Annotated in this window: 94 protein-coding genes and 4 tRNA genes (1 of these 98 running past the window's edge); 37 read left to right on the top strand and 61 right to left on the bottom strand. The window is 62.7% G+C overall.

The annotated features are described in order from the left end of the window. The 3 genes from F0P96_RS13995 to F0P96_RS13985 form a co-directional block, all read right to left on the bottom strand. A protein-coding gene (locus F0P96_RS13995) for a hypothetical protein (protein ID WP_151079532.1) crosses the window boundary here: on the bottom strand, window positions 1–81 show its 5' end (the start). The gene continues 1,290 nt to the left of window position 1, outside the view; only the first 81 of its 1,371 coding nucleotides appear in the window; its start codon is at window positions 79–81; the stop codon falls past the left edge of the window. Window positions 82–153: 72 nt separating this feature from the next. Continuing rightward, window positions 154–1,500 (bottom strand): hypothetical protein, encoded by a 1,347-nt coding sequence (locus tag F0P96_RS13990; RefSeq protein ID WP_151079531.1) that lies wholly within the window; start codon window positions 1,498–1,500, stop codon window positions 154–156. A gap of 9 nt (window positions 1,501–1,509) precedes the next feature. Then, window positions 1,510–2,043, bottom strand: coding sequence for a 3-hydroxyanthranilate 3,4-dioxygenase (locus tag F0P96_RS13985; RefSeq protein ID WP_151079530.1), 534 nt, complete (start codon window positions 2,041–2,043; stop codon window positions 1,510–1,512). A 201-nt stretch (window positions 2,044–2,244) separates the two neighbouring features. Here F0P96_RS13985 and F0P96_RS13980 point away from each other — a divergent pair, with 201 nt between their 5' ends. Next, entirely contained in the window at window positions 2,245–3,036 is a 792-nt protein-coding gene (locus F0P96_RS13980; RefSeq protein WP_151079529.1) for an SDR family oxidoreductase, read from the top strand. Between the two features lie 20 nt (window positions 3,037–3,056). Here F0P96_RS13980 and F0P96_RS13975 read toward each other — a convergent pair whose 3' ends face one another. The 6 genes from F0P96_RS13975 to F0P96_RS21320 form a co-directional block, all read right to left on the bottom strand. After that, window positions 3,057–4,919 carry a hypothetical protein gene (locus tag F0P96_RS13975; protein WP_151079528.1) on the bottom strand — a complete coding sequence of 621 codons (1,863 nt, stop codon included), beginning with the start codon at window positions 4,917–4,919 and terminating at the stop codon, window positions 3,057–3,059. A 51-nt stretch (window positions 4,920–4,970) separates the two neighbouring features. Further along, a complete protein-coding gene (locus tag F0P96_RS13970; protein ID WP_151079527.1) occupies window positions 4,971–6,302 on the bottom strand; it encodes a hypothetical protein in 1,332 nt (443 codons plus the stop codon). Window positions 6,303–6,344: 42 nt separating this feature from the next. After that, on the bottom strand, window positions 6,345–6,875 hold the full coding sequence (locus F0P96_RS13965; RefSeq protein WP_151079526.1) for a carbohydrate binding domain-containing protein: 531 nt from the start codon (window positions 6,873–6,875) through the stop codon (window positions 6,345–6,347). Window positions 6,876–7,018: 143 nt separating this feature from the next. Continuing rightward, window positions 7,019–7,549 (bottom strand): carbohydrate binding domain-containing protein, encoded by a 531-nt coding sequence (locus F0P96_RS13960; protein WP_151079525.1) that lies wholly within the window; start codon window positions 7,547–7,549, stop codon window positions 7,019–7,021. Window positions 7,550–7,572: 23 nt separating this feature from the next. Next, window positions 7,573–8,979 carry a hypothetical protein gene (locus F0P96_RS13955; RefSeq protein WP_151079524.1) on the bottom strand — a complete coding sequence of 469 codons (1,407 nt, stop codon included), beginning with the start codon at window positions 8,977–8,979 and terminating at the stop codon, window positions 7,573–7,575. Window positions 8,980–8,994: 15 nt separating this feature from the next. Beyond that, window positions 8,995–9,123, bottom strand: coding sequence for a hypothetical protein (locus F0P96_RS21320; protein WP_262714370.1), 129 nt, complete (start codon window positions 9,121–9,123; stop codon window positions 8,995–8,997). 116 nt (window positions 9,124–9,239) lie between these two features. On the opposite strand from F0P96_RS21320, the gene F0P96_RS13950 reads away from it, so the two are divergent. The 3 genes from F0P96_RS13950 to F0P96_RS13940 all read left to right on the top strand — a co-directional run bounded on the left by F0P96_RS13950 (window position 9,240) and on the right by F0P96_RS13940 (window position 12,591). Further along, window positions 9,240–9,986, top strand: a complete 747-nt coding sequence (locus tag F0P96_RS13950; protein ID WP_151079523.1) for a class I SAM-dependent methyltransferase — start codon at window positions 9,240–9,242, stop codon at window positions 9,984–9,986. A gap of 76 nt (window positions 9,987–10,062) precedes the next feature. Beyond that, window positions 10,063–11,031, top strand: a complete 969-nt coding sequence (locus F0P96_RS13945) for a glycosyltransferase family 2 protein (RefSeq protein ID WP_151079522.1) — start codon at window positions 10,063–10,065, stop codon at window positions 11,029–11,031. Window positions 11,032–11,061: 30 nt separating this feature from the next. Next, complete coding sequence (locus F0P96_RS13940; RefSeq protein ID WP_151079521.1) at window positions 11,062–12,591, top strand: DUF2079 domain-containing protein; 1,530 nt, start codon at window positions 11,062–11,064, stop codon at window positions 12,589–12,591. Between the two features lie 25 nt (window positions 12,592–12,616). Here F0P96_RS13940 and F0P96_RS13935 read toward each other — a convergent pair whose 3' ends face one another. Then, the gene (locus F0P96_RS13935) at window positions 12,617–14,368 is read right to left on the bottom strand and encodes a DUF6311 domain-containing protein (protein ID WP_151079520.1); all 1,752 of its coding nucleotides are present in this window, start codon (window positions 14,366–14,368) and stop codon (window positions 12,617–12,619) included. A 177-nt stretch (window positions 14,369–14,545) separates the two neighbouring features. Between F0P96_RS13935 and F0P96_RS13930 the strand changes: the two genes are divergently transcribed. Further along, window positions 14,546–15,988, top strand: a complete 1,443-nt coding sequence (locus tag F0P96_RS13930) for an aldehyde dehydrogenase (RefSeq protein WP_151079519.1) — start codon at window positions 14,546–14,548, stop codon at window positions 15,986–15,988. On the opposite strand, the gene F0P96_RS13925 is transcribed toward F0P96_RS13930, so the two are convergent. The 3 genes from F0P96_RS13925 to F0P96_RS13915 all read right to left on the bottom strand — a co-directional run bounded on the left by F0P96_RS13925 (window position 15,978) and on the right by F0P96_RS13915 (window position 21,370). Then, window positions 15,978–17,333, bottom strand: a complete 1,356-nt coding sequence (locus F0P96_RS13925; RefSeq protein ID WP_151079518.1) for a hypothetical protein — start codon at window positions 17,331–17,333, stop codon at window positions 15,978–15,980. The two genes, F0P96_RS13930 and F0P96_RS13925, sit on opposite strands and share 11 nt — an antisense overlap. A 62-nt stretch (window positions 17,334–17,395) precedes the next feature. Beyond that, on the bottom strand, window positions 17,396–18,859 hold the full coding sequence (locus tag F0P96_RS13920; RefSeq protein ID WP_151079517.1) for an energy transducer TonB: 1,464 nt from the start codon (window positions 18,857–18,859) through the stop codon (window positions 17,396–17,398). A gap of 258 nt (window positions 18,860–19,117) precedes the next feature. Then, on the bottom strand, window positions 19,118–21,370 hold the full coding sequence (locus F0P96_RS13915; RefSeq protein ID WP_235917474.1) for a S9 family peptidase: 2,253 nt from the start codon (window positions 21,368–21,370) through the stop codon (window positions 19,118–19,120). 202 nt (window positions 21,371–21,572) lie between these two features. Here F0P96_RS13915 and F0P96_RS13910 point away from each other — a divergent pair, with 202 nt between their 5' ends. Then, window positions 21,573–22,463 (top strand): hypothetical protein, encoded by an 891-nt coding sequence (locus tag F0P96_RS13910; RefSeq protein ID WP_151079516.1) that lies wholly within the window; start codon window positions 21,573–21,575, stop codon window positions 22,461–22,463. A 73-nt stretch (window positions 22,464–22,536) separates the two neighbouring features. On the opposite strand, the gene F0P96_RS13905 is transcribed toward F0P96_RS13910, so the two are convergent. After that, complete coding sequence (locus F0P96_RS13905) at window positions 22,537–24,060, bottom strand: hypothetical protein (protein WP_151079515.1); 1,524 nt, start codon at window positions 24,058–24,060, stop codon at window positions 22,537–22,539. A gap of 78 nt (window positions 24,061–24,138) precedes the next feature. Then, window positions 24,139–25,500, bottom strand: a complete 1,362-nt coding sequence (locus F0P96_RS21030) for a hypothetical protein (RefSeq protein ID WP_160620308.1) — start codon at window positions 25,498–25,500, stop codon at window positions 24,139–24,141. Window positions 25,501–25,693: 193 nt separating this feature from the next. On the opposite strand from F0P96_RS21030, the gene proS reads away from it, so the two are divergent. Continuing rightward, on the top strand, window positions 25,694–27,169 hold the full coding sequence (gene proS, locus F0P96_RS13895) for a proline--tRNA ligase (RefSeq protein WP_151079514.1): 1,476 nt from the start codon (window positions 25,694–25,696) through the stop codon (window positions 27,167–27,169). Window positions 27,170–27,286: 117 nt separating this feature from the next. Here proS and F0P96_RS13890 read toward each other — a convergent pair whose 3' ends face one another. The 3 genes from F0P96_RS13890 to F0P96_RS13880 all read right to left on the bottom strand — a co-directional run bounded on the left by F0P96_RS13890 (window position 27,287) and on the right by F0P96_RS13880 (window position 28,826). Continuing rightward, on the bottom strand, window positions 27,287–27,529 hold the full coding sequence (locus F0P96_RS13890; RefSeq protein WP_235917473.1) for a hypothetical protein: 243 nt from the start codon (window positions 27,527–27,529) through the stop codon (window positions 27,287–27,289). A gap of 55 nt (window positions 27,530–27,584) precedes the next feature. Beyond that, on the bottom strand, window positions 27,585–28,157 hold the full coding sequence (locus F0P96_RS13885; protein ID WP_151079513.1) for a DinB family protein: 573 nt from the start codon (window positions 28,155–28,157) through the stop codon (window positions 27,585–27,587). A gap of 63 nt (window positions 28,158–28,220) precedes the next feature. Further along, the gene (locus F0P96_RS13880; RefSeq protein WP_151079512.1) at window positions 28,221–28,826 is read right to left on the bottom strand and encodes a Crp/Fnr family transcriptional regulator; all 606 of its coding nucleotides are present in this window, start codon (window positions 28,824–28,826) and stop codon (window positions 28,221–28,223) included. 169 nt (window positions 28,827–28,995) lie between these two features. On the opposite strand from F0P96_RS13880, the gene F0P96_RS13875 reads away from it, so the two are divergent. Continuing rightward, window positions 28,996–29,460 carry an NfeD family protein gene (locus tag F0P96_RS13875; protein WP_151079511.1) on the top strand — a complete coding sequence of 155 codons (465 nt, stop codon included), beginning with the start codon at window positions 28,996–28,998 and terminating at the stop codon, window positions 29,458–29,460. Between the two features lie 87 nt (window positions 29,461–29,547). Then, window positions 29,548–30,549: a flotillin-like protein FloA gene (gene floA / locus F0P96_RS13870; RefSeq protein WP_151079510.1), complete on the top strand. Its 1,002-nt coding sequence runs from the start codon at window positions 29,548–29,550 to the stop codon at window positions 30,547–30,549. Window positions 30,550–30,694: 145 nt separating this feature from the next. Here floA and F0P96_RS13865 read toward each other — a convergent pair whose 3' ends face one another. After that, on the bottom strand, window positions 30,695–32,758 hold the full coding sequence (locus F0P96_RS13865) for an OmpA family protein (RefSeq protein WP_151079509.1): 2,064 nt from the start codon (window positions 32,756–32,758) through the stop codon (window positions 30,695–30,697). Between the two features lie 235 nt (window positions 32,759–32,993). Between F0P96_RS13865 and F0P96_RS13860 the strand changes: the two genes are divergently transcribed. The 4 genes from F0P96_RS13860 (at window position 32,994) to F0P96_RS13845 (ending at window position 39,100) form a co-directional block, all read left to right on the top strand. Next, window positions 32,994–35,027: a hypothetical protein gene (locus tag F0P96_RS13860; protein WP_151079508.1), complete on the top strand. Its 2,034-nt coding sequence runs from the start codon at window positions 32,994–32,996 to the stop codon at window positions 35,025–35,027. An 809-nt stretch (window positions 35,028–35,836) separates the two neighbouring features. Further along, window positions 35,837–36,670, top strand: coding sequence for a T9SS type A sorting domain-containing protein (locus F0P96_RS21025; RefSeq protein WP_160620306.1), 834 nt, complete (start codon window positions 35,837–35,839; stop codon window positions 36,668–36,670). A 683-nt stretch (window positions 36,671–37,353) separates the two neighbouring features. Beyond that, complete coding sequence (locus F0P96_RS21020; RefSeq protein WP_160620303.1) at window positions 37,354–38,247, top strand: T9SS type A sorting domain-containing protein; 894 nt, start codon at window positions 37,354–37,356, stop codon at window positions 38,245–38,247. Window positions 38,248–38,395: 148 nt separating this feature from the next. Beyond that, on the top strand, window positions 38,396–39,100 hold the full coding sequence (locus F0P96_RS13845) for a hypothetical protein (RefSeq protein WP_151079506.1): 705 nt from the start codon (window positions 38,396–38,398) through the stop codon (window positions 39,098–39,100). 364 nt (window positions 39,101–39,464) lie between these two features. Here F0P96_RS13845 and F0P96_RS13840 read toward each other — a convergent pair whose 3' ends face one another. Next, the gene (locus tag F0P96_RS13840; protein ID WP_151079505.1) at window positions 39,465–40,286 is read right to left on the bottom strand and encodes a hypothetical protein; all 822 of its coding nucleotides are present in this window, start codon (window positions 40,284–40,286) and stop codon (window positions 39,465–39,467) included. Between the two features lie 122 nt (window positions 40,287–40,408). Between F0P96_RS13840 and F0P96_RS13835 the strand changes: the two genes are divergently transcribed. Beyond that, a complete protein-coding gene (locus tag F0P96_RS13835) occupies window positions 40,409–41,395 on the top strand; it encodes an isopenicillin N synthase family dioxygenase (RefSeq protein ID WP_151079504.1) in 987 nt (328 codons plus the stop codon). A 492-nt stretch (window positions 41,396–41,887) separates the two neighbouring features. Next, the gene (gene chrA, locus F0P96_RS13830; RefSeq protein WP_235917494.1) at window positions 41,888–43,129 is read left to right on the top strand and encodes a chromate efflux transporter; all 1,242 of its coding nucleotides are present in this window, start codon (window positions 41,888–41,890) and stop codon (window positions 43,127–43,129) included. Between the two features lie 73 nt (window positions 43,130–43,202). Here the strand turns inward: chrA and rfbA are convergent, their stop codons facing one another. The 7 genes from rfbA to prmC form a co-directional block, all read right to left on the bottom strand. Further along, window positions 43,203–44,081, bottom strand: a complete 879-nt coding sequence (gene rfbA / locus F0P96_RS13825) for a glucose-1-phosphate thymidylyltransferase RfbA (RefSeq protein ID WP_151079503.1) — start codon at window positions 44,079–44,081, stop codon at window positions 43,203–43,205. A gap of 84 nt (window positions 44,082–44,165) precedes the next feature. Beyond that, complete coding sequence (locus tag F0P96_RS13820) at window positions 44,166–45,173, bottom strand: SDR family oxidoreductase (protein WP_151079502.1); 1,008 nt, start codon at window positions 45,171–45,173, stop codon at window positions 44,166–44,168. 110 nt (window positions 45,174–45,283) lie between these two features. Beyond that, window positions 45,284–46,339, bottom strand: a complete 1,056-nt coding sequence (gene rfbB, locus F0P96_RS13815) for a dTDP-glucose 4,6-dehydratase (RefSeq protein WP_151079501.1) — start codon at window positions 46,337–46,339, stop codon at window positions 45,284–45,286. An 85-nt stretch (window positions 46,340–46,424) separates the two neighbouring features. Further along, window positions 46,425–47,456: a UDP-glucose 4-epimerase GalE gene (gene galE, locus F0P96_RS13810; protein WP_151079500.1), complete on the bottom strand. Its 1,032-nt coding sequence runs from the start codon at window positions 47,454–47,456 to the stop codon at window positions 46,425–46,427. Between the two features lie 98 nt (window positions 47,457–47,554). After that, on the bottom strand, window positions 47,555–48,850 hold the full coding sequence (locus tag F0P96_RS13805) for a nucleotide sugar dehydrogenase (protein ID WP_151079499.1): 1,296 nt from the start codon (window positions 48,848–48,850) through the stop codon (window positions 47,555–47,557). Window positions 48,851–48,860: 10 nt separating this feature from the next. Next, complete coding sequence (locus tag F0P96_RS13800; protein WP_151079498.1) at window positions 48,861–49,463, bottom strand: acyltransferase; 603 nt, start codon at window positions 49,461–49,463, stop codon at window positions 48,861–48,863. A gap of 80 nt (window positions 49,464–49,543) precedes the next feature. After that, window positions 49,544–50,404, bottom strand: a complete 861-nt coding sequence (prmC, locus tag F0P96_RS13795; RefSeq protein WP_151079497.1) for a peptide chain release factor N(5)-glutamine methyltransferase — start codon at window positions 50,402–50,404, stop codon at window positions 49,544–49,546. Window positions 50,405–50,471: 67 nt separating this feature from the next. On the opposite strand from prmC, the gene ribD reads away from it, so the two are divergent. The 4 genes from ribD to F0P96_RS13775 all read left to right on the top strand — a co-directional run bounded on the left by ribD (window position 50,472) and on the right by F0P96_RS13775 (window position 54,083). Beyond that, window positions 50,472–51,530 carry a bifunctional diaminohydroxyphosphoribosylaminopyrimidine deaminase/5-amino-6-(5-phosphoribosylamino)uracil reductase RibD gene (ribD, locus tag F0P96_RS13790; protein WP_151079496.1) on the top strand — a complete coding sequence of 353 codons (1,059 nt, stop codon included), beginning with the start codon at window positions 50,472–50,474 and terminating at the stop codon, window positions 51,528–51,530. 139 nt (window positions 51,531–51,669) lie between these two features. Next, on the top strand, window positions 51,670–52,152 hold the full coding sequence (locus F0P96_RS13785) for a GAF domain-containing protein (protein ID WP_151079495.1): 483 nt from the start codon (window positions 51,670–51,672) through the stop codon (window positions 52,150–52,152). A gap of 67 nt (window positions 52,153–52,219) precedes the next feature. Further along, entirely contained in the window at window positions 52,220–52,894 is a 675-nt protein-coding gene (locus tag F0P96_RS13780) for a Cj0371 family chemotaxis-regulating polar lipoprotein (RefSeq protein ID WP_151079494.1), read from the top strand. 4 nt (window positions 52,895–52,898) lie between these two features. Next, window positions 52,899–54,083, top strand: coding sequence for a glutathionylspermidine synthase family protein (locus F0P96_RS13775; RefSeq protein WP_151079493.1), 1,185 nt, complete (start codon window positions 52,899–52,901; stop codon window positions 54,081–54,083). 221 nt (window positions 54,084–54,304) lie between these two features. On the opposite strand, the gene F0P96_RS13770 is transcribed toward F0P96_RS13775, so the two are convergent. The 4 genes from F0P96_RS13770 to F0P96_RS13755 all read right to left on the bottom strand — a co-directional run bounded on the left by F0P96_RS13770 (window position 54,305) and on the right by F0P96_RS13755 (window position 58,768). Next, window positions 54,305–54,991 carry a phosphatidylserine decarboxylase family protein gene (locus F0P96_RS13770; protein WP_151079492.1) on the bottom strand — a complete coding sequence of 229 codons (687 nt, stop codon included), beginning with the start codon at window positions 54,989–54,991 and terminating at the stop codon, window positions 54,305–54,307. Between the two features lie 180 nt (window positions 54,992–55,171). Then, window positions 55,172–56,461 (bottom strand): Glu/Leu/Phe/Val family dehydrogenase, encoded by a 1,290-nt coding sequence (locus F0P96_RS13765; protein ID WP_151079491.1) that lies wholly within the window; start codon window positions 56,459–56,461, stop codon window positions 55,172–55,174. A 259-nt stretch (window positions 56,462–56,720) separates the two neighbouring features. Further along, window positions 56,721–57,668, bottom strand: a complete 948-nt coding sequence (locus F0P96_RS13760) for a phosphatidate cytidylyltransferase (RefSeq protein ID WP_151079490.1) — start codon at window positions 57,666–57,668, stop codon at window positions 56,721–56,723. A 44-nt stretch (window positions 57,669–57,712) separates the two neighbouring features. Further along, complete coding sequence (locus F0P96_RS13755) at window positions 57,713–58,768, bottom strand: CPBP family intramembrane glutamic endopeptidase (RefSeq protein WP_151079489.1); 1,056 nt, start codon at window positions 58,766–58,768, stop codon at window positions 57,713–57,715. A 60-nt stretch (window positions 58,769–58,828) separates the two neighbouring features. Here F0P96_RS13755 and dusB point away from each other — a divergent pair, with 60 nt between their 5' ends. Both dusB and F0P96_RS13745 read left to right on the top strand, forming a co-directional pair. Further along, window positions 58,829–59,815, top strand: a complete 987-nt coding sequence (dusB, locus tag F0P96_RS13750; RefSeq protein ID WP_151079488.1) for a tRNA dihydrouridine synthase DusB — start codon at window positions 58,829–58,831, stop codon at window positions 59,813–59,815. A 191-nt stretch (window positions 59,816–60,006) separates the two neighbouring features. Then, the gene (locus F0P96_RS13745; RefSeq protein ID WP_151079487.1) at window positions 60,007–60,972 is read left to right on the top strand and encodes a DMT family transporter; all 966 of its coding nucleotides are present in this window, start codon (window positions 60,007–60,009) and stop codon (window positions 60,970–60,972) included. 40 nt (window positions 60,973–61,012) lie between these two features. Here F0P96_RS13745 and F0P96_RS13740 read toward each other — a convergent pair whose 3' ends face one another. The 4 genes from F0P96_RS13740 to F0P96_RS13725 form a co-directional block, all read right to left on the bottom strand. Further along, the gene (locus F0P96_RS13740) at window positions 61,013–61,990 is read right to left on the bottom strand and encodes a lipid A deacylase LpxR family protein (protein ID WP_338074397.1); all 978 of its coding nucleotides are present in this window, start codon (window positions 61,988–61,990) and stop codon (window positions 61,013–61,015) included. 114 nt (window positions 61,991–62,104) lie between these two features. Beyond that, a complete protein-coding gene (locus F0P96_RS13735; protein WP_151079485.1) occupies window positions 62,105–62,416 on the bottom strand; it encodes a hypothetical protein in 312 nt (103 codons plus the stop codon). Between the two features lie 6 nt (window positions 62,417–62,422). Then, complete coding sequence (locus F0P96_RS13730) at window positions 62,423–67,417, bottom strand: DUF3320 domain-containing protein (RefSeq protein ID WP_151079484.1); 4,995 nt, start codon at window positions 67,415–67,417, stop codon at window positions 62,423–62,425. Between the two features lie 126 nt (window positions 67,418–67,543). Further along, a complete protein-coding gene (locus tag F0P96_RS13725) occupies window positions 67,544–69,337 on the bottom strand; it encodes an amino acid permease (protein WP_151079483.1) in 1,794 nt (597 codons plus the stop codon). A gap of 205 nt (window positions 69,338–69,542) precedes the next feature. On the opposite strand from F0P96_RS13725, the gene F0P96_RS13720 reads away from it, so the two are divergent. From F0P96_RS13720 to F0P96_RS13710, 3 genes are read left to right on the top strand one after another with little or no spacing between them, the layout of a single operon-like run. Further along, window positions 69,543–70,247 carry a carboxypeptidase-like regulatory domain-containing protein gene (locus tag F0P96_RS13720; protein ID WP_160620300.1) on the top strand — a complete coding sequence of 235 codons (705 nt, stop codon included), beginning with the start codon at window positions 69,543–69,545 and terminating at the stop codon, window positions 70,245–70,247. A 20-nt stretch (window positions 70,248–70,267) separates the two neighbouring features. Further along, window positions 70,268–71,008, top strand: a complete 741-nt coding sequence (locus F0P96_RS13715) for a carboxypeptidase-like regulatory domain-containing protein (protein ID WP_160620298.1) — start codon at window positions 70,268–70,270, stop codon at window positions 71,006–71,008. Window positions 71,009–71,050: 42 nt separating this feature from the next. Then, window positions 71,051–72,169, top strand: a complete 1,119-nt coding sequence (locus F0P96_RS13710) for a lipocalin family protein (RefSeq protein ID WP_151079480.1) — start codon at window positions 71,051–71,053, stop codon at window positions 72,167–72,169. 4 nt (window positions 72,170–72,173) lie between these two features. Here F0P96_RS13710 and F0P96_RS13705 read toward each other — a convergent pair whose 3' ends face one another. Further along, the gene (locus F0P96_RS13705; protein ID WP_151079479.1) at window positions 72,174–73,355 is read right to left on the bottom strand and encodes an ATP-binding protein; all 1,182 of its coding nucleotides are present in this window, start codon (window positions 73,353–73,355) and stop codon (window positions 72,174–72,176) included. A 369-nt stretch (window positions 73,356–73,724) separates the two neighbouring features. On the opposite strand from F0P96_RS13705, the gene hemA reads away from it, so the two are divergent. Continuing rightward, the gene (hemA, locus tag F0P96_RS13700) at window positions 73,725–74,999 is read left to right on the top strand and encodes a glutamyl-tRNA reductase (protein WP_151079478.1); all 1,275 of its coding nucleotides are present in this window, start codon (window positions 73,725–73,727) and stop codon (window positions 74,997–74,999) included. Between the two features lie 206 nt (window positions 75,000–75,205). Here hemA and F0P96_RS13695 read toward each other — a convergent pair whose 3' ends face one another. Then, complete coding sequence (locus tag F0P96_RS13695) at window positions 75,206–75,514, bottom strand: ArsR/SmtB family transcription factor (protein ID WP_151079477.1); 309 nt, start codon at window positions 75,512–75,514, stop codon at window positions 75,206–75,208. Window positions 75,515–75,774: 260 nt separating this feature from the next. Between F0P96_RS13695 and F0P96_RS13690 the strand changes: the two genes are divergently transcribed. Next, a complete protein-coding gene (locus F0P96_RS13690) occupies window positions 75,775–77,001 on the top strand; it encodes a Glu/Leu/Phe/Val dehydrogenase dimerization domain-containing protein (protein WP_151079476.1) in 1,227 nt (408 codons plus the stop codon). A gap of 91 nt (window positions 77,002–77,092) precedes the next feature. Further along, complete coding sequence (locus F0P96_RS13685) at window positions 77,093–78,247, top strand: mechanosensitive ion channel family protein (protein WP_151079475.1); 1,155 nt, start codon at window positions 77,093–77,095, stop codon at window positions 78,245–78,247. Window positions 78,248–78,252: 5 nt separating this feature from the next. On the opposite strand, the gene F0P96_RS13680 is transcribed toward F0P96_RS13685, so the two are convergent. From F0P96_RS13680 to F0P96_RS13670, 3 genes are all read right to left on the bottom strand, one after another. Beyond that, entirely contained in the window at window positions 78,253–79,797 is a 1,545-nt protein-coding gene (locus F0P96_RS13680; protein WP_160620296.1) for a DUF4139 domain-containing protein, read from the bottom strand. A 141-nt stretch (window positions 79,798–79,938) separates the two neighbouring features. Beyond that, complete coding sequence (locus F0P96_RS21315; protein WP_151079473.1) at window positions 79,939–80,790, bottom strand: TerB family tellurite resistance protein; 852 nt, start codon at window positions 80,788–80,790, stop codon at window positions 79,939–79,941. A gap of 88 nt (window positions 80,791–80,878) precedes the next feature. After that, entirely contained in the window at window positions 80,879–83,431 is a 2,553-nt protein-coding gene (locus tag F0P96_RS13670) for an AsmA-like C-terminal region-containing protein (protein WP_160620294.1), read from the bottom strand. Window positions 83,432–83,582: 151 nt separating this feature from the next. Between F0P96_RS13670 and F0P96_RS13665 the strand changes: the two genes are divergently transcribed. Beyond that, window positions 83,583–83,660 (top strand) — tRNA-Val (locus F0P96_RS13665). A 762-nt stretch (window positions 83,661–84,422) separates the two neighbouring features. Then, window positions 84,423–86,060 (top strand): ArnT family glycosyltransferase, encoded by a 1,638-nt coding sequence (locus tag F0P96_RS13660; RefSeq protein WP_160620291.1) that lies wholly within the window; start codon window positions 84,423–84,425, stop codon window positions 86,058–86,060. Here the strand turns inward: F0P96_RS13660 and coaE are convergent. The 8 genes from coaE to F0P96_RS13620 form a co-directional block, all read right to left on the bottom strand. Further along, window positions 86,050–86,664 carry a dephospho-CoA kinase gene (gene coaE / locus F0P96_RS13655; protein ID WP_151079470.1) on the bottom strand — a complete coding sequence of 205 codons (615 nt, stop codon included), beginning with the start codon at window positions 86,662–86,664 and terminating at the stop codon, window positions 86,050–86,052. The genes F0P96_RS13660 and coaE overlap by 11 nt on opposite strands. Window positions 86,665–86,666: 2 nt before the next feature. Further along, entirely contained in the window at window positions 86,667–87,647 is a 981-nt protein-coding gene (locus F0P96_RS13650; protein ID WP_151079469.1) for a YbbR-like domain-containing protein, read from the bottom strand. 87 nt (window positions 87,648–87,734) lie between these two features. Continuing rightward, window positions 87,735–88,055 (bottom strand): preprotein translocase subunit YajC, encoded by a 321-nt coding sequence (gene yajC / locus F0P96_RS13645; RefSeq protein ID WP_151079468.1) that lies wholly within the window; start codon window positions 88,053–88,055, stop codon window positions 87,735–87,737. Window positions 88,056–88,164: 109 nt separating this feature from the next. After that, complete coding sequence (locus tag F0P96_RS13640) at window positions 88,165–88,686, bottom strand: DUF1573 domain-containing protein (RefSeq protein WP_151079467.1); 522 nt, start codon at window positions 88,684–88,686, stop codon at window positions 88,165–88,167. A gap of 91 nt (window positions 88,687–88,777) precedes the next feature. After that, the gene (locus tag F0P96_RS13635) at window positions 88,778–89,779 is read right to left on the bottom strand and encodes an isocitrate/isopropylmalate dehydrogenase family protein (RefSeq protein ID WP_151079466.1); all 1,002 of its coding nucleotides are present in this window, start codon (window positions 89,777–89,779) and stop codon (window positions 88,778–88,780) included. A 113-nt stretch (window positions 89,780–89,892) separates the two neighbouring features. Continuing rightward, the gene (locus F0P96_RS13630; RefSeq protein WP_151079465.1) at window positions 89,893–90,207 is read right to left on the bottom strand and encodes a YtxH domain-containing protein; all 315 of its coding nucleotides are present in this window, start codon (window positions 90,205–90,207) and stop codon (window positions 89,893–89,895) included. A gap of 108 nt (window positions 90,208–90,315) precedes the next feature. Next, entirely contained in the window at window positions 90,316–91,530 is a 1,215-nt protein-coding gene (nusB, locus tag F0P96_RS13625; RefSeq protein ID WP_151079464.1) for a transcription antitermination factor NusB, read from the bottom strand. 107 nt (window positions 91,531–91,637) lie between these two features. Further along, entirely contained in the window at window positions 91,638–92,729 is a 1,092-nt protein-coding gene (locus F0P96_RS13620) for a Glu/Leu/Phe/Val dehydrogenase dimerization domain-containing protein (protein WP_151079463.1), read from the bottom strand. Window positions 92,730–92,974: 245 nt separating this feature from the next. Here F0P96_RS13620 and F0P96_RS13615 point away from each other — a divergent pair, with 245 nt between their 5' ends. After that, window positions 92,975–94,762: an ABC transporter ATP-binding protein gene (locus F0P96_RS13615; RefSeq protein WP_151079462.1), complete on the top strand. Its 1,788-nt coding sequence runs from the start codon at window positions 92,975–92,977 to the stop codon at window positions 94,760–94,762. Between the two features lie 19 nt (window positions 94,763–94,781). Here the strand turns inward: F0P96_RS13615 and F0P96_RS13610 are convergent, their stop codons facing one another. Beyond that, on the bottom strand, window positions 94,782–95,918 hold the full coding sequence (locus tag F0P96_RS13610) for an NAD(P)/FAD-dependent oxidoreductase (protein ID WP_151079461.1): 1,137 nt from the start codon (window positions 95,916–95,918) through the stop codon (window positions 94,782–94,784). A gap of 79 nt (window positions 95,919–95,997) precedes the next feature. Next, window positions 95,998–96,369, bottom strand: coding sequence for a T9SS type A sorting domain-containing protein (locus F0P96_RS13605; RefSeq protein WP_151079460.1), 372 nt, complete (start codon window positions 96,367–96,369; stop codon window positions 95,998–96,000). Between the two features lie 213 nt (window positions 96,370–96,582). Here F0P96_RS13605 and F0P96_RS13600 point away from each other — a divergent pair. The 4 genes from F0P96_RS13600 to F0P96_RS13585 all read left to right on the top strand — a co-directional run bounded on the left by F0P96_RS13600 (window position 96,583) and on the right by F0P96_RS13585 (window position 98,567). Further along, a tRNA-Pro gene (locus F0P96_RS13600) sits at window positions 96,583–96,656 on the top strand. An 80-nt stretch (window positions 96,657–96,736) separates the two neighbouring features. Beyond that, window positions 96,737–96,810: transfer RNA gene (locus F0P96_RS13595), tRNA-Pro, on the top strand. 154 nt (window positions 96,811–96,964) lie between these two features. Then, a complete protein-coding gene (locus F0P96_RS13590; RefSeq protein WP_151079459.1) occupies window positions 96,965–97,675 on the top strand; it encodes an outer membrane beta-barrel protein in 711 nt (236 codons plus the stop codon). Between the two features lie 100 nt (window positions 97,676–97,775). Next, the gene (locus F0P96_RS13585) at window positions 97,776–98,567 is read left to right on the top strand and encodes an outer membrane beta-barrel protein (RefSeq protein WP_151079458.1); all 792 of its coding nucleotides are present in this window, start codon (window positions 97,776–97,778) and stop codon (window positions 98,565–98,567) included. Between the two features lie 75 nt (window positions 98,568–98,642). On the opposite strand, the gene F0P96_RS13580 is transcribed toward F0P96_RS13585, so the two are convergent. Together F0P96_RS13580 and F0P96_RS13575 are read right to left on the bottom strand one after the other, a co-directional pair. Next, entirely contained in the window at window positions 98,643–99,161 is a 519-nt protein-coding gene (locus F0P96_RS13580; protein WP_151079457.1) for a hypothetical protein, read from the bottom strand. A gap of 104 nt (window positions 99,162–99,265) precedes the next feature. After that, window positions 99,266–100,972: an ABC transporter ATP-binding protein gene (locus tag F0P96_RS13575; RefSeq protein WP_151079865.1), complete on the bottom strand. Its 1,707-nt coding sequence runs from the start codon at window positions 100,970–100,972 to the stop codon at window positions 99,266–99,268. 375 nt (window positions 100,973–101,347) lie between these two features. Here F0P96_RS13575 and F0P96_RS13570 point away from each other — a divergent pair, with 375 nt between their 5' ends. Continuing rightward, on the top strand, window positions 101,348–103,780 hold the full coding sequence (locus F0P96_RS13570; RefSeq protein ID WP_151079456.1) for an outer membrane beta-barrel family protein: 2,433 nt from the start codon (window positions 101,348–101,350) through the stop codon (window positions 103,778–103,780). A gap of 123 nt (window positions 103,781–103,903) precedes the next feature. Here the strand turns inward: F0P96_RS13570 and truA are convergent, their stop codons facing one another. From truA to F0P96_RS13555, 3 genes are all read right to left on the bottom strand, one after another. Next, window positions 103,904–104,767: a tRNA pseudouridine(38-40) synthase TruA gene (truA, locus tag F0P96_RS13565; RefSeq protein WP_151079455.1), complete on the bottom strand. Its 864-nt coding sequence runs from the start codon at window positions 104,765–104,767 to the stop codon at window positions 103,904–103,906. Between the two features lie 127 nt (window positions 104,768–104,894). Further along, complete coding sequence (locus tag F0P96_RS13560; RefSeq protein ID WP_151079454.1) at window positions 104,895–105,452, bottom strand: GNAT family N-acetyltransferase; 558 nt, start codon at window positions 105,450–105,452, stop codon at window positions 104,895–104,897. Beyond that, window positions 105,452–106,651 (bottom strand): thiolase family protein, encoded by a 1,200-nt coding sequence (locus F0P96_RS13555; RefSeq protein ID WP_151079453.1) that lies wholly within the window; start codon window positions 106,649–106,651, stop codon window positions 105,452–105,454. Before F0P96_RS13555 ends, F0P96_RS13560 begins: the two co-directional genes overlap by 1 nt. Window positions 106,652–106,729: 78 nt before the next feature. Between F0P96_RS13555 and F0P96_RS13550 the strand changes: the two genes are divergently transcribed. Then, a complete protein-coding gene (locus tag F0P96_RS13550) occupies window positions 106,730–107,197 on the top strand; it encodes a DUF4293 domain-containing protein (protein WP_151079452.1) in 468 nt (155 codons plus the stop codon). Between the two features lie 75 nt (window positions 107,198–107,272). Here the strand turns inward: F0P96_RS13550 and F0P96_RS13545 are convergent, their stop codons facing one another. The 5 genes from F0P96_RS13545 to F0P96_RS13525 all read right to left on the bottom strand — a co-directional run bounded on the left by F0P96_RS13545 (window position 107,273) and on the right by F0P96_RS13525 (window position 113,612). After that, window positions 107,273–108,193 carry a proline and serine-rich protein 1 family protein gene (locus tag F0P96_RS13545; RefSeq protein ID WP_151079451.1) on the bottom strand — a complete coding sequence of 307 codons (921 nt, stop codon included), beginning with the start codon at window positions 108,191–108,193 and terminating at the stop codon, window positions 107,273–107,275. Between the two features lie 261 nt (window positions 108,194–108,454). After that, complete coding sequence (locus F0P96_RS13540; RefSeq protein WP_151079450.1) at window positions 108,455–110,467, bottom strand: OmpA family protein; 2,013 nt, start codon at window positions 110,465–110,467, stop codon at window positions 108,455–108,457. A gap of 120 nt (window positions 110,468–110,587) precedes the next feature. Beyond that, window positions 110,588–111,082, bottom strand: coding sequence for a hypothetical protein (locus F0P96_RS13535; RefSeq protein WP_151079449.1), 495 nt, complete (start codon window positions 111,080–111,082; stop codon window positions 110,588–110,590). A gap of 148 nt (window positions 111,083–111,230) precedes the next feature. Next, window positions 111,231–112,091, bottom strand: coding sequence for a (Fe-S)-binding protein (locus F0P96_RS13530; protein ID WP_151079864.1), 861 nt, complete (start codon window positions 112,089–112,091; stop codon window positions 111,231–111,233). Window positions 112,092–112,250: 159 nt separating this feature from the next. Then, entirely contained in the window at window positions 112,251–113,612 is a 1,362-nt protein-coding gene (locus F0P96_RS13525) for a 4Fe-4S dicluster domain-containing protein (protein WP_151079448.1), read from the bottom strand. A gap of 163 nt (window positions 113,613–113,775) precedes the next feature. On the opposite strand from F0P96_RS13525, the gene F0P96_RS13520 reads away from it, so the two are divergent. Next, window positions 113,776–113,848, top strand: a tRNA-Phe gene (locus tag F0P96_RS13520). Between the two features lie 325 nt (window positions 113,849–114,173). On the opposite strand, the gene F0P96_RS21310 is transcribed toward F0P96_RS13520, so the two are convergent. Continuing rightward, window positions 114,174–114,299: a hypothetical protein gene (locus F0P96_RS21310; protein ID WP_262714369.1), complete on the bottom strand. Its 126-nt coding sequence runs from the start codon at window positions 114,297–114,299 to the stop codon at window positions 114,174–114,176. Between the last annotated feature and the right edge of the window lie 1,044 nt (window positions 114,300–115,343).

The following is a 115,343-nucleotide window of genomic DNA, read 5'->3' as shown; positions in this document are numbered from 1 at the left end:
GGTGTGCGACCAGGTTCGGAACCAAGCCACCACGCCGGAGGAGCGAGTAGCGGGCGGTGAAATAGTAGAAGTGTGCTGCATAAGTCACAAAGAAACAATCCCGGCCCGCAACATACCAGCGCAAGTCCGGCAGCTCGGCGGCGGTGGCGGCCGCTAGTCGCGGGGCGCGGCGCTGGGGTTTGGCTGCCCCGGCGGCAGCCACATTTGGTCGCGGCGCACGGCAAAGAAATTGCGCATGTACAGCTCGCGGGTGTTGCTGTCCCAGTGCAGGATGCCGTGGCGGTACTGCCAGGTTTGCAGAAAGTTAAGGAGAATGAACACCACCATCAGCCCGCGCAAAACCGGGCGCCACGGTCGGTAGTGGGCGCCCACGTAGGCCACCAAGCTAGCCAGCGACAATGCCAGCAGCGGGTAGAGGCTGATGAGCGGCCGAGCACTGAAGCCGCCGCCGTACCACCATTGCCCCCAGCTGAACGTGATGTACCACGCCACCGGCAGCACCGCCAGCGTGGGCAGCCAGGCAGCGGGCACATAGCGGCGTAGCACCAGCCAGCCCAGCAGCGCCAGCGCCATCATGGGCGTGTAGAGCAGCCAGCCCTTGCGGAAGCTGAAGAGTCCGTCAAGTATATGCGGGTGCGCAAAGTCGAACCGCTCGCCTACGTAGGTGTCGAGCAGCCAGTGGCCGCTGGTAGCGCGCCAGAACACCAGCTGCAGGCTGAGCACGGCCGCCGCCAGCACCACGGCCACCAGCACCTGGCTGCGGTGCTGCCACCAGGCATGCAGGCGTAGCGGCACATCGGCTGCGCGCTGTATGCCCCACAGCAACGGAATGAGTGCGTACAGGGCTTCCGAGAAACGCGTCAGGCAAATCAGGCCCATAAACAAGCCCAGGCCCACGGCGTAGCGCCACCGAAACGTGTGGTACCAGAGCACCGTGCAGTAGAGCAGCGACGCGTGCCACAGAAACAGCGGCGCGTGCGACATATTGGCCTCGTAGGAGGCGTAGCAGAAAAAATTGGTACCGAGGCCCACGCCAGCCAGTGCCCAGGCCGTCACGCCGTCGGAGAAATAGCGCAGCAGCAGCTTGCGCACCACCCAGAGCCCCAGCAGCCCGTAGGCCAGGCCCGCCAGCACCATGGCGCGCTGGTAGGGGCGGGTGAAACCATCGGCAGCAAACCCGGCTACGGGCGCGTACCAGTGGGCTGCCACAAACCACGGCAGCGCGCCCACCGCCACGCCCATGGGGTATTTCGGTACCACGTTGCCATTGGGCAAGGGCGTGATGCCGATGCTGTGGTGGGTGCCGGGCCGGTAGTGCTGCTGCTTGGTTTCGATCCAGTCGGCGCGGCCTAGGTCGTGGTAGATGAAGGCGCTGGGCAGGTAGGCGTAGTAACCGCCGCCGTCGAAATCGAACAAAGCCAGATTGGACCAGCGGCGGGCCTGAAACGTGGCAAATACGAGAAGAAGGGCCGTCAGCCAGAAGACGTAAATCGAACGCATGCCCAAGCTTTACTGGCCGACCACCGGCGCGGGCGGCTGCATCACGGTGCCGCAGCTGGGGCAGGTGCGGCGCTCCTGGTTCTGCCAGAAGTTGCCCATGATGACGGGGAGCTGCTGCACGATGTCGGTGACTTCGGCAAACTCCTCGTGGAGCTTGGTGCCGCAGTTTTCGCAGTACCACTGAAAGCCGTCCAGCTCGCCGGGCTTGCGGTAGCGCTCCACCACCATGCCCACGGTGCCCGCCGGGCGCTGCGGCGAGTGCGGCACGCCGGCCGGCAGCAGGAAAATTTCGCCGGCCCGAATGGGCACGTCCACCGGCTTGCCGTCTTCAATGATTTTCAGCGTCATGTCGCCCTCTATTTGGAAGAAGAACTCCTCGCTGTCGTCCACGTGGTAGTCTTTGCGGGCGTTGGGGCCACCCACCACCATCACAATGAAGTCGTCGTTGCCTTTGAACACCTGCTGGTTGCCGACGGGCGGCTTAAGCAGGTGCCGGTGTTCGTCAATCCACTGCTGGAAATTGAAAGGGCGGGAAACGGGCATGGGTGCGGGTGGAGATTAAGTGAGTAGGGCAATGGTGATTAGACCGGAATACAACTACGCCAAACGCCCACTCAGACTGCCGTTGAAGGGGCTTGAAACCGGTTTGCCTAATCCTTTTTTCTGCGTCGAACTTACGCAAAAGCCTGCATACGGCAGAGAGGCCGCGGCTGGCTGGGTAGCGTTTTTGCGTACTTTCGGGCCATGCTAACCGAGCTTCTTTCCTCCCGCCGCGCCGTGGTGTGCGGCAGCACCCAAGGCATTGGCCGCGCCGTGGCCGAACTCCTCGCCGCCCGCCACGCCACCGTTACCTTGGTGGCCCGCGACGAAGCCAAGCTGCGCGAGGTGCTGGCCGCGCTGCCCACGCCGGCCGGCCAAACCCACGACTTCGTAGTGGCCGATTTCAGCCGTCCCGCCGAAGTAGCGGAGCGCATGGGTGCGTGGGTGCAGCAGCACGGCCCCGCCCATATTCTGGTGAACAACACCGGCGGGCCGGCCGGCGGACCGCTGCTGGCCGCTTCGGTAGATGCGTTGCGGGCAGCTTTCGAGCAGCACGTCATCTGCAACCATCTGCTGGCGCAGGCCCTCGTGCCGGGCATGCAGGCCGCAGGCTACGGGCGCATCATCAACGTCATCAGCACCTCGGTGAAGCAGCCGCTGCCTAATTTGGGCGTGTCGAACACCACGCGCGGGGCAGTGGCCAACTGGGCCAAAACCTTGGCAACGGAACTGGCCCCGCACGGCATTACGGTGAATAACGTGCTGCCGGGCGCCACGCTCACCCAGCGCCACCACAGCCTGCTAGAAGCGCGCAGCGCCAGCACCGGCCAGCCGGTGGAAGCTCTGGAGGAAAATATGCGCCGGATGATTCCGGCCGGACGCTTTGCCGAAGCCGAGGAAGTGGCCGCCGCCGTGGCTTTCCTGGCCTCGCCGATGGCGGGCTACATCAACGGCATCAATGTGCCCGTTGACGGCGGCCGCACCGGGAGCCTGTAGTCTTTTCTGGGGCGGGCCGCCTAGTTTTTGGCCCAGCCCGCTTTGGGCGTTACGGCTTCCAACTGCATGTCGTCGAGGTAGCAGCCGGCGCCGCCTTCGTTGATGGGGTACACCTTGATGATGTCGCCGGGCTGAATGTCGTTGGGCACCGGGAAGTCAAAGTTCAGGTAGTTCCAGCGACGTTCGGTGGTGAGGTTGTTGTGCAGGCGCAAGCCATGCCAGAACAGGTTCTGGCCGTTGCGCTCCACCGACATTACCAGCTTATTGCCCCACGCGCCCCAGTCGGCAAACACCCACACCGAGGCCCGCAGCCACTGGCCAGGCTGCACATTGGCTTGGCTGACGGGCACGGCAATGGTGGGCCCGATGTTCTGCGAGGCATCGATGTAGTATGACTGGCCGCTGTCGTGGCCTCGGCCCCCCTTCACGCCCACTTTTTCTTGGGTAGGCTGGTTTTCAAAGTCCAACCGGGCAATTTGCCGGAAGTCGTATTCTTTATCGGTACCCGGCAGCCGCTTCGGAATGTCAATCAGCGCGAAGTCGCGCTGCTGCGGCATGGTTTTGTCGAAGATGGCCCAGTAATACTGCTTGTTCATCTCCTCCGTCTGAATGATGCCGCGCATGTACTGCCAGTGCTGAAACAGGTTGAAACACACCAGCCATACGAAAGCCGGCCAGGCGAAATACATCCAGGTGCTTTGCCGCTGCGTGAGCCGCAACACCCAGGCCAGCATGGCCGCCAGTGGCAACGCCAGTGCCGCGTACGACTGCACCAAGGCCCGTTGGCCAATGCTGCCGCCGTACCACCAAATGTCCCAGGCCGACACCACCCACAGGTTGAGCAGGAAGTACAGCAGCACCGTAATGGCCACCGCCCGGTTTTGGCGCCAAAGCAGGAAAAAACCGGCCAGGGCACCCGCCATCAGCGGCGTGTACACCAGCCAGCCCTTCTTGTAGCTCAGCAGCACCTGGTAGAGGTGCGGGTGCCCGAAGTTGAATTTCTGGTCGCCGTAGCTGTACACCAGCCAATGGCCGGTAGCCCATTTCCAGTACAGCGGCTGCGGCAAGCCCCCCAAAATGGCAAATACCGCCAGCAGCACCACGTGCGGCCAATGGCGCAGCAGCAACTCCCCTTTCCGGCGCGCCGCCGCTACCGAGTCGATGCCCCAGGCCAGTGGAATAACCACCGCCACGGCTTCGGAAGGCCGGATGAGCACCAGCAGGCCCAGCGTGAGGCCGATGGCCGCCGCCAGCCACTTCTTGGGCGTTTCGTGCCACCGAATGGTGAGCCAGAGCAGAATGGCGTAGAGCGCGAAGAGGTAGTTGTGCGCCATGGCTCCGTCGAACACCACGTACTGGAAATAGTTGGTGCCCAGCACAATGGTTACGAGCGTGAGCGTCGTCACGGCATCGGAGAAGTAGCGCAGCAGCACGCGGCGCAACACCAGCAGCCCCAGCAAGGCGTAGGCCAGGCCGCCAAAGGCAATGGCTATTTGGTAGGGCGCCGAAAAGCCGTCCTGTGGGTAGCCAAATAGCGCCGCGGCCCAATGACCCAGCCAAAAAAACGGAAACTGCAGCACCGCAAGGCCGCAGGTGTATTTCATTACCAAGTCTCCCTCCGGGCCGCCGGGCACCTGATAGGCTTGGTAGAACGAGCCCGTAGGAGCATACTCGCGCATGATGTCGCCGATGAAGGCCATGTGCGAGAGGTCGTGGTAAATGAACTGGGCCGGCAGGTAGAGGTAGTACCCCATGGCGTCCCAGGTCAGAATGGCCTGCACGTTGCGCGTGTCCCAGTACGGCGCCCACAGCCGGGCCTGGATCATGAGCACCATGAGCACCAGCACGGCCAGCAGGGAGTACGGAGAAGCAATGCGACGCATGAGCGAAGAAAATAAACGATGAAAACCGCCGCGTCAGCCGGCGCAGGATGCTTAAACGGGTGCCGCTACCGCCACTGGCCGAACGGCCCGGCGAACAAACGGCAACACCAGCAGCACAAACGGCGACATGAATACTACCAGCGACGTGAGGTAGGTGTAGGGAATCTGCAGGAAAGCGTAGAACACCACCAGATACCACTTGAGCGTGATGAGCGCCAGCACGCGGTGGTCGACGCGGCGGCGCAGGCGCCAGCACAACGCGCCGCACAGCGCCACCACCACGCCCGACAGCCCCAGGTGCACCTTCTGCATCAGGTTGATTTTCTCGAGGATGGTGCCCGACGTGTTTTTCAGGAACCAGCCGGCGAAGCCCACGCCGTTGAACAGGTGGTTTTCGCGCTGCCATTCCCCCACGGTGGCAATCTTGTACTCGCGCAGGGCGTGGCCGAATATCGTCCAGTCTTTCGACAGGAACGGCCACACGTAGATGCCCACAATGCCGACCAACGTCAGCAGGGCCACGGTAACGGCGTGCCGCTTGCCAGCCGCAAACCACAGAATGAGCATGTACAGCGGCACCCACAGCACCACCGAGTAGCGCGAAAGCAGGCAGCACACCAGCGCCACGGCCTGCAGCACCGGCGAACGGCTCAGCACCGCCGCCGCCAGCAGGCAGTAGTAGGCAATGATGGTGGTTTCGATGGTTTCGCCGTAGAGGTGCGGGTCGTGGTCGATAATCCACCAGAACAGAAACGCCGGCAACGCCGCTTTCAGCAGCAGCTCGCCCCAGTTGGCAACCCACCGAATCAGCGTCCACTGATACGCCCCAAAACCCACCACAATCAGCGTCATCAGGCCCCACCAGCGGTAGTCTACGCCTGCTCTGTCGGCCAGCACGTAGGGCAGCCACTGCATGGGCAAGTGATTGGGAAACAGCGGGTAGCTAAAGTAGATGTACTTGTACACCACCTCCCCGGTACGGAAGCGACTGACGTACGTCTGCAGAATAGGAATGACGTCCGACGACTTCAGGTCAATGGCAATGCTGTCGATGATGGGGCCTTGCTTGAGAGCCAACACCACGCCGCCCAGCACCACGGCCAGCAGCAGCACGTCGTAGCGCCGGGCGCTAGGCGTGGTGGGCAATGCGGTGTCGTCTTCGAGCCAGTAGAGCAGCACAAACAGCCCCAGCAAAATGGAAGTCAGGCAGAACACCGCCGGCGAAACCTCCGGGCCGTAGTAGTTGCGCAAGTCGGTAAACAGGCGCACTTCGGCCCAGAACGCTAGGCACGCGCCGGCCTGCCACAGGCGCGGCCGCCACGTGCGCCAAGCCGAGGGCGCCGTGCTCAAATCAGGAGAAGCCGCGAGCGTAGACGAAGACAAGACAGGCCGGGTTAAGTAAAGCGAAAAGAAACGCCGCCGCGCTTATTCGAGCGCCGAAATGCTGATATCGTCCAGGTACACCGCCTCGGTCGCACCGCCGCGCCACAGGAACACCTTGAGCATGTGGGTAGCGTTGACGGTAGCCGGGAAGGCAATGTCCTTCTGAATTTTCACCCACTTCTTGTACTCCTTCACGTCCTGGTTGAGGTCGATGCCGTCGCCCAGAATTTGGGTTTTCTCATCGGGAGTGCTGACTACTACGCCCAGCTTGGCGCCTTGGGGATTGGGCAAATAGACCCAGGCTTCCACGTGCACGCCCTTGAGTTGGTGCACACTGATTTGCCCGATGATGCCTTTATAGGTAGGCCCAAATTCGTGTTGTGGGTCCACTTTCACCGCAAATTGGCCCGAGTGGGCGTGGTCGCGCCCCACATTGCCAGTTTCCGGAAACCAGCCGACGTACGATTCAAAATCGTTGCGTGTGATGACGTCGCCGTCTACAGTTTGTTGGTTTTTGGAACAAGCCGTTGCCAAAACGGCCGTCAGCAGCAAAAGCCCAAATGCCTTAGTCATAGTATGTAAAACTGAGTGTCGGCCGGAGGACCGATCGGGAAAGCCGTGTCTGCTGCACTTGATGCAAGAGAATACCGGCCAAAAATCCGCCTGCTCCAGTTCGAGCAGGCGGCTTGCCTTGATCCATTCCCGGCAGCGGGCCTTTATTCAACAATGGTCAGGCTCAGGTCGTCGATGTACGCCGGTTCGCTGGCCGAATCGCGCCACAAAAACAGCTTCAGCAGCTGCGTGGGAGCAATGTTATCGGGCAGGGTAATGTCTTTCTCCACTTCCACCCACTTGTTGAAGCTGGTCACTTGGTCGGTCAGCTTGATACCGTCGCCGAAAATCTCCTGCCCGGTCGACGGATCCGTAATCTGCATGCCCAGCTTGGCCGCCGCCTTGTTGCTCGGCAAAAAGGCCCAAGCCTTCAAATGCAGCTTACGCATTTTGCGCGGGCTGATTTTGCCCAGCAAGTTGACGTATCCCATGCTGAACTCGGAGTTGCCGTCGACCTTGATGGAAAACTTGCCCGAATGCGCCCGCTCGCGTGTGAGGCTGGCATTTTCCGGCACCCAGCCTTCGTAATCGTCGAAGTTGGTAGCCGTTATGGCGTTGGCGTTGGCACTTTGGTCGTCGGACTTGCTGCAGGACACCAGGGCCACCAGAGCCAGGAGGAGGAAAGCGTTTTTCATGAGAAGAAAGACAGAAAAAGAAATCAGAGTGTTTTTTGAAACAGCTTGAACTTACGCCGCTGCGCGGCCACCAGTGCCGGCGCGTGGCTGGCTACTATCAGCAGCACCGACCACGGCAGCACCCACACCACCCGGGTTTGCAAGCGGCTGAGCACGTTGGCCAGTCCGCCCGTGACGCCGGCGTTGGCCACCACGCCCGTCAGGCAGATGACCAGCCACAGCCGGGCCGTGGGGCTTAGGTGCTGGCGCAGGGGCGTGCCCAGCAGCAGCAGCAAGGCGGCAGTTGTGAGCAGCAGCGTCAGGTTCAGGCGTTCGTTGAGGTCGGTGAAGGTGAGGCGGCTGGTTTGCTGGAGCGACGAGAGGTACTCGCGCAGTTCGTAGTTGAAATACTCCTGCACCTTCCAATAGGGGTTGGAGTTTTCGCGGTAGGCAAAAAGCCCGTCGCCGTGGCTGTTGCTGGCAAGTTGGCGCAGCGTGGCCTGCACGGCCTCGGAGGCCAGGGCGGGATAGTAGCGCGGGTGGGTCAGCACGTTCCGAATGATTTCCTCGTACTCGGCGCGGTTGGCCTCCCAGCCCCCGGTTTGGCCCGGCACGCTGTTGGCATCCCACAAAAAAGTAATAGCGTCGTTGGGCAGCTTGTCGCGAAACTGGCACAGCCGGTACTGGGACTCGGCGGTGCAGTTTTTGGTCAGAAATTTATCGAGCACGCCGCTTTCCAGCAGCCGCCCCATCACAAACATGTACGAGCTGCGCGATACGGCAAAACCACCACCCAGAGCGGCGTGCAAGCTGGGCAGCGCCACCCAGCTGAGCAGCACCATGCTGGTTACCTGCACCAAGGCCGCCTTGCGAATGAGTTGCCGCCGCACCAAGTGCTGGCTAAATACGCACACCAAGAGCACAGCCACCACCAAGGTGTAAATCAGCAGGTTGGAAGAGTGCATCATGGCGCTGGCCAGCAGCAGCAGCAACGCCGCCCCGCGCCAGAAGCCCCGCAGCTCGCCATCGAGCAGAAGCAAAGCCAGCGTGAGCAGGCCGATGGCAGTGAAGATATCGGGCATGAGCTGGCTGCAGAACCAGCCGGCTCCGGTAGCCCACAGGGTCAGCAAAGTGAGCAGGAGCTGCCAGCCCAGGGGCAAGCCGGCCGGCGCCAACAGCCGCAGGCACCGCAGGAGCACCGCGGCCAACACCAACGCTTGCGCCAGTATCACAAACCACAACGAAAACGTGAGGCTGCTGGCCCAAATAAACAGGCCGTAGGTTACGGGCCGGTCGTCGGGGACGTCGGCGTGAAACCCGCTGTTGATGTAGGCCCCCGAATCGGACGTAACCAGGGGGAAGCCGTTGTAGAGAGCCGGGCCGATGAGCACCAGCGCGCAGAGCAGCACAAACACTAAGGTGGAGCTACGCTCGCGTAAAGTCCTATTCACCTCGTCGGTATCGTGTTAGCTATGGCTCAAAAACAGTTCGTTGCTGGCTGTACCCAACGTAAGCGAGGCCAGCACCGGCACGCTGTTTTTGCCTTTTGCGAGAAGGGCATAAAGCGGCGAAACAACCCAAAAAAAGCGCGACATGCCGGAGTAATTTGGCTCAAAAGTAATGATTTCGCGTGGGGTTTTGTGCACTATTTCAGGTTCGCCCGTCACCCGCGCCCACGCATCCGCCGGGCGTCAATTATCTTTGAGGGATTATGGATACCACGTACGAAGCCCATTACCACCAACTGGAAGAAAACCATTGGTGGTTTGCGGCGCGCCGCAATATTGTCTTCAACCTCATCCGGCAGTATGCCCCGTCGCCCGACACGGCTATTCTGGAAATTGGCTGCTCGGGCGGGCCCTTGCTGCTGGACCTGCGCGCCGCCGGCTACTCCAACCTGACGGGTATCGACGTGAGCGAAACCGGCATTGCGCTGGCCCGCCGGCGTGGGCTGGACTCGGTGCAGGTAATGGACGGCGCCAAGCTGGACTTCCCCGATGCGAGCTTCGACTTGCTTATTGCGTCCGACGTGCTGGAGCACATCGAAGACGAGGACCAGGCCGTGCGGGAGTGGCTGCGGGTGTTGCGCCCCGGCGGTCAGCTCATCGTTTTTGTGCCCGCGTTTCAGTTTCTGTGGAGCCAGCACGACGAAGTAAACCACCACTACCGCCGCTACTCGGCCAAGCGCCTGCGGGCCACGCTCGAGCGCGGCCGCTTTGCCATCGAGCGGACGTCGTACTGGAACAGCACCTTGTTTTTGCCGGTAGCCGCCATGCGCCTGCTGCAGTCGGTGCTGCCCAAAAAGAAAGCGGCTCCTTCCGGCGACTTGCAGGTTATTCCGGGCGGGCTCAACAAGGCGTTGCTTACGCTGCTGCGCACCGAAAACCGCATGCTGCGGTTTATGGATTTGCCAGTGGGAGTCAGCACGTTCATTGTAGCCAAGCGCCCCGCGGCGTAGGCTGTTCCTGCATCCGTCGGCAGGTCGGCGGCTGCCCGCTGCGTTTTCTGCCCTATTTGGCCCCCATTCTTCCCGCATGCCCACTCTGGACCTCTCCATCGTCATTCCCATCTACAACGAAGAAGCCAACATTCCCACGCTCTACCAGCGCCTGCGCGGCGTGGTTGAGCCGATGGGCGTGAGCTGCGAGTACATCTTCGTGAACGACGGCTCGCGCGACCGGTCCCTGGCCCTGATTCACGAGCTGGCCGCCCGGCACGCCAACGTGCGCTACATCGACTTCAGCCGCAACTTCGGCCACCAGATTGCCGTGACGGCCGGGCTGGATTTGTCGCAGGGCGCGGCCGTGGTTATCATCGACGCCGACCTGCAGGACCCGCCCGAGCTAATTGTGCCGCTCTACCAGAAGCTGCGCGAGGGCTACGAGGTGGTGTACGCCAAGCGCCGCCGCCGCCAGGGCGAAAGCGCCATGAAGCTGTTCACGGCCAAGCTGTTCTACCGCATTCTGGCGCGCATCACCAGCATTTCCATTCCCGTCGACACCGGCGACTTCCGCATTATTTCGCGCAAGGTGGTGGAAGCCCTCAAGCAGATGCCCGAGCAGAATAAGTTTCTGCGCGGCCAGATTTCGTGGATTGGCTACCGCCAGACCTACGTGGAGTACGACCGCGCCGAGCGGGCCGGCGGCGAAACCGGCTACACCTACCGCAAAATGATGCGCCTGGCCCTCGACGGCATTACGGCCTTCTCCGACGTGCCCTTGAAAGCCGCCACGCTCATGGGCTTTGTGGTGTCGGGCATTGCGTTTCTGGTGCTGCTCTACACGCTCTACGCCCGCTTCATTGCCCACGACTACCAGCCCGGCTGGCCTTCCCTGATGGTGAGCATCCTGTTTCTGGGCGGCGTGCAGCTGATTTCGGTGGGCCTGATTGGCGAGTACATTGCCCGCCTGAGCACCAACGTGCGCCGCCGGCCGCTCTACATCATTTCCGACACCAACATTCCTGTCACGATTTCGCCCGAGGCGCTGACGGCGGGGCATTAATCGTTTCGGGCGGCGCCCACTCCTTCGGCTATGGCCAATTCTTCGGTAGCTTCTTACCGGCGCTGGGCCGCGGCGGTGTTGGGCTTTTTTGCAGTGTGCTACGCGCTGCTCGCCCTCTACAACCACTACGCGTTCCGCACCTACGCCTTCGACCTGGGCATTTTCAACCAGGCGCAGTGGGACTATGCCCACGGCCGGCTGAACGTGAATTCGGTGCTGCGCTACAACAACTTGCTGGGCGACCATTTTATGGTGCTGCAGTTGGCGTGGGCACCGCTGTACCGGCTTTTCGGCTCCTACTCCCTGCTGTTGGTGCAACTAGCGGCCGTGCTGCTGGGCGGCTACGGCGCCTACCGCCTGCATGTGCTGCGCTCGGCGGGCCAGCAACCCGCGGCGGCCGTGGCCCAAATGGCGCAGTTTCTGAGCATTTGGGGCATTTTCTCGGCCCTGGCTTTCGACTTCCACGACAACGTAGTAGCCGCCATGCTGCTGCCCTGGCTGGTCTACTTCTTCGAGCAGGACCGCCGCACTCCTACCCTGCTGGTGTTTGCCGCAATGGTGCTCTGCAAAGAGAACATGGCCTTGTGGCTGGCATTTGTCTGCGCCGGACTAGCGTGGCTGCACTGGCGGGTGCCGCGCCGCCGGTGGCTGGCGCTGGGGCTGGCCGTGGTGGGCGTGCTGTATGCCGCAGTGGTCATCAAGTGGGTCATTCCTGCTTTCAGCGAAGGCCGCCCCTACTACCACCAGCACAGCTACGCCGCGCTGGGTAGTTCGCCAGCCGCCATCATCGGCAACCTCCTGACTCACCCGGCGCAGCTGTTCCAACTGGTGTTTCAAAACACGCTGCCCAACACCCCCGAGGCCGACGGCATCAAGCTGGAACTGTTTCTGATGGTGCTGCTATCGGGCGGGCTAGCGCTGCTGCGGCGTCCGGCGTATTTGCTGATGGTGGCGCCCATTTTTGCCCAGAAACTGCTCTCGTCGCAGTTTGTGCACTGGGGACTCAACTACCAGTACTCCATCGAGTTTGTGCCGGTGCTGAACATGGCGCTGGGCCATTGGCTGCTGCAGGCCCGGCCACGGCGGGCGGGGCAATGGGGTGCGGCCGCCGCGCTGCTCACGCTGGCGGCCACCATCACGTCTTTGGAGGTGCGCGTGTCGAAGTGGCACGACAAAAGCGCCTCGCAGTTCTATCTGCCCCGCCACTACCGCCGGGGCTTCGATGTGGGCACAGTACACCGGGCCCTGCGGCTGATTCCCGACACGGCAGCCGTCACGGCTTCGTCGGCGCTGGTACCGCACCTTACCGCCCGGCCGTACATTTTCTGCTTCCCCGAAGACGTAGCGCGGGCCAACTACGTGGCGCTGCTGCTCAACGACGGCGCCACCCCGCTTTCGGAAGCCGAATACCAGACGCAGATAGCCGCGTTCCGAGCCTCCCCGGAGTGGCGGGTGCGCTTCGACCAGGAAACCCTGCTGATTTTGGAACGGGTACAGCCGCTACCCACTCCGCCGCGCCGCTACTTCGCCCGCCGCATCAACGACCCCGCAACGCCATAATCAACTACACAACCGCCCAAAACCGCTACCGCTGCAGCAGCACGTAGTTGCCGATGGCCGTTTCGCGGTAGCCCAGCGGCAGCATGGTTTGGCGCAAGTACTGGTGCACGGGCGTGTGGCGGAAAGCCGGCGCTACTACGAATGCCGCGGGGTGATAAACGCGCAGAAACGTGGCCACAGCCGCAGCCGAAGGCGCGGCAAGCACTGTATTGGGGTGGTCTTGCAGGGTGAGCAAGTGGTGCATCACCGGGTCGCGGTCGAAGGCATCGAAAGTGCTCTGGGGCAGGCGCGAAATGTAGGCGCCGGGTACTTTCTTGTGGTGGCGGGTTTGGTAAAACAGGTCGCTGGGGTCGGGCTGGCCTTTCTTATGGAAGCCGTCGAGCAGGCCGAAGGGCACAGGAAACAGCACGTCGCCGGGCAGTTGAGCCACTACCTGGTAGACGCGGGGCACGTCGGCTGCGTGGATGAGCGGCGGAGCCTGCGGCTGAAACTCCAGCGCCACCAGTAGCAGCAACCCCAGCGAAGCGGCCGTGCGCGCGGCCGGCTGCAGGCGGGTGCGCAGCCACGGGTCGAGGGCGGCGAAGAGCACAATGGGCAGCAGCAGTGCTACCATCGACACAAAGCGCGTGGGGCAGCGGATGTTGTTGATAAACGGCACGTAGTGCAGCAGCCCGGTGGGCAGGCGCAGCAGGTGCTTCCCAAATACCCGCAGCTCGGGCAGCGTGAGCATCACAAACAGCAGCGTCAGCCACGGCAGGGCGCCGCCGGGTTGGTCGGCGCGCTGGTCGTTGAGGGCGGAGTGGCGGCGCCCGCGCACCAGCCACCACAGCGTGAGGAGCAGCAGGGCGTAGCCCAGAAACATCACGTTTTCGACCGAGCCGGGCGTGTTGAAGACGCGCCCGTTACGGTGCAGGGCCTCGGTGGCGGCGGTGCTGAGCCAACGGCTGTTGAGCGGCGGCAGCAGGTAGCCGGCCACGTCGCCGCCCCACCAAAAACCGTCGTTGTCGAACACCCGGGCCTTGTTCAGCAGGCGCGACGCAACGTGGCTGACGACCAGCACGGCCGCCAGCACCGCCCAGGGCCGCCACTGCCGCCAGTTGACTTGTCCCAGCCGCAGGGCGTAGTAGAGCGCGTAACCAGCGGAAAAATAAATCAGGCCGAAGAGCGTGTAATAGTCGCTGAGCAGGGCCACCAGCCCCAGGCCGACGCACAGCAGCACCTGGCTCCAGCGGCGCACGCGCGGCCACAGGCGGCCGTTTTCGAAGCCGAACGCCTCCAGAAACGCATAGATGTAGAACGGCACCGGCGCGGTGAGCAGCAGGTGGTAGTGCTCGGGCAGATGCGCCAGCTTGTAGGGCGAAAACGCGAATACCAAGCCGGCCAATGCGCACAGCACCGGGTTGGCTACCCAGCGCCGGCACAGACGGTAGGCCCCCACGCCCGACAGCACGAAGCTCAGCAGCAACGCCACGTTTACGGCCAGAATTTCCTGATTGAGCACCACATTCAGCAGGCCAATGACCGGCGTGTAGGTGTGCATCACCAGCGAAGAGCCCTGCGGGTACAGCAGCAGGTCGGTGTGGAAAGGGCTACTGCCTTCGGCCACGGCCCGGTGAAAGTTGTAGGCGTTCCACACGTACTGGTTGGCGTCGTTGCCGGCCACGCCTGCGAAGGCCGTGGTGAACTGCGCTGCCAGGGGCCAGCTGTACCACACAAAGAGGAGCACGAAGAACGCGGCGCTCAACAGCAGCTCCCGCCAGGAAACAGTAAATTTCATAGACAACCAGGATCAGAAGGCAGCACCACTACGCGGGCGCACCACGGCCGGCGGCGCCGTGCAACAGACGGCAACCCGGCTTTGCAGCCAACCAGCGGGCGTGCCCAGCCACGAAAGTAGCTTTTTGCCGCGTTGCCTACCTTTGCCGGCGTCCCCTACTTTCCTCGCCCGCGCCTCATGCTGCACTTGCTCAATTACATCGGCGGCCAGCTGGTGGCTCCCCACGCCGGCCGCTACCTCGACAACCCCGAACCCGCCACCGGGCAAGTGTTCAGCCGCATTCCCGACTCCGATGCCCACGACGTGCAACAGGCCGTGGCCGCTGCCGAGGCGGCCTTACCCGCCTGGCGCCTGCTGCCCGCCGAAGAGCGCGGCCGCCTGCTGGTGCGCATTTCGGAGCTGATTGAGCGCGACCTGGAACGCCTGGCACAGGCCGAAAGCCAAGACAACGGCAAGCCCGTGAGCCTCGCCCGGGCGGTGGACATTCCGCGGGCGGCCAGCAACTTTGCTTTTTTTGGCACTGCGGCGCAGCATTTTGCCTCCGAAACGCACTTTCAGGAAGGCGTGGCGCTGAACTACACCGTGCGCCACCCGCTGGGCGTGGTGGGCTGCATATCGCCCTGGAACCTACCGCTGTACCTCTTTACCTGGAAAATTGCCCCAGCCCTGGCCGCTGGGTGCTGCGTAGTGGCCAAGCCGTCGGAAATAACACCCTACACGGCTTTCCTGCTGAGCGAGTTGTGCATCGAGGCGGGCTTGCCAGCGGGCGTGCTCAACATCGTGCACGGTACCGGGCCGGGCGCGGGCCAGCCCATCATCGAGCACCCGGCTATCAAGGCCATCAGCTTCACGGGCGGCACCAAAACCGGCGAGCATATTGCCCGCACGGCCGCGCCCATGTTCAAGAAACTTTCGCTGGAGCTGGGCGGCAAAAACCCCAACCTCATTTTCGCCGACTGCGACCTGGACGAGGCCGTGCGCACCAGCCTGCGCAGCTCCTTCGCCAATCAGGGCCAAATATGCCTGTGCGGCTCGCGCATTCTGGTTGAGCGCAGCATCTACGAGCCTTTCAAAGAGCGGTTTCTGGCGGGCGTGGCCGGCCTTACCGTCGGCGACCCGCAACGGGCCGAGAGCCGCCAAGGAGCGTTGGTGAGCGAGGCGCACTTGCAGAAAGTAATGAGCTACATTGAGTTGGCCCAACAGGAAGGTGGCCGACTGCTGGCTGGTGGTCAACGGGTGCAGCTGGAGGGCCGCTGCGCCGGCGGCTATTTCCTGCAGCCCACGGTGTTTGAAGGCCTGGCGCCCGACTGCCGCACCAACCGCGAGGAAATCTTCGGGCCCGTGGTTACGCTGGCGCCATTCGACACCGAAGAAGAAGCCCTGACCTGGGCCAACGGCACCGAATACGGCCTGGCCGCCACCATCTGGACGCGCGACCTGAACCGGGCGCACCGCGTGGCCCACGCCCTGCACTCGGGCATCGTCTGGATTAATACCTGGCTGCACCGCGACCTGCGCACGCCTTTTGGAGGCATGAAAAACTCCGGCGTGGGCCGCGAAGGTGGCGTGGAGGCGCTGCGCTTCTTCACCGAACCACAGAGCATTACGGTCAAGCTGTAGGCGTAGCGCTACCGGCGTTGGGCGCAGCGGGTAAGGCTATCGGCTGCAGGAAACGCTGCGGGGAACCGCTGACGACGGCCACCACGAACCACGACCAGACCAAGCTGAGGATAGCCAGGTACACGTAGGGCAGAATCAGAAACGCGTAGAAAACCGCCAGATACGCTTTCAGGCTGAACAGGGCTACCAACCGCACATCGAGACGGTGCCGGCGGGGCCACCACCACAGGCCCCAGAGCAGCGGCACGGCGGCGCACACAGCAAAGTGCACCGTTTGCAGGCTACGGATGCTTTCGGCCGCCGCCGCCGGGCCGTGGTACCACCACGGCGCCAGGCCCGTGCCGGTGAATACGTGCCGCGGCCAGCCGTGCAACGTATCCTCCACGTGATTCTGCCACTCCCCCACCGTCACGTCGAAATTTTCGAGCTGCGCCCGCAGGAAAATGGACGGGTCGTGCCACAGAAACGCCACCAAAATCGCGCCTGTCAGGGCCAGGGCCAAGCCAATTGTGCGCCGGGCTTGCTTCGGGCTTTCGTACCAGAGCAACACGGCATAGAGCGGTAGCCACAGCGCCAAAGAATAGCGCGACAGCACGCAAAAAACCAGGGCAATAGCGCGGGCTGCCGCCGAACGGTGCAAAATGGCCAGCGCCAGCAGCGCGTAGTAGCCAAACGCCAAGCTTTCCACCGTCAGGCCCATGAGGTTGCGCTCGGTGAGGACTACAAAGTGCACCACCAGCACCGGCACCAAGGCTTTCAGCAGCCACTCGCCCCAGGACAAGCCCAGCCGGGCTACCAAGATTTGATAGGCCGCCAGGGCCAGCAGCAATGCCCCGGCCGCCCACCAACGGTAGTCGATGCCAAGTAACTCGGCGGGCACGAAGGGCAGCCACTGCAGCGGCGGGTAATTGGGCAGAAAACTGTAGCCGCCCAGCTCAATACGTTGGTATACCTGCGCGCCACTCAACCACCGCGACACGTAAACCTGCAGCGCGGGCACGATGTCGGAATGCGTCAGCAGCTCGCTCAACGGCTGCCGACCAATCTGTTTGGCCACTACGCCGCCCGTCAGCACGGCGCTCAGCAGCACCGCGCCGCTGCCTACCACCCACCGAACCAGCCGGCTTGGCTGCCCGGCCGGTGCCCACGTCAAGTGGCAGTTGGTGGTATACACGGCCGCGGCTCCGGCCAGAGTCAGCCCGCAGAGCAGCAGCGCCACCGGGCTCCAATACGGGCCAATGACGTTTCGGCCGAAGGTGAACAAGACCACTTCCAGCAGAAAAGCCAGCCAGACGAGCAGTACCAGCCACCGGCGTGCCGGCGGAGCAGGAGGGGAAAGAAGCATAGCGGAACGCAGAAACAGCCGGCAAATTAGCCGTTTGGCTGCGGGCCGCCGCAAGCTGGACTCTACCGCAGGCGGGCCAAAGCGGATTCTAAATCAGCCAGCGTTGTTTCGCGGAACTCCAGTTCCTCGGCCTGACTTTGGCCGGCTACTACTTCACGCAGGGCCAGAAACGGCGTGCCGTTGGTGAAGCGCAGCCCCACCAGCCACGCCCGCTGTCGGGCAGGAGCCTGCAGAAAAACGTACTGACCGTCTTCGGCCTCGGCCTGCAGCACGGCGGGCGCCCCGGGCACCACCAGCCGCATCGAGGTGTGCTCGTCGGGTTCCACGGCCACGGTTAGGGGCGCGTGTTCGGCGGTATGCAAGGGGCGCAGCCACGTCAGCCAGCCGAGTTGGGCACTGGCGTAGCCGCGGGGGCTGGGCACGGGCAATCCGGTGGGCGCATCTTCGGCCTCGGTAAGGCCTGCTTCGTTGGGTAGCACGGCGGTGTCGGTGCTGGCCAGCAGGCCGGCGTCGGGCGCGAAACGGATGGGCAGCGTCATTTTCACTTTCACGGGCTGCCCGTTGCGGCGGCCTGGCACCCAGCGGCCCGAGGTGTAGCGCAGCACCCGCAGCACTTCTTCGTCGCACCCGTCGCCGAGGCCGCGCAGGATGTGCGGGTTGAGCACCTGCCCGTCTTCATCGACAACGAACGAAGCGAAAACCAAGCCCTTGGTGTGTTTCTGGAGCGCGGCGTCGGGGTAGCGCATCAGGGCGTTGAGGTCGGCGGGGCCGCTGCCGAAGGCGGGCATGGTTTCGGCCGTGGTGTACACGCGGTCGGCGGGCAGGGCCACGGGCTGCGCCGCCAGCCAGCGGGTGGTTTGCTGGCGGCGGGCCAGGCCATAGTGGAGCTGCCACGAGGGTTGAAACGGCTTGTCCTCGGGCATTTCTACTTCCAACGCGGTGCCGGCAGCTAGCTGCAAAGCCCGGCCGCCGGGCGCCGTAGCCCGCACCAGCAGCATACCAGCCGTTTGCTGCGGCGTGCCATCGGCCGTGGCACTCACGTGGTTCGACAGCACCAGATCGGCTAGGGAATAGCACTCCTTCAGCTCCACCCACACTTCGCTGGTGGCGGGGCGCTGCCGGGCATCCACCAAGGCACGGGCCGGAATGCGGACGATGGTGCCTTCGCGCCCGCGCACTTCGGCAGCCTGGCGGGGGTCGATGCGGAAAAACTCACTGGCTTTCAGCGTGAGGTCGAAGAGGCGGGCGTCGGCGGGCGGCGCGGCCGTATCGGGTGCGGCGGGGTGCCGCACCGCGTAGTAGCGCACAAGCGGCGCGCTGCGGCGGGTGAGCCGGTGCAAGCGGTGCCAGGTGGTGGCGGGGGCAGGCCGCGTAGGGCTGGCGGCTAGCTCTTCGGAAGCAGCCGGGGCGGCAGCGGCGGGCGCGGGCGGTTCGGTGCGGGCTACGTTTTCGCGGTGGCATCCACTACTCCCCCATCCCAGCAAGCCCCCGGTTACTACGCCCAGCAAGAGTCGACGTGTACGCATGACAAGCCTCTACGTAGAAATTCAGCCAGCCGAACGCCTGCGGTAGTTGTTTTCGCACCCGGCCCGCAATTATGCACTGAATATCAGCATAAAACATTACACCCGGCACCCACGGAGGTTGCACACCTCGGCGAAAAAGGGCGCACAGCGGAGCTTCCGGTGGCTGGCTGAGCTGGCAAAATCCACTCTTGATAACGCGTGAGCCCCGCCGGAAACGGGTTCGGGCGAGGCTCGGTAGCAAATAGCAAAAAGGGCTGCTTATAGGTTCTGCTGAATGAAGTTGGTCATCTGCCGGTAGAGGTGCAGGCGCGTGTTGCCGCCTGAAATGCCGTGGTTGCGGTTGGGGTAGTACAGGGTCTGAAAATCCTTGTTAGCCTTCACCAGCGCATCTACAAAAGCCGTGGAGTTCTGAAAATGCACGTTGTCGTCGCCGGTGCCGTGCACGAGCAGGAACTTGCCCTTGAGCTTGTCGGCGTGCTGCACGGGCGAGTTGTCGTCGTAGCCGGCGGCGTTTTCCTGGGGCGTGCGCAGGTACCGCTCGGTGTACACGGTGTCGTAGTAGCGCCAGTTGGTTACGGGTGCCACCGAAATGCCCATCTTAAACAGGTCGGCTTCCTTGGTCATGCACAGGGCTGTGAGGAAACCGCCGTAGCTCCAGCCCCACATACCAATGCGGCTTTTGTCGACGTAAGGCAGGGTGCCCAGGTACTTGGCGCCTTCGCCCTGGTCGACGGTTTCGAGTTTGCCCAGGTTGGCGTAGGTGGCTTTGCGCCACGCCGCGCCCCGCCCCGACGAGCCCCGGCCTTCCACCGATACCACGATGTAGCCTTTCTGAGCCAGCATCTGGTACCACATGTAGCGGTTGAAATCGACGCCGCCGCCGGCGTTGTCGAGCACGGTTTGGGTGCTGCCGCTGCCGAAGCTGGGGCCGCCGTAGCAGTACATCAGCACCGGATATTTCTTGCTGGCGTCGAAGTTGGAAGGTTTGATCATCCAGGCATTCAGGTCTAGGCCTTCGGAGGTTTTGAAGGTGAAGAACTCGAACTTGCCCAGGTCGTACTGGGTCAGCGTCTGACGCAGCTTGGCGTTGTCTTCCAGCACTTTCACCACCTTGCCCGAGCTGCCTTCGCGCAAGCTCACCACGGCCGGCACGCCCGCCGAGGTGTGGTAGTTCAGGAAATAGCGGCAGTCGGGGCTCATGTTCACCACGTCGGTGCCGTTGCCGGCGTCGCTGATGCGGGCTTTGTTTTTGCCTTTCAGGTCGATGCGGTAGAGGTGGCGCTGCAGGGCCGAGCCTTCGGTGCTGGTAAAGTACACCACGCCGGCTTTGGGGTCGAAGCCGTTGATCTGGCTGATTTCCCACGGGCCTTTCGTCAGTTGGCGTACTTCCTTGCCGTTGATGTCGTGCAGGTAGAGGTGCTGGTAACCGTCTTTCTCGCTCGTGAACAGAAACTGCTTGCCGCCGGCGAGGTAACGCAAATCGTCGTTGATTTCCACGTAAGCCTTGTTGGTGTCGGTCAGCACCACCTTGCTTTTGCCGGTGGCAGCGTCGGCGTGCAGAATCTCCAGCTTGTTTTGCAAGCGGTTCAGGCGCTGAATGCTGAGCAGGTTGGGCGTCTGCGTCCACATCACCCGCGGGATGTACTGGTCGGTTTCGGGGCCCACGTCCATCTTGGTGGCGCGGCCGGCCGCCACGTCGTACACCGACACGCTCACCACCGAGTTTTTCTCGCCCGCTTTGGGGTATTTGAAGCGGTAGTCCTTCGGGTACAGGTCGCCCCAGAGCTGCATGTTGTACTCCGGCACTTGGCTTTCGTCGAAAGTGTAGTAGGCCACCTGGCGCGAGTCGGGCGACCAGAAGAAGCCCTGCGCGAAGCCAAATTCCTCCTCGTACACCCAATCGGTCGAGCCGTTGATGATGCGGTTGAAGGCGCCGTCGCTCGTCACGGCTTTTTCCTGCATCGTACCCAGATCGGTGATGAACAGGTTGTTGTCGCGCACGAAAGCCACGCGCTGCCCGTCGGGCGAGAAGGTGGCGTAGCTCTGCTTGCCGCTCGACAACGGCGTGAGCTTGTGGGTGCCGCGGTCGTACACGAAAAACACGGCCTTCGTGGAGTGGCGGTAAATCGGCTCGGTGTCGGTGGTCAGCAGCAGCTTCTGCTCGTCGGCGTTGAAATCGTAGCCGTCGACGTTGATGGGCTGGCTTTGGCCGGCGGGTTTCAGGTCGGCCAGCGGCACAAGGGTTTGCACGGCGGCGCCGGTCGTCACGTCGTGCTGCACCACTTCGCCTTTATCGAGGGCGGAGTAGTAGCGGCCGTCGTGCATCCAGTTGAAACCGGGCACGCTGCGGGCGGCAAACGTGCCCTTCGACCAGATGTCTTCGAGCGTAATGGCTTGTTTTTGCTGGGCCACCACCGCGGTCGGCATCAGCAGACCGATGGCGGGAAGCGTGGTGCTCAGGAGCGCGGCCGTGGCTACGCGCCGGAATGCAGAAGAAAAAGAAGTGGACAACGATGAAGGGAAAGGGGAAAACATGCAAAAAATTCGGTTGGCGCCGTTAAAGGTAGGCACGGCGGGCGTCAGGTACCGAATGGGGCCCGACGAGGCCGGGCCAGCTTCAGTTAGCCATCCGGCCTTTCAACCCCGGGTTTGGGCTACTAATTCCGCGGACGGAGCGCCGCATTCGGATTTCCGCTCCACCTTTGCCATTGTTATGCGTCACCTGTTTTCGTTCGCACTGTTTGCTACCCTCGCGGCGCTGGCCGGCTGCGGCACCGACCCCGTGCCCTCCCCGCGCCTCGACCTGATTTCCGACGGCAACCTGCAAACCGTCAGCCGCGTGGTGCAGCCCGGCGACACCCTCACCACGCGTGCCTTCGCCGAAACCGCCGCCGACGCGGCCCCGTTGCGCCGCTTCCGCATTACGGTGCAGTACGGCGAAGGCGAAAACATAGTCCCGTTCACGTACCTCGACTCCACCATCAGCGGACAGAGCTTTTTGTGGAACAACCGCTTCGTGGCCAGCACCAATTCCGGCCGGGAAATCTGGCGCTACGAAGCCACCGACGCCGAAGGCCGCACCGCCGCCCGCCAATACCGCCTCATCGTCCGCCAGCCCGACTCGCTCCAGGCCGTGCACAGCTACACCACATTGTTGCAGCCGCCCCGTACCGTTGCCAGCCGGGCGCTGCTCGTTGTAGGTATCGGCACGCCCATTCCGGCCCACGCCGCCGACCAAGCGGGCTTCCAGCAAATCGTGGACTTCTTCTACTTACCCAATGCGGCCGGCAGCCCCACGCTGGCTTCCCCCGTCGATACCGCTGCCCGGCGTAACCGCATACTGCGTGTCGGGCGCTGGGCCACCAAGCGTGCCACTGGTCTGAAGGCCACTAGCCTTAGCCTGAACGACTTCAATAACCTGACTACCGCTGGCGCCATTGAGGCGGCAGTGGCAGCGGCAGGCCCGCTCGACACCCGCACAGCCCCACTGGCCAAAGAGCGGGTAGTTGTGTTTCGCACCGCCGAAGGCCAGCCCGGCGCGCTGTATATCTCGGAGGTAAATGCCCGCACCGAGCTGACGCTCAACGTCAAAGTCGTTCGGTAGGCTGCTACCATAATACAAAAGGCCAGCCCCCATGAAGGAGCCGGCCTTTTGAATTATGCCTCAACAAGCTGATTTAAAACAGCAGCCCCACGGTGAAAGTGGTGGTGAAGCGGCTGCCTTGTGCCTGTACCCGCGGCTGGGAGTCGTTGTTGAGCGTGTAGGGCTGGTAAAAACGGTCGGCCTTGGTGTACACGCCGGCCAGGTCGAAAAACGTGTTTTTCTGCCGCAGCCCCACCCCGCCCGTGTAGAACTGCTGCGTGCGGTCGAAGTCGCTGTTGACGTACGGGTCGCCGTAGCGGGCGTAGCCGGCCCGCACCCGGAAAATATCAAAGCGGCCTTCGGCACCCACGCGCAGGTTCACGCTCGATTGGTACAGGTCGCTCACGCGTTGGTTGGTGCCGCTAAAGTCGGGAGCCACAGCGTCGGCATTGGCGTCTTCGGCAAAGCGGGCTTGCGAGTAGTTCACGTACTCCACGTCGGCTGTTACGAAGGCATACTTACCCAGAATGGTAGCCACGCCGCCGGTAGCGCGCCAGGGCGTGGTCAGGCGGTATTGGTACTCACTGGGCAGGGTTTTGGCCGAGCCGCTGGTAATGGCGCCGCTGTTCAGGCCCGGGTTGTAGTCGGCTTTCAGCGACGAGGAATACTGATCAGTCAGCGAATAGAACGTGGGCGACTGAATCGAGGCACCCACCCGAATCCAATCGGCAGGACGGAAAATGGCCCCTAAGCGCAGGTTCAGGCCGTTGCCCGTGGTTTCCGACTCCTCCCGCAGGGCCAACTTGCTGAAGGCGGTGGTCGGGTCGTTTTCTGCTTCTTGGTAATCCTTTACCTCGCGGTAGCGCAGTCCCACAATGCCTAACCCACCTCCGAGGTACAGTTTGTCGCGGTAGCTGGCGCCGTAGGCAATATCGAACTGCGTTTGGGCGCCGGTGGTCAGCACGGTTTCGTTTTGGTCAATCAGCCCTTTGCGGGTGCGGGTAGTAATATAACCCGCCTGGCCCGGTTGCTTGGTTTCGTCTACATCGGTCAGGTAGGCCGCGTAAGCCAGCCCGTCGAGCGTGCTGATGTTGTCGCCGTTGGTACCGTATTCGTCCTCCAACGCACTTTTCGACGCCGGCGACTCGCGCAGGTACTGGAAAAGGGAGCGGTTGTCGTCGACCTTGTTGGTGTAGTGAAACCGTTGGTTGAAGTCGTTGACGCGCGTCAGACCAATGCCAATCACGCTGCTGCGCCAATCGTCGTTGTCGCTGTCGGGCCGGCGGGTGGTGAAGGCCGCGCCGAAACTGGCCACGTGCAGGCTGTTGCGCGAGTCGGCCAGTTTGGGGCCTTCGCTGCTGGTGTTGGTGTTGTTGGTGCCAAACCCGGGCGAAAACGAAACCTCTGAGCGTTGGAACAGGCCCAGGCCGGCTGGGTTGGCGCTGAGGCTGCCGAGGTCGGCACCCAATGCGGCGTTGGCCCCGCCGATGCCGAGGGTACGGGCCGTGCCGCCGAATTGCAGTTGCGAATAGCGCAGGGCATCGGTGGCGGTTTGGGCAAAGCTGTGGCTAGCGAGGCCCATGAGAGCCAAGCCCAGCCAGAAAGGCGCGTTTTTCATGAAGTTGGGAGGGAAAAAGGCCGCCCCGCCGGAGCGGCCTTTAGATCGATAAAGAAGCTGCTACTCTGGATTGTTCGACTACTCGCGCACCCGGCCCCGACCGCCCGATGAGCTGCCGCCCCCGGAATTGCCACCGCCCGAGTTACCACCACCGTAGTTGGAGCCTCGGCTAGCTGGCGCTTCATACGAACGGCTGGGGGCCGATTCGTACGTCCGCTCGCGGCGAACCGGCCGCTCGTACTGCTGAGCGGGCTGGGCCTGTTGCTGCGGCTGGCCGTATTCGACGGCCCGCTCGCGGCGCTGACGCTGCGGCTGCACTGCACCCGACTCGCCCGCCAGTTCCGGCTGTGCCGTATTCTCGGTCAGGCGCTGGCGGCGCGTGGGCATTTCCAGCGCTTCGCCCCGGTTGTTTTGCGAAGCGCCGGTACGTACACCGCCCGTCTGGTTTTCCGGGGCGGTTTCAGTGTCCACTATGCGGTAGAGCTTGCCGCGGCCCGTCGAGGGCTGCGTTTCCAGGCTCGGCGCATCGTCGGCCCGCGTGATGCGGCCCCAGCCGGTGCCGTTGGTGACGCCACCACCGTTGTTTTCGATGGCCTGCCCTCGGTTCGAGCCGGCTTCTTCTACAATGCGCGGCCGCCGGGTAGTGGTAGCCGGCGAAGCAAGGTTGTCGTTGCCGCCGGAAGCCATTCGGCCGCCCGTATTGTCGATAACCGGACGCCCGCCGTTGGTGCGGCCGCCCGAGGTAACGGCGTCGCTGCTACGGTCGCGACGCGGGCCGTAGTGCACGTTGCGGTTGCCGTTGCGGTAGCCGCCCCAGGCATAGCCCGAGCCGTAGTAACCGCCACCGTAGTAGTTGTCGTAGTACCCGCCGTAACGGCCGCCGTACCGGTAACCGTAGGGGCGGTAGCCCCACGGGCTGCCCCAGCCGTAACCAATGCTGATGCTCACAAACGGTCCACCGTAGCCCCAGTAAGGGCTGTATACCCCGCCGTAGTACGGGGCGTAGGCGTAGCCGCCGTAGTAGGGGTAGCCATACACATCGTAGCCGTAGAACGCCGCGCCGGGGTTGTACCAGTACGGGTCCACGTAAGCCAGGTCGTAGTAGCCCATGCCCAAGCCGCGGTAGTACGGCTGGTGAAAGCGGCGGATCCGGGCCGAGTAGCTGTAATCGTCGTCGTAGTATTCGTCCGACGCATTGCCATTGCCATACTTGCTGTCATCTTGGTACTCAGGGTTGGCTACGCTGCCCTGGTCATCGGCGGCGGCCACGTCAGCGGCCGGGTTCGAGCCGACGGAGGCCGTAACCACCTCAGTCGTTTGATCTTTGGAGGAATAATACACGCCGTCGGGCTCGGTGCTCGTGAGCCCGGAGGTGCCTGCGCAGCCACCCAGCGTGAGCAGGGCCAAGGCGGGCAGAAGGGTGGTTGAAAAGGATTTCATGGCAGGCTGAGGCGGAAAGGTAAGATCGATACGGAGGAGCCGGGTGCTGAACCGGCGGCTGTCCACCCAGCAAGACAAGGGCGGAATGCTCCGGTTTAATAACGTATTTTGGGGCCGAAACGGTGCCCGGTTTTGGTACTCAAATCTTATACCAATTTCAGGAACCTTTTTTCCTTCTCTAAGATACTCCAACATGAGCAAACAGTTGCCCAAGCGCAGCGAGGATTATTCCCTGTGGTACAACGAATTGGTGAAGCGCGCCGGGTTGGCTGAAAACTCCGCCGTGCGGGGTTGCATGGTCATTAAACCCTACGGCTACGCCATTTGGGAAAAGATGCAGCGGACGCTCGACGACATGTTCAAGCGCACCGGCCACCAGAACGCGTACTTCCCGTTGTTTGTGCCCAAAAACCTGTTTGAGGCCGAAGAGCAAAATGCCGAAGGCTTTGCCAAGGAATGCGCTGTCGTCACGCACTACCGCCTCAAGCTCGACCCCGAGCGGCCGGGCAAGCTCATCGTCGACCCCGAGGCCAAGCTGGAAGAAGAGCTGGTGGTGCGCCCCACGTCGGAAGCCATTATCTGGAGTACCTACAAAGGCTGGATTCAAAGCTACCGCGACCTGCCGCTGCTCATCAACCAGTGGGCCAACGTGGTGCGCTGGGAAATGCGCACGCGCCTGTTTTTGCGCACCGCCGAATTCCTGTGGCAGGAAGGCCACACGGCCCACGCCACCGCCCAGGAAGCCGTAGCCGAAACCCGCCAGATGCTGGACGTGTACGCCGAGTTTGCCGAAGAATGGCTGGCCTTGCCGGTGGTGAAAGGCGTGAAAACCGAAAACGAGCGGTTTGCCGGCGCCATCGAAACGTACTGCATCGAAGGCATGATGCAGGACGGCAAGGCCTTACAGGCAGGCACCTCGCATTTCCTCGGCCAAAACTTCGCCAAGGCCTTCGACGTGCTGTTCACCAACAAGGAGGGCCAGCAGGAACACGTATGGGGCACCTCCTGGGGCGTGAGCACGCGCCTCATGGGCGCCCTCGTAATGGCGCACTCCGACGACGAAGGCCTGGTGCTGCCGCCCAAGCTGGCTCCGATTCAGGTAGTTATCGTGCCCATTTATAAAACTGGCCAGCTCGACGAGTTGCTGGAGCGCATCCGGCCTATCCAGATGGGCCTCATCGAGCGCGGCATTTCGGTGAAGATAGACGACCGCGACACCGAGCGGCCGGGCTTCAAGTTTGCCGAGTGGGAGTTGAAGGGCGTGCCCGTGCGCATTGCTGTGGGCGCCCGCGACCTGGACAACGGCACGCTGGAAGTAGCCCGCCGCGACACCAAGGAGAAGATGAACCTGCCGCTGGCCGACATTGTGAACAGCGTGGCCTTGCTGCTCAACGACATCCAGCAGAACATCTACAACCGCGCCCGCAGCTTCCGCGAAGAGCACACGACCCGCGTGGATAGCTACGACGAGTTCAAGCAGGTGCTCAACGACAAGGGCGGCTTTGTGGTGGCCCACTGGGACGGCACTTCCGAAACCGAGAAGCGCATCAAGGAAGAAACCAAGGCCACCATCCGCTGCATCGCGCTCAACGAGCCCGACGAGGACGGCGTGTGCATGGTAACGGGCCGCCCGAGCAAGCGCCGCGTGTACTTCGCGCAGGCGTACTAGACCGCGGATTCCGGCGAATCTTTCGGATTCCCCGAATATTGCCAACGACTGATTTTCAATCAAAAAGCCCCGCTGTGGTACTCACGGCGGGGCTTTTTGTTATGTCATTTGGCTGGGTCAAGCCGCGTCGAGGGCATTTTTCAGCTCGTCGTCGGTGAGGCTGTCGAGCCAGTCGGCGGCCAGGTCGAGGCGCTTGGTTTGGGCGCCGCCGCTGGGTGTGCATACCACGGTTACGCTGCCGTCGGCGGCTTGGGCCAGTTCGGTGGCTTGCTCGGCCGCGGCGCTATCGACGCCGGCGTAGGCTTGCACGCACGTCCAGGTGGTGCCGTGTTGGTCGGTTACTTCGCGTTGTTTCATCATGCCCCACTGATACGCACGCGCAGGGTCTTGGTGAGCGACGAAGCGGCTTTTTGGTTCAGACAACCAGTACCGGGGCGGTGGCCTGGGCCAGCTGCGCGGCGCGCTGGGCCTGCTGCACGTGGCGGGTTTCGTGCAGCACCACAAACTCCAGCGCCTCGCCGAGGCGCAGCTTCAGCAGCCGGAAGAACTCCACGGGCACTACTTTGCGGTTGAGGTCGGTGGCAGCGGCCTGGTCCAGCAGACGCAACAATTCGCGCTGGTTCAGCAGAAACTCATTGAGCACGGTGCGGCCGAGCTGGCTGCCGGCGGGGTTCATGTGCTTCACGGTTTTGCTGGGCTTGCCGTTGCCGGGCCGCACAATGTCGAGCGACTTGCGGCCCAACCAGCTGTAACCGATGTCAGCTACCGAAGCCGGCCGGCCGACCGATTGCAAGGCCTTGGCGAAGGCGGGGTTGTAGTAGCGGCTGTAGCGGTTCAGGTGCTCCAGGCATTCCAGCACGCTCCAGCTGTCGGGGCGGGCTTTGAAGTTCAGCGCTTCGTTGCTGAGCGGCTGCAATTCGGTTTCGACGACGGTTTGCAGGCGACGCACGGCGGCTTGCAGTTGTTGGATAAAGGCGTTGGTAGTCATGGCGTTTCGTTTTGACAAAGGTGGCCACCACGCGCCGCGGTTTCCATTGACTGGAATCAAGATTTAGCGCAGCCGGCTGAGCGTTTCGGGCGTCATGCGCAGGTAGGAGGCAATGTATTTCTTGGGAATGAGCTGAAACAGGCGCGGGCTGCGGTTGCGTACCCGGTCGAGGCGCTGCTGGGGCTCGGGCAACAGCAGGTCGATTTGCCGCTCGATGAGGCCCAGCACCGACCGCTCCATTTCCTTGCGCCAGAAGCGGGCGAAGTTGTCGTTTTGCTCGGTCAGGTTCAGCCAATCGGTGCGCCCAATGGCCAGCAGCTCGCACTGCCGCAGGGCCTGAATGCAGTACTCGGAGGGCTTGTTGCCCAGAAACGAGGGCACCGATGTCACCATCGTGTTGGCGTAGGCAAAGCCCACGCAGATGTCCTCGTCGGGCGTGGGCAGGTAAATGCGCATGGTGCCATCGACCACAAAGTACAGGTGCTGCTCCGTTTGCCCTTCGCCAATGAGAAAGTCGCCGCGCTTCAGGCGCACCTGCCGGTTCCAGAGCGGCATCATCTGCTCGATGTCGGCGGGCGTGAGGCTGGGCACCTGGCTCATCATGGCGGCCAGCATGGTGAGGGCCGGCGAACCGGGCTCGGGCTGGGTGAAGTTGGCGAAATTCAGCATGGGCGAGAATCGGCTGGGCCCAACCGGCCCGGGCTTGCGCCCGGCCGCTTAGCCGGCTTGAATATACCGCCCGAGCGGGCGTCAAACCGGGCCATTGTACCGTATATTTTCGCAATCCGGCGCCCGCTCGGCAGAGCCGCCGGGAAACTTCCCCTTTGCTCTTACCCTCATGGACTGGCTACTGATTGTCGTTTTGCTGCTCTTCGGCGCTTTGTTTGTGGTGGCCGAAGTGCTGCTGATTCCCGGCACTACCATCGTGGGACTGGCCGGTTTCATCATGCTCACCGTGGGCATCTGGCTCAGCTACCGCGACCTGGGCACCTCCGCCGGCCACGTGCTGCTGGGCTCGGCAACGGTGCTGGTGGCGGCCGTCGTCTGGATTGGTCTGCGGCCCCAGTCGGTCAACCGCTTTGCCCTCACCACCAAAAACACCGCCCGCGTCGACGACGTGCGCCGGCCCGATGTGGCCCCCGGCCAATTGGGCCGCACGCTCTCGGCCCTGCGCCCGGCCGGCACGGTGCTCTTCGGCGACGAACGCCGCGAAGCCACCACGCTGGGCGAGTTTGTGGGCGCCGGCGCCACGGTGCAGGTGCTGCGCATCGAGCAGAACCGCATTGTGGTAGCGGCCGCTTAAATGGCTCAATGGCTAAATGGCTGGTTGCTCCGATAGCAGAACAAACAACCATTTAGCCATTCAACCATTTAACCCTTACTTTCAGCCATGAATTTCCCCCTGATACCCGTTGCCCTGGGAGCCGTGCTGCTCCTGGTGTTTCTGTATTTCTTCCCCATCAGCCTCTGGATTACGGCCATCTTCTCGGGGGTGCGCGTGGGGCTGTTTCAGCTGGTGCTGATGCGAGTGCGCAAGGTGCCGCCGTCGCTCATCGTCAACTCGCTCATCACCTCCACCAAGGCGGGCCTGAACCTGACGGCCAACGACTTAGAAACGCACTACCTGGCTGGCGGCAACGTCCCCACCGTCATCAAAGCCCTGATTTCGGCCGACAAAGCCGGTATTCCGCTCTCGTTCAACCAAGCCACGGCTATTGACCTTGCCGGCCGCGACGTGTTCGAGGCCGTTACCACCTCGGTAAACCCCAAGGTGATTAACACGCCCAACGTGGCCGCCGTGGCCCAAGACGGCATTCAGCTCATTGCCAAAGCCCGCGTAACGGTGCGCGCCAACATCTCGCAGCTCGTGGGCGGCGCCGGCGAAGAAACCATTCTGGCCCGTGTGGGCGAAGGCATCGTAACCAGCATCGGCTCGTCGCTTTCGCACAAGGAAGTGCTCGAAAACCCCGACAAGATTTCCAAGCTGGTGCTGCAGAAAGGCCTCGACGCCGGCACAGCCTTCGAAATTCTCTCCATCGACATTGCCGACGTGGACATAGGAGAAAACATCGGGGCCAAGCTGCAGATTGACCAAGCCAACGCCGACCTGAAAGTAGCCGAAGCCAAAGCCGAAGAGCGCCGCGCCATGGCCGTGGCCGTGGAGCAGGAAAACCGCGCCAAAACCCAGGAGGCCAAGGCCCGCGTGGTGGAAGCCGAAGCCGAAATTCCCAAGGCCATTTCCGAAGCCTTCCGCTCCGGCAACCTCGGCATCATGGACTACTACAAAATGCGCAACATCCAGGCCGACACCGACATGCGCGACTCCATTGCCAACCCCGGCGGCCAGAGCAGCAGCACCAAGCCCGGCCGCGACGAAACCCGGCTGACGTGATGTTTAATGTGCTGGTGTGCAGAGTCTGATCCGCTAAGCGCTAATGGCCTCGAGGCGTTCATACCGACTTCAAAAGCAACAGGCCCTTCCGGTTTTCGGAAGGGCCTGTTGCTTTTGGTGAAATGCGCATCAGCACTTCAACACATTACTTCTTGGTAATCACGAATTCCACGCGGCGGTTGAGCTTGCGGGTTTCTTCCTGGTCGTTCGGGGCAATGGGTTTGGTGTCGCCGAAGCCCTCGGTGGTAATGCGGTTGCCGGCCACGCCCTTGCTCACGAGGTACTTCTTCACCTCGTTCACGCGGTCGATGCTCAGCTTCAGGTTCAGGCCCGGGTCGCCCTGGTTGTCGGTGTGGCCTTCGAGCTTGATTTCCACCTGCGGGTAGTTCTTCAGGATGTTCACCAGGCGGCCCAGCTCGGGGTAGGAGCTTTCGCGCAGGTAGTACTTGCTCTGGGTGAAGAAGATATTGTTCAGCTTGATCTTCTGGCCCACCTCAAACGGAATCAGGAACAAGTCCTGGGTTTCCTCGGAGTAGGTGCGGCGGTCGGTGATGTCGAGGTTCTGGTCTTCAGCCAGGTAGCCTTTGGCATCGGCGCGGTAGCCGTAGTGGGCACCGGCGGGCAGCACAATGGTGTAGGAGCCATCGGCGGGGTTGGTTTCGGCCACGCCCACTTCTTCGCCCGTTATCAGGTTTTCGTAGCGCACGGTAGCCGCTACGGGCTTCTTGGTCACGGCGTCGAGCACGCGGCCGCGCACCAGGGCCACTACCTCGGGCTTGTTGCGCGGGGTGAGGGCAATGCGGAAAATGTCACGCGAGCCGTCGGTGCCGTTGCGGTCCGACACGAGGTAGGCGTCGTTGCCGGCGGCCGAGAGGGTGAAGTAGGCGTCATCGGCAGGTGAGTTGATGCTCGGGCCCAGGTTGCGCGGCTTGCTCCAGTTGGTCCAGGTGTCGTCGAGGCGCTTCGAGTAGAAAATGTCGCTCTTGCCGTAGCCCGTGTGGCCGTCGGAGCCGAAGTACAGCGTCTTGCCATCCGACGCCAGGAAGGGCGCAAACTCGGCCTTCTTGGTGTTGATGTTGGCGCCCATGTTCAGCGGGCGGCTCCACGAGCCGTCGGGCTGACGCATGCTCACGTACAGGTCCTGCTGGCCTTTGCTGTCTTTGCGCTCCACGGCCATCAGCAGCTGCTTGCCCGAGGTGGTCAGGAAAAAATCGACGTTTTCGGGGTCATCGTTGTAGAAATCCTGGATGTTCAGGTTTTCGGGCTGGCTCCAGCCCGAAGGCTTGCGGCGCGAAATGCTGGCGCCTTTGGGGTCGAGCGAGCCGTCGGGCATGTAGCGGTTGATGAGCAGCGCCGAAGAGCCGTCGGCCGACACCGAGGCCAGGCCGTTGGGGCCGGGCGAGTTGACCGGGCCGCCCAGGTTTTTGGCGGGGTTCCAGGCCTTGGTTTTGGGGTTGGCCAGCGTCGAGTACCACACGTCCTGCCCGTCTTTGGCGCCGCCCACGTTGCCGGGGGCGTTCTGGCGGGCAAAAAACAGCGTGCGGCCGTCGGGCGAAATAACCGGGCGCACCTCCGTGAACTTGGTATTCACGTTCGGGCCCAGGTTCACCATGGCCGAGTCGAAGGCCACGGCGCCGTCTTCGCTGCCACCGCTGGGGCTGGTGCGGAACTCCTTCTTCACCATCACGTCGGCCACGTCGGCCACGCCGATGGCGTCGATTTGGTTCACGCCGTTCACCTTGGCCGTGTTCATCGTGACGACGACCCCGATGGTGCGGTAGGTGCCGGGGCTGAACGTAACCTGCAGCGTGCGGAAGATGTCGGGAATGGGGCCGGGGTTGTCGTTTTCGTAGACCTGGTGCCGCTCGTTGCGGGTGTCCACCAGCTCGATGCGGATGATGGAGCCGGGGTTGAAGTTTTCGACCACCGTTACCTGCCGGGCCACGACCGACTTGGCAAATTTGACTTCGATGAATTCCTTGGCCCCTTCTTTTTTCGGAATCCAGGCGTCGTTGCTGATCTGACCCAGCGGCAGGGCATTGGGTTCACCGAGGACTTTTTCGGGCGAAAAGGGCTCTTTGCCTTCGGCTTTTTGCGACGACACGGCCACTACTTTGGCGGCCCACACGGCGTGCTGAGCGCGGGCGCTGCTGCAAAATCCCCCCACTAGCCCCACGGTCAGGCCCAACGATAGAAGTAGTTTCTGCATGCTTGTGAACGGTGGTAGAGTGCAAACGAGAAGCTGGCTGGCGTAGACCAAGCTCGACCCCAAGACGTCCTTAAGTAACAGGAAGTTTCGGCAGGAGCCCAAAGGCGGCTCCAAAAGTACAGCCGGTGGCCAGTAAAACCATCACATAAGTATGTTACGGACAGGTATTAGCCTTATTGTCCTGGCCCGGCAAATTGCCTACTTTGGGTAGCTTCGTGCTCACGCTACTTTTCTCATGGGCCCCTTTGCCCGCCTGCTTCTGGTTTGCTTCGTTGGCTGGCTCGCGCTGCGGGCCGGCGCGGCCGTGGCGCAGGATGTACAAGCCGCCCCCGTAGCCGTGGCCCCCCTGGCCGCTGGCCTGCAGCCCGATACGCTGGTGGGCGTGAGCCTGCGGGCCCGGCGCGTGGGCGTGAGCACCTTCGCCCAGCAAAGCGCGGCCTTCGGCCTGCTCAACCTGGGGGCCCGCCAAACCCTGCGCTACCGCCTGTTTTCCGAGTGGGTGTACGACACCCGCGGCGCGCCGCCCTTCGTGCTCGAAAACTACCACGCCGACGTGCTGCACCTCCTGCGCCTGGGCCGCAGCTGGCAGGTGGGCCAGCAGGTGCGCTACGACGAAAGCCGCGCCAACCACATTCGCACCGCCTCCTGGCTGGCTCGTGTGGGCTGGCAGCACCGCCTGCGCCCCACCAACGCCGCCGACACCGTTTCGACCCTCCAGGCCTACCTGCTCGGCGGCCTCACCCACGACCTGCGCAACGGCATCCAGGATGTCGGGCCCACCTACGGCGCGGCCCTCACGGCTATTTTTCGGCCCCTGCCCGGCCTGGCCCAGCCGGTGAGTGTGCGCCTGAGCGGCACCCGCACCCAGCTGGGGCCCCGCACCTGGGAACGGGCCGTGGCCGACAGCTGGTACGAGCACCGCCTCGACGAAAACGCCACCGCCGCCCTGCGCCTGGGCTACCGCCGCAACCGCGCCGAAGACTACCTGGCCAACAACGTGCAGCGCATTCAGAGCGACACGGCCGCCGCGCAGCTCACCTGGGCCTACCAGCTGGGCACCCAGGCCGCGTTTCGTTCCGACAACACCCTGCTCCTGCCCACCCGCTCGTTTCGCTACCGCCGCCTCTCGGCCGCGGCCGACACCCTGCAGAACGTGGGCTACGAGCAGTACGAGGTAGACACCCGCCAGGACCTGACCCTCACCCGCCCCAAGCTGCAGGCCCACGGCGTGTTTGGCTACCACGAGCGCGCCCGTACCTACGCCCTGCGCGACAACAACCGCAACCTCTCCCCCACCCGCCTGCGCACCGCCACCGACCGGGAGCGAATCAAGGACGTGCTGGAGAAAACCACCCTCTGGCAGGGCGAGCTGACGTGGCTGCCCACGCCCAAGCAAGCCCTCAGCATCTCCACCACCGCCCAGCTGCTGCGCGTGAACACCCCCAGCGAAGACAACAACCAGGACCGCGACGAAGCCAGCCACCAGCTGCGCCTCACCCTGGCCTCGCGCTGGCACCCCACCTTCCGCACTTCGCTGGCCCTGTGGGGCGAGTACCGGCAGTTTGTGTTCATCAAGGCCGAGCAGAGCGCCGAAAACTACACCGACCGCTTGCTGCACTGGGAGCCGGGCTTTACCTGGGCGCCCGGCCCCTTTAGCTGGCGCGCCGCCTACCACCTGTGGGTGAGCTACCAGGTGCGCGACCGGCCCACCGAAGCGGCCCGCAACCGCGCCAACCGCGTGCTGGAGCTGGAGCAACACCTGAGCTACCAGCTCACGCCCCGCTGGCTGGCCACCGCCGACTACCAGCGCCGCGAAAACCGCATTGGGCTGCTGCGCTGGCCGCAGTTCACCGAAAGCCCCCTCGACACCACCATCGTGCACGACGTGAGCGTGGGCCTGCGCCGGGGCTGGAGCGGCCTGCGCGGCCAAAGCAGCCTGCGCGCCGGCTACCGCTTCCTGGAGCAGCGCACCCACAACCGCGCCGCCCTCATTCCCGACGAGGCCGGCCCCTCCGCCCTTATCTACCTCCGCACCCTCACCCGCCAGCACGGCCCCGAGCTGGCCTACGAGCGCCGCGCCGGGGCCCTCTCGCTCACCGGCAGCCTCTGGCTGCAAAGCCTGCAAAACCGCTACCGCTACCGCCCCGGCCAGGGCACCTACGCCGGGGCCAGCTACACCGCCGAAGAGCTGCGCCAACGCTCCGACCGCCTGCTGCCCTACTTCGAACTGCTGCTGGAGTGGCAGGTGCGGCGCGGAAAGCGGTTGTGAGGAGCTTTCCTGTATCTTTTCCGCTGCTTTTAGTAATGAACTTCTATTCTTTCTAGCCCTTGATGCGCCTCTTATACCTAACGGCGTTGCTGGTCCTGCTGAGTTCAGGTACAGGCCACGCCCAGCAAATTCTTACTCAGCGAGTCTACGGCGGAGCTACGGGAGTCAACGGCTTTGATTCCCATGTGCTGTTACGCCTCGCGTCCGATTCAATGTTGCTAGTGGGTTCCACCGTCCGTGGGGCGCCCGGCAGCTACACGCGCACTTACTCTATGCCCCGCCTGCGCCCTACCGGTGACACTGCTCAATTCGCTATGCTGAATTCCTCGCCTGTTGCCGGTCTTGGCGACGACCGGTATTATGTTTTTGGATATGCACAAGTTGCGGCCGAACGCGGCGGGATGCTGGTGGCAGCCTCACAGCGCGGCGGGCGCATGGTTGGCACTCCACCCATAGATAGCATCCATGTATTGCTACAACGCTTTTCTGCCCGTGGTATACTTCGCTGGCAGCGGCGCGTGCAGGCTCGTGGCGGAATGGAATTTGCCCAGGTGCTGGCAGCGCCCGGTGGCGGAGCTTACTTACACGGTTCCACGGCCTTTTTTTCAGGCACGACTTATCGTTCCGAATCTTTCTTGGCCCGCTTCGACAGCCTAGGGACCGAGCTGTGGCGCCGCACCTATCCTTTTAGAAACGGGAGTCCCGAATTCGGTACAACATACACAGCGTACGGTACACTGCTGCTTATCAGTGAGGCAAGTCTACCGCCGATAAGTGGAATTCCTGCTTCGCGGCTGCGGCTGCTGGAAGTGAGCCAGCACGGCGACTCACTGCGCCGCGTGCTAGTGCTGGCTCATCCCAACTACCCGCTTATATATCGCGACACTGACAGCGGACCTCATCTGCGGCCGCTGCGCGACGGGGGCTTTGTCTTCACCGGCGTGGCCGACTCGCTCACGCCCGGCGGAGGCAGCACCACGCGCCCCTTCGTGCTGCGCGTGGACCGCGACCTGAACGTGGTCTGGCGCTACGTGCACCGCCCGCTCGCCAACTTCACCCGCTACAGCTTGGGCAGCCCGCTGGAGCTGGCCGACGGCTCGCTGCTGGTGCTGGCCACGCGCGGCAACAACCCCGCCAGTACGTTCTGGCTGTTCCGCTTTTCCCCGGCCGGCGCCCTCACCCACCAGTACGCCTTCACCCCGGCCGGCACGGCGGGCCAACAAGTGACCCAGCCCGTGGGCCTGGCCGGGCTGTCGGATTCGTCCCTGATGGTGGCGCTGAACTCCGGCACCGCCACTTACACGGCGCGGGTGCGCGTGCCGGGCCTGCCGCGCGTGGTGGAGGGGGCCGGCGGCGTGCCCCTGCCCGCCCGCGCTTCGGCCGGGCGGCCGTTGGCTACCCTGGCCCTGTTCCCCAACCCGGCCAGCGCGGCCGTCACCGTTGCGTACAGCTTGCCGGCTGCTACCCGCACGGCCGCGCTGGAGCTACACGACTTAGCCGGGCGCCTCGTGCGCCGTCTGCCGCTGCTCGCCGCCCGCAGCACGGCCGCGCTGGAGGTGCGCGCCCTGCCCCCGGGCCTCTACGTGCTGACTCTGCGCGCGCAGGGCCGCACCCTGACCACCCAGAAACTGGCCGTGCAATAGCCCATTGTCCTGCCATGAAATACTTCTTTCTCTGCGTTTGCTTGCTGCTGGGTGCTCCTACCGCCCACGCCCAGCAGTTGCTCTGCGAGCGGGTTTACGGTTCAGCCAGTCAGCCCCGTGCCTCATATGCCCTGTTACGCACCGGACCCGATTCACTGCTGCTATTGGGCTCCACCCGCCTTAGTGCCCCCCCCGCCCAACGCTATGCTTTTACCATGCCCCGGCTGTTGCTCACCTGCGACACGACTCGTTTCGCCCGCTTGGGTACGGTGGCCGGTGTGGGAGTGAGTGACATTCGTGAAAACGCCCAAACGCTTGCCCTGCGGGGAGGCGGTGTGTTACTAGCGCCAACCGAGTTCGGCGGACGCTGGGCTCCCTCTTTCGACAGCGCCCGAGTACACCTACTGCGCTTCTCGACGCGCGGTGCGCTGCGCTGGCGGCGTGTGCTGCCACCGGAAAGCGGCGCGGAAAGCAGCGCCCAGCTACTTGAAAGCTCCGACGGCGGCACCTATGTGCACGCCGGCATGGTTACTTCCCCGAACCCGTTTGCTCAACAACCCTTCCTAACCCGGCTCGACAGTTTGGGGCGGGTGCTCTGGCGACGCGCATATCCCTATGGACGATTCGCAACTCCTTTTGGTTTAGCGTACACGGTACGCGGTACACTGTTGCTTGCTGACATCGTGACCCAACAAGCAACCCCGGCGGGACCTGGCTTGTCGCGGTTGAAGCTGCTGGAAGTAAGCCAGCAGGGCGACTCGCTACGCGGCGTGCTAGTACCAGCTCACCCCAATTACGCCTTTGTGTCGGCCTACGGTTTTGGTGGGGACCAATTGCTGGCCCTTCGTGATGGAGGATTCATCTTCACCGGCCGAACCGACTCTATTACGCCTACCATGTCCAGCGTCTCGCGTCCCTTCGTGCTGCGCGTGGACGCCAACCTTAACGTGGTCTGGCGTTATGTGCACCGACCCACGGTGCCCAATAGTCCTTTCGGCTTCAGCTGCCCGCGCGAACTGGCCGACGGTTCGCTGCTCGTATTCGTCACCCGCAACTCGCCTGCCAATACGTTCTGGTTATACCGCTTCTCTCCCACCGGTACCTTGCAGCAGCAGTTCGCCTTCACGCCAACTGCCTCTGTATTGGCCGCTCAGCAAATTCCAGTGCCCGTGGGACTAGCGCCGCTCTCTGACTCCACATTGTTGACCGTGCTCCGCGCATCAGAAATTACCTATGTGGCGCGGCTGCGCGTGCCGGGCCTGCCGCGCGTGGTGGAGGGGGCCGGCGGCGTGCCCCTGCCCGCCCGCACCCCGGCCGCCCGCCCGCTGGCCTCGCTCAGGGCCTACCCCAACCCCGCCCGCACGGCCTTCACCGTGCCGCTGGCGCTGCCCGCCGCGGCCCGCACCGCCGCCCTGGAGCTGCGCGAGGCCACCGGCCGGCTGGTGCGGCGCCTGCCCCTGCGCCCCGGCCAGCGCGAGGCCGCCGTGTCCGTGGCCGGGCTGCCGGCCGGCCTCTACCTCTGCCAGCTGCGCGCCGACGACGCCCTGCTCGCCACCGGCAAAGTGGTAGTGGAATAGCGCCGTAACGTGTAGTAGCGTGAGCTTTGGCTACGCCGCCGCTCCCCTTGCACAAACCGCTGCCAGCGCGTAGTTTACCCCCTCGATTACCCCATCCACCCCACCCATCGTTCGTCGTTCCATTGTTCACCTTTCATACCCCTCCACCATGTACGAAGCTGCGTACGAAAACCATTTCCGCAACATCCGCGCGTCGCGGCCCGATTTCCTCGCCTTCGCCCGCTACACCCATACGGCGCTGACGAAAACCGACAACCCCGCCCTCCAGGCCCTGGCCGCCCCGTTTGGGGCGCAGCTGCAGGCCCTCGAAGACTCCGTAACCGACCGCACCGCCCAGGACGGCACCCGCCAGCGCCAGACGCGCACCGCCGCCCAGGTAGCGGCCGCCATCCGCGAGTGGGTGCGCGAGCTGCACGACGTGACCCTGGTGCCCAAGCTGCGCAAGCGCCCCGCCGACTTCAAAGCCCTGCTGCCCCAGGGCCTCTCCGGCCTCACCGAAGCCACCCAGCAGCTGCCCAAGCGCCTCGAAGCCTTCCACAAAACTCTCGGCGAATACACCGCCGACTTCGGCCCCGAGCCCGCCCAGCAGGCCAGCGCCCTGCTCGCCGAGCTGCAGGCCGCCGGCAAGGCCAAAGACACCGCCCAAAAGCAAACCCAGGACACCATCGGCGAGCTGGGCCTTGGCTGGCAGCAGCTCTGCGACGCCCTCTGGCACACCCACTGCGTGGCCCTGGCCCAGTTTCACGCCGCCCCCGAAAAAGCCCGCGCCTTCTTCAACTACGCGCTGGTGCGCAACCCCAATGCCGGCCGCAACGGCAAAGCCGCCAAGCCATCGACACCCACGCCCGCCTAGCCCTTTTGCTCCTCGCAACACGTTGCGACGGGCTTTCGGTTGTCCCCGAAAGCACCGCAACAGGTTGCCAGCCCATTTCGGCTGGCCGAAAGCCAACCGCAACACGTTGCACCCGGGTTTTGCCGTGCCGAAAGCCTACCGCAACCTGTTGCGGGCCACTTCCGACGCCCCGAAAGGCTACTGCAACGTGTTGCGGTGGCCACCAAGCACAACGCCCGCCTTCCATTGCCGGAAAGCGGGCGTTGTGCATTGCTGCCGGAGGTCGTGCAACGATAGTGGTTCTACGACTTGGAGTCGTAGGACCACTGCCGCTCGCGCTGCCGTGGCTCCCCCTCTCTCTTTGGAGAGGGGGCCGGGGGTGAGGTTACTGCGCCAGTGTAAACGTGCGCGTTACCGAGTTGTAGGGGCCGGGCACGAGGTTGCCGTTGCCGTCGACCAGCTCCAGCTTCACCGTGTTCTGGCCCATGGGCAGGCCTTCCATCATGTAGGGGGCCCACTGGTCGAGCATGAACTCGGTGCCGTTGATGGTGGCGCGCACCTTGTTGCCGTCGGGCGTGAGGGTGGTATTCACCAGGTAGAAGTCGAGCATCACCTTCTGGGCGTCTTTGCCGGTGTACTCGCCCTTGGGGCGGCTGTAGAACATGTGCGGGGCCGCCAGGTCCACCGCCAGCGGGGTGGCCACCTTGCCCACGCTAATCACGCGCAGGTCGTAGGCGGTGCGGTGCTTGAGGCTCTCGTGGTAGGAGCGCGAGAGAAACGAGAGGACCACGTGCTGGCCGTCGGCAATGGGCTTGGTAAACTCGGTGGTGTAGTGGGCCGTGTAGGGCTCGTTGTCGACGATGTTGTGAATGTGCTGGCCCTGCATGGAGTTGGCCATTTCCTCGCCGTGCTGGTGCCCGGTCATCTTCGTGAGCTGGAAGTTGGTCAGGTCGTAGTCGAAGGCCACGGGGCCGCTGGGCACGGTGGAGTTGGCGGCCGGCGTATTCAGGCGCAGGCCGGCCGAGGGAAACTTCGGCGAGTCGGTGAACGGCGTGAGGCGGATGCCGTTTTTTTCCATGGTGGCCGCGGCCGCCGTGGTACGTACTTGCTCGGCGGTGGCCGAAGCGGTATCGGCTTGCTGACGGGTGGTGTCGCAGGCGGAGAGGCCGAGCACGGCGGCGCTCAGCAGCCAGATGGCTTTTTTCATGGTGGAGGGCGGGTAAAAGGCGTGGCGCAGGCAAGCGGCGGGATGCCCGAACAAAAAAATGATTTTTTGAGTACCTTGCCGCAGTACGTAAGGTTTCCCCAAAAGTATATTTTGAATTCGCTATGAGCGAAAAATTGTTGGACGAAATTCCCTCGCTCGACCTCGCGGACTTCCGCTCGGGCGATGCGCAGCGCAAAGCCAAGTTTGTGCAAGACTTGGGCGAAGCCTACCAGAACATCGGCTTCGTGGCGCTCAAGAACCACGGTCTGAACGACGAGCAGACCGCCACCCTGTACCGCGACGTGCAGTCGTTCTTCTCCTTGCCCGACGAGGTGAAGCAGCAGTACGAAAACCCGGAGCTGGCCGGCCAGCGCGGTTACATCAGCAAGGGCAAGGAGCACGCCAAGGGCCGCAATACCGGCGACCTGAAGGAGTTCTTCCACGTGGGCCAGGAGGTCGACGACCCCAACGACCCCATCAAGAACGAGTACCCGGACAACATCTTCCCCAAGGAGATTCCCACGTTCAAGGACACGGCCCTGCAGACCTACAAGACGCTGGAAGCGGCCGGCAAAGACGTGCTGCGCGCCATTGCCCTGTACCTGCACCTGCCCGAGAATTACTTCGACGACAAGGTGCGCAACGGCAACTCCATCCTGCGCCCCATCCACTACTACCCCATCGAAAACCCCGATGCGGTACCGGCCGACGCCGTGCGCGCCGCCGAACACGGCGACATCAACCTCATTACCCTGCTCATGGGGGCCTCGGCCGATGGCCTGCAGGTGAAGCGCCGCGACGGGAAGTGGATTCCCATCACGGCCCTGCCCGACCAGATTGTGGTGAACGTGGGCGACATGCTCCAGCGCCTAACCAACGGCGTGCTCAAGAGCACCATCCACCGCGTGGTGAACCCCGCCCGCGAGAAGATGAACACCTCGCGCTACTCGATTCCGTTCTTCATGCACCCGCGCTCCGAAATGAGCCTGGCGGCCCTGGAGCACTGCGTAACGCCCGACAATCCCAAAAAGGAGGCCGACATCACGGCCGGCGAGTTCCTCAACGAGCGTCTCATCGAGCTCGGCCTGAAGAAGAAATCGACGATGTAATTCCGGCTTGCGCCGTGAAGCAAAAGCCCGGCCCCAGCGGCCGGGCTTTTTTTGTTGGGAGACGCAAGAACGACAAGCTCCCCTCCTTCAAAAAGGAGGGGATGCATCGGCTTGCCGATGCTGGGGTGGTTCGGTCGTTGCTGACGTTGTTTACATTAGATCGTCATGCAGAGCGTGAGCGAAGCATCTCGCGTGCTGATGTGTGGCAGTAATCAGATTGAACACGCGAGATGCTTCGCTCACGCTCTGCATGACCGTTCTTTCTTGGCCATTCTACTACCAGTCCGTTCAACCTCAGCAACGGAGGAACCACCCCAGCCGCGCCTGCGGCACGGCGTCCCCTCCTTCAAAAAGGAGGGGAGTTTTGCGCAAACGTCACTTTTCCACCACCTCAGCGGCTTGCCGTTTGGGGCGGATTGTGCTTCTTTACTGATACACCCCACCTGCCCACCCGTGCAGCAGCAGTCTTTAGAAGCCGACGCGCCGGTACAGCTGGCTCCCCCGCCGCGCGGCAAGCGCACCCGGCGCGTGCGCGGCATCATTTTTCTGAAAGACGTGGCCGTGCTGGGCCTCACGGCGTTTGGGGGCCCGCAGGCCCACACCGCCATGATGCTGCGCCTGCTGGTGGACAAGCGCCGCTACCTCACCTCGGCCGAACTGCTGGAGCTGATGGCGCTGTGCCAGGTGCTGCCCGGTCCCACCTCCACCCAAACCATTACCGCAATCGGCTTCCGGCTGGGTGGGCCCAACCTGGCCTACCTCACGCTGCTGATTTGGATGCTGCCGGCCGTGTGCATCATGACGGTGGCGGGCCTCTCGATGAGTTACCTCGACAAAGAGCAGGTGGCGCAGCTGGTGCGCTTCGTGCAGCCGGTGGCGGTGGGGTTTGTGGCGTTTTCGGCCTACAAGATTGCCGAGAAGGTCATTCACACGAAGACTTCGGTGGCGCTGCTGGTGGTGTCGGCCTGGGCGGCGTATTTCTTCCAGCTGCCGTGGGTGCTGCCGCTGCTGCTGCTGGGCGGCGGGCTGGTGACGACGTTCCGCTACCGCAAGCAGCCGCTCATCAAAAACAAGCAGCCGCTGCGCATCGAGTGGGCCAACTTTGTGCTGTGGCTGACGGTGTTTATAGCCGCGGCTGTGCTGGGCCACTACACGCGCCTGCTGCCGGTGCGCTTGTTCGAGAACTTTTACCGCAATGGGTCCTTGGTGTTTGGCGGCGGGCAGGTGCTGGCGCCGCTTTTCTACACCGAGTTTGTGGAGTTCAAGGGCTACCTCACCTCGGCCGAGTTTCTGTCGGGCTACGGCCTCACGCAGGCCCTGCCGGGCCCCAACTTTTCCTTTGCCGCCTACGTGGGTGCCCTGGCCATGCGCGACTACGGCATTGGCGGGCAGGTGATGGGGGCGCTGGTGGGGGCGGCGGGCATCTTCATGCCGGGTACGCTGCTCATCTTCTTCCTCATCCGCTTCTGGGACCAGCTCAAGCAGTACCGCGTGGTCAAAGCCTCGCTCGAAGGCATCAACGCCGTGTCGGCCGGGCTGGTGTGCGCCGCTACGTTTCTGCTCTACCACCCCCTGCCCGATGGCCCGGCTTGGCACCTGCCCGGTCGCTACGGCGTGGACCTGCCGCTGAACCCCATCTTGGTGGGCGTCACGTTTCTGGTGCTGCTCTGGGACCGGCTGCCTTCCTACGTGCTGGTGCTGGGGGCTTTGGCGGCGGGCGCGCTGCTGCCATAAGGGCCGTCCCTACACGCCGAACGCCCGTTGCCAACAGTGGCAACGGGCGTTCGGCGTGTAGGCGAGAAACTGTCTACTGGTTCAGCAGCAGGCTTTCGGGCAGGTGCATGAGGTAGTCGCCGTAGCCGCTCTTGCGCAGGGGCGCGGCAATCTTGCGCAGCTGGTCGGCGTCGATGAAACCCTGGCGGTAGGCTATTTCCTCAATGGAGCCCACTTTCAGGCCTTGGCGCTGCTCAATCACGCGCACAAACTCGCCGGCCTGCATCAGGCTTTCGAAGGTACCCGTATCGAGCCACGCGGTGCCGCGGCCCAGGATGCCCACTTTCAGCTTGCCGCGGCGCAGGTACTCCTGGTTCACGTCGGTAATCTCGTACTCGCCGCGGGCTGAGGGCTTTAGGTCGCGGGCAATCTGCACCACTTCGTTGTCGTAGAAATACAGGCCCGGCACGGCGTAATTGCTCTTGGGCTTGGCGGGCTTCTCCTCGATGCTCAGGGCCTTGTTGTTGGCATCGAACTCCACCACGCCGTAGCGCTCGGGGTCGTGCACGTGGTAGGCGTACACCACGCCGCCTTCGGGGTCGTTGTTGCTTTTCAGCAGCTCTTCTAGGCCTTCGCCGTGAAAGATGTTGTCGCCCAGCACCAGCGCCACCTTGTCGTTGCCAATGAAGTCGGCACCCAGCACAAAGGCCTGGGCCAAACCGTTGGGCACCTCCTGAATGGTGTACTGAAAGTTGCAGCCGAGATTTTTACCGTCGCCGAGTAGTTTCTGGAACTGCTCCTGGTCGTGGGGCGTGGTGATGATGAGGATATCCCGGATACCGGCCATCATCAGAATCGACAGCGGGTAATAAATCATCGGCTTGTCGTACACCGGCATGAGCTGCTTCGACACAGCTAGCGTGAGGGGATGCAAACGCGTGCCGGAGCCACCGGCGAGGATGATGCCTTTCATGGGAAGGGTTGAATTGTTAAATGGCTAAATGGTTGATTGCTCTACCAGAACGACCAGCCACAAAGTCATCCAGCCATTTGGCAATTACTTCGTTTTTTTAATAAACTCCTGGTTTTCGCGGAACCACGCCAGGGTTTTCTGCAGGCCTTCGCGGATGCGTATCTGCGGACGGTAGCCCAGCAGCCGTTCGGCCTTCGAAATGTCGGCCAGGGAGTCGCGGATGTCGCCGGCGCGGTTGGGGCCGTACTCGGGCGTGATGTCGACGCCGGCCTCTTCCTTCAGGATGTTGAACAGGTCGTTGAGCGAGGTGCGGTCGGCCACGGCAATGTTATACACCTGATTCACTGCCTCGGGGTTCTGCACCAGAGCGGCGCGGATGTTGGCCTGCACGCAGTTTTCCACGAAGGTGAAGTCGCGCGTCTGGCCCCCGTCGCCGTTGATGCGCGGGGCCTTGCCCTGCAGCACCGCGTCGATAAACAGCGGGATGACGGCGGCGTACGCCCCGTTCGGGTCCTGACGCGGGCCGAAGATGTTGAAGTAGCGCAGCCCGATGATTTCCATGCCGTAGGTCTTGCCAAACACGTCGGCGTACAGCTCGTTGGCGTACTTGGTGACGGCGTAGGGCGAGAGGGGCTTGCCGATACGGTCCTCAATCTTGGGCAGGTGGGGCGAGTCACCGTAGGTGCTGCTGCTGGCGGCATACACGAAGCGCTTCACGCCGGCGTCCTTGGCGGCCACCAGCATGTTCACGAAGCCGCCCACGTTCACGTCGTTCGAGGTAATCGGGTCGTTGATGGAACGCGGGACTGAGCCCAGCGCCGCTTGGTGCAGCACTACGTCGACGCCTTCGCAGGCGCGGCGGCAGGCCTCCACGTCGCGGATGTCGCCGTCGAGGATTTCCAGCGCGGGGTGGCCTTCGAACAACTGCAGGTTCTTGCGGAAGCCGTTGGAGTAGTTGTCGAAGGTGCGCACCTTCTTCACCCCGTACTTCAGCAGGTACTCCACGATGTTGGAGCCGATGAAGCCGGCGCCGCCGGTCACGAGGAAAGTCAGGTTATCGAGCGGCTGCTCGTGAAAGGGGGAGTCGTACATCTTATTTAATGTGGTGAATGTGATGAATGTGCGGAATGTGGAAAATGGATGGCGGCTCAGTTCCAGACCGGCACATTCATCACATTTCCCACATTCCGCACATTTTCACATTATCTAGCCGCGTACTGCTGGCGGTAGTAATCCTGGTAGTGGCCGCTGGTCACGTTCTGCAGCCATTCCTGGTTGTCGAAGTACCAGTCGACGGTCTGGCGCAGGCCTTGCTCGAAGGTGACGGAGGGTTTCCAGCCCAACTCGTTCATGATTTTCGACGAGTCGATGGCGTAGCGCAGGTCGTGGCCGGCGCGGTCGGTGACGAACTTGATGAGCTGGCGCGAGGTGCCTTGGGGCTGGCCCATCTTCTCGTCCATCACGTCGCAGAGCAGGTGAATCAGGTCGAGGTTCTTCCACTCGTTCACCCCGCCAATGTTGTAGGTTTCGCCCACTTTGCCCTGGTGAAACACCGCGTCGATGGCCGTGGCGTGGTCTTTCACGAACAACCAGTCGCGCACGTTCTCGCCCTTGCCGTACACCGGAATGGCCTCGCCCTTCTGGATGCGGTGCAGGGCCAGCGGAATGAGCTTCTCGGGGAAGTGGTTGGGGCCGTAGTTGTTCGAGCAGTTGCTGATTTTCACCGGCATGTGGTAGGTGTGGTACCAGGCCCGCACGAAGTGGTCCGACGACGCCTTGGAGGCCGAGTACGGCGACCGGGGGTCGTAGGCGGTGCTTTCGGTGAACATGTCGGTGCCCATTTCCAGCGAGCCGTACACTTCGTCGGTGCTCACGTGGTAGAACACCTTGCCCTCGTAGCCCGGCGGCTGCCACAGGTTGCGGGCCGCGTTCAGCAGGTGCACGGTGCCCAGCACGTTGGTTTTCACAAACGCCAGCGGGTCGGTGATGCTACGGTCTACGTGCGACTCGGCGGCGAGGTGAATCACCGCGTCGGGCTCTTCGGTGGCGAAGAGTTGGTCGACAAAGGCCTGGTCGGTCAGGTCGCCCTTCACGAAGCGGTAGTTGGGCGCATTCTCGATGTCGCGCAGGTTCTCCAGGTTGCCCGCGTAGGTCAGCGCGTCCAGGTTCAGAATCTGGTACTCGGGGTACTTGGTCACGAACAGGCGCACCACGTGCGACCCAATGAAGCCGGCCCCGCCGGTGATAATGATTTTCATTTCTTAATTGGTTGAATTGTTAAATGGCTAAATGGCTGGCTGCTCTGGGGTAGCAAAACAAGCAGCCATTCAGCCATTTGACAAGTTAGCCTTTGGCCGTTTCGCCCAGGTGCTGTTGCCACCGCCAAGCGCTGGCCAGTGCCTCTTCCAGGGTAGAAGTCGTTTGGAAACCCAGCTCGGCCGTGGCTTTGGTCACGTCGGCGTAGATGGCCGGCACGTCGCCGGCACGCGGGGGCCCGATGACGTAGTTGAGCTTCTGGCCCGTAGCGCGCTCGAAGGCGTGCACCACTTCCAGCACCGAGTTGCCGCGGCCGGTGCCCACGTTATAGGTTTCCACGGCGGTGCTTTGCGCTTGCAGCAGACGTTGCACGGCCACCACGTGGGCTTTGGCCAGGTCCACCACGTGCACGTAGTCGCGGATGTTGGTGCCGTCGGGGGTGTCGTAGGTGTCGCCGTAGATGGTGAGCTTTTCCCGGATGCCCGCGGCCGTTTGCGTTACAAACGGAATCAGATTCTGCGGTACACCCAGCGGCAGCTCGCCAATGAGGGCCGACGGATGCGCCCCTACCGGGTTGAAGTAGCGCAGCAGAATGGTTTTCACCTCGTTGTCGGGCGCCTGGGCCAGGTCGCGCAGAATGTCTTCGCACATCTGCTTGGTGCGGCCGTAGGGCGAGTTGGCGGGCTTGGTCGGCGTTTCTTCGGTTACGGGCAGTTGGTCGGGCACGCCGTACACGGTGCACGACGACGAGAAAACCAGGTTCGTCACCTTAAACTCCGCCATCAGCTCCAGCAGCACCAGCAACGAGCCGACGTTGTTCTGGAAGTACATCAGCGGCTTCTGCACCGATTCGCCTACGGCTTTGTAGGCCGCAAAGTGAATCACGCCCGCCAGATCAGGCTCGGCCTCAAACACACCCCGGAACGCAGCCTTATCGGTGCAGTCCACGTCGTAGTGCTTCACCTCAGCGCCCAGAATGGCCCGCAGCCCTTCCAACACCGAGACACTGGAATTGACGTAGTTATCAACGATAATTGGCTCGAAGCCCGCTTCCTGCAAGGCCACCACCGTGTGCGAGCCGATGTAGCCCGCGCCGCCCGTAACGAGAATCTTTTTCATGGTCAAATGGCTAAATGGGTGGATGGCTAAATGGCTGTTTGTTCTTGCCTTGTATGCACGACCAGCCATTTAGCCATCCAACCATCTGACAATTCAGTTTACAGGCTCCAGTAGTGGAGGTCGGCCATCTTGTTGCGGAACATGCCTTTCACGTCGACGAGCACCGCGTTGGGCGCCGTAATCGACTTGAAGTAAGCCTCGTCCTTTTCCGTGTAGGGCTTGTGGCTCACGGCCACCACCACGGCGTCGTAGTCGGTGCGCATCTGGTCTTCCGGGGTCAGGCGGAAGCCGTACTCGTGGTGCAGCTCATCCGAGTCGGCGTGCGGGTCCACGATGTCCACATTCACCGAGAAGTTCTTCAGCTCGGTAATCACGTCGGCCACCTTGGAGTTGCGGATGTCCTCCACGTTTTCCTTGAACGTAGCGCCCATCACCAGCACGTGCGACTTGGCCACGTCCTTGCCCTGCTTGATCATCATCTGCACGGTTTTGCGCGCGATGTAGGCGCCCATGCCGTCGTTGGTGGTGCGGCCCGAGAGGATAACCTTCGCGTCGTAGCCCAGCTCTTTGGCCTTGTAAGTCAGGTAGTAGGGGTCGACACCGATGCAGTGGCCGCCCACCAGACCGGGCGAAAACTTGAGGAAGTTCCACTTGGTACCGGCCGCTTCCAGCACCTCGAAAGTGTTGATGCTCATGCGGTCAAAAATCATCGACAGCTCATTCATCAGCGCAATGTTCACGTCGCGCTGGGTGTTTTCGATGATCTTGGCGGCTTCGGCAACCTTGATGGACGAGGCGCGGTGCACACCGGCCGATACCACCAGCTCGTAGGTCTTGGCAATTTCCTCCAGCGACTCTTCGTCGCAGCCGCTCACCACTTTCACGATGCGCGAGAGGGTGTGCTCTTTGTCGCCGGGGTTGATGCGCTCGGGCGAGTAGCCGACTTTGAAGTCGGTGGGAAATTTCAAGCCCGACTCGCGCTCCAGGATCGGAATACAGTCGTCTTCGGTGCAGCCCGGGTACACGGTCGATTCGTACACCACGTAGTCGCCGGCTTTGAGCACCTTGCCCACCGAGGTAGAAGCACCGATGAGCGGCTTCAGGTCGGGCATGGCGTGCTCGTCGATGGGCGTGGGCACGGCCACGATGAAGAAGCGGGCCTCGCGCAGCACGTCGAGCGAGTCGGTGAAGGTGATGTCGCAACCGTCAAACGCCTCGGCTTCCAGCTCGCCGCTGGGGTCTTGGCGGTTCTGCATCATGGCCACGCGCTGGGCGTTGATGTCGAAGCCGATGACGCTGATTTTGCGGGCAAATTCGAGAGCAATGGGCAGACCCACGTAGCCGAGGCCGATAACGGCCAGTTTGGCTTCTTTGGTTAATAACTGTTCGTACACAGGAAGTTCGTTACGCGTTGGAGGCGGGAGTAATACAAGTTAGCGTGCCGCTGCGCCCGAGGCTGTACACCTCGCCGCTTTCGGGGCAGGAGGCATAGCCCTGGGCGTCGAACTGCAGGCGGTGCCCGAGGCGGCTCATCCAGCCGCGGCGCTTGGCCGGGGTGCCGTACACGAGGGCGTAGGCTGGCACGTCGCGCGTGACCACCGCCCCAGCTCCCACGAAGGCATACTCGCCCAAGTTCACGCCGCAGACGATGGTGGCGTTGGCCCCCACCGTTACGCCGCGGCCCAGCCGGGTGGGCTGGTACTCGTGGCGGCGCGGCACAGCCGAGCGCGGGTTGCGCACGTTGGTAAACACCACCGACGGCCCCAGAAACACATCGTCGGCGCATTCTACGCCGGTGTAGAGGCTCACGTTGTTCTGCACCTTCACGTTGTGGCCCAGCTTCACGCCGTCGGCCACAAACACGTTCTGGCCCAGGCTGCAACCGTCGCCCAGCTCGGCACCACCGCTGACGTGGCAAAAATGCCAGATGCGCGTGCCGGCCCCAATCCGGCAGCCTTCGTCGAGGATGGCCGTGGGGTGGGCAAAATAAGCGGGAGCGTCGGGCATTGGGGGAAGTAAAGTGGAAGTTTGCGGCGGGCAAAGGTAGGCCTTTTCAGGCATACCAAGTCCGGCCAAAATACCACGCCTTAGCCCGGCCAGGTGGCCCGCACCATGCGCGGGCGGCCCGTCAGGTCGGGCAGGGAGCGGGCGGTGTGGTAGCCCTGCTGCTCCAGCAGCGCCACGGTTTCGGCGGGCAGGGCTTCGTTGATTTCAAAGTAGATAGCCCCGCCGGGCCGCAGCAATTGTCGGCCCAGCGTAACCAGGCGCCGGTAGAACAGCAGCGGGTCGGCATCGGGCACAAACAAGGCCGTGTGCGGCTCGAAGTCGAGCACGTTCGGCCGCATCAGCGCATGTTCCGACTCGCGCACGTACGGCGGGTTGCTTACCAGCACGTCGAGGCTGGCGGGTTCAATTTGGGGCGGGTCCTGGGTCAGGATATCGGCTTGCAGCCACTCCACCTGCGGGGCGTAGCGCTGGCCGTTCTGGCGGGCTACGGCCAAGGCCTCGGTGGATATATCGAGGCCCCAGACCTGGCTACCGGGCAGCTCGCGGCTGAGGGCAATGGGAATGCAGCCGCTGCCGGTGCCTACGTCGAGCAGGCACAGCCCGCGGCGGCCGGCTTGCTCCTGGGCAATCAGCGCCACCAACTCCTCGGTTTCGGGGCGCGGAATGAGCGTGGCGGGCGTCACCACCAGCTCCAGACCGTAGAAATGCGCGGTGCCGAGCACGTACTGCACCGGCTCGTGGCGCAGCAGGCGCGGCAATAGCGCCTCGGCCTGCGCCAGTACATCGGCCGGCACGTCCTCGGCCGAGCGCATGCGGCGCTGCAAGGAATCGAACTGCAGCAGGTGCTCCATCACCAGCGCGGCCATGCTGGCGGCTTCGGGCGGCTGGTACACGGCCTGCAATTGCTGCGCGAGGTGGTCGGTGAGCTGGCGAACGGTCATGCAGGCAAAGGTAGCTCTTGCCCGCAGGCACGGTGCGGGCACCTCTTTCCTCGCCTATATTTGGCTTATGGCCGAACCTGCTCCCTCTTTCTCCCCCACCGACGTGCTACTGATGCGCCGCGCCCTCGACCTGGCCCTGTTGGGCGTGGGATACGCGCGGCCCAACCCCATGGTGGGCTGCGTGGTGGCCGATGCCAACGGCCGCGTGGTGGGCGAAGGGTGGCACCGCCAATACGGCGGGCCGCACGCCGAAGTCAACGCCCTGGCCGCGGTGCCGGCCGACGTGGACCTGGGCCAGTGCCGGGTGTACGTGACGCTGGAGCCCTGCTCGCACTTCGGCAAAACCCCGCCCTGCGCCGATTTGCTCATTGCCAAGGGCGTGCGCGACGTGGTGGTGTGCAACCTCGACCCCAACCCCTTGGTGGCGGGCCGCGGCATCGAGAAGCTGCGGGCAGCTGGTATCGAAGTAAAAACCGGCCTGCTTGAGAAAGAAGGCCGCTGGCTGAACCGCCGGTTTTTCACCGTGCAGGAACGGCAGCGGCCCTACTTCATTCTGAAATGGGCCGAATCGACGGACGGTTTTGTGGCCGGGCCCGAGGGGCAGCCGGTGGCCATCAGCGGGCCAGCGGCCAAGATGCTGGTGCACCGCTGGCGCACCGAGGAGCAGTCTATTATGGTGGGCACCCGCACCGCCCTCAACGACAACCCGCAGCTGAACGTGCGCGAGTGGCCCGGCCCCAACCCGCTACGCCTCGTCATCGACCGCAACCTGACCCTGCCCGCCACGCACCATTTGCTCGACGGCAGCCAGCCCACCGTCGTTTACACCCACGGCCAGGCCGAGGATGCCGACAACCGCACCTACGTCTCGGTGCCGGGCTCCGATGACCTGCTGCCCGCCATTCTCGACGATTTGAACGCCCGGCAGGTGCAGTCGGTGCTGGTGGAAGGCGGCCCGGCCCTGCACCAGATGCTGCTCAACGCCGGCTTGTGGGACGAAATCCGGGTGCTGCGCTCCTCCACAGTGCGCATTGGCGCGGGCGGCGTGGTGGCCCCGCCGCTCAGCCTCACCGGCCTGCGCGAGCAACGCACCATCGGCCCCGACGAGCTGTTTGTGTTCTTTTAACAGCGGCGAGAATGCGCAATGCCTCAACCTTAGTTGTCTTGTGCTGAACAAGCCGGCGGGTGCAGGCGTTATGGTGGCCGCTACTTTTGCGACGCTTCTTCAATGTATACCTCAGGTTTTACCACCTGATTTCTTGCTCATGGCCGAAGACCTGCTCATTGACCGTTCGCTTTCCAAAGCCGAACAATACCGCACCCTGCTTCCCCAAATCGAAGCCCTGACCACGGGCGAAGACGACCTGGTGGCCAACCTAGCCAACGCCATGGCCGCGCTCAAGGAAACCTTTGGCTTCTTTTGGGTGGGCATCTATGCCGTGAAAAACGACGAGTTGGTGCTTGGGCCGTTTCAGGGCCCGGTGGCCTGCACGCGCATCCGGCGCGGCAAGGGCGTGTGCGGCAGCGCGTGGACCGAAGCCCGCACCTTGCTGGTGCCCGACGTGGAGCAGTTTCCCGGTCACATTGCCTGCAGCAGCGCGTCGAAGTCGGAAATCGTGGTGCCCATCATGAAGAACGAGGCTGTGGTAGCGGTGCTCGATGTCGACAGCGACCAGCTCGACGACTTCGACGCGACCGACCAACAGCACCTGGAAGAATTGGCCCGCTTGATGGCCCGCTGGTTCTGAACCGCGCTTTTTTCCTGAGCTTCGTCGCCGATTTGCCGTAAACTGCCGCACTCCTTTTCCTACCGCTATGAAAAAGAACTTCTACCCGCTCGGTAGCTGGCGCCGCAACCTGCTGCTGGTAGCCGCTGCTGCCAGCCTGGGCCTGGCCGTGTTGCCCGCCTGCTCGTCCGACAACCGCACCGACACGGAAGAAGCCGGCGACTGGAGCGGAGAAACCTACAGCCAAGGTGTCATTACCGAAATGACCGAGGTGCAGCCCAACGACTGGAAAATCACGGCCGAGCGCCCTGCCGGCAAGGAAGAAGTAGCCGCCATCCTGCACCATTTCGACGGCAAGACCGACACGCTTCAAGGCCAAGCCCTGCAGCGGCAGATGCAGGACTACAGCCGCCAGCACCCCGAAAACCGCGTGGGCCACAGCGGCATGATGGACGTGCTGATGTGGAGCGGTATCGGCTACATGGCCGGCCGCTTCCTCACGCCCAACCCCAGCTACTACGCTAATCCCGGCCTGCTGGCCGGCAACCAGGGCTGGCGCCAGAACATTGCCCACGAACGGGAAACCCAGGGCCGCGGCTTCTTCGGGCGCGGTTTTGTCGGCAGCCGCTCGTCGCGCACAGCGGGCGTGCAGGAAAGCCGCACGTTCTCGCGCGGCGCCTACCGCAGCTCGGCGCCGCGCATGGGCCGCAGCAGTGGTTTTGGCAGCCGCGGCGGCTTCGGCGGACGCGGCTTTGGCGGGTAGTCAGATGGCTGCTGCCATTCGCTTGATTCCACTCGGCGGCGACGTAACGCCCGCCATTCGGGCACTGGGCTGGGACTGGGCCGTGGAAGATGCCTGCGCCGCTTACCTCGCCCGCGAAGCCGTGCAGCTCACCGAGGCCCAGGCCGAGGAGCTGCTCAACGCCGCCGACACGCTCTACGACATGCTCGTGCAGGCCATTCCCGACCCCATTCCGGACGACTTGCTGCGCCTGCTGGCCATTCCCGAAAACCTCTGGGCGGCCGTGCGCCACTCCTGGAACGACGACCGGCACTGGCACCTCTACGGCCGCTTCGACCTCGCCCCCACCGCCGAGGGCCCGAAGCTCATCGAGTTCAACGCCGACACGGCCACCAGCCTGCCCGAAACCGCCGTGGTGCAGTGGGCCAGCCTGGTAGCCGCCGGCCACACCGACGAGGAACGCCAGGCCAACGGCCTCTTCGAAGGCCTCGAAGCCCAGCTGCACGAGTGGCGCGGCCTCAACCCCGACCTCGACCCCAGTCTGCTGCTGGTGCATTTGCCCGACAGCGCCGAAGACGAAACCAACTGCGCCGTGGTGGCCGAGGCTGCCCGCGCCGCTGGCTTTGCCTCGGTGCACGTCTGCTCCGTCGACGCCATGCAGGTATCGGTGGCCGGCGACGAGCGGGGCGTGTGGGCCCAAACCGGCCCCGACGAGTGGCAGCGGTTCGGCTTCCTGTTCAAGCTGGTGCCGTGGGAAATTCTGGCCGAAGAAGAGCCGGAGCTAACCGCCGACCTCACCCAGCTGCTGCTCAGCCGCGACGTTATCGTTGCCAACCCGGCCTATACGCTGCTGTTTCAGAGCAAAGGGCTGCTGGCATGGCTGTGGCAGGTCTTCCCACACCACCCGCTGCTGCTCGAAGCCGCTATGGAAGACCTGCCCGGCCACTACGTGCGCAAGCCGCTCTTCGGCCGCGAAGGCCAGAACGTGAGCGAGGTGCAGGACGGCCGCGTAACCCACGCCGAAGCCGGCGACTTCGACCACCAACCCCACGTGCGTCAGCGTTGGGCCGAGTTGCCCACCGATGTCCAGGGCCGCAAGTACCAAGCAGGGGTGTTCTGGGCCGGCGAGGCCTGCGCCATCAGCTTCCGGCGCGCGGCGGGCGTCATCACCAATCTATCGGAGTTTGTGCCACACATTCTGGGCGAGTAGCAAAGGCCAAGGTCAACTAGAATAGCCTCTACTCCTTCATGCTGAGCGCAGTCGAAGCATCTTTAGCGCGCTGCCCGAACGTCATGCTTCGCTACGCGCTGCATGACCTGAAAACAAAGTCACTGGCCGTATCACACGCATTACAGGTTTTCGAATAATGCAAAAGCGGCGCCCCGGCTTTCTAAGGCCGGGGCGCCGTTTTATCTGTTGAAAGCCTGAACCTAGTTGCCGAACAAGCTCGGCGCAGTGGTCTTGAGCTGGGCAATGACGGTCTGGCCGCCTTTTACCTTGTCGCCGATCTGTACTTTCATTTCGGTGTCTACGGGCACGAAAATATCCACACGGGAGCCAAACTTAATGAAGCCAAACTCTTCGCCCTGGCTTACTTCGTCGCCTTCGTTCACGTACCACACAATGCGCCGGGCCATGGCGCCGGCAATCTGCCGGAAAAGCACCTGCGGGCCGGCTTCTGACTCGACTACGACGGTGGTACGCTCGTTTTTGGTGCTGCTTTTGGGGTGCCAGGCCACCAAGTACTTGCCGGGATGATACTTGAAGTACTTCACGATGCCCGATACCGGGTTGCGGGTGATGTGCACGTTGATGGGCGACATGAACACGCTGATCTGCTTGCGCACGTCGTCGAAGTACTCGGGCTCGTGCACGTCCTCAATCACCACCACCTTGCCGTCGGCCGGGGCAATGACGAGGTCTTCGTGGGTGAGCAGATTGCGGAAGGGGCTGCGGAAAAACTGGAGCAGCAGCAGAAACGCCACCACCGATACCACCGCAAATACCTTGTTGAAGCCGTCGGCCGCGGCGTTGTAGCGCTGCAACAGCAGGTTGATGGCCAGCAGCGCCAACGCGGTGAAGAACAGAATACGACGACCTTCTTTGTGGATTTTCATGTAGGATGCAGCAAGGTGCACAGACTCGAACAGCCTTACGGCAAGGCGTCCGGGTTCCGAATACGGCCCACCCGAACTGCCGAGGCGTCGGGTGGGCCGTAGTCAGACGGTAGCAACGGCGCCGTGCCTGCGCCGGTTGCCGAAGGTAGCGCCAAGTTGGGCTTGGTGCTACCTGGGAGCTTAGTAAGCGCCGCGGAACTTGTAGGTCTGCGCCACTTTGTCGATGGCTACCACGTAGGCCGCGATGCGCATCGGAATGTTGTATTTCTGGCTGGTGGCGTACACTTTCTCGAACGCGTCGTTCATGATGCGGTCGGCGCGCTCGGTCACCATTTCCTCGGTCCACTTGAAGCCCTGCTTGTTCTGCACCCACTCGAAGTAGGATACCGTCACGCCGCCCGAGTTGGCCAGGATATCCGGCACCACCAGAATGCCTTTCTCGTTGATGATGGGGTCGGCCGAGGCCGAGGTGGGGCCGTTGGCGCCTTCCACGATGAGTTTGGCCTTGATGTCGTGGGCGTTGTGCTCGGTAATCACGTCTTCCACAGCGGCGGGCACCAGCACGTCCACATCGGCGGTCAGCAGGTCGTTGGCGTTGTCCATCAAGGTAGCGCCGGTGAAGCCGTCGAGGCGGCCGTTGTGGGCGTTCTTGTAGGCAATGGCTTCTTCGATGTTGATGCCGTTGTCGTTCCAGTAAGCCCCGCTCACGTCCGACACTGCCTTGATTTTCACGCCTTGGCGGTTGAGCAGCAGCGCCGCCCAGGAGCCTACGTTGCCGAAACCCTGCACGGCGGCCGACACGTGGTTAGGGTCGAGGCCGAGCTTCTTAAGGGCCGCCAGGGCCGATACCATTACGCCGCGGCCGGTGGCCTCGGTGCGCCCCAGCGAACCGCCCATCACGAGGGGCTTGCCAGTCACCACGGCGGGCGTGGTCATGCCGTTGGTCTTCGAAAATTCGTCCATTAGCCACGCCATTTCGCGGGGACCGGTGCCCATGTCGGGAGCCGGAATGTCGCGGTCGGGGCCGAAGATGTCTTTCAGAGCCAGCGTGTAGGCGCGGGTCATGCGCTCAATCTCGCCGGCGCTCATGGTGGTGGGGTCGCAGATGATGCCGCCCTTGGCTCCGCCGTAGGGAATGTCCACCACGGCGCACTTCCAGGTCATCCACGCGGCCAGGGCCTTCACCTCGTCGAGGTGCACGTTTTTGTCGTAGCGAATACCGCCTTTAGACGGGCCCAGGATGGTGTTGTGCACCACGCGGTAGCCCTCGAACACCCGGACTTTGCCGTTGTCCATGGTGACGGGAATGTTGACGATGACCTGCTTGTCGGGTGCTTTGAGCACGTTGTAAGTCTGGTCGTCGAGCCCTAGGATATCGGCCGCGATGTTGAAGCGCGACATCATCGATTCGAGGGGGTTTTCGCGGTCCACAATGGGGGCCGGCTCTTTATACACCGTAGTGGCAGCCATGCGTCGTGTGGGGAAAGGAAATGGAAGTGGGGAAAAGGAAGATAGGGAGGCTGCCTTTTGCGCCCGAAACGGGCGGAAAAAGGCGCGCCAAAGGTACTAGGATTCCCCAATACGCATAAATGCGCGGTGTAGCTACCTCAAGTTGGGCTGCATTGCCCGCTCCGGGTTTCCTCTCGGCCAGTCAAAATACCGTCGGAAGGACCGGGTAGCTTAGCGTAAGGGCAGAGTAGCGTTTCGTAAATTGTTAAGGAGCGGGCGGCTATGCGAAGAGCAGTTGCAGCACCACCAGCACAGGCACCACGAAGAGGAAAGCGTCGAAGCGGTCGAGCAGGCCGCCGTGGCCGGGCATGATGCGGCCGGAATCTTTCACGCCCACGCTGCGCTTGAGCATGGACTCGGCCAAGTCGCCCAAGGGGCCGAAGACGGCTACCACGGTGGCGGCGACGAGGCGATGCGCGAGGGGCAATTCGGGAATGAGGTAGCCCAGGGCCCAGCCGACGGCCAGGGTGAGCAGGGCACCGCCGGCCCAGCCTTCCCAGGTTTTGCCGGGCGAGATGCTGGGGGCGAGCTTGTGCTTGCCGAAGTTTTTGCCGGATACATAGGCGCCGATGTCAGCAGCCCAGACCATAAAGAGCAGGGCCACGATGCGGCGGTAGTCGTAGCCGCTGTCGGTGAAGGCCAGCACGTTCAGCCCGCTCATGGGCAAGCTCACATAGCAAAAACCGAGCAAGGCTACTCCCACGTTGGGGAAAGGCGAAAACGGCTGCTTCTGGCGGGGCCACCAGAACATTTCGCGCAGCAACAGCAGTACTGGCAACAGCAGAAATACCGCTATTAAAGATTGTTTGGCCGCATAACCCCACCGAGCTACATGCCATATAGTCTCTCCAGTAGCCATCGAATCGGGGGTGACAACACTGGCTTGCGCGATGCAGAAAACGCAGGCGAAGATGAGCACGCTCAGACTGCCGCCCAGTATGGCTCCGGGCTTGTATTCCAACTCCTTCATCATGCGGTAGAACTCCCACAACATGCGGGCCTGCACGGCGGCGAAAAATAAACCGAACGTCCAGCCGCTGTACCAGATGCAGCCCAGCAACAGTATGGCCCCGACGACGCCGGAAATAATGCGCTGCCACATGTTGGACATGGCCGGCTTGGCCGCCGTGGTGGGCGAATCTGTGGAGGAAGGAGGTGACGAGGCCAAACGGGGAACGGCTGAAGGCGGAGGAAGGGAAAAGCGTATACGGCTTAGGCCGGAGTGGCGTCGGGGCCGGGTGCTTTGGCTACGCCGCGGGTGCTGAGGGTATGGGCCTCGCCGGCTACGGGAGCGGCGGCCGCTATGCCCTCGGCGCTGAGCGTGTGACCGAGCGGTAGGACCGCCGTCTGGACCTGAATACGGCGCTGGTAGAGCCAGTAGAGCAGGCCAAGGGTGAGAACGGTCGACAGCAGCATCCAGTACCAAGGCAGGGCCTCGGTGGAGTCGGCATCGAATTCAATGCTATTGCGCTGCTGCAGGTACAGGAGCAGCAGTTGGAAGAAGTTCTGGGCGAAGTGCGCGGCCATCGAGACCAAGATATTGCCGCTCCAGGCGAAAAGGTAGCCCAGCAGCACGCCGAGAAGTACGCGCGGAAAGAAGCCGAAGAACTGAACGTGAATGGCGCTGAACACGATGGCCGACAGCCACACGCCCCAGTGCACGGAGCCGGTCCAGCGGGTGAACTGACGCAGCACCACGCCGCGGAACGTCAACTCCTCGGCAATGGCGGGAATGACGGCCACCACCAACACTGCCACCCAGAAGCGGCTGGGGGTGTTGAAACGGGTAAGAAAGGTAGTCAGCTCCTGGGCCTGGTCTTCCTTGAAGCGGGCCCACCGCTCAAACTCGTAGAGCCAGCTGGGTAGGTGCAGGTCGGCGTTCCAGGCAATGAGACCCGACAGCGCCGGCACGCTGATGACGATGAGCACCATAGCCGCTACCGGCCACCAGAGCGGCACCGAGCGGCGCGGCATGAAATACGAGGTCGGCCGCAAGTCCCGGATAATGGGCAGGGCCAAAGCACCCGCACCGAAGCCCATGAGCAGCGTAAGGCCCTGCAGCCACATCAGAATTTCCCAGCCGTGGGCGTGGCGGGTGGGGGCGCCCAGCACCTCGGGCAGGCGCAGCAGCTCTACCCCGTAGAGGCCCGATACGATGGCCACGGCCACAAACATGCCCAGGCACATGCCGGCGCCCACCAGCATAACCAGCAGCAGCAGCGACAAAGCGGGGTGCAGGGTGTCTTCTGTGCGGGGGAAACCTTTCATGGGGGCAGCGGGGTTAAGCAGAATCGTAAATTTGCGTAAAATACGCTAACCCCTTCCGCTGTGGTGTACATCCGCGACCTTGCCCTGCCCGATTTCCCGTTGTTGCTCGCGCCCATGGAGGACGTGTCGGATCCGCCGTTCCGGGCCGTGTGCAAGCAGGGCGGCGCCGATTTGATGTACACCGAGTTCGTGTCGTCGGAAGGGCTGATTCGGGACGCGGCCAAGAGTCGCAAGAAGCTCGACGTGTTCGACTACGAGCGGCCCATCGGCATTCAGCTCTTCGGCTCCGACGTGGACACGATGGGCGAGTGCGCCCGCATCAGCACCGTGGCCGGGCCCGACCTGATTGACATCAACTACGGCTGCCCGGTGAAGCAAGTGGCCTGCCGGGGCGCCGGCGCGGCCCTGCTGCGCGACATTCCGAAGATGGTAGAAATGACCGCCGCCGTGGTGAAGAACACGCACCTGCCCGTGACGGTGAAAACCCGCCTGGGCTGGGACGAAACCACCAAAAACGTGGAGGAAGTGGCCGAGCGCCTCCAGGACGTAGGCATCGAGGCCCTCACCATTCACGGCCGCACCCGCGTGCAGATGTACAAGGGCGACGCCGACTGGCGCCTGATTGCGGCCATCAAAAACAACCCGCGCATCAGGATTCCCATCTTCGGCAACGGCGACATCGACTCGCCCGAAAAGGCGGCCGACTACAAAAACCGCTACGGCGTCGACGGCATCATGATTGGCCGCGCCAGCATCGGCTACCCGTGGATTTTCCGCGAAATCAAGCACTACCTGGCCACCGGCGAGAAGCTGGCTCCGCCCACGCTGGAGGAGCGCGTGGCGGCCTGCGTCATGCACTTCGAGAAAAGCATCGAGTGGAAAGGGCCGAAAGTGGGCATCTTCGAGATGCGGCGGCACTACGCGCACTACTTCAAGGGCTTGGTGGGCGCCAAACAGTGGCGCACGCAGCTGGTGGAAGCCGGCACGCCCGACGAGGTGCGGGCCATTCTGGCGGAAATTGCCCAGAGCGAGGCGGTGTACGCGTAAGCGCTTCGCCACCTTAGCCATTGAACTGTAACCGGCACGGGCCGCTGCTGCTTCCACCCGAGAAGCAGCAGCGGCCCGTGCCGGTTTACGTTCCCGCTCGGCACGCACGCACGACCAGAAGCTGACCTTTGCCGCAAGTGCGCAAGAAACCGGATGGCTTACGTCGGCAGGAGTACCGACCTTTGCGGTCGATGCCCTCCTCCCCTTCCCCCGCTCCGGCCGCCGCGGCCGCTCCTGCTTCTGCCACTGTTGCCGGTCCGCCGCCCCACTCGCCCACGCCCCTGGCGGCGTGGCTGCTGCTGATTGTGCTGGCTTGCATCTGGGGCACCTCGTTTATTCTGATGAAGAAAGGCTTAGTGGTGTTTTCGGCCATGGAGCTGGGCGCTACCCGCGTGACGGTGGCCTCTTTGCTGCTGCTGCCGTTTGCGCTGCGGCACGTGCGGCAGGTGGAGCGCAGCCGCTACAAATGGCTGCTGCTGAGCGGCGTGGTGGGCACGTTCGTTCCCGCATTCCTCTTTGCCTACGCCGAAACCAAGCTCGCCTCGGGCCTGGCCGGCGTGCTCAATGCCCTCACGGTGGCCTTCACGCTGCTGGTGGGCGTGTTTTTCGGGCAGCGCATCACGTGGCTGCGGGCGGTAGGCATTGCGGCGGGGCTGCTGGGCACCATCGTGCTCATGGGCCTCGGCGGCAGCGGCGGCGACGCCACGCCCGCCGGCGAGGGCAACGCGTGGTACGGGCTCTACATTGTGCTGGCTACGCTGGGCTACGGGGTGAGCATAAACATCATCAAGCACCGCTTTCACGGGATGACGTCGATGGCGGTGACGAGTTTGCTGCTCATGCTCATCGGCGGGCCGGCTTTGCTGTATCTGCTGCTCGGTACCGATTTCGTGCACAAGCTCCAGCACACGCCCGGCGCCTGGACGGCCTTCGGCTACATTGCCCTGCTGGCCACCATGAGCACGGCCGTCGCGATGGTGCTCTTCAACAAGCTCATCAAGCAATCCACCGCGCTGTTTGCCTCGTCCAATACCTACTTGGTGCCCATTGTGGCCCTCGGCTGGGGCTTGCTCGACGGCGAAGTCATCAACGGCTGGCACTTGCTGGGCATGGTCATTATCCTACTCAGCGTGTTCATCATCAACCGGGCGAAGTAGGTGGCGAGGCGGTAGTAGCAAGGCAACGTTGCTTATAGCCTCAAAACGCTGCCTCCAGTCCAAATTGAACCCATTTGTGCCGGCGGGCACCGTCGAACTCCGGCGACACAAACGCGGCAGAAGTTTCGACGCTTACGCCGCCGTAGGCCACCACCAGCCCGGCCGAACTGCGCAGCACGCCCCGCTTTACCTGGTTGGCCGAAAGCGTGTAGGAATTGTGCCGGTTGAGTAGGCCGCCCTGCAGCGTGGCGTCGTAGCCGATAAGCCGCGCTTCGGTGCGGGCCTGGGCGTAGAGCTGAAATTTCCGCAGTCTGGCCCGGTTGGTGCGAGACGTCAGGCCCAGGTTCTGGAAATACGGGTTCAACTTGCCAACGCGTAGCAGCCCGCCCGCGCTGGCGTAGGTATAGAGCGTGCCCAGCGACGCGTCGGCCGTACCGATCAGCTCGGCCAGCCGGCCCACGGCGGCCAACTGCTTTTCGGCCCCGAGTTGGTAACCCAGTACCACGTCGTTTTGCACCTGGTAGTCCCAACCGCGTGGCGTGGGGGCACCCAGCCACTCGTGCAGGGTGGTTTGAAAGCCTTTCGCGCCGGCCGCTGGCCCAATGAAACCGAGGTTGACGGCCGAGGTCAGCCGTTGGCGGCGGCTGGGGTTGTTGGCCATGCGGTAGAGCGCGGCGTAGATGTAGGAGGCGTAAGGCCGGTCGCCGACGCGAATGAAGGGGTCCTGAATGCGCAGCGGCGTAAACCCATCGTAGCGCAGCCGCACGCCGAAGTAGCTGGTACTGCCGGCCCGCGGGCGCAGCAACACGCGGTTGACGGGTGAATGGCGCAGCCCAGGATGCACCACGTTCAGCGTCATACCTTGGGTGAAATAGTAGTCGGTGCGGAAATACGCGTCGTTGGCGAAGGAGTAGCCGATGAGGCGGTCGGGACTCACGGCGGCGCTATCATTTGGGCCCGACTGGGCATGCGCTTGCGCCAGCTGCAGCAAGCTCCCAAACAACAGCAAACAGCGCATACCCATAGCTCCCGATGTGAAGCCATACATACGCCAAAACCAGCCCGCCTCGGTTTTGCCCAGAAACCCAACCGTTAGTAGATTCACTAACTAGTTAAGCTGTAAGGGTTCTGCTTAGCCGAAGCGTGGGTTGAATAGCCGTTGTCCTTTCAGCGGCGCCAAGTCTTCTATTGGAATATCGGTTTGCTGCGGGTAAGCGGCCAGCAGCTCTTCAAAGCTGGCATAAGGAATGATTTCGTCGCGGATAAACGCCTCCCTGCTCATGTCGACTTCCCGTATTTCGGACACGTAGCGCTTGTAAATGCCTTCCCAACGCTGGATGCCGACAGATAACCAACAGGGCCGACCACCACGCTCGTAGCGGATGACTGGCCCAATCTGCTTACCGGCTTCCACCCAGCTTCGCACCCGATCAAGACCGCTCATAGCCTTTCACCCCGCCGGCTTCAGAATGCCGTTCAGCTCTACCAGTTCGCCCCTTTCCAGCAAGCCGGTCAGCGCAGGCTCCAGCAGCTGGCGCATGTCGTCGCTGAGGCGGGAGAAGCCTAGCAGGCGCACGGCGGGCAGAAATACGGCTTCCCGGGGCAGCGCGAAGCTTTGCTCCACCACCGTGCGCAGGGCCAGGGCCAGCTCTTCGGGCGCCACGAAAGCGAGCTTGCGGGAAATAGCCGGCAGCTGGCTCCGGTCGCGCAGCGGGGGCTGCTGCATGGCCGGGGCCCACAAAAAGTCGCCCTGCTGGCGCAGGTAGTGCAGGTTCTGGGCCAGCAGGGCCGCGTCGCGCCCCACTTTGCGGATGCGGGCGCCCACTTGGCTGGCCCCGCTGGCGTGGGCCAAGCGCCGGGTGGCTTCTTCGATGTGGACCGGACTTTCCACTCCCACCACCACGCTCAGCCACTTCGCCAGCTGGCCCAGGCCGTGCTGGTGCAGCTCCTGCAGCCGGATGGTATCGGGCAATAAGGCCACCTGATAGGGCTCCACGGCCGGGTTGGCATTGGGCGCGGCGGGTTCTTCGCGCTCCAGCGCGGCGGGCTCGGGCAGGAGTGCTTCCTCCGGCTCGTCGGACTCGTCGAGGGCGGCCAGACGGCGGGCTTCTTCGATGGCGGCTACGGCCCGCGCAGTTTCGCGCTCCGGGTCGCGGAACCAGTCGGTGCTCCAGATGCGGTGCAGGCGCCAGCCCACGGCTTCCAGCACCTGTTGGCGCAGCCGGTCCCGGTCGCGGGCCGAGCGGGCGGCGTGGTACATGGCCCCGTCGCACTCGATGCCGAGCACGTAGCGGCCCGGCTGGTCAGGGTCGACCACGGCCAAGTCGATGAAAAAGCCCTGGGAGCCGATCTGCGGGCGCAGCTGGTAGCCCCGGGCCGTGAGGGCACGGTACACCGCTTCTTCGAAGGGCGACTCCATGTCGCGGCCGGTTTCCTCGTTCTGGTTCAGGCGGCCGTGTTGGGCGAAGTTTAGGAAGGTTTTGAGCGCGGCTACGCCCCGGGCCCGGGTGCGGCTCAGGTCCAGGTCGTCGGCGGAGAGGTTGGTGAACACCTCGCAGCGCTGCTTGGCGCGGGTAATGAGCACGTTGAGCCGCCGCTCGCCGCCCTCCCCGTTCAGCGGCCCGAAACTCATCGACAGATACCCGTCTTTGGTGCGCCCGTAGCCGATGCTGATCAGCATCACGTCGCGCTCATCGCCCTGCACGTTTTCCAGGTTCTTGATGAAGAACGGCTCGTGCTGGTGGGCGGCGAAGAAGGCCTCGGTTTCGGGGTGCTGGCGGCGCAGTACTTCTAGCGCGTCCTGAATGGCCTGACGCTGCACCGTGCTGAAGGCCACCACGCCCAGCGTGAGCCGGGGCGTGGTGCGGGCGTGGTGCAGCACGGCTTCGGCCACGGCCTGGGCTTCCAGCGGATTGGTGCGGGTAGTGCCCCGTTCGTAGTAAGTATTGGGCAGGTGATGGTACACCAAACCCAACTGGCCCTGGCCGCCGGGGCTGGGGAAAATCACCAGCTTGTCCTCGTAGAACAGGTGGTTGGAAGCCGCAATTAGCGACTGGTGCAGGCTGCGGTAGTGCCAGCGCAGCATGCGCTCGGGCATCTGCCGGGCCTTGCACAGCTCCAGGATGCTCTGGATGTCGGCCGTCACGTTTTCCTCGTCGGCGGCCTCGCCGGTGCCCGTCAGCGAATCGAAGAAGGAGGTGGGCGGCAGCTGTTTGGAGTCGCCCACCACCACCAGCTTTTTGCCCCGCGCCACGGCGCCCAGCGCGTCCACGGGCTTCACCTGCGAGGCTTCGTCGAAGACGACCAAGTCGAACTCCAACGCGCCGGGCGGCAGAAAGCTGGCCACCGATAGCGGCGACATCATGAACACCGGCTTGATGGCCTGCACCACCCGCCCGGCCCGCTGCATGAGCTGGCGAATGGGCAGGTGGCGGGTTTTCTTGGCGAATTCGTTTTTGAGAATGGCCATCTGCCCACCGGCCGTAGGTAGCTGCGGGTTGGGCAGCCCGTCGTGGTGCCGCGTCATGACGCGGACGCGGTTGTGCAGCAGGCTGGCGCGGTCGGCGGCGCGGAAGCGGGCGGCGGTTTCCTCGTGGCTGGCGCGCTCAAACTGGCGCAGCGCCGGGTGCTGCTCGTAGGCCTGCTTCTGCAAAAACTCCAGCCAGGTTTGGCGCACGGCGGCCCGCAGATGCTGTGCTGCCCCGGGCCAGGCTTCGGCCAGCACCAGCAGCTCGGGCCGGTGCTCGGCCTGGGCCGCGGCCGCTACGTTGTTCCATTCCGTGGCCAAGTGCAGCTCGGGCAGGTGGCTTTGCCAGGCGGCCAGCACGGCGGCCTGCTCGGCGAAGGGCTGAAACTGCAGCCGCCCGTCGGGCCCAAAGCGCCGGACTTCGTTCAGGCGCAGCGCCTCTACCACCGCTTGCACGGCCGCGCGGTGCTGAGCCAGCGCCGTTTCCAGGCTCGCCAGCAGTTTGCCCAGCTGGGCGGGCAGCGGGGAGGTGGGCGCCGATGCGGATTGATCAGCCGCGACTTGTTCCGCGCTGGGTTGTTCGATGCCGGATTGTGCCGCGTCGGGTTGATCAACGATAGTGGTACTACGACTTTGAGTCGTAGTACCACTGGCCAGGCTTTCCAGGTAGCCAAGCAGCGCAGCGGGCAGCTCACCCCGCAGAATGCGCTGGTGGGTGAGCGTCAGGTAGTCCGTGGTACGGCGCAGAGCAGCCCAGTCGGTGCACAGCTCCTGCCAGCCGGGGCCGAACAGCCGCTGGCCGAGGCTGCGAGCGTCGGCCACGGCCTGAGCATGGCGGCCGGCGTCGTGCACCGCGTCGATGGCGGCGACCAGGGCGGCGGGCTCGGCGGGCAGGGCCGTGCGCCACAGGCTTTGCAGGCGTTTGCGGGCCCGGCGGAAGTCGCCGCTGAGGAATTTCCACCATTTGTCGCCGTAGGCCAGCACGGCCGCTCGCTCGGCCAGCAGTTGCTGCTGCCAAGCTTCGGGCAGCAACACGGTGTCGTACTGCTGATGCAGGGCCGCTTGCGCTTCGCCGGCCAGCAGGATTTCGTGCAGCGCGCTGGCTTGCGGGGCCCAGGCCGCATCGGCCACGGCCACGCCCGACAAAGAAGGAGCCAACTGCGCGTGGCGGGCGGCCGGCAGCAAGGCTTCGGCGGCGGCACGCGTGGCTGGCAGAGGCACCTGCAGATGCCGGGCCAAGCCTTCGGCCTGCTGTTGCAGCGCGGCTACGGCCGCGGCGGCCTGCTGCAGGTGCCGGGTGAGTTGGTCTTGGTCGGCAGGCAGCAGCACGGTCAGCTCGCTCCCCCAGAAGCGCAACTGCCGGGGCGCACCGGTTTTAAGCAACGTGGCCTGCAGGCGCGCCGCTAGGTCTTCGGCGTGGGCGGCGTCGGCATCGGTCCATTCCGGCAGCCCTCCGAACGGAATGCGCGGCAGCTCGGCCCCGCCCTGCTCGGTGCGCAGGCGCAGCAGCTCACCCGCCACCTGCTGGGCCGTGCGGCGGCTGCGGCCGATGGGCGCATTCACGGCCAGCGCGTAGTCGTTAAGAACTAGGCGGTAGCGCGGCAGCTGGGCAGCTTGGTCCTGCACGGCCGCCGCGGAGGCCGGGCGGCCCAGGGCCAGCGTGGCCTTCAGCTCGTCGTGCAGGCTTTTCTTGTTGGCTTTGTGGCTGTGCAGTTCCAGGCAGGCCACGCCCAGGTCCAGGGCGTCGAGGCGGCGCTTCACCACTTCCAGGGCGGCCATTTTTTCGGCCACGAACAGCACTTTCTTGCCCGCCCCGATGGCTTCGGCCAGCAGGTTGGCAATGGTCTGCGACTTGCCCGTGCCGGGCGGGCCCTGGATGACCAGGTTGCGTCCCTCCTGCACGGCCAGCAAAGCCAGCAGCTGCGAAGAGTCGGCGTCGAGTACCTGGTGCAGCTCGTGGGCCGGGCTTTCGGTGTCGAGAAACGCCTGCTCGCCCACGCTCGGCGCCGGGTCGTCGAAGCCGGTTTCGTGGTCGAGCAGGGCGCGGATGGCCGGGTGCTCCAGCAGCGCCGACGTGCCCTCAGCCGTGGCGGGCCAGGTGGCCGGGTCCAGGTCGCGGTACAGCATCAGCTTGCTGAAGGAGAAGAAACCCAGCGCAATGGCATCGGCCGCTACCTGCCAGCGGCCGCGCCCGCCCAGGGCCGCGCGCACGGCGGCAAAGTACTCCGGCAGCGGCTGGTTGTCGGGGTCGAAGTCGGGCAGGACGATACCGAAATCGGCTTTCAGACGGGCCTGCAGCGAGAGGTTGCCCTCGACTTCGGCGCCGGAGTAGGTGAGTTTGAACCGCTCGGCCACGGTGCCGCGCTCCAGCACCACCGGCACCAGCACCAGCGGGGCTTGGCGCGGCTCGGCGCTGCTTTCGGCTTCGTACCAGGTCAGCTGGCCCAGGGCCAAGTACAGGATGTTGACGCCGGTTTCTTCCAGGCTGGTGCGGGCCGTGTAGTAGGTGTTGAGCAGCCGGGTTTCCAGCCGGGCCAACGGCTCGGCCGTTTGCAGCCGGTTGTCGGTGAGCAGGGCCTGCTGGGCGGCTTCAGAAAGCGCCGCGGGCGGATGCTCCTCCAGGTAGTGTTCCAGCGTCGGCACCTCGGCTTGGGCCGGCTCAGGCAGTGGCGTAGCCCGGTCTTTTCCAGCATCTTCAACAACCTCCGTCGCTTGGGCGGCTTCCGCGGAGGCCTCGCCTCCCGGCTTTTGCCGCGCGGGCTCCGGGGTGGCGGAGAAATACATGGGTTTGCCCTGGCGCACCAAGATATCGAGCACCTGCGCCGACTCTTCCTGCACCACCGTCACGCCCTGGGCTTTCGAGGGGCGGAAGTTGAGCAACGGGTTACGCAGACCCAGGTCGAGCAGCTCCTGGCGGGAGGCTTCGAGGCGGGCGGTGAGGGAAACGGCAGCTACGAGCGAATCGGTAACGGATTCCATAAGAGGCACAATCGAATAGGCATGGCACGAACCATCGTCAAGTATAGCACTCGGCCGGCGGGTGCGCAAAAAAAGCCCGGCCGCTTGCTCAGCAGCCGGGCTTTTTCGCCGGTCGAGGTGCCGCAGCTAGGCCCGCCGCTTGCGCAGGTGCTGGCCGGGGCGCACGCCGGGCGTGGGGCTCAGTTTGCTGTGGTAGTAGCCGTAGCTGAAGTAGATGCTCAGGCCGATAACCAGCCAGGCCCCGAACAGCAGCCAGTTGCTGATGCCCAGCTGCGTCATCAGGTAAAGGTTGGTGAGCAAACCCAGCACCGGCAGGAGGCTTAGGCTTTTGGTGAACGACACCACCGACAAGCCCACGCAGAAGAGCAGGAACACGAGCATCGGAATCTGGTGACGGAAGCCCTCGTAGCCCTCCTGGAAGGTCACGAGGCGGGTGAATTCGTTGACGTTGTCGCGGTTGTACACCAGCACCAAGCCGCCGAGCACCGCCAGAATGAGCGGCACCAGGAAGCGGCCGTTGAGGTAGGGTACCTTGAAGCGGGCGTCGGATTGACCGAGCGGGTCGATGATGAGGATGCCGCCGCACACCAACGCGAAGGCGAACAGCGTGCCGATGCTCGTCAGGTCGATGACGAGGTCCATGTTCAGCAGCAAGGCCGGTACGCCCACAAACAGGCCCGTGACGATGGTGCTGAACGAGGGCGTGTGGAAGCGCGGGTGCACGCGGGCAAACACCTTGGGCAGCAGCCCGTCGCGGCTCATCGTCAGCCAGATGCGCGGTTGGCCGATCTGGAACACGAGCAGCACCGAGGTCATGGCAAACACGGCCGACACGGCGACTACGCCGGCCAGCCAGTCGAGGCCCACTTTCTCGAACACGAAGGCCAGCGGGTCGCCCACGCCCAGCTCTTTGTACGACACCATGCCGGTGAGTACCAGCGTGATGACCACGTAGAGCACCGTGCAAATGACCAGCGCGTAAATCATGGCGCGGGGCAAGTCGCGCTGCGGGTTGTTGCACTCTTCGGCGGTGGTCGAAATGGCATCGAAGCCGATGTAGGCGAAGAACACGGCCGACACGCCCTTGAGCACGCCGCCCACGCCGTTGGGCGCGAAGGGCGTCCAGTTACCGGTTTTCACGTAGAACGCGCCCACTACAATCACGATGAGCACCACGGTCATCTTCAAGAGCACCAGCAGGTTGCTGGCCGTTTTCGATTCCTTGATGCCAATGTATACCAGCGCCGTAACCAGCGCCGTGATGACGAAAGCGGGCAGGTCGCACACCAGCTTCACGTCGCCGAACAGCGCGGGCGCGGCGTTCCACACCTTGTAGGCGTCGAGCTGCGCGGGCGAGGCCTCCGTAAGCGGCTTGCCGGCCTGCATGAGGTCGAGCACGGCGTGAAAGCCCTGATAGGCGCTCTGCGTGCCCATTGTGAGGTAGGCCGGCAGGTGCACGCCGATGCCGTCGAGCAGGCCGGTGAAGTAGTCGGACCAGCTGATGGCCACCACGATGTTGCCCACGGCATACTCCATGATGAGCGCCCAGCCGATGATCCAGGCTGCCAGCTCGCCGAAGGAGGCGTAGGCGTAGGTGTAGGCCGAGCCCGACACGGGAATGGTGGCGGCAAACTGCGCGTAGCACAGGGCCGAAAAGGCGCAGGCAATAGCCGTGAAGACAAACAAGAGCGACACGGCCGGACCGCCGTCGTGCGAGGCGTTGCCGATGGTGCTGAAGATGCCCGCCCCGATGACGGCGGCAATGCCCAGGGCGGTGAGGTCGCGTACGGTGAGATGCCGGGCGAGGCCGCCTTCGTGCACGGCGCCGGGTACGTCGCCGGGGTGCGGGGCGGCGTCGGCAGGTGGGTTGTGGAGAATCGTCGCCAGGTCTTTGCGGCGAAACAGGGAGTTGGAAGCCATTCGACGGGGAGTCGGAAGAAGTAGGGAAATACGGCCGAAAAGATAGAGAATAATGCGGCGGGGCTTCGGCAGAAAGTTTTCCGGGGCCGTGTGGAATTCGCGCAACGGCGGCATCCACTTCCCGAAACGCCTTCATTGCCACATCATGCCCCGCCCCACCGTTACCCTCGCCGTTCCGCAGCCCTGCCACGAAAGCTGGGACGCCATGACGCCTACCGCCACAGGCCGCCACTGCGCCGCCTGCCAAAAAGTAGTCATTGACTTCACCCAGAAAACCGATGCCGAGCTGCTGGCTTTCCTGCGGCAGCGCCCCGGCAACACCTGCGGGCGTTTTGCTGCGGGCCAGCTTCAGCGCCCATTGCAGCCCGCTCGTTCGGCCGGTATGCCGTGGCGCACGTGGCTGGCGGCCGCCGCTACGCTATGGGGCCTGCGGGAGCTGTCGGCCGAAGTCGGCTTGGCACAGGGCCAGCCGGTTGAGAAAGTAATTGAGCGGACACCGTCCGGTGAGAAAGCAGCAGGGCTGGCCGAACCCATCGGACCGGAAGCTTCGCCGTTCAACGCGGCGCCTATAGTGGTGCGCGGTGTGGTGGTCGATTCGGCCACGCACGAGCCGGTGCCTGGCGCAACCATTCTGCTTACCAACACAACTATTGGGGTTGCATCGGCTGTGGATGGCTCTTTTTCCCTTGAACTACCTGCTGACATATCGGTTGTCAGCAGAACCCCGCTTATTACCATTTCTTCAGTTGGTTACGTCAAGCAGCATCTGAAGCCAGGAGCGCTGCAAGGACAAACTATTGCGTTGGCGGCCGATTCTCGGACAATGGGCGAAGTTGTTATTACCAAAATATCCCCATGGTACTCGCCTAGCAGTTTATGGTGGCGGGCACGCAGCTTATTTATTCACTAGGTCCCATTACAACATCTGCTATGAAAACGGTTATCCGCATTCCGCAGCCTTGCCACGAAGACTGGCAACTGATGACGCCTACCGTCACCGGCCGCCATTGCACCGCTTGCCAGAAAGTAGTCATCGACTTTACCCAGAAGACCGATGCCGAGCTACTGGCTTACTTCCGTCAGCACCGCGGCAATACCTGCGGACGGTTTGCGGCGCATCAGGTGGCGCGGCCGCTGCTGGAGCCGGCGGCTTCCGCGCCGCGCTGGCGCACGTGGCTGGCGGCTGTTTTCGCACTGTGGGGCCTGCGGGAACTGTCGGCTGAAGCTAGCGTAGCCCAAGCCGTTGAAAAAGTGGCGAGTTCAGCGCCGGCCGTTGAGAGAGCAGCAGAGCTGGCCGAACCTATTGGGCCGGAAGCGTCGCCATTCAATGCGGCGCCTATAGTGGTGCGCGGCAGGGTAATCGATAGCACCAACGGAGAGCCACTCCCTGGCGCGACAATTTTACTCAAAGGCACTACCATTGGCATTTCAACCGCTGCCGACGGCACCTTTTCTTTCACGATACCAAGCGAAAAGGCCGACACCTATTCTACTTTGGTCGTTTTTTCCATTGGCTATGTGAACCTAGAGAGGCCCGTAGATTCTAGCATGCAGCAAGCCAATATTGACCTTGGGCTAAGTGTTGATATCAAGGGCAATTTCGAAATGCCCCCCTGGTACTCCCCGCGCAGCCTCTGGTGGCGCATCACCCAGCCCTTTCGCCGCTATTAACGTCGAGGAAACCTTTCGGTCATCCTGCCGCTTATTTCCCCGATGAACAAGCTGCTTCCGGCCGTGGCCCTGTTGCTGGCGCTGCTCAGCCCCAGCTGCTCCCTCAAGCCGACCACCCAACACGACGTCCAGGCCACCCACGCCCAACTGCCGCAGGAAGAGGCCCCGCACCGCCGCAATTCCCTCGAATGGTGGTACTTCACCGGCCACCTGCGCGACTCCGTATCGGGCCAGCAATACGGGTTGGAATACGTGTTTTTTCACTTCAACCCCACCGGCAAGAAGGACCACCTGATGGTGAACGTGGCCCTGACCGACCCGCAGCAGCGCCGCTTCCGCTACGACTACAAGTGGAGCGGCCTGCCCGCGGAGTTACCCGCTACCCTGCCCCTTGACCTCAGCCTCAGCAAGAAAACCCAGACCTGGACCCTACGCGGGCAGGAAGGCCGCTACCAGTTGCAGGCCAACCTCACCAACCACCCCGGCTTTGGCCTGAACCTGCGCACCGAGCCGGCCAAGCCCGTTCTGCTGCACGGCGGCACCGGCTACGAAAACTACGGCAACATCGCCTCGGCGGGCTACTACAGCTACCCGCGCCTGCGCACCCGCGGCACGTTGCTCATCGACGGCAAGCCCCACGCCGTGAGCGGCGAGCTGTGGTACGACCGGCAGTGGAACTGCGGCGCCGTCACGCGCAAAGACATCGGCTGGGACTGGTTCAGCATCCAGCTCGACGAGCCCCGCGAGGAGCTGATGCTCTACACCGTGCACGACAACGCCAGCGCCCGGCACCTCGGCGGCGGCTCGCACTACAGCGCCGACAACCGCAACACCCATCTGGCCGAGTCCGACTTTCAGCTCGAAACCCTGGCCCACTGGACCAGCTCGCACTCCAAGCTGCGCTACCCCAGCAAGTGGCGCGTGCGCATTCCCAGTCAGGGCTACGACCTTGTTATTGAGCCCGTAGTGCCCGACCAGGAGTTGAACATCAAGCTTATAGCCGGCATCAAGATGCATTACTGGGAAGGTATGTGCCGCGTAACGGGCACCCACCACGGCCGCCCGGTGCAGGGCCAGAGCTACGTGGAACTCACCAACCGCCAAGACGACAAGCTGCCCGCCGCTGCTGCTTCGGAAGCGGCCGAAGCCGTCAACAAATAGCCCATTAAGCGTTCAGCAGCACCCGAAACGTGGTGCCCTTGCCCACCTCCGACCAGCGCACGTAGAGCCGGCCGGCGTGGTAGTTTTCGATAATGCGCTTGGCCAAAGCCAGCCCCAGGCCCCAGCCGCGCTTTTTGGTGGTGTAGCCCGGCTGAAACACCGTCTCCACCTTGCTCTTCGGAATGCCCTTGCCGGTGTCGGTAATGTCGAGGGCAATCTGCTTGTTCTGCCGGCCGCCGTGCCGAATGACTACCGTAATGCTGCCGCGCCCGTCCATGGCATCGACGGCGTTTTTGCAGATATTCTCGATGACCCATTCCAGCAGCGGCACGTTCAGCTTGGCCGTGGTGCCGGGTGCCAGCAGGGTTTCTACTTTAAACGTCACCTTGCGCGACACGCGCACCTTGAGGTAGTCGATGGCACGTTCGGCCACTTCGTAGATGTCCTCGTCCTTCAGAATCGGTATCGAGCCGATGTTGGAGAAACGCTCGGTAATGATTTCGAGCCGCCGGATGTCCTTGCCCAGCTCTTCCACAATGGGCTCGTCGCGGAACCGTTCCGAGTCGCGCAGGTACGACTGCCACGCCATGAGGCTGCTGAGCGGCGTGCCCAGCTGGTGCGCGGTTTCCTTGGCCAGGCCCACCCACACGCGGTTCTGCTCGGCGCGGCGGGAGTAGCTGAAGGCGAAGTAGGCAATGATGCCCAGCGAGGCAATAACGGCCAGCTGCACCAGCGGATAAGTGCGTAATTGGCTCAGAATCACCGAGTCTTTGTAGTACACAAAGTTGCGCACGCCCACCAGTTCAATCACGATGGGCGGGTGCAGCTCCCGCATGTGCTCGATTTCGCGCTGCAGCAGTTCCGTCCGCTGGGCCTCGCTCAGCCCTTTGGGCAAATCCAGGTTGCGGGCGTCGATGATGTTGCCGTCGCCGTCGGCCAGAATCACCGGCACCGTCTTGTTGGCCTGAATGATTTCCGTCGACACAAACTGCACGTTCGTATCGTCCGACTCGGTGTTGATGGTGAAGCGCAGCGCCTTGGCGTACAAGTCAATTTGCTGCTGCTCCCGCTCCGAGAGCTTGCTCACCAGCAGGTTGGTGTACACCACCGTAACGGCGCCGATAACCAGCGCTAGCACCACAATGAGCAGTTTAATCCGGGATTTTTGGTCGTAAATGGGCAGCACGGCGAAAAAAGAAAACGTTGGCAGGCAACTAAGCCCCTACAACGCTGCGTGTACGTCGGCGAAGGTACGCAGCCGCTTCGCCCGCGGATACCTCGCCCGCCATTTGCCCGGCTACGGCCCGAAAACCACATCATCAAGTGATTGACAGCCTGCCGCTTCGCCCCGCATCTTTGCATTACCCCGCTGGCCTGCTTCCTGCAGCGCGGCGGACATGATTTTTGTCACCCGCCCCGCCCCTAATACCGCTTCAACACCCCAAAAACGCACTTCGCCGCTAGGGCCGAACCTCCGAACATCATCCGGTGTTTTTACCCTACCGATTTGCGGCGTAATTTTGTCCCCCACCTCTACGACGTCGTAGCTCCCGCTATGAATCACCCCTTCAAGGCTGTTGGCCTCTCCTTCAAAACCGCGCCGCTCGCCATTCGCGAGCTGATTGCGTTGGATGAAGCTGCTTGCCGACGTTTTCTGGATACGCTGCGCAACGAGCTGGGCCTCTCCGACCTGCTCGTGCTCAGCACCTGCAACCGCACGGAAGTATTCTATGCTTCTGAGCGTGACCAAAGCCCGGCCATCATTGAAGCCCTCGGCCTGCTGAAAGGCGTGGCCGACATCGAGGCCTACTACGAGTACTTCTCGCTCTACAACTCCTGCGACGAAGCCGCCCAGCACCTCTTTGAGGTGGCCATGGGCCTCGACGCGCAAGTAGTAGGCGACCTGCAGATCAGCAACCAGGTAAAAAAGGCCTACCAGTGGTCGGCCGATGCCGACGCCGCTGGCCCATTCCTGCACCGCCTGCTGCACACGGTGTTCTTCACCAACAAGCGCGTGCAGCAGGAAACCTCGTTCCGCGACGGCGCCGCTTCTACCTCCTACGCCGCCCTGGAGCTGGTGGAAGAGCTGACTGCCGACGTGGCCAACCCGCGCGTGCTGGTGGTAGGCTTGGGCGAAATCGGCGCCGATGTGTGCCGCCACCTGGCTGACAGCAAGCAATTTGCCGACGTAACCATCTGCAACCGCACCCGCTCCAAGGCCGAGGCCCTGGCCGAAGAGTGCGGCGGCCTGAAGGTGCTCGACTTCGAGAACCTGGTAGACGGCCTGCAGCAAGCCGACGTCATCATCTCGTCGGTCGCCCGCGACACGCCTTACTTCACGGCCGACATGGTGCGCCGCCTGGACGTGCTGAGCTTCAAGTTCTTCGTGGACCTCTCGGTGCCGCGCAGCATCGAGGCCGAAGTGGAAACCGTGCCCGGCGTGCTGGTCTATAACATCGACGCTATTCAGAGCCGCGCTAACGAAGCCCTGGAGCAGCGCTTGGCCGCCGTGCCGCAGGTGCGCGCCATCATTGCCGAGAGCATGACCGGCCTCAACGACTGGTCGCGCGAAATGCTCGTTTCGCCCATCATTCACCGCATGAAGGAGGGACTGGAGCAAATTCGGCAGGAAGAGCTGGACCGCTACCAGAAAAAGATGAGCCCCGACGAAGCCAAGCGCCTCGACGACATCACCAAGTCCTTGATGCAGAAGGTGCTGAAGCGCCACGTGCTGCAGCTGAAAGCCGCCTGCAAGCGCGACCAAGCCGACCAGCTCCTCGACGTGCTCAACGACCTGTTCGACCTCGAACGCCAGCCGACGCAAGCCTAAGAGCCGATTTCGCGGCCGCTATTACATGCCGAAGCACCTTCTCTCACCGGGAAGGCGCTTTGCTTTTTGCGCTTGCGGCTTTCGGCCTCTAAGCTCGCGCAACCGGCCGTTGGCAATCAATGGGGCGGCCGATATCGGACCGGCCGAAAAGCAAAAGGCCCCGTTACTCGACGGGGCCTTTTGCCGGATGGTGGAGCTGGGCGGTGTTACAGCGCGTCGCAGCACTCCTCGAGCGAGTCAATCACGTCGAGCAGTTTGGGAATGGACAGCGAGTAGTAGATTTTGGTGCCGACCTTGAACGACGACAAAATGCCGCGGTCTTTCAAGGTAATCAGATGCTGAGAAGCAATAGCCTGCGGGAGGCTGAGCGTACGGTAGATTTCCGTAACGGTCATTTTATCTTCTTTACCCAGCAAATCAACGATGGCCAAACGTTTGGGGTGAGCCAAAACTTTGAGCATCGCGGCCGCCTTATCCACTTTCTTGGATTCAACGCGCGAAAGCAGTGGTTTCATGGATGGCGTGCAACGGTGGACAATTCTTTGTTGAGGAGTACGCGTAATACGTGTATCCTATACTCTAAAGTTCCTATAAAGATAGGACGGGCGTAAGTTTTTTGACTTCTTCCGAGGGCATTTGCCTTTTAAAAAGGCCATTATGGATTAAAATTGACCGGTATCAGCGGGTCGCCGTACCTTTGGCCTCGTCACAGCCGGATTTGCGCCCAAGTCGCGGTTGTTGGATTTTTTCTGTTTTCACCTACCCTTCCCCACCCATGCGCGACCTGCTGGCCACCTTCGAGAACAAGCGTCCCGAAATCGTTTTTGAATGGAAAGACTCTGAAACCGAGGCCGAAGGCTGGGTGGTCATCAACTCGCTGCGGGGCGGCGCGGCCGGCGGCGGCACCCGCATGCGCAAGGGCCTCGACAAGCGCGAGGTGGAAAGCCTGGCCAAAACGATGGAGGTGAAGTTTACCGTGTCGGGGCCGGCCATTGGCGGGGCCAAGTCGGGCATCAATTTCGACCCGCAGGACCCGCGCAAGCGCGGCGTGCTGGAGCGATGGTACCGCGCCGTTATTCCGCTGCTCAAGAGCTACTACGGCACCGGCGGCGACCTGAACGTGGACGAAATTCACGAGGTCATTGCCATTACCGAAGACTACGGCCTCTGGCACCCTCAGGAAGGCGTGGTAACGGGCCACTACCGCGCCACCGAGCCGCAGAAGATTCAGAAAATCGGTCAGTTACGCCAAGGCGTTATCAAGGTAGTCGAAGACGACGCCTTCACGCCCGACCGCAACCGCCGCTACACCGTGGCCGACCTGATTACCGGTTACGGCGTGGCCGAATCGGTGCGGCATTACTACGCGCTGTGGGGCGGCGAGCTGGCGGGCAAGCGGGCCATCATCCAGGGCTGGGGCAACGTGGGCGCTGCCGCGGCTTACTATCTGGCTCAGCAAGGCGTGCGCATTACCGGCATCATCGACCGGGCCGGCGGGCTGCTCAGCACAGAAGGCTTCTCGTTCGAGGAAATCCGCGAGCTGTTTCTGCAGCGCCAGGGCAATGCCCTCACGGCGGCCAATATGCTGTCGTTTGAGCAAGTGAACGAGCAAATCTGGAGCAGCGGCGCCGAAATCTTTATTCCGGCTGCGGCCTCGCGCCTCGTTACGCGCCAGCAGGTAGAGCAGCTGTTGGCCAACGGCCTGGAGGTAATTTCCAGCGGTGCCAATGTGCCCTTCGCCGACCCCGAAATCTTCTTCGGCCCCACCGGCGAGTACGCCGACGCCCACACGGCCGTCATTCCCGACTTTGTGGCCAACTGCGGCATGGCGCGGGTGTTTGCCTACCTGATGGAAACCAATGCGGAAATCACCGACCAAGCTATTTTCGGCGACATCTCGCGCACCATTCTGCGGGCCCTGGAACGCACCCACAAGCAAGGTGCCCAATCCACGCACTTAGCCCGGACCTCGTTTGAGCTGGCGCTGCGGCAGCTGGTGTAGCTTTTGGTACTGCGTATTGGGTAGTGAGTAGCCGGGTACCGTTCCATTGGAGCCGCATCGGGCTACTCACCACCAACTCCCTTATTCAGCCATGAACGTTCAACACTTTCTGAATCAGCGCTTTTTCGGCAATACCGTCGGGCAGTTCATGGTCTGCGGAATTGTGCTGCTGCTGGGCTTTTTGCTGCGGCGGCTGCTGTCGCGCATCGTGGCGAAGCTGATTTACCGGCTGACCAAGAAGTACACGGCTGGGGTGAGCGAGCAGCAGCTCAATGCCTTACTGATTCAGCCGCTGTCGGTGGTGCTGTTTCTGTTTACGCTGTTTCTGGCCTTCAACGTGCTCGACTACCCCGTACGCGTTACCGACCTGGCCCACAACGAGCCGTGGCTGAAGAAGGCCGCGTTCCGGCTCTACCAGATGGGCGTCATCTGGGCCATGGCCTGGGTGGTGCTGCGCCTCATCGACTTTGCCGAGTTGGTGTACCGCCGCCGGGCCGAGTTTACGACCAACGTCAACACCCGCCTCGACGCGCAGTTCATTCCCTTCGCCAAGGACTTCCTGAAAGTGCTGGTGCTGATTTTCGCCTTCCTGGTGATGCTCGGGCAGGTGTTTGCCGTGAACGTGACGGCGCTGATTGGCGGCTTGGGCATCGGTGGTTTGGCGGTGGCGTTTGCGGCCAAGGAAAGCCTCGAAAACCTGATTGCCTCGTTCACCATCTTCCTCGACCGGCCTTTCCAGGTAGGCGAATTGGTGACGGTGGGCGGCATTACGGGTACCGTGGAGAAGATTGGGTTTCGGAGCACACGCCTGCGCACAGCCGAAAAAAGCTACGTGACGGTGCCCAACCGCTCGATGATTGACAAGCCGCTCGACAACCTCTCGCTGCGCACCGCACGCCGCGTAACCTTCACTCTGAACTTCAGCCACGACACCACCCGCGAGCAGCTGCTGGGCATTGCCACCGAGCTGCGCCAGTACCTGCTGCAGCTGCCCAACGTGGTGCCCGAGGAGGTACAGATCAAGCTGGCGGCTCTCACCCAAAGCGGCCGCGACGTGTCGGTGCAGTACTTCGTGCAGGTGCCCACCTACGACGAATACCTGGACGTGAAAGAGGAAGTAAACTACCGCATCCTCGAAATTGTGGAAGCCCACGGCGGCACCTTTGCCACCAACACCACCGTGGTGCGCATGCTCGCCGACCCTGGCATCAGCTCCGGCACCAGCACCGGCAGCACCATCCTGTAGCCGCGCTAGCGGAACTTGGGCGAGGAAATGCGCACGCGGTGGTTGATGATTTCCACCGGCTTGTCCTGCGGGTATTCCACTTCGAAGCTGAAGCGTAGCTTCTTGTTGGTGTTGGCCGCCAAGGGCACAATCCAGGTGAGCTTGCCGGTTTGGGCGTCCAGCTGCGCGCCGCTGGTATCGAGCACTTTCACCTGGATTTCCTTTTCCTCCGATATCGGCACCTGGTCGAGCACGCGCACCCGTACGGCCTCGGGGTGCAGGTTGCGCACGTTCAACTCGTAGGTGAGGCGCACGCGGCGGTTGTTGCTCAGCCCGGCCTTGCCGCTGAGGTCCTCCACTTTGGCCCGGTTCACGATGATGCGGTCATCAAAACCGAGCGACACTTCCAGCGAGTCGTTGTAGGCTCTGGTTTCCAGTTTGGTGTCGCCCACGTAGGCCCCGCGGTGGTATACTTTGGCCTCTTCGGGCAGCTGTAGCCCCTCCCAGCCCGTTACTTTCGTTTGCAGAAATACCTTGTCGGAAAGCTTGGGCAGAGCCAGAAACTCGGGCGTGCCCTGCAGCGGCAACGAAGGCAGCTCGATGGTGCGGCGCCGGTTGCTGGCCAGCGTCAGGGGCTCGGCCACCACGTAGCGGGTGCTTTGCACTACTTCGGCCGCGCGGCCGGTGGCAGTGCCCTTCACCCGAAACTCGTCCACCCGCCCTTCCCCAACATTGTCGTTGCCATCGAAATCCAGCTCCCAGGGCGCCAGCTCGGGCCGCGACACGTCCTCTTCTCCCAGCGTTTGATTGACCAGCGTCAGCTTCACCCGCTGCCAGTCGAGGAAGGAGCGGTTGTGCAGTTGGGCGCGCATCACAAAGTTCAGCTTGCGCGCCGCGTCGTCGGCCCGAATATCGAGCACGGGCGTCCAGTAACGGTACCGTTCCGGATTTTCGGTGAAGTAGCGCACCGTGAGGGGCACGGTGCCGGCGCGGGCGGCGCGCACGGTCAGCACCACGTCGTTGCTGGTTTTGGCGGCCTGCCCCACGCGGTTGCCCAGCAAGGCCATCTGGTTGACGAGGTTGGTTTGCTGCGCCGTGAGCTTGTTGGTTTCCAGCTGAATGGCGACGAGTCGGGTCCGTAGCAAGGTGGCGCCTTTCTGCAGCTCGGCGCTCCAGCTCGCCTGCGTGCCGGTGGGCAACGTGCGGTTGCTCAGCCACATGGTGCGCTCCTCTTCCAAAGCTTTCAGCTCGGCCTTCACCCGCTCCAGTTCCTCGGCAGCCCGTGTGAGGCTATCCTGCGCGGCTCGGTTGATGGGCCCAGGCGGCAGGTCGGCCGCCTCGCCGCCTACTGCCATCAGCTCGGCTTCCCCGCCGAAGCGGATTTCCATGTTTTCCTGGTTGGCCCAGTTCGACAGACCCCGCACGCGTACCGTGCTCGTGCCCGCCGGCAGCGCCACCGTGCCCTGCTGGGTCAGCTCGGCGCGGTTCAGGTACAGCGTTACCGCTTTCAGCTCGGGACTCACCACAATGGGCGCCGGTGTTTGGGCGTAGGCGCCTATCGACAGGGTCAAACAACTCACCAGTACTCGTATTCTCATCAGAAATGCCGGAAGAATGAATGCGGCAAGATGCACAACTCGGCAGGAAACGAAAAACCGGCTGGCACCTGTGGGTACCAGCCGGTTGCATCTGATTTCGAAAAAGAATCCTGCCTAACGGCCGCCGAGCAGCCCGCCGAGCATGCCGCCTAAGCCGCCGTTCATGAGGCCACCCAAGCCGCCGCCACCGGCTGTGCGGGCACCCATTTGCGGGTTGCCGCCCAAGCCGCCCAGTACCGACATGATGGTGCCCAGGCCGCCGCCCATGCGCGACATGCCGCCGTGGGGGTTGCCACCGCCGGCCATGCCGCCCAGCAAACCGCCCAAGCCTCCGCCGCCACCGCCCATCATACCCCCGAGCAGCCCACCAAGGCCGCCACCGCCGCCCATCATGCCGCCCAAGCCGGCCGAACGCCCGCCGCCCATCACGCGCGACAGCACCATCGGGGCCAGCACCGTCAGCAGGCCCGTCATGGCCGCCTGGGGCGGAATGCCCACTTGGTTGAGTTTGTCGCTGATACCGCTAAACAAGCCGCCACCTTCCTGGTGGGCTTCTTCGGGCTGCGCGGCCTGTTGGTCGGCTACTTGCTCCAGGGTTTGCACCTGCTCTTGGTTGACACCGAGGTAGGCCGATATTTTATTGACCATCTGCTCCTCGTTGTTGGCGTAGGCGCCATCGGCGCGGGCAAAGCTGATGAGGTCTTTCACGAGGGAAAAGCGCAACTGGCTGTTGCGCAGCTGGTCGAGGTTAGCCTTGATGCTTTCGTTGGTCGAGTCCTGCGCGGCCGTCACTACTTGTTGCGTACCCTGGGGCGAAAGTCCCGCCGTTTGGGCCAGCTGCTGCAAGAACTCGACTTCCGGGGCCGAGGCCTCGCGGTCGGCCGAAGCAATACTGGCAATAACGCTTAGGTAGGCGGTTTTTTCTGCTTCGGAATACTGCTGGAGTACTTGTTGCTCGTTGGCCATGAGTGCGGGTGTGTAGGGTTGTGGGAAAGGAATCTGCTAAGCCCATACGCGCCCTCCGCGCAAATGTTGATGCGCTACGGTCGAGTCTTCAAAACTCGAAAGCCTCCCCCGGCTGAGGCGTCGGCGGCTTTTTTTCGGCTGGCTTAATCGGGGTCTTCAGCACGTCGCGCAGCCGGGGCACCGACGCCGGAAGCCCAGCCGTAGCGGGGCCGGCTGGCTTAGTAGCGGGGGACATTTCGCCGGCCGCGGGGGCGCTTCGTTTCGCGGAGGCTTGCTGTCGGTCGTAGCCCACCCGAAAATTGTTTTCGTCGCCCCACACATGCAGCAGCAGCGCCGGGCCCTGGGCCGTTGTCAGCGCTCCATCGGCGGCGCGCACTACCGGGCGGCGCAGACCGGGCAGCAGGGGCACCACCAAGTGGTAATCCATCTGCTGGTCAAACGTATGCGTGCCCGTAACGGTGAGGCGAGAGGCTGTGCGCACGTTCGAGCGGACTTCCATTTCGGGCACGTATACGGTGCCGCTTTGCACATACACGGTGTTGGTCAGCTCGTCGAAACGCAAGTGGCGCAACTGGTCGCGACTGGCTACCATCGACAGCTTCTGCAGGGGCTCGAAGTTGTTCAGCTCGCCGCGCCGCACGGTGGCGTGTACCTCGGCCTCCAGCCGGTTGGCAAGCGGCTGCAGCTGCGGCGTGAAAAACACCTCGGCATCGGTCGTGGCCGTTAGCTCGCCCCGCAGGTGCCGCGCGGTAATAAAGTCCTGGCCGAAATTCTCGAACACGTAGAACAGGCTATCGAGCAACACACGCCGGCACGAAGCCACCGTATGCGCCTGCAGCAGTGCCGGTTGGCGCGCATCGAGTGAGCCGCGCACTTCGAAACGGCCACCGGCGGCCGTCAGGGACGCACCAGGGGTACTGAGCACTTGGTTTTGCAGCCGCACCGTGCCGCGCACGTCCCGGGCCCGCAGCCGCCGAAACCGCAGCTTCTCCACCGAGGCATTGAGGTCGAGGGCCAAATCGGCCGGCAGCTTAAACGCATATTCGGCCGCGGGCGCGCGGCCCGCTTGCCGGCTTTTGCCCACGCCCTGGGCGGCCAGCAGCTCGTCGAGGTTCAGGGCGCGGGAGGCCACGTCGGCTTCTACCAGCACGGTTTGGTTAGGCATCGTCAGCCAGCCCACGGCGTTGCGCAGCAACCCATCGAGCTGGAAATCGGATGCGCCTATCTTTCCCCGGAAATCGGTAACGGCCACGTCGTTGCGGCGCAGCAGAAAGCTGCCGCGCAGGTTGGTAAGCGGTGGGGCCACCGTTCGTAATTGTGCATTCACACCTTCCAGCACCAGTTCGCCGGACGCCTGTGTAGCTGCCCGCCCTGGGTTTCGGCGAAACGCCCGCAGGTTGCCGCTCCATTGAATATCGGCCCGCGCCCGGCCGCTGGCCTGCCGAATGGCCGCAACGGGATAGAAGCGCAGGACGTCGCCCACGTCGAGGGCCGCGCGCAGCCGGAGCTGTACTGTAGGGTCCAGGAAATTGGCGTAGCGTAGGCTGCCGCTGAATGGTCGCCCACGTAGTGTGCCGCGCACGTCGCGCAGTTCGAGCACTGCCGCGCGAGCCGTTGCTTGGGCCCCGTTGCTAAAGTGCCCCGTCAGAAACACGTGCTCTATTGTTTGCCGGGTACCGGGGTGGTAAAAAGCCGCGTTACGACACCCGAACTGCACGGCCACGCGCGGGCTGCGCGTGGCCGACAGCTCGCCCTGCACCGTTCCGCCAAAATACACTTCCCCGCGGCTGCGGTAGGCGGCCAGCGGCCGGCTCAGGCGACGCGGCAGCAGCACCAACAAGCTTTGCACATCGGTTTGGCGCCCCGTTACGCGCAGGTTCAGCTGCGTAGCGCCCGCCCAGCCAACCGCACCCGACAACTCATAGGCCGCGCGCCCAAGCTGTACCCGCGAAGGCGCAAGCAGCAGCTGATGCGTTTTGCGAGCATAGCGCACGGCTCCGTCTACCACTAGCTCGCGCCGGGCCAGGTAGGTATCCTTGCCCAGCCGCAAGCCTGCTACTCCCGCCGTGCCGCGGGCCGCCAAGTGCACCGTATCGGTAGAAATGGCGAGGGCCGCTGTGAGGTCATGCGCTTGCAGGGCGTAGTGATGATGCAGCGCGGAGTCGGCCACTACCAGCGCCACGTTCTTCAGCTGAACCCGATCCAGGGCCAGCGTCACGGGGCTGGCGGCGTTGGTAGTGTCAGATCGAAAGATGTAGTAATTGGCCTGCCCATGGGCATCATGGCGCAAATGCACTGCGCCGCCGTCCAACACCAGCGTCCGAATGCGGTAGCGCCCACTCGCAATATCCCAGGCATCGAAAGCACAGTGGATCCGCTGCAGGCGGGCCAGTGCCGCAGTATCGGACCGTAGCGAGCCGCCCACCCGCACTTGATGCAGAGTTACGCTCACGCGGGGAAACGCCGTCCACCACGATACGTCCAAGCGAGCTACCTGAACCGGAGTGCACAGGTGGCGGTTGGCCGCCGCCACAAACAGGCCGATAATGCGCTCCTGCCCCAGCCACAGGGCCACCGCGCCGCCCACCAGCAACACGGCCAGCCCCAGCCCAACGTACTTCGCCCATTTCAACGCCCGCACCCTAAATTTTTCCGCTTGAAAGTGAATCGATTGCGCCAGAACGCCGCTTTCGATTGAAAATTTTCTCCCGAAATGTCGGCAAAGTGTTGTGCTTTCCGAAAACACCCCCCATATTTGCATTCCCAAACGGCACATACGCCGCGAAGGAAAAGGGAGATTAGCTCAGCTGGTTCAGAGCATCTGCCTTACAAGCAGAGGGTCACTGGTTCGAACCCAGTATCTCCCACCACGAAAACCGCCACTTTGTAGCAATACGAAGTGGCGGTTTTGCTGTTGGTATCCGGCTTATTTCCCAGTTGGGACTTGATAACGACCTGATGGCGCAACCATTCGCGCGCCGTCGTTTCCTCGTCGAAGAGTTGGTACAGCGGCGCATGGGCATCGGCACGCAGGCGCACGGCGGTTGTGGTGGGCCGAGCCGCCGGGTCGCGAGGCGGCAGCACGGCGCCGTAGCGGTAGTTGCCTTGCACCACGGCGCGGGGCAGCCAGTGTTCCAGCGCCCACGCCTGTTCGGCCGGCGAGAGAGGGGTTAGGTCGCGTTGGTCTACCAGCGCCTTGCCCGTGCCCTGCCGACGCACCACGAGCAACAAGGCTTCCATAGCGGCCTGAAAATCGGCCAACGCGCGGGTGCCGGGGCGCCAGGTTATGACGGCAATACCATCGGCTGTGGCTTGCACTTCGGCCGCATCGTTGCGAAAGTATGGGGCAGCGTTTTCCATCGAATAATGAGTCAATACACCAAGCCCTGAGGCATTTCGGGCTAATAGCTACGGACAAATTTCGAGAAGCCCCTGCGGCATGCGCCCTTCACAAAGCCATATAGCTGACGATCTGCGCTTTGCTTAGCATTGTCTTGGAGACAAGTTTCTGGCACTAGTAGTCAGGTGGCGGCTTTCCCGGATGCGGAGCAGAAAGTCTGGGCCAAGCTGTAGTTTTGGCTTGATCCACTTATTGCTACTTCTAAGTGCGCTTAGCTCGCCTGCTGTCTATCGTGTCTAGCACCACCCCGCCGCGCTGGGTAGTGCCCTCGTTTTTTCTGGCCGTGCTGCTGCTGGGCCTCGCGCTGTTTCGCGACTACGGCGTGTCGTGGGATGAGCCCATCGACCAGTACAACGGGGTGGTGAACGTGAACTACGTGGGCCAGCAGTTGGGCATCCCCACCCTGGCGGAGGGCCTCGAGGACTACCCCGACATTCCGCCCCTACGCGAGTACCCCGACCGCGACCATGGCCCAGCCTTTGAATATCCGGTGCTGCTATTCTCCAAGCTGCTGGGCGCCCGCGATTCGCAGCCGCTGTATTACCTGCGCCACCTGTGCACGTTCCTGATTACGTTTGGGGGCTTGCTGGCTTTCTACGGCTTGGCCAAACGCCGCTTTGCCGACTGGCGTCTCGGCTTGCTGGCCGCGTTCTGGTTGTTGGCCACGCCGCGCCTGTTTGCCGAAGGGTTCTACAACGCCAAAGACGCCGTGTTTTTGTCGTTCTTCACCATCAGCATGTACACGCTGGCCGAACTGCTGCACGCGCCCAACTGGCGGCGGGGGCTCTGGCACGGATTGGCCTGCGGCGCCGCTATCGGCCTGCGTGTCAACGGGGTGCTGCTGCTGCCTCTCACGGTACTGGGCGCGGTTCTGACGGCCGCCGCCACCCCGGCTTTGCGGCGGCAATTGGCCAGCAGCTTGCTTGCCTGGGTTCCGCTCACGGCAGGCACTGCTGTTCTGCTGTGGCCCTGGCTGTGGGAGGCGCCGTGGCAAAACCTCGTCACCGCCTTCGAAAACCTCAGCTCTTTTCAGCGCCTCGACAGCCCCGTGTTCTACCGCGGCGTGATGGAAAATACCCTGCGTCTGCCTTGGCACTATCCATTTGTGTGGATTGTCATTACCACTCCGCTGGTGTATCTCGGGGCATTTGCGCTCGGTTTGCTGCTGCTGCTTCGGCGGGTGGTGGGGTATTTTCCCCATCTGTGGCGCACCGCCGCCGGTCGTCTCGATGTCCTGTTCGGCGCATGGTTGTTTGGCCCGTTGGTGGCGGTACTGGTGTTGCACTCTGTCCTCTACGACGGCTGGCGTCACCTGTATTTCATTTACCCCGCTCTGCTGCTGTTTGCCGTGAGCGGAATGCAGCAGTTGCTGCGCGCACGACGCACAGGCCACAGCACCAAAGTTCGGAGCGCGGCGGCGGTGCTGCTTGGGCTGACTGCGCTTGGTTCTCTGGAGCCGCTCTGGCGCATCGTTCGCGACCATCCGCATCAGCAGGTGTACTTCAACAACCTGTTGTCGGCCGATGACATCGAAAACGGCTACGAGCGGGATTATTGGGGCTTGAGCTACCGCCAAGGTCTCGAATGGATTCTGCAGCACGACGATGCGCCCCGCATTCGGGTGGCTACGCAGAACAACGGCCTGCTCAAAATTAACCTGCGGATTCTGTCACCGGCCGAGCGCGCCCGCCTGGAAGTGGTGCCCAAAGAGCAAGCCGACTATTTCCTGGGCTTCTACCGCTGGCATCCGCAGCCGTACTTGGCCACTGAAGGACTTGGTTGGGCTATTCACCACGAATACAGCAACGGCGTGAAGATTCTCTCCATTCAGCGGCGCGAGCAGCCGGCGTCGACTGCCGCTACACCGTAGCCGCCCCAGCCAAGGCCTGAATCTTTTCGTGCAGCGCCAACACTTGCGGCAGCAGCATCTGCTGGTCGTCGTTGTAGAGCACAAAGTCGGCGCGCTGGCGCTTTTCTTCCTCGCTCAGTTGCTTGCCGATGATGCTCAGTACGTCGTCGGGGGTGCGGTGCGGGTCGCGGCGGAGTACGCGCTGCTGGCGCAGGGCCTGCGGGGCAAACACCGTGATGATGCGGTCGAGCTGCTTGTAGGAGCCTGATTCGTACAACAGCGCGGCCTCCTTGAGCACGTAGGCGTGGCCGGCTTGTTGCTGCGCGGCAGCCCAATCGGCAAAATCCTGGCCCACCCGCGGGTGCACAATGCCATTGAGCCGCTCCAACTGAGCCGGGTCGTTGAACACGCGCCGGGCCAGGTACAGGCGGTCCTGTTCGCCGCTGGGCAGGTACGCCTCGGGTCCAAACGCAGCAATCAGCTCGTGGCGCAGTACTGGGTCGTGGCGCATCACCCATTTGGCACGGGTGTCGGCGTCGTACACAGGCACGCCCAGCACAGCAAACAGGCGGCACACCACTGTTTTGCCGGAGCCGATGCCGCCGGTGATGCCAATTTTCAGCATAGCTAGAGCGAAACGGGTGGTGTCGGAGCGGCGACGAGGCGCACCCGGGGCGCCAGCACCTGAGCCCCGCGCACCGTAGCGGGCAGCGGCATAAGCACCGGCTGCAGCATGGAATCGGACTGGTGCAGCTGCCGGAAATCGACCAGCACACGCACTTCGGCCAGTGCAAGACGGCTGCTGTCTTCGGGAAAGTATTGCACCTGTACCGGCACGGTAGCCGGTTTCAGCCGGAAAGCCAGCCCGGCCGGAAAGTTGCGCAGCTCGGGCTTCACCCGCACCACCCGCGTGAGCAAGGGCCGCGGCTGCAGCTTCACTTTCACTTGCGCCACATCGGTTTCCACCAGCGCCGGCCCGCCAATGGGCACGATGATGCTCCCATCGCTGCTGCCGGCGGGGGCTTGCGGCAAGTGCACCGGGTACGGGCTCGGCAGGGCGTTGAGGGTAGTGGCCGGGCCGCGGAAGGTGATGCTTTCGGGCGCAAACCGGGCGGCAAACGCCAGGGCCGAACCGTCGGCGGCGGGGCTCAGGCGCAGCGGCAACCGGCGCTCGGCTAGGCGGTCGAACTCGAAGTAAAGCGTATCAGTCAGAATGGCGTTCAGCTGCAAGCCTTCCATGGTGCTGATGAGCACCGGCCGCAGGGCCGTACCCGGCAGCGAGCGGCTGATGGGCAGCCGGCGCACCAGCACTTCGGCCGGGCGCACATCGAAACCCAGCGCGTTGCGCAGCAGCTTCCACCCCCGGCCCGTTACCTGCACCGCCACGCCTTGCTCCAGCGGCCGCACCGGAATGTAGCGGGAGGCGTCGTAGCTCCACTGCACCGGGTAGCTGATGCGGGTGGTGTAGGTTTTGTTGAGGGCGTTGAGCAGCCACAGCGTTACGGCCGCCAGCAGGCAGCTCGTGACCACGCGCCAAAAGCTCCGCTCTGGTTCCGACAGGGGTCTGACGAACCAGCGGACCAGCGTACGGGCGCGTTGCAGCGGCATGGCGTGGGAGGTGATGGAAAGATAAGGCGGTGGCAAATTGGGCGTTTTGGCAGCGCCCTCCCTGCCTGTCACATTATTACCAGCGACTTACTTTTCACCGACGGGTTGGGTGGCCGGCGTGCCCAACTGGCGGGCAATGGCCGAGCGGTCGAAGGTCAGGCGGGTGCCTTTGTCGACTTCCAGGGTTACTTTCTCGTCGCTCAGCTCCACAATGCGGCCGTGCAGCCCACCGATGGTCACCACCTGCGTGCCTTTAGACAGGCCTTCGCGTAGCTTTTTGGCGTCGGCCGCCCGCTTTTGCTGGGGCCGAATCATGAAAAAGTAAAACACGCCCAGCAGCAAGATGGGGAAAAGCCACTGCAACGGGCTGTTCTCGGTTTGGGCTTGTAAGAGAAGGGTCAGGAGCATGAGAGTGATGAAGCGTGTAGCAGCGGCTGGGCTGAGCAGCCCGGGGCAGATCCACCAATCCGGCTCGACCTACTCCTGGCTTCTCAGCCCAGCCGCTTACCCACTGAGTTTACTGACGAACCGGGCCTTGCGCGCCGTCGGTCAGCACGTTGCCGCGAATGGCAATCTGGGTGATGCTGGGCTGGGTGTTGGCCCGGATGGTAATCTGCTTGTTCTGAATACCCGACTTGCCGTGGGCGTCGAACTGCACGTCGATGGAGCCTTTCTGACCGGGGGCCACGGGCTCTTTGGGCCAGCTGGGCACGGTGCAGCCGCACGAGGCCTGGGCGTTTTCGATGAGCAGCGGGGTTTTGCCGGTGTTGGTAAACTCAAAGGTGTGCTTCACCACCGAGTTCGGCGCAATGTCTTTGAAGTCGTGCTCGGTTTCGGTGAAGGTCATCACCGGGGCGTTGGGGTTCGGGGCTTCGGCGGTTTCGCCGGCCACGTTGGGGTTATCCACTACGGGGTTGGCAGCGGCTTCGGTGGCGGCGGCGTTCATGCCGGCTTCGCCCACCTCGGGCTTGTCTTGCTGGCAGGCGCCGGTGAGCAGCGCGGCGGCCACCAGCATCGTCGAGAACAGAGTGCGTTTCATGCGGGTAGGTAGAAAGAAAAAAGCCGCGCCGCCCTGTTGCGGCGGCGCGGCGGGTTCTGCCGTAAATATACGCGCCAAGCAGCGGCGGCGGCTACTTCAGGTTGTTGATAACGTTCTGGGCAAATTGCTGGGTGCTGGCCGAGCCACCCAGGTCGCCGGTGCACTGCTCTTTGTGCTTGAGCGTCTCGTTCAGCGCGTTTTCGATGCGCGTCATGGCTTCTTTCTCGCCCAAGTGCTCCAGCATCAGCAGGGCCGAGCGCAGCAGGGCCGTGGGGTTGGCAATGCCTTTGCCGGCAATGTCGGGTGCCGAGCCGTGTACGGCTTCGAAGATGGCCATGTCGTCGCCGATGTTGGCGCCGGCCACCACGCCCAGGCCGCCTACGAGGCCGGCGCAGAGGTCGGAGAGGATGTCGCCGAAGAGGTTGGTCGTCACAATCACGTCAAACTGCTCGGGTTTGGTCACGAGCTGCATGCACATGTTGTCGATAATCTTGTCCTCGTACTGAATCTGCGGAAATTCGCGGGCGGCCTCCTGCGCGGCGTCGAGCATGATCTTGCCGGCCACTTTCAGAATGTTGGCCTTGTGGGCCAGCGTTACTTTTTTGCGGCCGTGCTTGGCGGCGTAGGCAAACGCGGCGCGGCAAATCTTGCGCGCGCCCACCACCGATACCCGCGCAATGGAGTCGCCGATGCCGTGGTGCTCGTCGAACATTTCCAGGCCCGAGTACAGGCCTTCGGTGTTTTCGCGGAACAGCACCAGGTTTACGCCCGAGTAGCGCGAGGCAATACCCTCGGTGGTGCAGGCCGGGCGCACGTTCTGGTAGAGGTCGAACTGCTGGCGCAGCGTCACGTTGATGGAGCGGAAGCCCTTGCCTACGGGGGTGGTAATCGGGCCTTTCAGGGCCACGCGGGTGCGCTCGAGCGAGTCAATCAGGCTCTGCGGAATCAGCTCGCCCGACTGGTCGAAGGTGGTCTGGCCGGCGTTCTGCTCTTCCCACTGCACAGGCACTTGGGCCGCCGTGAAAATGTCCTGAACCGCACGGGTGATTTCCGGGCCGATGCCGTCGCCGGGAATGAGAGTTACTGTATGCATTCGTATCAATGTGTGAAATGTGCGAATGTGGTAAAATGTGAAAATGTGGACCGTGTGCTAATGAGGTTGTTCCCGCACTAGCACATTGCCCACATTCTCCGCATTTGCCACATCTACAAGGCGGTCCGGCGCGAGTTGATCTGGTTGATGAGCTGGTCGACGTCGCCGAGCAGTTGTTCGGCTTTGTCTTTGGCGTCGCGAATTACGCGCTGGCCTTCGGCGCGGGCCGAGGACGGACCTTCGTCAACACGGCTCGTTACCAAGCCTTCGGTGAGGTCGGCCAGGATTTCGCGGTACTTCTCGAGCTTGTAGCTGAGCCAGTTGCGGGTTTCACGGCCCTTTTCGGGCGCGTACAGAAGGCCAATGGTGGCCCCGGCGAGGGCGCCGGTGGCGAAGCACAAAATGCCGGTAGTGGTTTTGCTGGCCATAGGGGCAGAAGGCGGAAGGAGAACGAGTGGGGAAACGGACTACAAGGACCCGACACAGGCACAACGGCGGCCGCCCGGTCGGGGTTGCCGCGGGCCGGGCTCGGCCGGCTACTGGTTGTCCAGCAGCCCGCGGCCCGACTTGCGGATGGCGCCGCTGGCCATCAAGTCCTGCGCCAATTTATCCAGAATCCCGTTGATGAACTGCTTACTTTTCGGCGTGCTGTAGAGTTTGCTGATTTCGATGTACTCGTTGATGGTCACCTTCACCGGAATCGAGCGGAACAGGTGCATCTCGCAGAGGGCCATTTTCAGGATGATCTTGTCGAGCAGGGCCACGCGCTCCACGTCCCAGTTCTGCACCGCGCCGCTGATCAGGGCCTCGTAGTTGGCGTCTTCGGCCAGCGTCTGCTTGTAAAGCGTTTCGGCAAACTCTTTGTCTTCCTTCCAGTTGGCCGACAACGACAGCAGCTCCAGGTTCTCATCGGCCGCTTCGTCGAGCATCTTCAGCGTCTTCACCACCAGGTTCTTGACGATGGAGCGGTTCTCTTCCCAATTCAGGTCGTCCTCTTCGAGGCGGGCCGCCAGGGCGGTGCCTTTGAAAACGAACGTCTTGTAGATGTACTTGAGAATTTCCTGCTCGGCGGCGTAGTCGGTGGCCGCGCCTTCGATTTTCGACTCCCCGGCAAGGTAGCTGCGCAGTTCTTCGTCGTTGCGCATTTCGTTGCGCCAAGCCAGGCGCAGGGCTTCCATCTCGTTTTCGCCGGCCCACTGCAGAGTGCGCCGAATGGTTTGCTCCTGCAGTTGCTTGTTGGCGGCCAGTTTCTGCAGCACCGGGTTGCGCTCCAGGCGCGTGGTGTCCAGTACGTCGGTCGAGGCCGTGAAGCGGCGGGCTTCGCGGCTCTTCTCTTCCTCTATCACCTGCAGCAGCGCGGCCGGCAGGTTCAGCAGGTGCAGGTACTGATCGTGGATGCTCTCGGTGGCGTTGAGCATCTGGTTCATGAAGAAGACCGTTTCCTTCTGCGCCTGCTTCTGGTAGTAGCGCACGGCGTCGTCCACGGCGTCCTGCACGTCCTTGTCGTCCGACTTTTCAATGTCGGCCGGTTTGCCGGCTACGTGGGCCGTGTGCCACTCGCGGAAGGTGGCGTCGGCCATTTTCTGCTGGCCCTGCAGCAGGCGCTTGTCCTGCGGCACCATCGAGTTCAGGTCGGGCTGAAACGCGTCGCTGATGCGGTCGAGTGCCAATGAATAATCGGACCCGATAGCCTGTTCGTAGGCGTAAAGGGCCTGCATGACCTTGATGCGAAGCGTGCGGCGGTTGAGCATGTATTCAGTTGTCAGTTGTCAGTAGCCAGTTGCCAGTTGGTCGTTCGGGTGCATCGCAAGGCGACTTTCCCAAACTGGCAACTCGCAACTCGCAACTGGCAACTCAATTAGTACGTCGACTTCACCTTGCCGATGGCGGCGATGCGCTCCTTGGCAATCTGCGTGGCAGCTTGCTGGGGGTGCAGCCCCTCCTGCTCGGCTTTGTTGAGCACCTGCAGGGTGTAGTCGTAAATTTTTTCGGTTTGCGTGAGGGCACCTTGGCGGCTGGTGCCCACCACCTCGGAGTACACATTGATGAGGCCGCCGGCGTTGATGAGGAAGTCGGGGGCGTAGATGATGCCTTTTTTCACCAGGGCCGGGCCGTGCACGTGCTCGTCCTTCAGCTGGTTGTTGGCGCAGCCGGCCACGACCTGGCACTTCAGGCGCGAGAGGGTGTCGTCGTTGAGCGTGGCGCCCAGGGCACAGGGCGAGTAGATGTCCACGTCCTGGTCGTAGATATCGTCGAGGCCCACGGCTTTGGCCCCGAACCGGGCGGCCGCTTCTTCGGCGCGCTCGGTGTAGTAGTCGGTCAGCACGATTTCGGCGCCTTCCTTCACCAGGTACTCCATCAGGTAGGTACCCACGTGGCCCACGCCCTGCACGGCCACGCGCTTGCCCGAGAGGCTATCGGAGCCGAACGCCTTTTTGGCGGCGGCTTTCATACCCATGTAGGTACCAAATGCCGTTACCGGCGACGGGTCGCCCGAACCGCCCATGGTTTCGGGCAGGCCGGCTACGTGCTTGGTTTCCATGCGGATGTACTCCATGTCCTTGGTGGTCATGTTCACATCCTCGGCCGTAATGTATTTGCCGTTCAGGTTCTGCACAAAGCGGCCGAACTTGCGCAGCAGGGCCTCGTTTTTCTGCGTTTTGGCGTCGCCGATGATGACGGCCTTGCCCCCGCCCAGGTTGAGGCCCGAAATGGCGGCCTTGTAGGTCATGCCGCGCGAGAGGCGCAGCACGTCGTTGAGGGCTTCCGCATCGGAGGCGTAGTGCCACATGCGGGTGCCGCCCAGAGCCGGGCCCAGAACCGTGTTGTGGATGCCGATGATGGCGCGCAACCCGGTTTCGTGGTCGTGGCAGTATACCACTTGCTCGTGCTGGTGCTCGGCAATTTGCCCGAAGATGCTGGTCTCGGGCAGGGCTTGAATCTCAACCATTGGGGAAATGAAAAAGATTGGGGAAAATGGGGATGGGGAGGCGAACGAGCGGGCACAAAGGCGTCGTTGCGTTGTTATACGGGCGGCACTCATCCGCCCGACACCAAAAACCGACTACCCCGTACCTTTGGTCGCAAGGAGCCACTGCCCCCTGAAACCGGCCGCAAAGGTAACCCGTTTTTCCCACTTAGGCTACCGTGGCACCTTGCCCGCGGCCTAGGTTTCCGCCTCGATTTCCCCGCCCCGTGAGAGCCTTACGCGCTACCGACAAGTACCTTTTCCGCTATAAATGGCACTTCCTCGGCGGGGTGCTATTCGTGGCCTTGAGCACCCTGCTGGCCATTTTCCCGGCTCAGATTGTGCGCTACGCCTTCGACCTGGTACAGGAGGGCATCGACCTCTACCACCTCTACAACGGCACCTCGGCCCAGCAGGAAATCTACTCGCTGTTCGGCCGCAACCTGGTGCTTTACGGCGGGCTGATCATTCTGATGGCTTTGCTGCGCGGGGTGTTCCTGTTTTTCATGCGCCAGACGCTCATCGTCATGTCACGGCTCATTGAAAACGACCAGAAAAACGAAATCTACCAGCACTACCAGACGCTGCCGCTCAGTTTCTACCGCCGCCACAGCACCGGTGATTTGATGGCGCGCATCAGCGAAGACGTGGGCCGGGTGCGCATGTACATCGGGCCGGCCATCATGTACTTTCTGCAGCTGGTTATTTTGTTTCTGCTCATCGTGCCCCTCATGCTGGTGGTGAACGTGAAGCTCACGCTGCTTACGCTGCTGCCGCTACCGGTGCTGAGCGTGAGCATTTACTACGTCAACAACCTGATTGAGCGGAAGTCCGACGAGATTCAGCGGGCGTTGTCGGACATGACCACGTTTGTGCAGGAGGCATTTTCGGGCATTCGGGTGCTCAAATCGTTTGTGCGCGAGCAGGACTCGCACCGCAACTTCACCACGGCTTCCGATGCCTACAAAGCCAAGTCGCTGGATCTGAACTTCGTCAACGCACTGTTTTTTCCGCTGATTCTGTTTCTGGTGGGTATCAGCACGCTCGTCACGGTCTGGATTGGCGGGCAGGAAGTGATTCGCGGCACCATCACCGTCGGCACCATTGCCGAGTTCCTGATTTACGTGAACCTGCTCACCTGGCCCGTTACGGCCCTGGGCTGGACCAGTAGCCTCGTGCAGCGCGCCGAAGCCTCGCAGGCCCGCATCAACGAGTTCATGCACCAGCAAACGGACATCGTTTCGCGCCAGCACATTGCGCAGCCCATTCAGGGCGACATTGTGTTCGAAAACGTGTCGTTTACCTACCCCGACACCGGCATTCAGGCCCTGCAGGACGTGTCGTTCCGCATTCAGCCGGGCCACACGCTGGCGGTTATCGGCAACACCGGCTCGGGCAAAACCACTGTGGCCAACCTGCTCTGCCGCCTCTACGACGTGACCAGCGGCCGCATTCTGGTCGACGGCGTGGACGTGCGTGACTACACGTTGGATTCCTTGCGCAGCCAGATCGGCTACGTACCGCAGGATGTGTTCCTGTTTTCCGATACCATCGGCCATAACATCGGCTTCGGCCTCGACAGCCTAAGCGAGGAACGCATGGTGCAAGCCGCCCAGGATGCCGACGTACACGAAAACATCATCCGCTTCCCCGAGGGCTACAACACCAAAGTCGGCGAGCGGGGCATCACGCTTTCGGGCGGGCAGAAGCAGCGCGTGAGCATTGCCCGCGCCCTGGTGAAAGAGCCGAGCATCCTGATTCTGGACGACTCGCTTTCCGCCGTCGACACCAAGACCGAAAACGTCATTCTCAACAGTCTGCAGCGCATCATGCAGGACCGCACCAGCCTCATCATCTCGCACCGCGTGTCCTCCGTGAAGCTCGCCGACCACATCCTCGTGCTCGACGACGGCCGCATTGTGCAGCACGGCACCCACGAGGAGCTGATGGCCGACGCCGAAGGGCTGTACCGCGCCCTCTACGAGCGGCAGCTGCAAAGCGAAGAAGCGGCGTGAATCTTTAACTGCTCCCCCCTTACTGCATCAATAGCTCTGCAGCGCGCTGGCCGCTGCGGGTGCCCATGGCCACGCCCATGCCGTTGCAGCGCAAGGCGCCATATATATGCGGAGCCAGTTCGCCGATGAACGGCTCCAACTCCTGCCCGAAGCCCATGACACCGCTCCAGCGGTAGTCGATGCGCGGGCGCTGGCCGGGCAAAATGACGTCGGTGAGCAGTTTCTCCAACCGCTGCTGCACCAGCGGCGTAAGGCCAGGCTCGGTGGTGGCCTCGGCTTCGAAATCGAGGTTGCGGCCGCCGCCCAGCAGCACCCGGTTGCCCACTTGCCGGAAGTAGTAGTAGCCTTTGTCGTAGTGGAAGGAGCCGGGCAGGCGCAGGCCGTCGAGGGGTTCGGTCACCAATACCTGCCCGCGGCCGGGCGTCACGTCCAGCTCGGGGAAAAACTGCCGGCTGAAGGCATTGGTGGCCAGCAGCACTTGCCCGGCTTCGAGGTCGGCCAGCGCGGTACGCAGCGTGGCCCCGGCGGCGTGGCTTTCCAAGCCTAGTACCGGCAGGCCGTGCAGCACCGTCACGCCCTCTTGCCAGGCCAGGCGCAGCAGCGCGTCCATCATGCGGCCGGTGTTGATGGTGCCCTCAGCCTTGTTTTCCAGCATGGTGTGCACCCCGGCAAAACCGTAACCCGGCAGCTGCGCGGTGGCATCGGCGAAGATGTCGTTGGTGCCGATAACGGGGCCCAGCAGCGCGTTATAGTAGTCCAACTCCTGACGGCAGGTGGTGGCCAGTTCGGCATCGGCGGCACGGAACAGCTCGTAGCCGCCCACTGGCTGGTAGCCGATGGCCTCGTCGCCCAACAACTCGCGCAGCTGCCGCAGGCCTTCCCAGCGGTAGCGCACCACCGACAGCAAAGCCTCGGTGCCGCCGCGGCGCTCCTGCTCCAGCAGCTCCGAAATACTCCCGAAGCAGGCAAAACCGGCATTTTTGGTGCTGGCTCCGTTGGGCAGCACGTCGCGCTCCAGCACCACCACGCGGACCGTAGGGCGCTGGCGCCGGGCATAAATGGCGGCTGTAAGTCCCACAATACCGGCTCCCACCACGGCCACGTCGGCGGGGCGCAGGAACGTCTGATGTTCCCAGTAGGAAAGCAGCGGATTCATAAGCGACGGAAAGCAAAAAGCCTCCCGGCAACCAGTGTCGGGAGGCTGAAAGTACGCGAAAGCCGCTGGTTTTCGGAGGCTATTGGCCGAGCGTCATGCGGCGCATGTACACTTTATCGGCCACGGTGCAGCGCACCACGTAGGTACCGCCGGAAAGTTTGCCCAGGGGCACCGTCATGGGCGCACCGGTGGCCGACAGGGACTTGGTAAAGACCGGCCGGCCGTCGGTATCGTTGATTTCCAGGCTCATGGGGCCCTTAGCATTGGTGCGCACCCGCAGGGAGTTGTTCACTGGGTTGGCTTCGAGGCTGAAGGTAACGGTGGGCGCCACCACCCCGCTCTTGGCCGAGTCGCCGCTGATGAGGGCCGACTTGGCCGTAGCCGGCGCCGACTGGGCGAAACCCAGCAAAGGAAAACCACTTAAGAGAATGGGAAAGACGAGCTTCTTCATACGCAAACGCATTGCAGGTCAGGGCACAAGATAGGCATTTGCCTACGTATCGGGCTGCGGAACCGGTTTTTATGCAAACCGCTAAACGACGAGCGGCGTTCCGGCAGTGCAAGGGCCGTACCAGTTTTTGTGCGGGCCCGCGAAAATTTACTTGGCCGGGCGTTGCACAAATGCGGCCAGGCTGTGTACATTTGCAGCCACATTGTCCGAAAACGGGGTGTAGCGCAGCCCGGTAGCGCGCTACGTTCGGGACGTAGAGGCCGTAGGTTCGAATCCTGCCACCCCGACTACTACAAAGGAAAGAAGCTGATACCAGGGCTTTTTTCTGGACAATGTGACCGGCCGCCTTCCCGAAAGGCGCCACGCTCGGGGTGTAGCGTAGCCTGGTATCGCGCCAGCATGGGGTGCTGGAGGTCGCAGGTTCGAATCCTGCCACTCCGACGAACGGAAAGCCCGCTGAACTTTGGTTCGGTGGGCTTTTTTGTTTTCAATACCTCAGCTTGAAGCCATTACCGGGTTTGTTTGCGGCCTGTTTCAGGTGGGCTATACTACCGTGAGCCCGGCCGCGTTTAAGGCGCACACTTATCCCCCTTTCATGCACAAATTCCTTCTTCCCGCCGCATTGCTATTGGCTGCGGGCACGGCCCAGGCCCAAATTCCGGCCGGCACTATCTTGGTAGGCGGCAACATCAACTATTCGCGCCGCGAAAACCAAAGTGAGCTTACCCCCACCAGCGGGAAACGCACCACGCAAACCGTCACGGGCTTCGACCTGGGCCCCACCGCCGGCTACTTCCTGGCCGACAACCTAATGCTGGGCCTGGGACTGGATTACCAGAAAAACCACGCCACGGCTCCGGTATATGTCGCTTCCCTGACCGGCGACATCTCCAAACTCATGGACCTAGAGGCCAAGAGCCGCTACCTGGCTGTGGGGCCGGTGGTACGTTACTACCACTTCCTCGGCGAAAACGCGGCTTTTTACGGCCAAGCCGGGGCGGGCTACCGCACGGGCAAGGCCGAAGACGAATATTTGCTTTCGGCCAACCCCAATGCCATGGGCACCGAAACCCGCCGCACCGAAAGCTCCGGGTTCTATGGTCAACTTTCGCCGGGCTTCGTCTACTTCCCGGTATCGAAACTGGGCCTGGAGGTAAGCCTGCGCGGGTTGTCGTTCGATAAAATGTCCTCCGAATCGACCTCGACTACCGGCGCAAAAAGCCCCAAGGCCAGCAGCAGTTTGTTTGATGCGGGTATTGGCCTGAACGATTTGCGGTTTGGTGCGGCGTTCTACTTCGGCCGCTAGTCCTGCGTGTCGGGTCCTTCTCCTCCACATTAGTAAGCCTGCCCGTTGAGTTTCAGCGGGCAGGCTTGTTTTTGGCTGGTGGCTACCCCAAGCCTGTTGCATTCTTGGGCCTGCGCGGCATGGCGCTGGTCAGTCGGGCCACCTAGCTACCTGCTATGTTCGTGTTCGGAACGCACTTTTCACTCATTCTTCTTCCCATGAAAACCTACTTGCTTCCTGCCGCTCTCCTGCCGCTCTCCTGCTACTGGCCGGCGCGGCTCAGGCCCAAACGTCGGCCGGCACCATCATGGTGGGCGGCACCATTGGCTTTTCGAGCCAGTCCACTGAAACAGATTTTAGCACCACCCAACCCGACACGGAAGTGAAGACCACCCGCTTCAATTTCGCGCCTCAGGCGGGCTATTTCCTAGCCGACAACCTAGCCGTGGGGCTGTTTGCCAACTTGGCCAACCAGAAAGTTACCCGCCCCACCTTCGATTTCCGGGGCACGGAATTCAAAATCGAGGAAAGCAGCCGCACCACCCAACTCGGCCCCTTTGTGCGCTACTACCACTTGGTGGGCGACGAGGGAAAGGCGGGCTTTTTCGGGCAGCTGGCCGCTGGCTACCAAAACCGGACGGACGAGTTTGACACCGATTTACCCGGCAGCTACGACAGCAAAACGAGCGGCAGCGGCGGCTTTGCGGCCATCACGCCCGGCTTCGTGTTTTTCCCGACCGAGAAATTTGGCCTGGAGCTGACACTGGGCAACCTGGGCTTCCAAAGCCTGAAGCAAGACTTCGAGTCGGACAACCCCAACGTCAAGCCCTATACCACCAAGACCAGCGGCTTCGACGCCAATTTCAGCCTGCGCAATTTGTCGGTAGGGGCGTTTTTCTACTTGGGAAAGTAAGAACTGCAACTATAAAGAAATGCCCGGCGCTGTACCATCCGATGGTACAGCGCCGGGCATTTTCTCTTGCTTAGGCTATTTCACCACCGCCACCATCTCAGCCGGCCCCTCTTCCGGGAACCGCTCTAGGTACACCTGCCGGAGCTTGAGCTTCTGGGTTTCGGCGGCCGCTTTCAGGGCGGGATAGAGCTTGCCGGGGGCCAGCATGTAGTGGGCCTGAATGCGGGCGCGCACCACCCGCTGGCCGGCGGCGAAGGTGCGGTAGCGGAACCCGGTCGGCAGCGGCTGACTGGTATCGGCCACCACCAAGCCGATGAAGGCTTTGATAGAGTCGCCTTCGCTTTCGGGGGCGTTGTAGTAGAGGTTGCCCAGGGTGCCCCGCAGGCGGCCGCTGCGCTGCAGTTCGCCGGCCTCGCGAAACAATTCGCCGAACTCCTGGCCGGGGATACCGGCGTAGTACTGCCCGGCCACAAACACGGGCTGCTGGGTGGTCAGTACATCTACCTGCGGGCTACGGAAACCGCCCAGCCACGCATACACGCCGGCAAAGCCCAGCGCCAGCACGGCCCCAATGATTACAAACCAACGCGACATATTCAATGATCAATTAACAATGAGCAATGAACAATCAACAGAGCAGATGCCCAAGTGCCTGCGTACCCGCTATCGGGCACTGACACCAAGCCATTGCTCATTGCTTATTGCTCATTAACCAAGTACTGCATCTGGTAGAGCTGGGCGTAGTAGCCGCCGAGGCGTAGGAGCTCGTCGTGCTGGCCGCTCTCCTTGATTTCGCCGCGGTCGAGCACGATGATGCGGTCGGCTTTCTGGATGGTGCTCAGGCGGTGGGCAATAACGAGCGAGGTGCGGCCGCGCATCAGCTTTTCGATGGCTTCCTGAATCAGCTCCTCGGTTTCGGAATCGACGGAGGACGTGGCTTCGTCGAGGATGATGATGCGCGGGTTGTAAACCATGGCGCGCACGAACGAGATGAGCTGGCGCTGGCCCACCGAGAGCGTGGCGCCGCGCTCCATCACCTTGTACTGCAGGCCACCGGGCAGGCGCTCAATGAACTTGCGTGCCCCCACCAGCTCGGCCGCGTGCCAGATCTGGGCCTCGGTAATGTCGGTGTTACCGAGGGTGATGTTGTCCTGAATGGTGCCGGCGAAAAGAAACACGTCCTGCAGCACCACGCCAATCTGGGTGCGCAGGGCCTTGAGGTCGTACTCGCGCAGGTCGTGGCCATCAACGCGAATGTGGCCCTTCTGGATGTCGTAGAAGCGCGAGAGGAGGTTGATGATGCTGGTTTTGCCGGCCCCGGTGGCTCCTACCAGGGCCACCGTCTGGCCGGGCTGCACGGCAAAGCTGATGTCGCGCAGCACCCACTCCGGCTCGTTGTAGGCAAACCATACGTGGTCGAATTCCACCTGGCCGCGCAGATTTTCGGGCTGGCGGGTGCCGTTGTCGGCAATGAATTCCTTGCTATCGAGCAGCTTGAGCAGGCGCTCGGTGCTGACCAAGCCCAGCTGCAGGGTGTTGAAACGGTCGGCAATTTGGCGGATGGGCCGGAAAAACAGCGAGTTGTACATGATGAAGGCGATGAGCGCCCCCTTCGAGATGGTGCCCTCGATCTGGCCCTGCGCGGCGTACCACACCAGCAGGCCCACGCCGATGGCGGCCAGCACTTCAGCCACCGGGAAGTAAATGCTGTAGTAGAGCACCGAGCGGATGTTGGCGCGGGTGTGCTCTTGGTTGAGCTTCTCGAACTTGCGGAACTCGCGCTGCTCGTTGCTGAAAATCTGCACCACGTTCATGCCCGTCAGGTGTTCCTGCACGAAGGCGTTAAGGTTGGCCACGGCCGTACGCACCTCCTGAAACGACTTCTTCACCTTCTCCTTGAACACGTAGGTGCTCAGCAGCAGCGGCGGAATCACCGAAAGGCTCACCAGCGTCAGGCGCCAGTCGATGTAGAACATGAAAGCGGTGATGAACACCAGCTGCAGAATGTCGCCGATCATGGCTGCGAGACCTTCGCTGAACACGTCGGAGAGGGTTTCCACGTCGGAGATGTTGCGGGTGACGAGCACGCCGATGGGGGTGCGGTCGAAAAACTGCAGGCGCAGGTTGAGAATGTGCTGGTAGAGGTCGACGCGGATGTCGCGCACGATGAATTGGCCCAGCCAGCCGCCGTAGTAGGTCTGCAGGTAGCTCACGCCGGTGTGGGCCACGAGCAGGCCGAGCAGCAGGAAAAACATGCGGTTCAGCCCCGACCAGTCGCCGGCGGCAATCTGCACGTCCACCATCTGCTGAATCAGGAACGGGCGCACGGTGCCTAGGGCGGCCGTGGCAATGGTCAGGAAAATCAGCAGGCCGAAGACGCCGCGGTAGGGCCGCACATACACCATCAGCCGGCGCAGCACCTGCCAGTCGAAGATGTTGCCGGTTTTGGTGGCGGTAGTAGGATTGGCAGACTCCACAGGCAAACAGGAGGATGAGGGCGGGAGGGAAAACGCGTACGGGAGTAAACCGCCCAAGCGGCCCGCAAGTTACGGCAGCCGCAGCTAGGAGCTGGAAGGTCACGCCATTGCGGGGCGGGGTTTCTATGCGCTCTGGGCAAAGGTGTAGCCAGATGAAGCCGTCGGCGGTAAGTGCTTAGGAAGGCACGGCAATTTTTTTCGACGGGGCGTGTAACCATTGCCTGAAGCGCAGGTTTCCGCGGCCGTGTGATGCAGCCTGCCCACCAGGCGGCCGTTCTTATTCATCCCCCAACCGTTACGCGCATGAAATACTTTTCCGCTCTGCTGGGTCTTTTCGGCCTCTTACTGCTCGCCGGCCCGGGGTGGTCCCAAACCAGCGCCTTGCTCACCGGCACCATTCAGGACGACAAAGGCGCGGCCGTGGGTTTTGCCACCGTGGCGGTGGTAAAAGCCGGGGCCACCGCCAGCGTTACGGGCACGGTGGCCGACGCCAACGGGCGGTTTCAGCTCCAGGCACCGGTAGCGGGCACCTACGTGCTGCGCATCAGCTCGGTGGGCTTCCTCGCGCAGGAAACGCCGGTGTTTGAGCTTAACGCGGCAGCGCCCGGCCGGGACTTTGGTACCCTCGTGCTAAAAGCCGACGCCAAGCAGTTGGCCGAGGTCAACGTTGTGGGGCTGCGGCCGACCATCGTGCAGGAAGCCGACCGCATGGTGGTGTCGGTGGCCGGCACGGCCATGGCGGCCGGCAACACAGCTTTCGACGTGCTGGTGAAGTCGCCGGGTGTGTTTGTGGACCAGGACGGCAACATTCAGCTCAACGGCAAAAGCGGCGTGACGGTGATGCTCGACGGGCGCCTAACCTACCTCTCGGCCCGGGAGCTGCGCAGCATGCTGGAGGGCATGCCCGCAGCCAACCTGAAAAACATCGAAATCATTACCAATCCGCCGGCCAAATACGACGCGGAAGGCACCTCGGGCATCCTCAACCTCAACCTGAAGCAGAATACCCAGCGGGGCCTCAACGGGAGCGTGTACGCCAGCACCAACTACAACTTTCAGCAGGTGGGGCACACCTATGGCGCCAGCCTGAACGCCAAGCAGGAGAAGTGGAACGGCTTTGTAACCCTGGACGCCTCGCGCCGGGTGGGCGGGCGCGACGCCACGTTCACACGCATCTTCTATGGGGAGCGAAGCACCACGTACTTCAACCAGCAGGCCACCGGCAATTTCGTTTCCACCAGCCCGCCGGTCGTGCGCCTGGGCGCCGACTACAGCCTGACGAAGCAGCACAGCGTGGGGTTTATGGCGGGCTACACCTTGCGGCGGGGCCACTCCGACTTCCTGACCGATACCTACTTGGGCTCGTCGCCGCAAGAGCCCACGCGGTACATCGACGCCGATAACTTCAGCCGCTCGACCTACCAGAACTACACCGGCAACCTCCACTACAACGGCAAGCTCGACACGGCCGGTACCACCCTGACGGCGGACCTGGACTTGGTGCGAATCGACAACCAAGGCGAGGCCGACTTCTTCAACGTTTTCACCGACCTGGGCACCCAGCTCCGCACCCAGAACGTGGAGTACACCAACACCGGCTCCGACCTGCGCATTTACGCGGCCAAGGCCGATTTTACCCGGCCGCTGGCCGACGGCCACAAAGTGGAAGCCGGCGTGAAGTTCAGCCAGGTAACGGCCGACAACGACTCCCGCTTCTACTTCAACAACGGCGCGCTGGTGCTGGATCCGCTGCGTACCAACTACTTCCACTACCAGGAACGCATTCAGGCCGCTTACCTGAACTGGAGCGGCCAAGCCGGCGAGCGGCTGAAGCTGCAGGCCGGCTTGCGGGTCGAAAACACCCAGTCGCTGGGCGAGTCGTACACCACGGGCCAGGCCACCCGGCGCCGGTACCTGAACCTGTTTCCGAGCGTGTTTGCTCAGCGGCAGGTTACCCCCGACTACGACCTCGGCTTTAGCTACAGCCGCCGCCTGAACCGCCCGAACTACGGCAGCCTGAACCCTTTCCGCTTCTACCGCGACCCGTACACCTACGAGGAAGGCAACCCCTTCTTGCGGCCGCAGTACACGCAGGCCTTCCGCCTCACGCACACGCTGCGCAAGGTCTACAGCCTGGCCCTCACCTACGACTACCAAACCGCTGTCCTTTCGGAAGTGCCCATTCTGGACGTGGAGGCGGCCACCACCAAGTACACCACCGACAACCTCGATACCGGCCACCTCATTGGCCTGACCGGGGTGGCCCCGTACAAGCTGGCCAAGTGGTGGGACACGCAGAACACCGTGGTGGTGTCGTACCGCAAGTTCAGCACCAATGCCACCAATGGCTTCTTGGTCAACGAGCAGCTCTACTACATGCTGCAATCCAACCACACGCTGCTGCTGCCCGCGAAGCTGCGGCTGGAAGTAGAGGCACGGTACCTGGGACCCACGGCCTCGGGCCTCTACCAGATCAAACCCATGCACTGGGTGGGCATAGCCCTCAAGCGCAGCTTTTTGCACGACAAGGTGGACGTAACTCTCAACGCCAACGACCTGTTCAAAGGCTACCGGTACCGCTTCAGCACCAACATCAACGGCAACGTGAACGACTTCAACCAGTACTTCCGCTTCCGCAGCGTTGGTCTGACGCTGCGCTACAATTTCAGCAAGGGCGGCAAAGTGGACACCAAGCGCCGCAACACCACCCTGGAAGAAGTGAACCGAGCCGGGTAAGCCGACCACGTGTGGCAGCCGAATCGTTGCCCAAGCGCGAAGGGGTTACAACCCGCAGCCGAAGGCAGTCGAGTGCCAGACGGCCACCCGCGCTCCAACATGACCGCCTTCTAGCGCCCGGTTTTAGCCCTCGCCTTCCCCGCCGGGCACCTCGCCCAGCCCATACGTCGGGTGCCAGTAGTGCGGCGCCAGGTCCTGCTCGGTGACGAAGTACGGGCGCTCAGCCGGCTCGAAGCCGGGCAGCAGAACATCCGGGGCGTACTCTACCCGGCTCAGATAGAGGCCGTGTGCGGGGGCGGCGCCGCTGGCGGCAATGCGCTGCTGCCGGTGCAGGATATCGGTAAAGGCGGCGGGCGTGAGGCGGCCGCGGCCCACATCGAGCAGGGTACCCACTACCAGTCGCACCATACCGCGCACAAAGCGGTTGGCCCGAATGCGGAACACGAGGCCGTGCGGCGTGGAGTGCCAGCCGGCTTCGTGCAACCAGCACACGTAGTGGGTTTCGGCGCCCTTGGTTTTGGAGAAGCTGGTGAAGTCTCGCTGCCCAAGCAGATGCGCGGCCGCCTCGTTCATGGCCGCCACATCGGGCGCTTTGTCGAGCCACAGCGCCTGATTCACTTTAAACGGGTCGGGCCGGAGCGTAACGTGGTACTCGTAACTGCGCGCCAGCCCATCGAAGCGGGCATGGGCGTTGGCCCGCACCGGCGAGAGAGCGTGCGCCCCGATATCGGGCGGGAGGGCGCGGTTGAGGCGGTAGAGCAGCGTGGTTTCGTCGAGGTGCGCGGGCATCTCCGCGTCGAAGTGCGCGACCTGGTGGCTGGCGTGCACGCCCGTATCGGTGCGCCCGCTGCCCAGCGTGCTGATGGGCTGGCGCAGCACCTGCGAGAGGCAGCGGTCCAATTCCTGCTGCACGCTCAGGGCATTGGGCTGCACCTGCCAGCCGTGGTAGCGGGTCCCGTCGTAAGCCAGCTCAAGGAAATAGCGCACGTTGCTAGGCAATAAATAATTAGGAATGAAGGATGGGCAATTTCAGCCAGCAGTTAGGCCCTGCCTACTTCTTTCGCCGGGGACGCTACCAGCCAATAGCCAGCAACTAACAGCATATGCCAAAGCCTCACACCACCAGCGCATACAGCAGCCCATCCACCGTCTGCCCATCTTTGGTGATGCTCCGGCGCAGGCGCGCTTCAAAAACGTACCCCGCTTTTTCCAGCACGCGGCCGGAGGCCGGGTTGTAGTCAAATACCGTGGCGTAAAGCCGGCAGAGGTCGAAATGCGCCAGCGCGTGGGCACTCAGGGCCCGCACGGCGGCCGTGGCAATGCCCCGGCCCCAATACGTCCGCCCTATGAAGTAACCGATTTCCGCGGCCCGCCGGTCGATATCGTCTTTGAACAGCACGCTGATGCTGCCGGCTGCTTCGCCGTCGATTTCCACGCACAAATGCAAGTCCTGTCGGCCCTCGGTGCTGCCTACAAACGCGATGTAGCGCTCGGCATCGTCCAGCGCATACGGGTGCGGGAACCGGTCACGTAAATTGCGCCAGATGCCTTGGTCGTTGGCGTGACGCGCCAGATTCGGCGCATCTTCGGTTCGGAACGGGCGCAGGCACACGCCGGCCACCGACAACGGCAGCGTGGGCCGCACAGTATCGGGGGCCGGCGCCGCGCGCATTACAGCTTTTCGTAGATGACTGCAGCCCCCTGCCCTACCCCGATGCACATGGTAGCCAAGCCGTAGCGGGCTCCCTCGCGGCGCTGCATCTCGTGCAGCAACGTGGCCGTGATGCGCGCGCCGCTGGCACCCAGCGGGTGGCCGATGGCAATGGAGCCGCCGTTCACATTCACGCAGGTGGGGTCCAGCTCCAGGTCACGCATGCAGGCAATGGCCTGCGAGGCAAAGGCTTCGTTCAGCTCAATCAGGCTCAGGTCCTGCACCGTCAGGCCGGCGCGCTGCAGGGCTTTGCGCGTGGCCGGAATCGGCCCCAGGCCCATCACGGCCGGGTCGACGCCCGCCACGGCCGACGACACCACGCGGGCCAGCGGCTTGAGGTTGAATCGTTTGACGGCTTCCTCGCCCACCACCATCGTGGCCGCGGCGCCGTCGTTGATGCCCGACGAGTTGCCGGCCGTGACGCTGCCGTTGGCAGCAAAAGCGGGCTTCAGGGTGCCGAGTTTTTCAAGCGTGGTCAGGCGCGGGTGCTCGTCGGTATCGAAGAGCACGGCGTCGTTCTTGGGCTGGGCCACAAACACGGGCACGATTTCGCGGCGGAAGCGGCCCTTCTCAAACGCCTTCTGGTAGCGGCGCTGCGACTCGAAGGCAAACTGGTCCTGCTCTTCGCGCGTGATGCCGTACTGCTTGGCCACGTTCTCGGCGGTTTCGCCCATCGAGTACGGGTGGTGCAGCTTGGCCAGCTTGGGATTCACGAAACGCCAGCCCAGAGTGGTGTCGTGGGCCGTGAAGTCGCGCCCAAACGCTGTTTCCGACTTGGCCATGACGAACGGGGCACGAGTCATGCTCTCAGAGCCGCCGGCCAGGTACACGTCGCCGTCGCCGGAACGCACGGCGCGGGTGGCGTCGATGATGCTCTGCAGGCCCGAGGCGCACAGGCGGTTGACGGTAACGCCGCCTACCGACTGGGGCAACCCGGCCAGCAGGGCGGCCATGCGCGCCACGTTGCGGTTGTCTTCGCCGGCTTGGTTGGCGGCGCCCATTATCACGTCTTCCACGAAAGCGGGGTCCACGGTGGGGTTGCGGCGCATCAGCTCGCGCAGCACGTGGGCGGCCATGTCATCGGGCCGTACGGAACTAAGGGCGCCACCGAATTTGCCCACGGGCGTGCGGACGGCGTCCACGATATATGCTTCAGGCATTGTCTAAATGCGGGTTACCGGAGTCTTTTGGCTACTTTTGCCGGCCCGTCTGGGACGACCTGATTCCAAACAACAAAGATGATACAAAGAATCCAAAGCGTGTTTTTGCTGCTGCTGGCCTTGGCCATGGTCAGCGTGACGTTCCTGCCCATCTGGACCAAAACCGACCCCGTCAGCGGCCAAACCCTCACCATGACCGCCTGGCAGCTCACTGGTTCGGCCCCCGGCCAGGCCTCTATGGGCACCTACGCCATCGGCGTCCTGGCCGTGGCGTCGGCGGCCGTGGCCCTGTTCGAGATTTTTCAGTACCGCAACCGCTTCTTGCAGCTCAAGCTCGGCGCCCTCAACCTGCTGCTGATTTCGGCCACGCTCGGCGCCAGCTTCTACTACTCGTCGCAGGGCGAGCAGCTGCTGAACGTGAAGGTGCCCGGCGACTTCGAGGCTGGCTTCTACCTGCCTACGCTGGCGCTGCTGCTCAACCTGCTGGCCAACCGCTTCATCCGCTCCGACGAGAAGCTGGTACGCTCCATGGACCGCCTGCGCTAAAATCCGCACGCCCAACTACCGAAAAGGCCCCGCCGACAGCTGTCGGCGGGGCCTTTTTGTGTTCATGCAAGGCCGTTAGCTGCGCCCGTTGCCCACAAAGCGCTGCACTTCCTGCACGCTCGAATCGAAGCTGAACGCCTCGTACACCCGGTAGAAGTTCTGGCGGTCCGCAACGTGGGCGAAGGCAAACTTGGCCAGATCGACGCGCGAGTTTTCAAAGTCCAGCCCGGCCAGCAGACGGCGCAGGTCTTCGGCCCGAACGTCACTCTGCTCCAATGCCTGCTTGGCCAGCGTCAGCTTGCTGCTATCGAAGGGCTTGCTTTGCACGGCGCGCAGCAGGTCGTCTACTTCGCGCGGGTCCAGCACGTGGCGGTAGTTGTTGCCATAGGCGCCGTTGGGGTAGCCTTGGTTGTAGTTGCCGCCGTTGCCCGGGTACTGGTTGCCCGCGCCGTTGCTGGGGTATTGGCTATAGCCACCGTTGCCAGGCTGCTGGTTGTAGGAACCGTTGTTGCCATAACCATTTTCGTTGCCGTCACGGTCGTTGTACCAGTCATCGGCATTGCCGGGAGTTGGCCAGCCGTTGGCGTTGCCGTAGGGCGTGGGTTCGTGGCGGTAGCCGTAGTCAGTAACCGGGCCGCCGCGGTAGTTCGCCCAGCCCGCCAGCGGAATTTCGTCGAAGCGCGTGAGCAGCGGCGGGCGGCCGTTGCGCAGCACCAGTACAAAGCGGCTTTCGCGGCCTTCGGGCAGTCGCACTTGGGTGCGGTAGTTTATCACGCCACGCCCGGCCGGTACCTGAAATTCGGCCCAGTGGTAGCCGGGCGCCAGCCGGTCGAACCGCACTTGAGTGAGGCCGTAGCGCCCACCGATGCGCTGCCCGTCGAGGCGCAGGCGGAACGGCAGGCCGCGCTCCGAGCGCACAGCCATGCCGGCCGGAATGGCCATTGCTGCCTGGGCCAGCAACACCAGCCCCAGGCACAGTAGTAAGATTCGTTTCATGGCTTGTCGAGAGCAAAAGCACCGGCCAACACGACCGTGCCTGCGCTGCGTAAGCCAACTTCTATGCCAATCCGCAGGAGCGCTGCAGGGGGTCCAAGCGGCCGCGCGAGAGTAACGCGAACCTTCCGCGTATCGTTGCTGAAGCTTGGTCTACCGTTATTCTGCGATGCGCGAACGAAAAGTTCGGGCTACTCCCCCTCTTGAAAAATCAAAAAGGCCCGCACTGGGTAGTGCAGGCCTTTTGCAAGTCAGCCAGTAGCCTTATTTGGCTTGGTTGATCTTGGTTACCTTGAATTCCGTGCGACGGTTTTTCTGGTACTCTTCTTCCGTCTTTGCCGTCTTGATTACGGGCTTGGTTTCGCCGTAGCCTTTGGCCGTGATGCGCGACTTGTCTACGCCTTTCGAGATGATGTAGTCAACAGCCGACTGCGCGCGTTTCTGCGACAAGGTCTGGTTGTAAGCATCCTTACCGCGCGAGTCGGTGTGCGAGCTAAGCTCGATGCTGATGTCGGGGTTGTCGACCAGCGTCTGCACCAGCTTGTCGAGTTCGGTGGCGGCATCGGGACGGATATCCCACTTGTCGTAATCGTAGAAGATGTTTTCTACCACGATGGCCTTGTTCACCACAATCTTATTGAGCGTGAGCGTCACCGGGATGCTGATGTCGTTCATCTCGTTGGGCAGCTGGTCCTGCGCCGGCGTACGGCCCACAGTGCTTACGCTCTGACGAGCAGCAAAGTACCCCGGACGGTCAGCCACCAGCGAGTACGCGGTAGCCGAGTCGAGCTTCACTTTAAAGGTGCCATCAGCGCCAGCCTGCACGTCCTGCTTCTGGCCCGCAGCGTTGGTGATGGTCACCGTTTCGCCCGACAGCGGAGCCGTAGCCCCGGTTTTGGTATCCAGCTCCTGCACTTTGCCCTCGGCGTAGAAGGTCACCAGCTTCAGCGGCTTCTTGCGGAACATGTACAGGTCATCGGAACCCTTGCCACCGGCGCGGTTCGAGGAGAAAACGCCCATGTCTTTGCCCGTCATGTAGGGCGCAAAGTCGTCGCCGTTGCTGTTGATGGGGGCGCCGAGGTTGGTCACCTTGCCGTTTTTCTCTACCCGGAACAGGTCCAGCTTACCAAAGCCGGGATGCCCGTCCGACGAGAAGTACAGCGTGCCGTCGGGAGCTACTGCCGGGAAGTTGTCGTTGCCGGGGGTGTTGATTTGGTCGCCCAGGTTCTCGGGAGCCGAGAAACGGTTGTTGGCGCCCATCGTGGCTTTGTAGATGTCGTTGCCGCCCTGGCCGCCGGGGCGGCTCGAGGCGAAGTACAGCGTCTGGCCATCGGGCGAGAGAACCGGCGAGAAGTCGTCGGCCTTGCTGTTGTTTACGCCTTTCAGCAGCTCAGGCTGCGTCCACGCACCACCGCGGAAATACGACACGTACAAATCCACGCTCAGGAAGCCTTTCTTCGAGCCGTCGTTCGAGCGGGCGAAGATCATCGTCTTGCCGTCGGGCGAGTAGGTTGCCGAGGCTTCGTGGGTGTTGGCTTTGTTGATGGCCACCTTGTCGGCGTCCTTCGAGGGCGTCGCCGTGGGCGAGCCGGGCGTAGCGCCAGCCGCCGGAGCAGCCGCAGCCGTGCCGCTGTAGGGCGCCACGGTGCCGCCGGTCATCTTGTCCATGTCATCAAACTTGATGGCATAGAGGTCGGTGAAGTTTTCGCCGTTGCCGAGGTATTTCTTGCCGTCACGGCCGGAAGCAAAAATCAGTTCCTTGGTGTCGGGTTTGATAGTAGCGCTGTAATCAGAGGCAGGCGAGTTGATTTGGTCGAGCGGCATTACCTCGTTGTTGTTGCGCATGGCCGTCAGCTGGGTGGAAGCTTTGGCGTTCTGCGCTTCGCGCTCGGCGCGGGCTACGAGGGTACGGTTGGTGCCGTTGGTGGCGTATTGCTGAAACTGGGTGGCGGCTTCTTCAAATTTGCCGTTGGCTTTCAGAGCCAGTGCGTAGTTGAAAGCAGCGTCCGGGTTTTTCACCGCGCCATCCAGAGCCGCCTTGTAGTATGACTCAGCTTGCTCGATGCGGTTGGAGAGGCGGTAAGCCTCCGCAATGCGGTAGTTCGCCATGGCAATGTCCTTGCCCTTGGCCACGTCGGCTTTGTATAGCTCGATGGCGGTTTCGTATTCGCCACGCAGGAAGCGTTTGTCGGCCTTGCTAACGCCGCCGGTGGTGGCGCAGCCGCCGAGCACGGCTACCGAGCCGGCCGCGGCACAGGCAACTATCAGGTTCCTCATAAATGAAAAGAGAAGGGTGGGTGGGTGTGGAAATGAAGCGCCAAAACCGGGGCAAAGCCAATCTAGGGCAAGCAATAATACTAAGAATGCCGTGGTTTCCGGTTAGCGCCGCTGTTTTTTCTATTGCGCCGCAAAATACCGGCGCAGCCAAGTAGTAGCCGCCGGTGCCGGCCAAGCCGTACCAATCTGCTGCCGACGGGCCACGGTGTTGTCAAAATACAGCGTATCAGGCTGCAAGCGGCCCTCGGCTACGGCCTGGCGCAGGTCGCGGCGGTCGAGCAGATGCACCTGCCCATCGGCGCCGAGAAAAGCTAGGGTTTCCTTCGCCAGCAGGTGCACGCCCAATTGCTGCTCTAGCCCGCGCACAAAGCGCACCGACGCGTCGATGGAGCAGCCGCTGGCATCGGCCGCAGCTTCGTCGAGGCCTATTACCAAGAACTGACGGTGCAGAAACGCGGCCGAGGCGTGTAAGGTGCGGCCGTGGCTGGTCCAGTCGGCGGCAAATTGCGCCAGAGCGGGCTCGACGGCCGCCAGCTCCGCCTCGGTCAGCGGGCGGTCGGCCTGGTAAATCCAGATGCGCGCCTCGGGCGGCAGTTGGTCGAAGGATACGTACATATACAGCAGGAAGCAACTCGGTTGGACGGTGCCGGGCTCCGGAAAAAAGACCCAGTCGCGGCCATCGATACACAAGAAAAAGGGCCCGAACCGGCAGAAAGTTCCGCTGGTTCGGGCCGCTAATCTAGGGCCAATTTGTGGGGTTTGCCTAGGCGTTGAGCCCTTCGGCAGAGGCTACCAACTCGGCCAGGTCGAACACCTGCACCGAGCTTTCGCGCTCCTTGTTTTTCACTCCGTCGCTCATCATCGTCATGCAGAACGGGCAGCCTACGGCAATAATGCTGCCCTGGGCATTAGCCTTGGGCGCGGGTGTGGTGCCGGCATTGCCACTTTCCACGCCGTAGAGGGCGTCGAGAGCCGCCGCGTTGCCGTCGAGGGTAGCCAGAGCTTCCTCGGTGCGCTCCACGTTGATGTCTTTCTTGCCGGGCTCGGGCTCTTTCCACATCTGCGCGCCGCCGGCACCGCAGCACAGGCCGTTGGCTTTGCTGCGCTTCATTTCCACGAGGTCGGCATCGAGGGCGGCCAGCACCTCGCGCGGGGCTTCGTAAATATCATTGGCGCGGCCCAGGTAGCAGCTGTCGTGAAAGGTGATGCGGCGGCCTTTGTACGACTCGCCCCCCTGCACCTTCACGCGGCCCGAGTTGATGAGCTGCTGCAGGAAGGTGCTGTGGTGAATCACCTCGTAGTTGCCGCCCAGCGCGGGGTATTCATTCTTGATGGTGTTGAAGCAGTGCGGGCAGGCCGTCACGATGGTTTTGATGCCGTAGCCGTCGAACGTGGTGATGTTCTGCATGGCCTGCATCTGAAACAGGAACTCGTTGCCAGCCCGCTTGGCGGGGTCGCCGGTGCAGGTTTCTTCCATGCCCAGTACGGCGTACTTCACGCCCACATGCTCCAGGATGCGCACAAAGGCGCGGGTCACGCGCTTGTACCGGTCGTCGAAGGCGCCGGCACAGCCGACCCAGAACAATACCTCGGGCTGCTCGTTGCGGGCCGCGAAATCGGCCATGAGGGGAACAGAAACCTGGCGCTTGGCTACTTGCTCAGCCATATATTTTGAAGGAAAGCCGCTAGCTGTTGGCTATTAGCTGTTAATGTTCGAATGCTTTTTCGGCTGTTTGCTTTTGCGGGACTTGCGGGCTGACAGCGAACAGCCACTAGCTAATGGCTACTTCTCGGCCACGTACAGCTCGTCAGCCCAGTTGAAGCGGTCGGAGGGCGAGAAGGCCCAGGGCGCGCCGTTGTTTTCGATGTTCGAGAACATCACGTTCAACGAGTTCGGCGCGGCCGACTCCTCTAGCACCAAATAGCGGCGCATTTCGATGATGCTGTCGAGCGGGTTGATGTTTACCGGGCAGGCTTCCACGCAGGCGTTGCAGGTGGTGCAGGCCCACAGCTCTTCGGGCGTCACTTTGCCTCGCACCAACGAGCCTTCTTCGTCCACTTTCACGCGCTCGGTTTCGGGGTCGTACTTGTTGGGCTGAAAAATCAGCGGCGACTCGTACTTCTCTTCAATCCGGTCGCGCGTGTCCATAATAATTTTGCGCGGCGAAAGGAGTTTGCCTGTGAGGTTGGCGGGGCACACCGAGGTGCAGCGGCCGCACTCGGTGCAGGAATACGCGTTCAGCAGGTTCAGCCACGAGAGGTCGTCGGCATCCTTGGCGCCGAAGCGCTGCACCACCGGCTGCCCGTCGGCGTCGACCGGCGCGGGCGGCACTTGGTAGCTCGGGTCCATCATGGCCTTCACCTCGTGCGTGATGCTGTCGACATTCGAAAACTGGCCCTGTGGGACCAAACGCGAGTAATACACGTTCGGGAAAGCCATGATAATGTGGAAGTGCTTCGACGAAGGCAGGTAATTCAGGAAGGCCAGAATGCCCGTGATGTGAATCCACCAGCCGATGCGCTCCAGCATGTGTAGCGCCGTAACACTATCGGGAAACAAACCCACAAGCAACGAGCTAATGGGAAAAGCGCCCGGCAACTCCACCCCTTCTTGCTGATGCAGCTTCAGATCGGCCGTGTTGAAGGTGAACAGCGCCAGCATCAGCGCCACTTCGATGTAGAGGATGATGTTGGCGTCGAGGCGCGGCCAAGCACGCATTTCTACGCCCGTAAGGCGGCGCACGGGCTGGGTACGGTTGCGGCGCCACCAGAACGCGGCGACGGCAACAATGACCAGCGCCCCGAGAACTTCATTTACCGCCATCAGCGCGTCATACACCGGACCCAGGAAGCTCAGCACCCGGTGCGTGCCGAAGATGCCGTCTATCAGGATTTCGATGACCTCAACGTTGATAACCAAAAAGCCTACGTACACTACCATGTGCAGCAGCGCCGGCGTGATGCGCTTGAACATCTTTTGCTGTCCCAGGGCCACAAGCAGCGTCTTGTTGATCCGTTCGCTCACGGGTCCGCCCATTGCGCGGTCTTTGCCCTTAAGAATATTGGCGCGAATCTTTCGCACCTGCCACGCGAACAAGCCGATGCCGGCGGCCGCAACGAGGAAGAAAAGGATTTGTTGAATCACGGTCGAGGGGTTACGTGAGTGCCAAGATAGTAGGCATGCCTAACACTTTTGCTACGCGAACAAAAGTAATCCGTTTCGGCACAAAGATTTTTTCCGCCGAAATCTTGCAAGCTGAATCGTCGTTCGTATTTTTGCGCTCCGTTCAGCACAACCGAACGGACTTGGTGATGTAGCTCAGCTGGTAGAGCAAAGGACTGAAAATCCTTGTGTCGGCGGTTCGATTCCGTCCATCACCACTCCTGAAACCCTCTGGTACTCCAGAGGGTTTTTGCTTTTTAAGACCTTTCCCTTTAGTTTTTATTTTGTCCGAGGCAACGGATAAGGTAAGGTCGAGAATAAGCATCTTGCTGCAGAAGGCATGCTCAAACTGCCCATTTGAATACCTTCCGTTTGACCTAGTGTCTTGCGCCTATTTGAGCTAACCAACTCCTCGTTGGTGTTCTGGAATTTGGTTCAGGCACGATAATCAGTAGGCCGAAAGTGCGGTAACCCTAGCTGTGGCCAAGCATCGATGGAGTTGTAGTGTCCCAGAGGACAGCGCAGCAGTTACAGAGTTCTTCATTACCCTGCATATAGCCTGGACCCCATCGGCCGCTTCTGCAAGATTTCTGTTTTCAATTCAGCGGCTTGTTGCTCGGCTCGAGAAAGCATCACCTTGTCAGAAACTTCTTCGGCGTCGATGATCATGTAATTTGCGTCTGCCCCAACTTCCGCAGGCCCATTTTCAGCGGTTTTGCGTTTGTCTGCGCCACAGCCCAAGTCAGGTTCAGTAACATTACAAGGATGTTAGCTTATCCATAGTTAAGAGGATAACAGGATCCTGCACAGCAGTACCGAGCAGATAGCCAAAGTCGCTGAAGGTGTGATTATGATGCAATGTGGCGTTAAGGCCAGCCGAGCATATGTCTAGGTAGCTCCCAAGTTGATAAATAACTCAGTTTAAGTAATTCGTCAGCTTTGTAGCACGCTGGCTCAGTCGCACGATGACGGCAACCCAGAGCAATCCTAACTGCTTATAGAACTGTACCATCGCTCCTGCAGGCGCGTGAGTAGCTTGTGCATATAGGCGGTTGCTTCCGTCTAGTAGTTATGGTAAATAGCCGCAGCCACCTAGCCCTCCAGTTTCTCTGCCTGTAGGCGGAGCCCTTGCTCCTGATTAATACCGCCTTTCACGCTTTTCAACTTGCTTGCTAAGCCCACAAGGTATGGAGTGACCGTCTTTTGGGTGGAGGCTGCGCAACTGCTGATTGTCATAGCCCAAGTTTCATCAAGCTGACCACGGGCTGCCCCTGACGAGTCCGGGCTTGAAACTCTGTTAGTGGCTGCTAAAGCCACATAGGCTTTGGATGGGGTTGACGGCCTTACCCTATCTGTCGCCGTAGCAAATAACAGTTGTATTTAAGGGTGAAGTCGGCTGCGGTTACGGGTTCTATGACCCATAGCAGCACTTGCAATTAATTATGGCTTTACACGAATTCTTCGTCAGCGCAAATGATGCAAATTAATGTGTATAGGCAGCGTGCAGCCAAAAATGAAGAGCACATATGCCTGCAAATGTACAGTTTGCTACAAAGGCAAGCCATTGATAGCTTCTCAGCCCTAGCAAAACATATCGGCACCATTAGGGCCGTGCTGCGGGCCCTTGACGCAGCCGCAGTGCCGGGGCGGGGCGGGTGTAAACGGGCCGCGCCCCCCCGCTCGGGTCCGGGCGGGACCAGCGGGGGGGCGCGG

Origin of the sequence: Hymenobacter busanensis, from assembly GCF_008727865.1 — a bacterium.
Taxonomy (GTDB): Bacteria; Bacteroidota; Bacteroidia; order Cytophagales; family Hymenobacteraceae; genus Solirubrum; species Solirubrum busanense.
Note: the sequence above shows the minus strand (reverse complement) of the source record. Positions and strands in the feature narration are given on the sequence as shown.

Coding starts and splice junctions, on each gene's coding strand:
- F0P96_RS13990 (WP_151079531.1), bottom strand. CDS start 1,500: ATGCGTTCGATTTACGTCTTCTGGCTGACGGCCCTTCTTCTCGTATTT.
- F0P96_RS13985 (WP_151079530.1), bottom strand. CDS start 2,043: ATGCCCGTTTCCCGCCCTTTCAATTTCCAGCAGTGGATTGACGAACAC.
- F0P96_RS13980 (WP_151079529.1), top strand. CDS start 2,245: ATGCTAACCGAGCTTCTTTCCTCCCGCCGCGCCGTGGTGTGCGGCAGC.
- F0P96_RS13975 (WP_151079528.1), bottom strand. CDS start 4,919: ATGCGTCGCATTGCTTCTCCGTACTCCCTGCTGGCCGTGCTGGTGCTC.
- F0P96_RS13965 (WP_151079526.1), bottom strand. CDS start 6,875: ATGACTAAGGCATTTGGGCTTTTGCTGCTGACGGCCGTTTTGGCAACG.
- F0P96_RS13960 (WP_151079525.1), bottom strand. CDS start 7,549: ATGAAAAACGCTTTCCTCCTCCTGGCTCTGGTGGCCCTGGTGTCCTGC.
- F0P96_RS21320 (WP_262714370.1), bottom strand. CDS start 9,123: ATGTCGCGCTTTTTTTGGGTTGTTTCGCCGCTTTATGCCCTTCTCGCA.
- F0P96_RS13950 (WP_151079523.1), top strand. CDS start 9,240: ATGGATACCACGTACGAAGCCCATTACCACCAACTGGAAGAAAACCAT.
- F0P96_RS13945 (WP_151079522.1), top strand. CDS start 10,063: ATGCCCACTCTGGACCTCTCCATCGTCATTCCCATCTACAACGAAGAA.
- F0P96_RS13940 (WP_151079521.1), top strand. CDS start 11,062: ATGGCCAATTCTTCGGTAGCTTCTTACCGGCGCTGGGCCGCGGCGGTG.
- F0P96_RS13935 (WP_151079520.1), bottom strand. CDS start 14,368: ATGAAATTTACTGTTTCCTGGCGGGAGCTGCTGTTGAGCGCCGCGTTC.
- F0P96_RS13930 (WP_151079519.1), top strand. CDS start 14,546: ATGCTGCACTTGCTCAATTACATCGGCGGCCAGCTGGTGGCTCCCCAC.
- F0P96_RS13925 (WP_151079518.1), bottom strand. CDS start 17,333: ATGCTTCTTTCCCCTCCTGCTCCGCCGGCACGCCGGTGGCTGGTACTG.
- F0P96_RS13920 (WP_151079517.1), bottom strand. CDS start 18,859: ATGCGTACACGTCGACTCTTGCTGGGCGTAGTAACCGGGGGCTTGCTG.
- F0P96_RS13910 (WP_151079516.1), top strand. CDS start 21,573: ATGCGTCACCTGTTTTCGTTCGCACTGTTTGCTACCCTCGCGGCGCTG.
- F0P96_RS13905 (WP_151079515.1), bottom strand. CDS start 24,060: ATGAAAAACGCGCCTTTCTGGCTGGGCTTGGCTCTCATGGGCCTCGCT.
- F0P96_RS21030 (WP_160620308.1), bottom strand. CDS start 25,500: ATGAAATCCTTTTCAACCACCCTTCTGCCCGCCTTGGCCCTGCTCACG.
- proS (WP_151079514.1), top strand. CDS start 25,694: ATGAGCAAACAGTTGCCCAAGCGCAGCGAGGATTATTCCCTGTGGTAC.
- F0P96_RS13890 (WP_235917473.1), bottom strand. CDS start 27,529: ATGATGAAACAACGCGAAGTAACCGACCAACACGGCACCACCTGGACG.
- F0P96_RS13885 (WP_151079513.1), bottom strand. CDS start 28,157: ATGACTACCAACGCCTTTATCCAACAACTGCAAGCCGCCGTGCGTCGC.
- F0P96_RS13880 (WP_151079512.1), bottom strand. CDS start 28,826: ATGCTGAATTTCGCCAACTTCACCCAGCCCGAGCCCGGTTCGCCGGCC.
- F0P96_RS13875 (WP_151079511.1), top strand. CDS start 28,996: ATGGACTGGCTACTGATTGTCGTTTTGCTGCTCTTCGGCGCTTTGTTT.
- floA (WP_151079510.1), top strand. CDS start 29,548: ATGAATTTCCCCCTGATACCCGTTGCCCTGGGAGCCGTGCTGCTCCTG.
- F0P96_RS13865 (WP_151079509.1), bottom strand. CDS start 32,758: ATGCAGAAACTACTTCTATCGTTGGGCCTGACCGTGGGGCTAGTGGGG.
- F0P96_RS13860 (WP_151079508.1), top strand. CDS start 32,994: ATGGGCCCCTTTGCCCGCCTGCTTCTGGTTTGCTTCGTTGGCTGGCTC.
- F0P96_RS13845 (WP_151079506.1), top strand. CDS start 38,396: ATGTACGAAGCTGCGTACGAAAACCATTTCCGCAACATCCGCGCGTCG.
- F0P96_RS13840 (WP_151079505.1), bottom strand. CDS start 40,286: ATGAAAAAAGCCATCTGGCTGCTGAGCGCCGCCGTGCTCGGCCTCTCC.
- F0P96_RS13835 (WP_151079504.1), top strand. CDS start 40,409: ATGAGCGAAAAATTGTTGGACGAAATTCCCTCGCTCGACCTCGCGGAC.
- rfbA (WP_151079503.1), bottom strand. CDS start 44,081: ATGAAAGGCATCATCCTCGCCGGTGGCTCCGGCACGCGTTTGCATCCC.
- F0P96_RS13820 (WP_151079502.1), bottom strand. CDS start 45,173: ATGTACGACTCCCCCTTTCACGAGCAGCCGCTCGATAACCTGACTTTC.
- rfbB (WP_151079501.1), bottom strand. CDS start 46,339: ATGAAAATCATTATCACCGGCGGGGCCGGCTTCATTGGGTCGCACGTG.
- galE (WP_151079500.1), bottom strand. CDS start 47,456: ATGAAAAAGATTCTCGTTACGGGCGGCGCGGGCTACATCGGCTCGCAC.
- F0P96_RS13800 (WP_151079498.1), bottom strand. CDS start 49,463: ATGCCCGACGCTCCCGCTTATTTTGCCCACCCCACGGCCATCCTCGAC.
- prmC (WP_151079497.1), bottom strand. CDS start 50,404: ATGACCGTTCGCCAGCTCACCGACCACCTCGCGCAGCAATTGCAGGCC.
- ribD (WP_151079496.1), top strand. CDS start 50,472: ATGGCCGAACCTGCTCCCTCTTTCTCCCCCACCGACGTGCTACTGATG.
- F0P96_RS13785 (WP_151079495.1), top strand. CDS start 51,670: ATGGCCGAAGACCTGCTCATTGACCGTTCGCTTTCCAAAGCCGAACAA.
- F0P96_RS13780 (WP_151079494.1), top strand. CDS start 52,220: ATGAAAAAGAACTTCTACCCGCTCGGTAGCTGGCGCCGCAACCTGCTG.
- F0P96_RS13775 (WP_151079493.1), top strand. CDS start 52,899: ATGGCTGCTGCCATTCGCTTGATTCCACTCGGCGGCGACGTAACGCCC.
- F0P96_RS13770 (WP_151079492.1), bottom strand. CDS start 54,991: ATGAAAATCCACAAAGAAGGTCGTCGTATTCTGTTCTTCACCGCGTTG.
- F0P96_RS13765 (WP_151079491.1), bottom strand. CDS start 56,461: ATGGCTGCCACTACGGTGTATAAAGAGCCGGCCCCCATTGTGGACCGC.
- F0P96_RS13755 (WP_151079489.1), bottom strand. CDS start 58,768: ATGAAAGGTTTCCCCCGCACAGAAGACACCCTGCACCCCGCTTTGTCG.
- F0P96_RS13745 (WP_151079487.1), top strand. CDS start 60,007: ATGCCCTCCTCCCCTTCCCCCGCTCCGGCCGCCGCGGCCGCTCCTGCT.
- F0P96_RS13740 (WP_338074397.1), bottom strand. CDS start 61,990: ATGCGCTGTTTGCTGTTGTTTGGGAGCTTGCTGCAGCTGGCGCAAGCG.
- F0P96_RS13735 (WP_151079485.1), bottom strand. CDS start 62,416: ATGAGCGGTCTTGATCGGGTGCGAAGCTGGGTGGAAGCCGGTAAGCAG.
- F0P96_RS13730 (WP_151079484.1), bottom strand. CDS start 67,417: ATGGAATCCGTTACCGATTCGCTCGTAGCTGCCGTTTCCCTCACCGCC.
- F0P96_RS13725 (WP_151079483.1), bottom strand. CDS start 69,337: ATGGCTTCCAACTCCCTGTTTCGCCGCAAAGACCTGGCGACGATTCTC.
- F0P96_RS13720 (WP_160620300.1), top strand. CDS start 69,543: ATGACGCCTACCGCCACAGGCCGCCACTGCGCCGCCTGCCAAAAAGTA.
- F0P96_RS13715 (WP_160620298.1), top strand. CDS start 70,268: ATGAAAACGGTTATCCGCATTCCGCAGCCTTGCCACGAAGACTGGCAA.
- F0P96_RS13710 (WP_151079480.1), top strand. CDS start 71,051: ATGAACAAGCTGCTTCCGGCCGTGGCCCTGTTGCTGGCGCTGCTCAGC.
- hemA (WP_151079478.1), top strand. CDS start 73,725: ATGAATCACCCCTTCAAGGCTGTTGGCCTCTCCTTCAAAACCGCGCCG.
- F0P96_RS13695 (WP_151079477.1), bottom strand. CDS start 75,514: ATGAAACCACTGCTTTCGCGCGTTGAATCCAAGAAAGTGGATAAGGCG.
- F0P96_RS13690 (WP_151079476.1), top strand. CDS start 75,775: ATGCGCGACCTGCTGGCCACCTTCGAGAACAAGCGTCCCGAAATCGTT.
- F0P96_RS13685 (WP_151079475.1), top strand. CDS start 77,093: ATGAACGTTCAACACTTTCTGAATCAGCGCTTTTTCGGCAATACCGTC.
- F0P96_RS21315 (WP_151079473.1), bottom strand. CDS start 80,790: ATGGCCAACGAGCAACAAGTACTCCAGCAGTATTCCGAAGCAGAAAAA.
- coaE (WP_151079470.1), bottom strand. CDS start 86,664: ATGCTGAAAATTGGCATCACCGGCGGCATCGGCTCCGGCAAAACAGTG.
- F0P96_RS13650 (WP_151079469.1), bottom strand. CDS start 87,647: ATGCCGCTGCAACGCGCCCGTACGCTGGTCCGCTGGTTCGTCAGACCC.
- yajC (WP_151079468.1), bottom strand. CDS start 88,055: ATGCTCCTGACCCTTCTCTTACAAGCCCAAACCGAGAACAGCCCGTTG.
- F0P96_RS13640 (WP_151079467.1), bottom strand. CDS start 88,686: ATGAAACGCACTCTGTTCTCGACGATGCTGGTGGCCGCCGCGCTGCTC.
- F0P96_RS13635 (WP_151079466.1), bottom strand. CDS start 89,779: ATGCATACAGTAACTCTCATTCCCGGCGACGGCATCGGCCCGGAAATC.
- F0P96_RS13630 (WP_151079465.1), bottom strand. CDS start 90,207: ATGGCCAGCAAAACCACTACCGGCATTTTGTGCTTCGCCACCGGCGCC.
- nusB (WP_151079464.1), bottom strand. CDS start 91,530: ATGCTCAACCGCCGCACGCTTCGCATCAAGGTCATGCAGGCCCTTTAC.
- F0P96_RS13620 (WP_151079463.1), bottom strand. CDS start 92,729: ATGGTTGAGATTCAAGCCCTGCCCGAGACCAGCATCTTCGGGCAAATT.
- F0P96_RS13610 (WP_151079461.1), bottom strand. CDS start 95,918: ATGAATCCGCTGCTTTCCTACTGGGAACATCAGACGTTCCTGCGCCCC.
- F0P96_RS13605 (WP_151079460.1), bottom strand. CDS start 96,369: ATGAAGAAGCTCGTCTTTCCCATTCTCTTAAGTGGTTTTCCTTTGCTG.
- F0P96_RS13590 (WP_151079459.1), top strand. CDS start 96,965: ATGCACAAATTCCTTCTTCCCGCCGCATTGCTATTGGCTGCGGGCACG.
- F0P96_RS13580 (WP_151079457.1), bottom strand. CDS start 99,161: ATGTCGCGTTGGTTTGTAATCATTGGGGCCGTGCTGGCGCTGGGCTTT.
- F0P96_RS13575 (WP_151079865.1), bottom strand. CDS start 100,972: ATGGTGTATGTGCGGCCCTACCGCGGCGTCTTCGGCCTGCTGATTTTC.
- F0P96_RS13570 (WP_151079456.1), top strand. CDS start 101,348: ATGAAATACTTTTCCGCTCTGCTGGGTCTTTTCGGCCTCTTACTGCTC.
- F0P96_RS13560 (WP_151079454.1), bottom strand. CDS start 105,452: ATGCGCGCGGCGCCGGCCCCCGATACTGTGCGGCCCACGCTGCCGTTG.
- F0P96_RS13555 (WP_151079453.1), bottom strand. CDS start 106,651: ATGCCTGAAGCATATATCGTGGACGCCGTCCGCACGCCCGTGGGCAAA.
- F0P96_RS13550 (WP_151079452.1), top strand. CDS start 106,730: ATGATACAAAGAATCCAAAGCGTGTTTTTGCTGCTGCTGGCCTTGGCC.
- F0P96_RS13545 (WP_151079451.1), bottom strand. CDS start 108,193: ATGAAACGAATCTTACTACTGTGCCTGGGGCTGGTGTTGCTGGCCCAG.
- F0P96_RS13540 (WP_151079450.1), bottom strand. CDS start 110,467: ATGAGGAACCTGATAGTTGCCTGTGCCGCGGCCGGCTCGGTAGCCGTG.
- F0P96_RS13535 (WP_151079449.1), bottom strand. CDS start 111,082: ATGTACGTATCCTTCGACCAACTGCCGCCCGAGGCGCGCATCTGGATT.
- F0P96_RS13530 (WP_151079864.1), bottom strand. CDS start 112,091: ATGGCCGATTTCGCGGCCCGCAACGAGCAGCCCGAGGTATTGTTCTGG.
- F0P96_RS21310 (WP_262714369.1), bottom strand. CDS start 114,299: ATGATCATCGACGCCGAAGAAGTTTCTGACAAGGTGATGCTTTCTCGA.